At 65.6% G+C, this 115,343-nt stretch carries 106 protein-coding genes and 1 pseudogene (2 of these 107 running past the window's edge); 82 read left to right on the top strand and 25 right to left on the bottom strand.

The features are described 5' to 3' along the window. The 5 genes from CDN99_RS09535 to CDN99_RS09555 form a co-directional block, all read left to right on the top strand. Positions 1-645, top strand: partial view of a putative selenate ABC transporter substrate-binding protein gene (locus tag CDN99_RS09535; protein ID WP_088384616.1) — the 3' portion only. It extends 246 nt beyond the left edge of the window; only the last 645 of its 891 coding nucleotides appear in the window; its start codon lies off the left edge, out of view; the stop codon is at positions 643-645. Between the two features lie 19 nt (positions 646-664). Then, positions 665-1,648 (top strand): phosphonate ABC transporter ATP-binding protein, encoded by a 984-nt coding sequence (locus tag CDN99_RS09540; RefSeq protein ID WP_238139446.1) that lies wholly within the window; start codon positions 665-667, stop codon positions 1,646-1,648. Then, positions 1,645-3,315, top strand: a complete 1,671-nt coding sequence (gene phnE / locus CDN99_RS09545; RefSeq protein ID WP_088384617.1) for a phosphonate ABC transporter, permease protein PhnE — start codon at positions 1,645-1,647, stop codon at positions 3,313-3,315. The genes CDN99_RS09540 and phnE overlap by 4 nt, the downstream gene beginning before the upstream one ends. A gap of 71 nt (positions 3,316-3,386) precedes the next feature. Next, positions 3,387-3,929: a nitroreductase family protein gene (locus CDN99_RS09550; RefSeq protein ID WP_238139447.1), complete on the top strand. Its 543-nt coding sequence runs from the start codon at positions 3,387-3,389 to the stop codon at positions 3,927-3,929. A gap of 129 nt (positions 3,930-4,058) precedes the next feature. Continuing rightward, positions 4,059-6,971 carry a Tn3 family transposase gene (locus tag CDN99_RS09555; protein WP_259374715.1) on the top strand — a complete coding sequence of 971 codons (2,913 nt, stop codon included), beginning with the start codon at positions 4,059-4,061 and terminating at the stop codon, positions 6,969-6,971. Positions 6,972-8,026: 1,055 nt separating this feature from the next. Here CDN99_RS09555 and CDN99_RS09565 read toward each other — a convergent pair. From CDN99_RS09565 to CDN99_RS29725, 4 genes are all read right to left on the bottom strand, one after another. After that, entirely contained in the window at positions 8,027-8,485 is a 459-nt protein-coding gene (locus CDN99_RS09565) for a hypothetical protein (protein ID WP_088384620.1), read from the bottom strand. Between the two features lie 28 nt (positions 8,486-8,513). Beyond that, positions 8,514-9,533: a DNA-binding protein gene (locus tag CDN99_RS09570; RefSeq protein WP_158218799.1), complete on the bottom strand. Its 1,020-nt coding sequence runs from the start codon at positions 9,531-9,533 to the stop codon at positions 8,514-8,516. Positions 9,534-9,889: 356 nt separating this feature from the next. Further along, on the bottom strand, positions 9,890-11,551 hold the full coding sequence (locus CDN99_RS09575; RefSeq protein WP_088384622.1) for a phosphohexomutase domain-containing protein: 1,662 nt from the start codon (positions 11,549-11,551) through the stop codon (positions 9,890-9,892). 554 nt (positions 11,552-12,105) lie between these two features. After that, positions 12,106-12,534: a zinc ribbon domain-containing protein gene (locus CDN99_RS29725; protein ID WP_088384623.1), complete on the bottom strand. Its 429-nt coding sequence runs from the start codon at positions 12,532-12,534 to the stop codon at positions 12,106-12,108. 114 nt (positions 12,535-12,648) lie between these two features. Between CDN99_RS29725 and CDN99_RS09585 the strand changes: the two genes are divergently transcribed. From CDN99_RS09585 to flgB, 23 genes are all read left to right on the top strand, one after another. Next, the gene (locus tag CDN99_RS09585) at positions 12,649-13,149 is read left to right on the top strand and encodes an MgtC/SapB family protein (RefSeq protein WP_088384624.1); all 501 of its coding nucleotides are present in this window, start codon (positions 12,649-12,651) and stop codon (positions 13,147-13,149) included. 130 nt (positions 13,150-13,279) lie between these two features. Continuing rightward, positions 13,280-13,609 (top strand): CzcE family metal-binding protein, encoded by a 330-nt coding sequence (locus tag CDN99_RS09590; protein WP_141100722.1) that lies wholly within the window; start codon positions 13,280-13,282, stop codon positions 13,607-13,609. A gap of 94 nt (positions 13,610-13,703) precedes the next feature. Further along, positions 13,704-14,075 (top strand): cation efflux protein, CzcI family, encoded by a 372-nt coding sequence (czcI, locus tag CDN99_RS09595; protein ID WP_088384625.1) that lies wholly within the window; start codon positions 13,704-13,706, stop codon positions 14,073-14,075. 103 nt (positions 14,076-14,178) lie between these two features. Beyond that, positions 14,179-15,474, top strand: coding sequence for a TolC family protein (locus tag CDN99_RS09600; RefSeq protein ID WP_088384626.1), 1,296 nt, complete (start codon positions 14,179-14,181; stop codon positions 15,472-15,474). 27 nt (positions 15,475-15,501) lie between these two features. After that, a complete protein-coding gene (locus CDN99_RS09605; protein ID WP_088384627.1) occupies positions 15,502-17,109 on the top strand; it encodes an efflux RND transporter periplasmic adaptor subunit in 1,608 nt (535 codons plus the stop codon). Between the two features lie 14 nt (positions 17,110-17,123). Beyond that, complete coding sequence (locus CDN99_RS09610) at positions 17,124-20,303, top strand: CusA/CzcA family heavy metal efflux RND transporter (RefSeq protein ID WP_088384628.1); 3,180 nt, start codon at positions 17,124-17,126, stop codon at positions 20,301-20,303. Positions 20,304-20,412: 109 nt separating this feature from the next. Beyond that, positions 20,413-21,360 (top strand): cation diffusion facilitator family transporter, encoded by a 948-nt coding sequence (locus CDN99_RS09615; protein ID WP_088384629.1) that lies wholly within the window; start codon positions 20,413-20,415, stop codon positions 21,358-21,360. 298 nt (positions 21,361-21,658) lie between these two features. Beyond that, positions 21,659-23,779 carry a heavy metal translocating P-type ATPase gene (locus tag CDN99_RS09625; RefSeq protein ID WP_238139448.1) on the top strand — a complete coding sequence of 707 codons (2,121 nt, stop codon included), beginning with the start codon at positions 21,659-21,661 and terminating at the stop codon, positions 23,777-23,779. Positions 23,780-23,807: 28 nt separating this feature from the next. Next, the gene (locus CDN99_RS09630) at positions 23,808-24,494 is read left to right on the top strand and encodes a heavy metal response regulator transcription factor (RefSeq protein WP_088384632.1); all 687 of its coding nucleotides are present in this window, start codon (positions 23,808-23,810) and stop codon (positions 24,492-24,494) included. Further along, positions 24,491-25,834, top strand: coding sequence for a heavy metal sensor histidine kinase (locus CDN99_RS09635; protein ID WP_088384633.1), 1,344 nt, complete (start codon positions 24,491-24,493; stop codon positions 25,832-25,834). Before CDN99_RS09630 ends, CDN99_RS09635 begins: the two co-directional genes overlap by 4 nt. A gap of 94 nt (positions 25,835-25,928) precedes the next feature. Next, positions 25,929-26,321, top strand: a complete 393-nt coding sequence (locus CDN99_RS09640; protein WP_088384634.1) for a hypothetical protein — start codon at positions 25,929-25,931, stop codon at positions 26,319-26,321. Positions 26,322-26,449: 128 nt separating this feature from the next. Next, positions 26,450-26,731, top strand: a complete 282-nt coding sequence (locus CDN99_RS09645; RefSeq protein ID WP_088384635.1) for a metal-sensing transcriptional repressor — start codon at positions 26,450-26,452, stop codon at positions 26,729-26,731. Between the two features lie 44 nt (positions 26,732-26,775). Further along, positions 26,776-27,252: a hypothetical protein gene (locus CDN99_RS09650; protein ID WP_088384636.1), complete on the top strand. Its 477-nt coding sequence runs from the start codon at positions 26,776-26,778 to the stop codon at positions 27,250-27,252. A gap of 115 nt (positions 27,253-27,367) precedes the next feature. Continuing rightward, positions 27,368-28,525, top strand: coding sequence for an efflux RND transporter periplasmic adaptor subunit (locus CDN99_RS09655; RefSeq protein WP_088384637.1), 1,158 nt, complete (start codon positions 27,368-27,370; stop codon positions 28,523-28,525). Between the two features lies 1 nt (position 28,526). Further along, positions 28,527-31,664 carry an efflux RND transporter permease subunit gene (locus tag CDN99_RS09660; protein ID WP_088384638.1) on the top strand — a complete coding sequence of 1,046 codons (3,138 nt, stop codon included), beginning with the start codon at positions 28,527-28,529 and terminating at the stop codon, positions 31,662-31,664. Then, entirely contained in the window at positions 31,657-31,956 is a 300-nt protein-coding gene (locus tag CDN99_RS09665; protein ID WP_158218801.1) for a DUF3240 family protein, read from the top strand. Before CDN99_RS09660 ends, CDN99_RS09665 begins: the two co-directional genes overlap by 8 nt. Beyond that, positions 31,956-33,209: a TolC family protein gene (locus CDN99_RS09670; RefSeq protein ID WP_088384640.1), complete on the top strand. Its 1,254-nt coding sequence runs from the start codon at positions 31,956-31,958 to the stop codon at positions 33,207-33,209. The genes CDN99_RS09665 and CDN99_RS09670 overlap by 1 nt, the downstream gene beginning before the upstream one ends. 41 nt (positions 33,210-33,250) lie before the next feature. Continuing rightward, positions 33,251-34,036, top strand: a complete 786-nt coding sequence (locus CDN99_RS09675) for a HupE/UreJ family protein (protein WP_088384641.1) — start codon at positions 33,251-33,253, stop codon at positions 34,034-34,036. Between the two features lie 54 nt (positions 34,037-34,090). Then, positions 34,091-34,444: a DUF6488 family protein gene (locus CDN99_RS09680; RefSeq protein ID WP_088384642.1), complete on the top strand. Its 354-nt coding sequence runs from the start codon at positions 34,091-34,093 to the stop codon at positions 34,442-34,444. A gap of 79 nt (positions 34,445-34,523) precedes the next feature. Next, a complete protein-coding gene (locus tag CDN99_RS09685) occupies positions 34,524-35,876 on the top strand; it encodes an MFS transporter (RefSeq protein WP_088384643.1) in 1,353 nt (450 codons plus the stop codon). Between the two features lie 306 nt (positions 35,877-36,182). Then, on the top strand, positions 36,183-36,617 hold the full coding sequence (locus CDN99_RS09690; protein WP_088384644.1) for a hypothetical protein: 435 nt from the start codon (positions 36,183-36,185) through the stop codon (positions 36,615-36,617). A 192-nt stretch (positions 36,618-36,809) separates the two neighbouring features. Next, entirely contained in the window at positions 36,810-37,154 is a 345-nt protein-coding gene (locus CDN99_RS09695) for a CzcE family metal-binding protein (protein ID WP_141100723.1), read from the top strand. A 45-nt stretch (positions 37,155-37,199) separates the two neighbouring features. Further along, a complete protein-coding gene (gene flgB / locus CDN99_RS09700) occupies positions 37,200-37,670 on the top strand; it encodes a flagellar basal body rod protein FlgB (RefSeq protein ID WP_088384645.1) in 471 nt (156 codons plus the stop codon). Between the two features lie 45 nt (positions 37,671-37,715). Here flgB and CDN99_RS09705 read toward each other — a convergent pair whose 3' ends face one another. Further along, positions 37,716-37,910, bottom strand: coding sequence for a hypothetical protein (locus CDN99_RS09705; RefSeq protein ID WP_088384646.1), 195 nt, complete (start codon positions 37,908-37,910; stop codon positions 37,716-37,718). A gap of 106 nt (positions 37,911-38,016) precedes the next feature. Beyond that, a complete protein-coding gene (locus CDN99_RS09710) occupies positions 38,017-39,060 on the bottom strand; it encodes a porin (protein ID WP_088384647.1) in 1,044 nt (347 codons plus the stop codon). Between the two features lie 378 nt (positions 39,061-39,438). Between CDN99_RS09710 and CDN99_RS09715 the strand changes: the two genes are divergently transcribed. The 4 genes from CDN99_RS09715 to motA all read left to right on the top strand — a co-directional run bounded on the left by CDN99_RS09715 (position 39,439) and on the right by motA (position 44,575). Next, complete coding sequence (locus CDN99_RS09715; protein ID WP_141100724.1) at positions 39,439-41,013, top strand: tetratricopeptide repeat protein; 1,575 nt, start codon at positions 39,439-39,441, stop codon at positions 41,011-41,013. A gap of 1 nt (position 41,014) precedes the next feature. Next, positions 41,015-42,049 carry a glycosyltransferase family 2 protein gene (locus CDN99_RS09720; protein WP_238139449.1) on the top strand — a complete coding sequence of 345 codons (1,035 nt, stop codon included), beginning with the start codon at positions 41,015-41,017 and terminating at the stop codon, positions 42,047-42,049. Continuing rightward, positions 42,043-43,566, top strand: a complete 1,524-nt coding sequence (locus tag CDN99_RS09725) for an ArnT family glycosyltransferase (RefSeq protein WP_158218802.1) — start codon at positions 42,043-42,045, stop codon at positions 43,564-43,566. Before CDN99_RS09720 ends, CDN99_RS09725 begins: the two co-directional genes overlap by 7 nt. 148 nt (positions 43,567-43,714) lie before the next feature. Next, on the top strand, positions 43,715-44,575 hold the full coding sequence (motA, locus tag CDN99_RS09730) for a flagellar motor stator protein MotA (protein ID WP_088384650.1): 861 nt from the start codon (positions 43,715-43,717) through the stop codon (positions 44,573-44,575). A 304-nt stretch (positions 44,576-44,879) separates the two neighbouring features. Here the strand turns inward: motA and CDN99_RS09735 are convergent, their stop codons facing one another. Further along, complete coding sequence (locus tag CDN99_RS09735; RefSeq protein WP_088384651.1) at positions 44,880-45,155, bottom strand: metal/formaldehyde-sensitive transcriptional repressor; 276 nt, start codon at positions 45,153-45,155, stop codon at positions 44,880-44,882. A gap of 72 nt (positions 45,156-45,227) precedes the next feature. Here CDN99_RS09735 and dmeF point away from each other — a divergent pair, with 72 nt between their 5' ends. Continuing rightward, positions 45,228-46,163 carry a CDF family Co(II)/Ni(II) efflux transporter DmeF gene (gene dmeF / locus CDN99_RS09740; RefSeq protein ID WP_088384652.1) on the top strand — a complete coding sequence of 312 codons (936 nt, stop codon included), beginning with the start codon at positions 45,228-45,230 and terminating at the stop codon, positions 46,161-46,163. A 332-nt stretch (positions 46,164-46,495) separates the two neighbouring features. Here dmeF and CDN99_RS09745 read toward each other — a convergent pair whose 3' ends face one another. Both CDN99_RS09745 and CDN99_RS09750 read right to left on the bottom strand, forming a co-directional pair. Next, a complete protein-coding gene (locus CDN99_RS09745) occupies positions 46,496-47,905 on the bottom strand; it encodes a heavy metal sensor histidine kinase (RefSeq protein ID WP_088384653.1) in 1,410 nt (469 codons plus the stop codon). Continuing rightward, positions 47,902-48,582: a heavy metal response regulator transcription factor gene (locus CDN99_RS09750; protein ID WP_088384654.1), complete on the bottom strand. Its 681-nt coding sequence runs from the start codon at positions 48,580-48,582 to the stop codon at positions 47,902-47,904. Before CDN99_RS09750 ends, CDN99_RS09745 begins: the two co-directional genes overlap by 4 nt. A gap of 155 nt (positions 48,583-48,737) precedes the next feature. Here CDN99_RS09750 and CDN99_RS09755 point away from each other — a divergent pair, with 155 nt between their 5' ends. The 10 genes from CDN99_RS09755 to CDN99_RS09805 all read left to right on the top strand — a co-directional run bounded on the left by CDN99_RS09755 (position 48,738) and on the right by CDN99_RS09805 (position 58,642). Continuing rightward, positions 48,738-49,070, top strand: coding sequence for a copper-binding protein (locus CDN99_RS09755; protein WP_088384843.1), 333 nt, complete (start codon positions 48,738-48,740; stop codon positions 49,068-49,070). A 1,264-nt stretch (positions 49,071-50,334) separates the two neighbouring features. Continuing rightward, positions 50,335-51,777: a TolC family protein gene (locus CDN99_RS09765; RefSeq protein WP_088384656.1), complete on the top strand. Its 1,443-nt coding sequence runs from the start codon at positions 50,335-50,337 to the stop codon at positions 51,775-51,777. 17 nt (positions 51,778-51,794) lie between these two features. Then, positions 51,795-53,207 (top strand): multicopper oxidase family protein, encoded by a 1,413-nt coding sequence (locus CDN99_RS09770; protein ID WP_088384657.1) that lies wholly within the window; start codon positions 51,795-51,797, stop codon positions 53,205-53,207. 55 nt (positions 53,208-53,262) lie between these two features. Next, on the top strand, positions 53,263-53,802 hold the full coding sequence (locus tag CDN99_RS09775; RefSeq protein WP_088384658.1) for a cupredoxin domain-containing protein: 540 nt from the start codon (positions 53,263-53,265) through the stop codon (positions 53,800-53,802). A 181-nt stretch (positions 53,803-53,983) separates the two neighbouring features. Continuing rightward, complete coding sequence (locus tag CDN99_RS09780; RefSeq protein ID WP_310732471.1) at positions 53,984-54,292, top strand: DUF411 domain-containing protein; 309 nt, start codon at positions 53,984-53,986, stop codon at positions 54,290-54,292. 14 nt (positions 54,293-54,306) lie between these two features. Beyond that, on the top strand, positions 54,307-54,663 hold the full coding sequence (locus CDN99_RS09785; RefSeq protein WP_238139450.1) for a copper-binding protein: 357 nt from the start codon (positions 54,307-54,309) through the stop codon (positions 54,661-54,663). 38 nt (positions 54,664-54,701) lie between these two features. Beyond that, entirely contained in the window at positions 54,702-55,043 is a 342-nt protein-coding gene (locus CDN99_RS09790; protein WP_238139451.1) for a hypothetical protein, read from the top strand. 228 nt (positions 55,044-55,271) lie between these two features. After that, entirely contained in the window at positions 55,272-55,613 is a 342-nt protein-coding gene (locus CDN99_RS09795; protein ID WP_088384660.1) for a four-helix bundle copper-binding protein, read from the top strand. A 176-nt stretch (positions 55,614-55,789) separates the two neighbouring features. After that, entirely contained in the window at positions 55,790-56,050 is a 261-nt protein-coding gene (locus tag CDN99_RS09800; RefSeq protein WP_088384661.1) for a heavy-metal-associated domain-containing protein, read from the top strand. 108 nt (positions 56,051-56,158) lie between these two features. Then, complete coding sequence (locus CDN99_RS09805; RefSeq protein WP_375134425.1) at positions 56,159-58,642, top strand: copper-transporting P-type ATPase; 2,484 nt, start codon at positions 56,159-56,161, stop codon at positions 58,640-58,642. A gap of 61 nt (positions 58,643-58,703) precedes the next feature. On the opposite strand, the gene CDN99_RS09810 is transcribed toward CDN99_RS09805, so the two are convergent. Continuing rightward, the gene (locus tag CDN99_RS09810) at positions 58,704-59,324 is read right to left on the bottom strand and encodes a DUF4148 domain-containing protein (protein ID WP_088384663.1); all 621 of its coding nucleotides are present in this window, start codon (positions 59,322-59,324) and stop codon (positions 58,704-58,706) included. A gap of 238 nt (positions 59,325-59,562) precedes the next feature. On the opposite strand from CDN99_RS09810, the gene CDN99_RS09815 reads away from it, so the two are divergent. After that, entirely contained in the window at positions 59,563-59,907 is a 345-nt protein-coding gene (locus CDN99_RS09815) for a DUF305 domain-containing protein (protein ID WP_088384664.1), read from the top strand. A gap of 59 nt (positions 59,908-59,966) precedes the next feature. Here the strand turns inward: CDN99_RS09815 and CDN99_RS29730 are convergent, their stop codons facing one another. From CDN99_RS29730 to CDN99_RS09830, 3 genes are all read right to left on the bottom strand, one after another. Beyond that, entirely contained in the window at positions 59,967-60,446 is a 480-nt protein-coding gene (locus CDN99_RS29730) for an HAD domain-containing protein (RefSeq protein WP_375134426.1), read from the bottom strand. A gap of 2 nt (positions 60,447-60,448) precedes the next feature. Further along, positions 60,449-60,700 (bottom strand): hypothetical protein, encoded by a 252-nt coding sequence (locus CDN99_RS09825; RefSeq protein ID WP_141100725.1) that lies wholly within the window; start codon positions 60,698-60,700, stop codon positions 60,449-60,451. Positions 60,701-60,765: 65 nt separating this feature from the next. Beyond that, a complete protein-coding gene (locus CDN99_RS09830) occupies positions 60,766-61,239 on the bottom strand; it encodes a hypothetical protein (protein ID WP_141100726.1) in 474 nt (157 codons plus the stop codon). 167 nt (positions 61,240-61,406) lie between these two features. Here CDN99_RS09830 and CDN99_RS09835 point away from each other — a divergent pair, with 167 nt between their 5' ends. The 5 genes from CDN99_RS09835 to CDN99_RS09855 all read left to right on the top strand — a co-directional run bounded on the left by CDN99_RS09835 (position 61,407) and on the right by CDN99_RS09855 (position 65,555). After that, positions 61,407-61,763 carry a helix-turn-helix domain-containing protein gene (locus CDN99_RS09835; RefSeq protein WP_088384668.1) on the top strand — a complete coding sequence of 119 codons (357 nt, stop codon included), beginning with the start codon at positions 61,407-61,409 and terminating at the stop codon, positions 61,761-61,763. A gap of 57 nt (positions 61,764-61,820) precedes the next feature. After that, a complete protein-coding gene (locus CDN99_RS29800; protein ID WP_445677776.1) occupies positions 61,821-62,516 on the top strand; it encodes a BPSL0761 family protein in 696 nt (231 codons plus the stop codon). Positions 62,517-62,953: 437 nt separating this feature from the next. Further along, complete coding sequence (locus tag CDN99_RS09845) at positions 62,954-64,189, top strand: hypothetical protein (RefSeq protein ID WP_088384670.1); 1,236 nt, start codon at positions 62,954-62,956, stop codon at positions 64,187-64,189. A 104-nt stretch (positions 64,190-64,293) separates the two neighbouring features. Beyond that, positions 64,294-65,253 (top strand): tyrosine-type recombinase/integrase, encoded by a 960-nt coding sequence (locus CDN99_RS09850; RefSeq protein WP_088384671.1) that lies wholly within the window; start codon positions 64,294-64,296, stop codon positions 65,251-65,253. Positions 65,254-65,258: 5 nt separating this feature from the next. After that, entirely contained in the window at positions 65,259-65,555 is a 297-nt protein-coding gene (locus tag CDN99_RS09855; RefSeq protein ID WP_141100727.1) for a hypothetical protein, read from the top strand. A 49-nt stretch (positions 65,556-65,604) separates the two neighbouring features. Here the strand turns inward: CDN99_RS09855 and cadR are convergent, their stop codons facing one another. Continuing rightward, positions 65,605-66,051, bottom strand: a complete 447-nt coding sequence (cadR, locus tag CDN99_RS09860) for a Cd(II)/Pb(II)-responsive transcriptional regulator (RefSeq protein WP_088384673.1) — start codon at positions 66,049-66,051, stop codon at positions 65,605-65,607. Positions 66,052-66,139: 88 nt separating this feature from the next. Between cadR and CDN99_RS09865 the strand changes: the two genes are divergently transcribed. The 16 genes and pseudogenes from CDN99_RS09865 to CDN99_RS09935 all read left to right on the top strand — a co-directional run bounded on the left by CDN99_RS09865 (position 66,140) and on the right by CDN99_RS09935 (position 84,473). Then, entirely contained in the window at positions 66,140-68,713 is a 2,574-nt protein-coding gene (locus tag CDN99_RS09865; RefSeq protein ID WP_202820247.1) for a heavy metal translocating P-type ATPase, read from the top strand. A gap of 117 nt (positions 68,714-68,830) precedes the next feature. After that, the gene (locus tag CDN99_RS09870) at positions 68,831-70,732 is read left to right on the top strand and encodes a cytochrome c/FTR1 family iron permease (RefSeq protein ID WP_088384675.1); all 1,902 of its coding nucleotides are present in this window, start codon (positions 68,831-68,833) and stop codon (positions 70,730-70,732) included. Between the two features lie 60 nt (positions 70,733-70,792). Then, complete coding sequence (locus tag CDN99_RS09875) at positions 70,793-71,176, top strand: hypothetical protein (protein WP_088384676.1); 384 nt, start codon at positions 70,793-70,795, stop codon at positions 71,174-71,176. A gap of 99 nt (positions 71,177-71,275) precedes the next feature. Beyond that, positions 71,276-72,484, top strand: coding sequence for a TolC family protein (locus CDN99_RS09880; protein WP_238139452.1), 1,209 nt, complete (start codon positions 71,276-71,278; stop codon positions 72,482-72,484). Then, the gene (locus CDN99_RS09885) at positions 72,481-74,010 is read left to right on the top strand and encodes an efflux RND transporter periplasmic adaptor subunit (protein ID WP_088384677.1); all 1,530 of its coding nucleotides are present in this window, start codon (positions 72,481-72,483) and stop codon (positions 74,008-74,010) included. Before CDN99_RS09880 ends, CDN99_RS09885 begins: the two co-directional genes overlap by 4 nt. Further along, complete coding sequence (locus tag CDN99_RS09890) at positions 74,007-77,186, top strand: efflux RND transporter permease subunit (RefSeq protein ID WP_088384678.1); 3,180 nt, start codon at positions 74,007-74,009, stop codon at positions 77,184-77,186. The genes CDN99_RS09885 and CDN99_RS09890 overlap by 4 nt, the downstream gene beginning before the upstream one ends. 13 nt (positions 77,187-77,199) lie before the next feature. Beyond that, on the top strand, positions 77,200-77,544 hold the full coding sequence (locus CDN99_RS09895; protein ID WP_088384679.1) for a copper-binding protein: 345 nt from the start codon (positions 77,200-77,202) through the stop codon (positions 77,542-77,544). 163 nt (positions 77,545-77,707) lie between these two features. Beyond that, on the top strand, positions 77,708-78,034 hold the full coding sequence (locus CDN99_RS09900; RefSeq protein WP_088384680.1) for an ArsR/SmtB family transcription factor: 327 nt from the start codon (positions 77,708-77,710) through the stop codon (positions 78,032-78,034). A gap of 13 nt (positions 78,035-78,047) precedes the next feature. Next, positions 78,048-78,542, top strand: a complete 495-nt coding sequence (locus CDN99_RS09905; protein WP_088384681.1) for an arsenate reductase ArsC — start codon at positions 78,048-78,050, stop codon at positions 78,540-78,542. A gap of 3 nt (positions 78,543-78,545) precedes the next feature. Beyond that, complete coding sequence (locus tag CDN99_RS09910) at positions 78,546-79,034, top strand: arsenate reductase ArsC (RefSeq protein ID WP_088384682.1); 489 nt, start codon at positions 78,546-78,548, stop codon at positions 79,032-79,034. Between the two features lie 9 nt (positions 79,035-79,043). Then, positions 79,044-80,123 (top strand): ACR3 family arsenite efflux transporter, encoded by a 1,080-nt coding sequence (gene arsB, locus CDN99_RS09915; RefSeq protein WP_088384683.1) that lies wholly within the window; start codon positions 79,044-79,046, stop codon positions 80,121-80,123. Further along, a complete protein-coding gene (gene arsH / locus CDN99_RS09920) occupies positions 80,098-80,838 on the top strand; it encodes an arsenical resistance protein ArsH (RefSeq protein WP_088384684.1) in 741 nt (246 codons plus the stop codon). The genes arsB and arsH overlap by 26 nt, the downstream gene beginning before the upstream one ends. Before the next feature lie 106 nt (positions 80,839-80,944). Continuing rightward, positions 80,945-81,424: a MarR family winged helix-turn-helix transcriptional regulator gene (locus CDN99_RS09925; protein ID WP_088384685.1), complete on the top strand. Its 480-nt coding sequence runs from the start codon at positions 80,945-80,947 to the stop codon at positions 81,422-81,424. Between the two features lie 42 nt (positions 81,425-81,466). After that, positions 81,467-81,748 (top strand): annotated as a pseudogene (locus CDN99_RS29250) (GNAT family N-acetyltransferase); the annotation flags it as partial. 93 nt (positions 81,749-81,841) lie between these two features. Further along, entirely contained in the window at positions 81,842-83,287 is a 1,446-nt protein-coding gene (locus CDN99_RS09930) for an NAD(P)-binding domain-containing protein (protein WP_158218816.1), read from the top strand. Positions 83,288-83,300: 13 nt separating this feature from the next. Then, complete coding sequence (locus tag CDN99_RS09935) at positions 83,301-84,473, top strand: MFS transporter (protein WP_088384687.1); 1,173 nt, start codon at positions 83,301-83,303, stop codon at positions 84,471-84,473. A 352-nt stretch (positions 84,474-84,825) separates the two neighbouring features. On the opposite strand, the gene CDN99_RS09940 is transcribed toward CDN99_RS09935, so the two are convergent. Continuing rightward, complete coding sequence (locus tag CDN99_RS09940; protein ID WP_088384688.1) at positions 84,826-85,254, bottom strand: CBS domain-containing protein; 429 nt, start codon at positions 85,252-85,254, stop codon at positions 84,826-84,828. A 173-nt stretch (positions 85,255-85,427) separates the two neighbouring features. Then, positions 85,428-85,958, bottom strand: coding sequence for an Mpo1 family 2-hydroxy fatty acid dioxygenase (locus CDN99_RS09945; protein ID WP_088384689.1), 531 nt, complete (start codon positions 85,956-85,958; stop codon positions 85,428-85,430). A gap of 209 nt (positions 85,959-86,167) precedes the next feature. Between CDN99_RS09945 and CDN99_RS09950 the strand changes: the two genes are divergently transcribed. After that, positions 86,168-86,977 carry a YceI family protein gene (locus CDN99_RS09950; protein ID WP_141100729.1) on the top strand — a complete coding sequence of 270 codons (810 nt, stop codon included), beginning with the start codon at positions 86,168-86,170 and terminating at the stop codon, positions 86,975-86,977. A gap of 268 nt (positions 86,978-87,245) precedes the next feature. Here CDN99_RS09950 and CDN99_RS09955 read toward each other — a convergent pair whose 3' ends face one another. The 3 genes from CDN99_RS09955 to moaA are packed head-to-tail and all read right to left on the bottom strand — an operon-like array spanning position 87,246 to position 89,720. Continuing rightward, positions 87,246-87,836 (bottom strand): GNAT family N-acetyltransferase, encoded by a 591-nt coding sequence (locus CDN99_RS09955; protein ID WP_238139453.1) that lies wholly within the window; start codon positions 87,834-87,836, stop codon positions 87,246-87,248. Then, on the bottom strand, positions 87,811-88,578 hold the full coding sequence (gene mobA, locus CDN99_RS09960) for a molybdenum cofactor guanylyltransferase (protein WP_088384691.1): 768 nt from the start codon (positions 88,576-88,578) through the stop codon (positions 87,811-87,813). The genes CDN99_RS09955 and mobA overlap by 26 nt, the downstream gene beginning before the upstream one ends. Positions 88,579-88,586: 8 nt before the next feature. After that, positions 88,587-89,720, bottom strand: a complete 1,134-nt coding sequence (gene moaA, locus CDN99_RS09965) for a GTP 3',8-cyclase MoaA (protein ID WP_088384692.1) — start codon at positions 89,718-89,720, stop codon at positions 88,587-88,589. Between the two features lie 261 nt (positions 89,721-89,981). Between moaA and CDN99_RS09975 the strand changes: the two genes are divergently transcribed. Beyond that, complete coding sequence (locus tag CDN99_RS09975) at positions 89,982-90,944, top strand: carbohydrate kinase family protein (RefSeq protein ID WP_088384693.1); 963 nt, start codon at positions 89,982-89,984, stop codon at positions 90,942-90,944. A 110-nt stretch (positions 90,945-91,054) separates the two neighbouring features. Here CDN99_RS09975 and CDN99_RS09980 read toward each other — a convergent pair whose 3' ends face one another. Next, a complete protein-coding gene (locus CDN99_RS09980; protein ID WP_088384694.1) occupies positions 91,055-91,657 on the bottom strand; it encodes a phenylacetic acid degradation protein PaaY in 603 nt (200 codons plus the stop codon). Positions 91,658-91,891: 234 nt separating this feature from the next. Between CDN99_RS09980 and CDN99_RS09985 the strand changes: the two genes are divergently transcribed. From CDN99_RS09985 to CDN99_RS10050, 15 genes are all read left to right on the top strand, one after another. Further along, positions 91,892-92,722 (top strand): enoyl-CoA hydratase-related protein, encoded by an 831-nt coding sequence (locus CDN99_RS09985; RefSeq protein ID WP_375134433.1) that lies wholly within the window; start codon positions 91,892-91,894, stop codon positions 92,720-92,722. Further along, positions 92,722-93,240, top strand: a complete 519-nt coding sequence (gene paaI, locus CDN99_RS09990) for a hydroxyphenylacetyl-CoA thioesterase PaaI (protein WP_088384696.1) — start codon at positions 92,722-92,724, stop codon at positions 93,238-93,240. Before CDN99_RS09985 ends, paaI begins: the two co-directional genes overlap by 1 nt. Before the next feature lie 48 nt (positions 93,241-93,288). Continuing rightward, the gene (paaK, locus tag CDN99_RS09995; RefSeq protein ID WP_088384697.1) at positions 93,289-94,602 is read left to right on the top strand and encodes a phenylacetate--CoA ligase PaaK; all 1,314 of its coding nucleotides are present in this window, start codon (positions 93,289-93,291) and stop codon (positions 94,600-94,602) included. A gap of 63 nt (positions 94,603-94,665) precedes the next feature. Further along, complete coding sequence (gene paaA, locus CDN99_RS10000) at positions 94,666-95,667, top strand: 1,2-phenylacetyl-CoA epoxidase subunit PaaA (RefSeq protein ID WP_088384698.1); 1,002 nt, start codon at positions 94,666-94,668, stop codon at positions 95,665-95,667. A gap of 68 nt (positions 95,668-95,735) precedes the next feature. Then, positions 95,736-96,041, top strand: a complete 306-nt coding sequence (gene paaB, locus CDN99_RS10005; protein WP_088384699.1) for a 1,2-phenylacetyl-CoA epoxidase subunit PaaB — start codon at positions 95,736-95,738, stop codon at positions 96,039-96,041. An 85-nt stretch (positions 96,042-96,126) separates the two neighbouring features. Then, positions 96,127-96,903 (top strand): 1,2-phenylacetyl-CoA epoxidase subunit PaaC, encoded by a 777-nt coding sequence (paaC, locus tag CDN99_RS10010; protein ID WP_088384700.1) that lies wholly within the window; start codon positions 96,127-96,129, stop codon positions 96,901-96,903. Positions 96,904-96,982: 79 nt separating this feature from the next. Next, positions 96,983-97,597 carry a 1,2-phenylacetyl-CoA epoxidase subunit PaaD gene (paaD, locus tag CDN99_RS10015; RefSeq protein ID WP_375134434.1) on the top strand — a complete coding sequence of 205 codons (615 nt, stop codon included), beginning with the start codon at positions 96,983-96,985 and terminating at the stop codon, positions 97,595-97,597. 111 nt (positions 97,598-97,708) lie between these two features. Then, positions 97,709-98,788, top strand: a complete 1,080-nt coding sequence (gene paaE / locus CDN99_RS10020; RefSeq protein ID WP_088384702.1) for a 1,2-phenylacetyl-CoA epoxidase subunit PaaE — start codon at positions 97,709-97,711, stop codon at positions 98,786-98,788. Positions 98,789-98,805: 17 nt separating this feature from the next. Beyond that, entirely contained in the window at positions 98,806-99,459 is a 654-nt protein-coding gene (locus tag CDN99_RS10025) for a TetR/AcrR family transcriptional regulator (protein WP_088384703.1), read from the top strand. Between the two features lie 139 nt (positions 99,460-99,598). Next, entirely contained in the window at positions 99,599-100,756 is a 1,158-nt protein-coding gene (locus tag CDN99_RS10030) for an ABC transporter substrate-binding protein (protein WP_088384704.1), read from the top strand. 179 nt (positions 100,757-100,935) lie between these two features. Then, a complete protein-coding gene (paaZ, locus tag CDN99_RS10035) occupies positions 100,936-102,984 on the top strand; it encodes a phenylacetic acid degradation bifunctional protein PaaZ (protein WP_088384705.1) in 2,049 nt (682 codons plus the stop codon). A 295-nt stretch (positions 102,985-103,279) separates the two neighbouring features. Continuing rightward, entirely contained in the window at positions 103,280-104,839 is a 1,560-nt protein-coding gene (locus CDN99_RS10040) for a methyl-accepting chemotaxis protein (protein ID WP_141100730.1), read from the top strand. Between the two features lie 80 nt (positions 104,840-104,919). Next, complete coding sequence (locus CDN99_RS10045; RefSeq protein ID WP_088384707.1) at positions 104,920-107,853, top strand: hypothetical protein; 2,934 nt, start codon at positions 104,920-104,922, stop codon at positions 107,851-107,853. A 242-nt stretch (positions 107,854-108,095) separates the two neighbouring features. Further along, positions 108,096-108,254: a hypothetical protein gene (locus CDN99_RS28650; protein ID WP_158218805.1), complete on the top strand. Its 159-nt coding sequence runs from the start codon at positions 108,096-108,098 to the stop codon at positions 108,252-108,254. A 188-nt stretch (positions 108,255-108,442) separates the two neighbouring features. After that, positions 108,443-108,871, top strand: coding sequence for a response regulator (locus CDN99_RS10050; RefSeq protein ID WP_088384708.1), 429 nt, complete (start codon positions 108,443-108,445; stop codon positions 108,869-108,871). Between the two features lie 11 nt (positions 108,872-108,882). Here CDN99_RS10050 and CDN99_RS10055 read toward each other — a convergent pair whose 3' ends face one another. From CDN99_RS10055 to CDN99_RS10075, 5 genes are all read right to left on the bottom strand, one after another. After that, positions 108,883-111,009: a peptidase domain-containing ABC transporter gene (locus CDN99_RS10055; RefSeq protein WP_088384709.1), complete on the bottom strand. Its 2,127-nt coding sequence runs from the start codon at positions 111,007-111,009 to the stop codon at positions 108,883-108,885. After that, positions 111,006-111,857 carry a TraB/GumN family protein gene (locus CDN99_RS10060; protein ID WP_158218806.1) on the bottom strand — a complete coding sequence of 284 codons (852 nt, stop codon included), beginning with the start codon at positions 111,855-111,857 and terminating at the stop codon, positions 111,006-111,008. Before CDN99_RS10060 ends, CDN99_RS10055 begins: the two co-directional genes overlap by 4 nt. Before the next feature lie 83 nt (positions 111,858-111,940). Continuing rightward, a complete protein-coding gene (locus CDN99_RS10065; protein WP_141100731.1) occupies positions 111,941-112,294 on the bottom strand; it encodes a hypothetical protein in 354 nt (117 codons plus the stop codon). Positions 112,295-112,364: 70 nt separating this feature from the next. Beyond that, entirely contained in the window at positions 112,365-113,642 is a 1,278-nt protein-coding gene (locus CDN99_RS10070) for a beta-barrel domain-containing protein (protein WP_088384712.1), read from the bottom strand. Between the two features lie 213 nt (positions 113,643-113,855). Continuing rightward, positions 113,856-115,343, bottom strand: the 3' portion of a protein-coding gene (locus tag CDN99_RS10075) for an acyltransferase family protein (protein WP_158218807.1). It continues 534 nt past the right edge of the window; only the last 1,488 of its 2,022 coding nucleotides appear in the window; its start codon lies beyond the right edge, outside the window; it ends in the stop codon at positions 113,856-113,858.

A 115,343-nucleotide genomic window follows, 5' to 3' on the forward strand; every position in this document is an offset into this window, starting at 1 on the left:
GAGGCCGTCGTCAACAAGAAGATCGACCTGGCCTGGTTCGGCGGCTTCACCTTCGTGCAGGCCAACGTCCGCTCCGGCGGCAAGATCGTGCCGCTGGTCCAGCGCGAGGAGGACGAGAAGTTCCGCTCCGTCTTCATCACCGACGCCCGCAGCGGCATCCGCAAGCTCGAAGACCTCAAGGGCAAAACGCTCAGCTTCGGCTCCGCGTCGTCGACATCCGGCCACCTGATGCCGCGCTCGTTCCTGCTGGCGGCGAAGATCAATCCGGAAACCGACCTGAAGCGCGTGTCCTTCTCCGGCGCCCATGACGCCACCGTCGCCGCGGTCGCCTCCGGCAAGGTCGATGCCGGCGCGCTCAACATCTCCGTCTGGGAGAAGCTGGTCGCCGAGAAGAAGGTCGATGCCAACGAGGTCAAGGTGTTCTTCACCACGCCGCCGTACTACGACTACAACTGGAGCGTGCACGCCGACATGCCCGCCGCGCTGCAGGAGAAGCTCAAGGCCGCCTTCCTGAAGCTCAACCCGTCGACGCCCGAGGGCAAGGAAATCCTGGACCTGCAACGCGCGACGAAGTTCCTGCCGACCAGGCCGGAGAACTACACCGGCATCAAGGCCGCCGCCGAGAACGCCGGCCTCCTGAAGTGATCCCCGCCCACGGGCGTTCGTGAGCCTGCCCATGCCGCTGCTGTCGTTGGACGGCCTGCACCTGCGGGCCGGCCCCCGCACCCTCGTCCACCCGCTGTCGCTGACGATCGAGTCCGGCGAGCAGGTGGCGCTGATCGGCGCGTCCGGCGCGGGCAAGACCTCATTGCTGCACGGGCTCGCGCTGGCGCTGCGGCCGGGCGCCGGCGCGCTGCGTTTCGTCGGGCAGGACGCCTGGGCGCTGTCGCACCGCGATCGCCACCGGCTGCGCCGCGAGTTGATGCTCGCGCCGCAGCACCCGCCGCTGCCGCCGCGGCAGCGCGTGGTCACCGCGGTGCTCGCCGGCCGGCTGCCCGGCGCGGCCTTCGGCCAGAGCCTGCGCATGCTGTTCAGCCCGAGCGCCGATCAGGCGCGGCTCGCCTTCGACGCGCTCGATCAATTGGAGCTTGGCGGCCGGCTGTGGTCGCGCGTGGATCAGCTCTCCGGCGGCGAGCGGCAGCGCGTGGCACTGGCGCGGCTGCTGGTGTCGAAGGCACGCCTCTGGCTCGTCGACGAGCCGCTGTCCGCGCTCGACCCGCAGCGCGCCCAGCGCGCGCTCGGCGTGTTGAGGGACGCCGCCCGCGCACAGGGCCGGACGCTCGTCTGCAGCCTGCATCAGGTCGAACTGGCCTGCGCGCTGTTCCCCCGCGTGATCGCGTTGAGGGACGGCCATGTCGTCTATGACGGGCCGCCGCGGGGCCTGGACGAAGCTCGCATCGCGGCGCTGTATGCGGGGCAGTCCGACGAGGGGTCGCCGCCGGGCGAGGCAGGTGGCGACGGTCTCGGCCATGGTCGCGGAGGCCTCCACGGTCACGGCCAAGGTCAGGGTCCCGGCGACGGCAACAGCGATGGCACCGGCATCGGCATCGGCACCGGCACCGGCACCGGCACCGGCACCGGCATCGACGGCGAACCGGCCGCTGGCGTCGACGGTGCGCCCACGCCGCCGCAGGCGATGTGCCGATGAGCCCGTCCGCGCCCTCCGGCGCGAGCGCCGCCGCGCTGCCCGCCGTCGACGCGCCCTGGCGCCGCGATCCCGCGGCGCTGCGTCGCACGGGCCTTGTCGTGGCGCTGCTGGCGCTGCTGTGGCCGCTGCTGGTGTGGTGCGAGTTTCGACCCTGGGAGCTGCTGGACGAGCGCAGCTTGCGCGCGACGATGCGTTTCGCGGTGCAATTCCTGACGCCGCGCGCCGACGCGGAGTTCCTGGCCATGCTCGCCGCCGATACCTGGCGTACCGTGGCGATGGCCACCGTGGGCCTGGCGCTGGCCTGGGTGATCGCCGTGCCGATGGCGCTGCTGGCGACGGCGCGCCTGTCGATCTCGGCGCTCACGGGGCGCATGCCCGCCGCGCCGGCCGCGCTGCGCTGGACGGTCCGCACGGTGCTGGTGGTGCTGCGCTCGGTGCCGGAGCTGGTCTGGGCGCTGATGCTGGTGCGCGTGATCGGGCTGGGACCCGGCGCCGGCGTGCTGGCGATCGCGCTGTCCTATGGCGGCATGCTCGGCAAGGTCTACGCCGAGATCCTGGAGAGCGCCGACGCCACGCCCACGCAGGCGCTGCTGCGCGGCGGCGCGGGCCGCCTGCAGGCGCTGCTGTTCGGCACCTTGCCCGGCTGTGCCGACGAGCTCGTCAGCTACACCGTCTATCGCTGGGAATGCGCGATCCGGTCGTCCGTCGTGCTCGGCTTCGTCGGCGCCGGCGGGTTGGGGCAGCAGCTGGACAACGCGACCAAGATGTTCGCGGGTGCCGAGGTGTCGTCCATCCTGCTGGTGTTCATGGCGCTGGTCGCGTTGGCCGACCGCGTCAGCGCGTGGCTGCGTCCGAGTCGCCGGTCATCGCCGGCGCGCGGCGCGCATGGATTGCATGATCGCCCGCCCGTCCGCGTCGGCCTGTGGGCGCTGCTGGCCGGGCTGCTCGCGCTCTTGATCGCGAGCTTCGCCAGCCTGCCGCTGCGGTGGGGCGAACTGCTCGGCCCCGGCGCGCTGGCGCAGATGGGCCGTTTCCTCAACGAGTTCTTCCCGCCGCAGCTCGCGCCGGCCTTCCTGCTGCGCGTGGGCCAGGGCGCGCTGGAGACGCTGGCGATGTCGGCGCTGGGCAGCCTCCTGGCGGCGGTCGCGGGCCTGGGCTTCGCGCTGCTGGCCAGCCGGCCGTCGGGCCCGGTGCGCGCCGTGTCGCGATTGCTGTTGAACGCGCTGCGCAGCGTGCCAGAACTGGTCTGGGCGTCGATCCTGCTGGTGTCGGCGGGGCTGGGCCCGATGCCGGGCACGCTCGCGCTGGCGTTGCACACGACGGGCGTGCTGGGCCGGTTGATGGCGGAGGCGCTGGAGAATGCGCCGCCGCAGAACGCGCAGGCACTGCGCTGGGCCGGTGCGTCGCGCTGGCAGGTCTTCGCCTATGCGACCTTGCCGCAGGCGGCGCCGCAGCTGCTCAGCTACACGCTGTACCGATGGGAGAACAACATCCGTGCCGCGGCGGTGCTGGGCGTCGTCGGCGCGGGCGGGCTGGGGCAGATGCTGAGCCTGCATCTGGGCCTGTTCCAGATGCAGGAGACCTGCACCGTGCTGATCGCGATGCTGGCGCTGGTGATGCTGGTCGACGCCTGCTCGTACGCGGCGCGGCGTAAGCTCAATCGATGAGCGGCGGCGTGGTGGCATGCAGGCGCGCCAGCCGCGGCGAGTGATGCAGACCTGCCTTGGGAAAAACGACGATGAATGAAAAGCCGGACGACGCGATGGCGGCCACGCGGGCCGCCGCGCTCACCGAAACAACGGCCCGCGCGGCGAACGTCGACGGCCTGAGGCTGCTGCTGTCGCGCGGCTCGGTGGGCCCGAAGCACCTGACCGCGCCGGGCCCGGACGAAGCCCAGTTGCGCCTGATGGTCGAGGCCGCATTGCATGCGCCCGACCATGCGGCGCTGGTGCCGTTCCGCTTCAAGGTCGTGCGCGGCGAGGCGCGCGGCAGGATGTCCGCGCTGTACGGCGAGTCCGCGCGCCGGGCCGGCAAGGACGCGGCCGGCATCGCGATGGACGAGGAACGCGCGCTGCTGCCGCCGCTCACCGTGGCCGTGATCGCGAAGCTCGACCTGGGCCATCCGCAAGTGCCCGCGCATGAGCAATGGGCCTGCGTCGGCGGGGCGCTGACGAACTTCCTCAACGCGGCGCATGCGCTGGGTTTCGGCGGCAAGATGCTCAGCGGCGCGGGGGTGAACTCGGTTTCGATGTACTCACTGGGGTTAGTGCCATCGGGTTAACCCGGATCTCGTCTTCCCCGTCGCGCAGCTGACAAACCGGTTGGATAGTCTTTCGCGCAAAGCCTGGCACCGCCTGGGCCGCAGGAGACATCAGTGCCGAGTTTCCACCTACGGTTCGTCGGGCGAGATGTGTTGCCCAGAGGGCTTTCCTCTCGCGAGGTCGAAGAGTCGTTCGCCTTGAGCGCAGACGATCTTCACGAACTCAAGCATGAGTTTCGTGGGAACGCTCGCATCGGTGCGGCGTATCAACTGCTGATGCTGCGGGCCACGGGGCGCTTGCCCGACGCGATGACCGGGATCCCCAAGGCTCTGCTCCAATACATGACGATGTCGATGGGCATGCGGGCTCCTGACATTGCGTCGCTTGCGTCCTTGTACAAGGACGCGCATACCAGCGGTCTCCATAAGCAATGGGCACGAGAGCGTGCGGACTTCAGCATTGCGGACGAGCCGGTTCATGCCGCATTGCTGGACGCTCTTCATCAGCTCGCCGCCACTGCTGTGTCTCTTGATGACCTGGTGAAGCAGGCGGAGATGTGGCTCTACGAGAAGCGCTACGTGTTGCCGGGTGATCGCGCCATCCGCGACCTTGCGCGCAAAGCCTTTGCCGCACAGGAGGCGGCAGCGATCAAAGCCGTCATGTCTGGCGTGCCGGCGCATCAGCGCATCGCGGCCCTGCGCGAGCTCTATTCCAAGCGGCCTGGCCCTGGCAGCGTGACGGTACTCGAATGGCTACGCGAGCCGCCAGGCAAGCACGGACGCGCCACGCTCAAAGAGATCACCGACAAGATCCACTGCGTCAAGAAGTGGGGAGTCGAAACGTGGAAGCTAGAAGGCATCCCGCTCACCAGATTGCGGGCGTACGGCCACGAGGTAGTTGGCCGCCCGCCGTCTGAGACAAAGCGCTTGGTCGAGCAGCAGCAGATCCTGCAGCTGTGTGCCTTCAGCTATGTGGTGCTCCTGGATCTCAACGATCAGGCCGCTGACGTCGGTGGACGCTGCGTGGTTGACCTCTATCGCAAGGCCTCGGGGCGTGTCCAGAAGAAGCAAGCCGTCAGTTCCGTCGATCTCCGCGCGGAGCGTGTGAAGTTCAAGGAAGTGCTGCATGACCCGTCGCTGAAGGACAAAGAGATCGTGGCGGCCCTGCGGGCGCTCTTGCCCAAGGAAGAGCACGACTTCGCAGGCACGCGGGCCGCGATGATCCGCCAGTCGTTGGTTGACGACGATGCGCCGCGCGTAACGGCGTTGCTTCACTCGCTCGCGGTACTGGACATTCGGGGCGTTGACGGAGACAAGGCGATGCAACAGCTGACCACGCTGCAGTCACTGGCTGAGTGTGGCGCCACCTCCTTACCGCAGGACTTCGACATTTCGATGGCGGACCCGTCGTGGCACGACTTGCTGTCGAGTCCCGACCGTAGGAAGGCGCTTGCAGCGTTGAAGGCATGCGCCATGACCGCCGTCCGGAAGGGAGTTCGAGGCGGCAAGCTATGGGTCGCCCACAGCACCAGGCATCGCAGCCGCGAGGAGCAGTTGATTCCGCCCAAGGAATGGAGCGCCAGCTCCAAGTCGCTGATTCGCGCGCTGAGTCTGACGGACGATCCCGACAAGTACCTGCAGCGCGTGCTCTCCCGCGTCGACGAGTGCCTCAAGCAACTCAGCGAAGCGGTGCGTACGGGGGTCGTGACAGTGGACTCCCGGGGTGAAATGCACATCGACCCGATTCAGGCGCTCGAAGTCGAACCTCAGGTTACCAACACGCGCGATACCCTATTCAAGAAGATTGGCGATCAGCAGTTCGCCGGGATGCTGGTCGAGATCGACGCCAAGACCGGATTGAGCGAGGCGTTGCTGGGTCGGCGCGCGAAGGATCTCGATGAACTGAAGGCTCTGTACGGAGCCCTCTTCGCTCATGGCACTGAGAATACCGCCAAAGGTGTCTGCGCGATGATCCCCGGCCTCCAGGTGTCGCACATCACCACTGCGATGCGAGCGATCGAGGCCCGTGGCCGGTTGCGCGACGCCAACAACCGAGTCATCGAGTACCAGCAGTCGTTCCCCATTGCCTCGCTTTGGGGGGAGGGAGACAAGGCGTCGGCCGACTCGATGACGATCGACACGTCCCGCCATCTGCACTCGGCGCGCGTTGAGCATCGGCGCAAGACCCATGGCGTGGGCATCTATGTGCACATGAGCGATACGTGGAGCTTGTTCTACGACCAGCCGATCGTGCTGAACGACCGACAGGCGGGCAGCGCGGTCCACGGGGTCGAGGCCTATAACGTCTCGCGCCGAGAGGACCAGATTCGGCTGCAGCTGCTGGCGGTGGACACCCATGGGTACACGAACGCCGCCATGACAGTTTCCAAGTTGCTGGGCTTCGATCTTTGCGTACGCCTGCAGCGTCTGTCTGAGCGCAAGATCTACCTCCCCTGGGGAGCCCAGGTGCCCGAGGACCTGGAGCGGCTGAATGTCGGGAAGGCTTCGCTCAAGCGGATCCGCGAGGGCTGGAGCGAACTGATGCGCTTGATCGCCTCCATTCGCCAGGGCAAGTTGACCGCGCGCGAGGCGCTGTCGCGGCTGGGAAGCGCCGCGAAGGGAGATGTGGTTCATTCCGCTGCCGACGAGCTTGGAAAACTGCTGCGCACGATTTTCCTGTGCGACTACTTCACCAAGCCCGAGTTCCGGCGGGAGATGCACGCCCTGCTCAACCGCGGGGAGTCAGTTCACTTCCTGCAACGCGCGGTGTATCACGGCCGAGTGGGGGTGAGCCGAGGGCGACGAAGCGATGAGCTCATGGCCATCTCCGGCGCCCACACTTTGCTCACGAACGTGGTGATCGCCTGGAACACCATGAAGATGCAGGATGTGATCGACTACTGGAGAGCGAACAGACAACCCATCGAGGACTCCTGGATCCGCCGGATGGGTCCGGTCCACTTCGAGCACATCAACTTCCGCGGAATCATCTCCTTCAACTTCGATCCGTTCACAGATGCGCTGCTCGACAAGCAGCCGCGCAAGCGGACCCGGGTGGCATGACGCCAGGTCAACACGCAAGCGCCCTAGCCGGCGACCCCACGGCCGTGGACTGTCAAGAGACGCATACCGCGCCCAGCCTTAACCCCATGCTCTGCACGAAAAACGACGCGGGCTCGCGCGCCGGAAAATCGTAAGCCGTTGATTTATCAACAATTTCGAAGCTCTTAACCCCAGTTCCTGCACGAAAAACGAGGCGAGCTTCTGGCATTCGATACATCCGTCCGAACGCCAAGCGCATCGAGAATCTGCGCCGCCGCCTACGGTCGCCCTCCAGGATCCGGCCCGGCTGACTCGTGTCTCTCGCGGCGGAATTCAGCACCGCCTCCCGGCGCCGGCACTCCTTGCTGGTTCCTGTCCGAACTGGCCGCGAGGTCTGCTTCCCCCGCGGCTGCGAAGCTACTGGGGAGGCTCGCGCAGGAAGGCATACCGAGGTCAGATGAGCCTCATACGCCGGCTCCTCATTTGCTGCCGCGTGCTGTTCAGGACTGGACAGGCGCCTAGCGGCACGGTCGACAAGCTCGACACCTGGCTGGATGCCCAGCGACAGCGCAAGCACGCAGCGAGCCTGCTCCACGGCAACTTGTCTACCTTGTTGATGACCATCGCCAGCAGGCGGTTGATGGCGCCGTCATTCCGGAAGTATCAGAGGTAGGCATGGTCGCCCTCTGGTGGCTGGAACTCGGTGGGTTGGGCGGTCGGCTTGCGCGAGGCGCGGTTCGGCTTGCTCATGCCCAGAATGCTAGGGAGACCAAAAACCGACCCGAAGGGCGCTTTTCCGAAACTCGCCACCCGAGCCCTAGGCGCTGCTAGTCCGCCGACCTGCTCGTCGCGCCGCGAGCAAGCGGCCCCGTCAAGGGCCTTCGGCGATCCGCGCGGCTCGACGCAACAGAGCCAAGATCAGCTGGGCGCAGCAGTCTCGGAACTCGGCCTGCAATGAGGCGTCCAAGATGGGCGTTGTTGCCCGAGCCGAGTAGGTGCCGTGCTGCACGCTGAATGCTCTCCCATCGGCGTGGGCGATGGTGCCATGACGCAGATCCAGGAGCACGCCTCGGCGTTCAGGCGACGAGCCTCAGGATCACTGGCGCTTCTTCGGCTGGGACGCCTTCGCGGCTGCCGCTGGGCGGCTCTGAGTCCTCGAATCGACGCCAGTTGAGGATCACAACCGTGGCTTTCGGACCTGGGTCCTTGGCGAACTTCCGCGCGAGCGCCTGACCGATTGCCTGGATGTCCTCTTGCGAGCGCACGGGATGGCTCAACGAGACCTCGCATGCGCCGAAGCCCGTGCCGCGACTCGATGAGAAGGTATACGAGACGGAGTACTTCAAATGGCCGACGGGCCCGCTTGGCTCGCTGGCCTCTTCGGGCGCTGGATCGGTGAGGCCATCTCCATCTGGATGGGCCGCCTGCTGGAGGGGGGGCAGTACCGCCTCGCGAGCTCGGCGTGCTGCGACCTCCACGTCCGACAAGGTGTAGTAGCCCATCGCGCGGGCAAATCGGTCCAAGAGTTGACGCATGGCGGTGATCGCGTTGAAGGGGCAGATGTCAGGACTCGGCCTGGGTGAGGATTGGAGGATTGCCGGCGGCTCCGATGCGGGCCAGCACGTCCTTCATCAACTGATCTTGCGCTTGCGCGGAGGCGCCGAGAGCGGCCAACTCGCGCTCCAGTTCAAGGTTGCGCTCACCCAGCGCAGTGGCCCGAGCAAGCAGCGCTTCGTACTGGCTGCCGGCCTGCGACGCCTGCGCCCGCAGATCATCAACGACCTGGTTCTGTGCGGCCAGCCGCTGCGCGGCGGGGCGGAGCTCGCGCAGGAGTTCATCGAGTTGGCGCTTCTCAGCGCGCACGCCGGTCAGCTGACCCAAGGCGTCGGCCTTTTCTTGCAAGGCGCTGCGGAGTTCCCCGTGCTTTGCTGCCAGCGCGTCGGAAACGTTGCGCAGTTCTCCCTGCAGGTACTGAATCTGTTGCTCGTGCTGGCGCGCCTCTCGGTCCCGCTGGTCTCTCGACGCTTCCCTGAAATGCTCCAGGGCCTCCCGGGCATGGCCGTGCTTCTCTTCAAGCGAGGCGACGTGGGACTGAGCGGACTTCAACTGTTCCTGCACGCCGTCAAGTTGGGCGCTGAGCTGTGCGGTCTGCCGGGCGAGTGCGAGTTTGGCCGCTGCCAGGTCGGCCTCAACTTCGTGGCGCCGCGCCCGCTCGCTGGCGAGTTCCGAGGCCAGGCGTTCGGCATCTAAGCGCGCGCCGCGAGCCTCCGCCTGTGATCGCTCCAGCGCCTCGGCGGCGCGTTTGACGTGAGCGGCGTGACCTGCCTGCTGCGCCTCGATGCGCTCCCTACTTTCGTATTCAAGCCGCGACGCCAAGTTGACGACGAAGGCCTGAAGCTCTTCGCTGAGGGAGGTGCTGGGGCTGCTGACGCCGCCTTCGTCCGCTTCGATCTCCTTCAAATGCCGATAGATCGTCGCCTTCGAACCGGTGTTGCCCAATTCGATTCGGATCGCATCGATCGAAGGGTGCCTGCCAGCCTTCATCACCCCCAGACGGGCTCGCTGTACTTCCGCCTTGCTCACCCCGGGTCGTGCCATGGCTGCCACCAATTTCGTATGTGTTACGTATCGTCGATGGTACGTAATACGTAACTCGTAGACAAGCCACCAAGGACCACGAGAGATGAGATTTGTTAATAGGCCATTATCCGATGTGAGCGAATACTTGGGCGGAAAAGTCGGTCAGGCGCCGCTCAGCCCCCTTAAACCCGGCTTAGTGCGAGGCGCAACGGCCTGCTGGAGCGATCTGTCCCAATAATGTCGAACGAGATCGCTTCGGTCCCAACTGGACCTTCCTCAGCACGAAACCCTGTTGAGTTGGCGCCGAGATCGGCAAACAAAGGCCACCGAGTTCCTTCGCGCTGCGCGTTGAGGGGCCGTCAGCGGTCAGCATTTGCCACGACACCGTCAGCCAGCAATTGCGCAGCACAAAGCAGCTTCTGAAGATGTTCCTCGCTTTCGAAACTCTCCGCGTAGACTTTGTATACGTCCTCGGTACCTGAGGGGCGCATCGCGACCCAGCCGCGTCGCGACGTCAGCTTGATGCCGCCGATCGGTTGATCATTGCCTGGCGCTCGCGTTTGCACCTGCATGATCTCATCGCCGGCGAGCACGCGCTGCTGAAAGTCTTCGGCTTTCGCGTTGGCCAACCGAGTTCGCTGACCCCGTGTAGCCGGCGCATCGATGCGATCTGACCAGGTCGAACCGAGAGTTGCGCTCAACGTGCGGTAGTACAGCCCGGGATCCGCCCCGGCACGGGCGGTGATCTCCGCGGCGAGCAGCCCCGCCACAATCCCATCCTTCTCAGTGGTCCACGCCGACCCGTCACGCCGCAAGAACGAGGCCCCAGCGCTTTCTTCACATGCCACGGCCAGCTCGCAATCATGGAGCCCCTGGGCGAACCATTTGAAGCCCACCGGAGTCTCCAGGACGCGGCGATCCATGGCCTGTGCGATCCGGTCGATCATGGACGTGGTCACCACGGTCTTCCCCACTGCGGCCGTCATGGGCCACTGAGGTCTGTGCATCAGCAGATAGTCCGTTGCGACGCTGAGGAAGTGGTTGGGTGGCAGCAAGCCGCTGCTCGGACATACGACGCCGTGCCGGTCATGATCCGTGTCGCAGGCAAACGCGACGTCGAACAAGGAACACTGACGCGTGAGAGCCTGCATGGCGAACGCGGAAGACGGGTCCATGCGGATCTGGCCGTCCCAGTCCAGCGGCATGAACGAAAACGTGGGGTCGATGTTGGCGTTGACGACGGTCAGCGGGAGACCATACCTGTCGGCAATGGCTTCCCAGTACATGAGGCCGGCGCCGCCCATCGGGTCGACGCCGATGCGGATGCCCGACTCTCGAATCGCTTGAAGGTCGATGACGTGGCTCAGCGCCACCACGTAGCGCTGCAGAAAGTCGTAAGGGCGCGCGGCACCGGAGGCCAATGGCCTGGCAACTTCAACGCGTCTCACGCGCTTGCAGTGCTCCGCGAGATGCTGGTTGGCCAGCTCCTCGATCACCGACGCGGCGTGGCTGTCGGCCGGCCCGCCATGCGGAAGGTTGTACTTGAACCCGCCGTCCCTCGGTGGGTTGTGGGAGGGGGTCACGATGATGCCGTCGGCCAGGGGACCAGGCGCGTGCATCCGGTTGAAGTCGAGGATCGCAAGGGAAACAGCAGGCGTTGGCGTGAACTGGCCCGACGGCGCCACACGGACATCAACGCCATTGGCCGCGAGAACCTCCAGGGCACTCGTACGCGCGGGCAGGGACAGCGCATGGGTATCGATGCCAAGGAAGAGCGGTCCCGTCGTGCCTGCGCTCTTTCGATAGTCACAGATGGCCTGCGTGATCGCCCAGATGTGTCGCTCATTGAAGGAGCCATCCAAGGATGAGCCGCGGTGCCCTGATGTGCCGAAGCGCACGCGCTGCTGAGGGTCCTCGGAGTTGGGAATCAGCGAGAAATAGGCTCCCCGCAGGGCGCTCACATCGATGAGGTCCTCCTCGCGCGCCGGTTGGCCGGCCCGAGGGGAAATGCGTGTCGTCATCAGAGTTCCTTGGTCCGGTCGTGAGGCGCTGAAGCCTTGAACGATCCGAAGTTGTCAGTCTTGTAATCCCGCGGTCAGTGTTTGGCGGGGCTGTCAGTCCCACAGTTCGACCCTTCTCGGCAATCGACGGGCACACGGGGGTGGAAATGGGGCGAGCCAAGCAGATTGATCGGCACAGGCCGCACTGGGGCATCGTCCTGGTGACGCTGGCGCTCTTCCTGTGGGGCTGCACGACCCCGGGGGTGCCGACCCATCTCGAAAACCAGGGTTGGCGTCTTGCGACGCTGTGGGCGGTGCGCCCCGCGGCAGAGTTCAAGGTGCCAGCTTCGACTCTGGATTGCCGCCGACCCGAAGACACGACAGCTCCCTTCGCCCTGACCAGCTACCGCAGCAACCATCGAGGCTGGATCCTTCTGCTGCCGGCGGGAACGACCCGTCCGACATCAGACCCGCGCTTTGTCCTCGTCAGGCCAGGCTCCTGCGAAGTACCAATCGAACAGCTCGCTGACGGCGAAGCACCGCCACTGCAGGTCGAACGTCCAGACGAGCGAGGTTCAACCAGATGAAGCGGGAGACGGAGCGGGAGACGAGGCGGGAATGGGCGTGCCGCAATTTGGGCAGAACTTGCCTTCCGTGCCGAGCGGTTCGGCGCACTTCCCGCAAGCCGTGGGGCGCAGCGCGAAACCGCACTGGGTACAGAAGCGGCCTGCAGCGTTGTTGCTCGCGCCGCAGCGCATGCAGGCGACATGCTGTCCGTTGGAGCGCGCCATTGGCGGCTGCGACGGTTCCGACCATCCCGAATTCCGACTGCCATGCGAGTCGTACCTCGGGTCGCCGAGACGGCGATGCCCGCCGTGGTGATCACTTCGTCCGTGACCACCGCTGTGGTGGCCGCTGAACAGGCGGCGAAGAATGGACATGGTCGCTCCGATACATCGTGGTTGGCGGGCTGGGAGCCAGGGGGCTGCCCAGTGCGTCGCCATGATGAGTTGTCACTGCGGGCAAGCCGCTGACGGCGCGATTACGGTGTTGTCAGGAATGCCTAACGCTTGCCGCGTTGCCGATCGTTCTCACTATCAAACGGCTAGGAGCCAAACATGACAGGTCAAGTGAATTGGGTCGAGATCGCCTCCCACGTGATGGACTTGGCGATCGCGTACGTGCTTGCGTTGCCCATCGGCTGGGACCGGGAGCGCAAGGAGCGCAGCGCTGGCATACGCACCTTCCCTCTCGTGGCCATCGCCAGTTGTGGCTTCGTGCTGGTCGCCATCCGTGTACTGGGCATCGACTCGATCGGTCAGGCCCGCATCCTGGAAGGTCTCATCACCGGCGTCGGCTTCATCGGAGGTGGGGCGATCCTGAAGCACTCTGCCGGCGCTTCGGGAACAGCCACTGCGGCAAGTCTTTGGGCGACCGGCGCGGTCGGCGGCGCGGTGGGCTACGGCCTGTATGACATTGCGGTGATCCTCAGCGTGGTGACCTACGCCACGCTTCGCTGGATGGCGCCGCTGAAAGAGGTCGCGCGCACCGACGATGAAGGGCTGTCCGCAGGTGCTCAACCTGCGTCTGCGGCCGACCGCGCCACTCTCAGAAGCTGACAGTTTTGTAATCAACACGCACGGTTTGCTGGAAGGTGCCGACTTCTAAAGTTCACTCCGCGATGAACGTTGTGTCGCCTCCGTCGGAGGTCACGTTCACGAACAAGGAGTACATAAAGTGAAGGTTTCCATGTCGATCCTCTCCGCCGTTGCCGCCGTGATGCTGACCGCTGGCGCCCGAGCTGCCACCCAGCCGGAGCTCCTGATGAACGGCCGCTCGCCCCACGGCCTGCCTGTCGCCGCCGTGAAGGCCGACAAGGTGGTCGACGTCAAGCAAGGCGGCTTCGTCAACGTTGACTGCGGCCAGATCGTCGAGTTTCGCGACGGCGCCAAGACCTTCACGTGGAAGTTCGACTCCGCGCAACATCGCGCCGTGAACCTGCCCGTCATCGCACCGGAAGGCTTCGCTAACGCGAACTTCACGGTCTACGTCAGCCGCAACGAGTCCGAAGGCAGCTGAGTTCCATCGGGCTGTGCCCGAATGCCCACTCGTGTCCCCAAAAGGCTAGACCGACGGTTCCACTGAGCCGTCGGCCTCTACTAGACTGCCACCCATGCGTCGCTGGCTCTCCATCTTCTTGCTGGTGCTGATGCCCTTCCAGTTCACCTGGGGTGCAGCGGCGGCCTATTGCGAGCACGAGAGTTCAAGTGAAGCCAGCCACTTCGGTCACCACGTGCATTCGCACGCTGACGCCGGTCAGCTGGCCCAGGGCAAGAAGCCTCTGCCTGGCGACAAGACCAAGCCCGGAAAGGTCGGCTTGGACAACGACTGCGGAACGTGCCATCTCAGTGCTGCCAAGCCGGTCTCAGGCAGCAGCATGGCGCTCGCAGATCTCAGCGCGCAGGTCATGCGCGGACTGAGCGAACAAGTCTTTTCGACCCGCGCTCCGGATCATCCGGAACGCCCCAATTGGCGCATCGCCTGATTCGGCGATCGCAGCGGGTTCCTTCCTGTTCCTCCTCTAGCGGCTTGAGCCGCGCTGCCTTCGTCGAATCCTTCGAGTTGTTTCCACAACCCTGGAGTTTTCGATGCGCAGATTGCTTGTGCCGCTTGCTTGTGCGGCACTCTTCCAAGTTCAAGCCTTCGCCCAAGCCGGCGAAACCCGTCCCGCAACCCCTGAAGCCGCGGCCTCTGCCGCCGCTTCCGCGGCCGGTACGGTCTATCCTCAATCCGGACTGACGCTCGATGCGGCCGTGCAAACGGCGTTGCGTCAGAACCCACTCTTGCGCTCGTTCGGGTACGAGCTCGAGTCCAACGACGGCGCGATTCGTCAGGCTGGCCTTATCCCGAATCCCACGCTCGGCCTGAGCACTGAGGACACCCGCAAGGCCACGCGTACGACGCAGGTCACGCTCAGCCAGACCATCGAGCTGGGAGGCAAGCGATCCGCTCGCGTCGAGTTGGCTCAGCGCACCCGCGATGTCGCAGCGCTGGAGCTAGAGACGCAGCGTGCTGAAACTCGCGCCGGCGCCATCCAGGCCTTCTTCGACGTACTGATCGCGCAGGAACGCGTGAAAGTCGCTGAGGAGTCTCTGCGCATCGCTGCCAACGGCGCGGACGCCGTGGGTCGTCGCGTGACTGCGGGAAAGGTGTCGCCTACCGAGGAGACGCGTGCCCGTGTCGCGCAATCCACCGCGCGGATCGAGCAACGCCTGGCACAGGCGGACCTCACCGCAGCGCTGAAGGCGCTGAGCGCGGTGATGGGGGTGCCTCAGGGGTCGATCTCCTTGGTTGACGGCAGCCCTGACGCGCTGCCGGTTCTGCCTGGTGCTGAAACCCTTGGTGACCGCATCCAGAGCTCCCCGATCCTGCGTCGGGCCCAGATGGAGGTTCAGCGCGCGGAAGCCGCCTTCAATCTGGAACGAGCTCGCGGCGTCCCCGACGTGACGGTGGGGCTCGGCGCGCAACGCGCTCCCGACATCGGCCGCACCCAGCCGCTGATCAGCGTCTCCATTCCCATTCCGCTGTTCGACCGCAACCAGGGCGCTCAGTTCCAGGCGCTGCGCAAGCGCGACGCGGCGCAAGCGATGGCCCAAGCGGAAGAGCAGCGTCTGCGTTCCGAGGTGCTGCAGGCCGTTGACCAACTCGACGCGCGCACCGACGAGATCGAGGCATTGCGTCGCGATGTGCTCCCCGGCGCCCAGACCGCCTACGAGGCCGCGCGCCGCGGCTTCGAGTTGGGCAAGTTCGGCTTCCTGGATGTGCTGGATGCGCAGCGCACCTTCTTGCAGGCGCGCGGGCAGTACTTCACCGCGCTCTCTCAAGCCCACCGCCTCTCCGCGGAGATCGATCGCCGGCTCGGTAGCGCCGACGCTCGTCCCTGAACAACGATCCATCAACGAGTTTCCAAAATGACCTCCAAGAACGAACTCAAGGAACGCCTGCGCAGCGGCGCCGGCAAGAAGCAGGCGATCGCCATCGCCGTGGTGCTGGCGCTTGGCGCCGCGGCCGCGGTCGGGTTGATGACCACGGGCGGGAAGTCCGGTGGCGAAGAGTCGCACGCACACGAAGAAGCCAAGGGCCATGGCGACGGCGAACATCACGGTGAAGCCAAAGCCGGTGGGGAAAAGGGTCACGACGACGCCAAGGGGCATGGGGACGGCGAACACCACGAAGAAGCCAAGAAGGGCAGCCGCGGTGGTGAGCTCATCTCCAAGGGTAATGTGACCGTCGAGGCGCTGCTGTCCGAGGATCAAGGCACGCCGCGCCTCAAGATCTGGGTGTCTCAGGCAGGCAAGGATGTCGCGCCAGCTCAGCTGCAGGTGACTGCACAGATCAAGCGTCCGGGCGGCGAGGAGCAGAAGCTCACGTTCGCCGCTCAGAAGGACGCGCTTGTCAGCGCCCAACCTGTTGAAGAGCCGCATGTCTTCGACGGCGTCATCCAAGTTGTGGTCGCCGGCCAAACCCAGTCGTTCCCGTTCTCCCCCAGCGAAGGGGTGATCGCGTTGTCCGCCGAGCAGCAGAAGTCTTCGGGCATCGTGGTCGAAGCCACCAAGGCCGCTTCGCTGGCCGCCAGCTACCAGCTGCCGGGCGAGGTCAAGTTCAACGAGGACACCACCGCGCACGTGGTCCCACGCGTGGCCGGCGTTGTCGAATCTGTGCCGGTGGCGCTGGGGCAGACGGTTCGCAAGGGGCAGGTGCTGGCCATTGTGAACAGCACGTCGATCTCTGACCAACGCGCCGATTTGCAAGGTGCGCAGAAGCGCCTGCAACTGGCCAAGATCACGTACGAGCGCGAGAAGAGCTTGTACGACGCGAAGATCTCGCCGCAGCAGGATGTGCAGATCGCCGAGCAAGCCATGCGCGAGGCGGAGATCGCGGTTTCGAACGCCCGGCAGAAGCTCCAGGCCGTCGGCGCCACGCTGGATAGCGGTGCCCTCAACCGCTATGAACTGCGTGCTCCCTTCGACGGCACGATCGTCGAGAAGCACATCGCGCTGGGCGAGCAGGTGCGCGAGGACGCCAATGTCTTCACGGTCGCCGATCTGCGCACTGTGTGGGCCCAGATCAACGTGCCCGCCAAGGACCTGCCGCTGGTGCGCGTAGGCGACAACGTGGTCGTGCGCGCGGCGGCGTTCGAGCAGTCCGCGGTCGGCAAGGTCGCCTACGTCGGCTCGCTCATCGGCGAGTCCACCCGCACGGCCCAAGCCCGCGTGACGCTGGAGAACCCCAAGACCGCATGGCGGCCGGGCCTGTTCGTCAACGTCGAGATGAAAAGCGAAACCTTCGACGCGCCGGTGACCGTGACCTCCGAAGCCGTTCAGACGATGGAAGAGAAGCCCGTCGTGTTCGTGAAGACCGGTTCGGGCTTTGTCGCCCAGCCTGTCAAGGTGGGCCGCACGGACGGCAAGCGGGTCGAGATCGTCGAGGGCCTGAAGGCCGGTGTGCCCTACATCGCCGTCGGCAGCTTCGTTGCCAAGGCCGAAGCCGGCAAGTCCACGGCTTCCCACGCCCACTAAAGAGATGACGCAACATGTTTGAACGCATCATCCGCTTCGCCATCGAGCATCGATGGCTTGTCATGCTTGCCGTCTTCGGGATGGCCGCACTCGGGGTGTTCAGCTATCAGAAGCTGCCCATCGACGCCGTGCCGGACATCACCAACGTGCAGGTGCAAATCAACACCGGTGCACCCGGCTACTCGCCGCTGGAGACCGAGCAGCGCGTCACCTATCCGATCGAGACCGTGATGGCCGGCCTGCCTGGCCTGCAGCAGACCCGCTCGCTGTCGCGATACGGTCTGTCCCAAGTGACGGTCATCTTCAACGACGGCACGGACATCTACTTCGCCCGCCAGCTCGTCAATGAACGCATCCAATCCGCGCGGTCTCAGCTGCCCGAGGGCGTGACGCCCAACATCGGGCCGATCTCGACGGGGTTGGGTGAGATTTTCCTTTGGACTGTCGAAAGCGAGCCGGGCGCAAAGAAGCCCAACGGTGAGCTGTATACGCCGGCAGACCTGCGCGAGATTCAGGACTGGGTCATCAAGCCGCAGCTGAAGAACGTGACGGGCGTGACTGAGATCAACTCCATCGGCGGCTTCGCCAAGGAGTACCACGTCGCCCCCGACCCGTCCAAGCTGTCCTCGTACGGCCTGACGCTCAGCGACGTGGTGACTGCGCTCGATCGCAACAACGCGAACGTCGGCGCGGGCTACATCGAGCGCCGCGGTGAACAGTACCTGATCCGAGCCCCGGGCCAGGTGCGCTCGATTACCGACATCGGCAACATCGTCCTGCTCAACGCCGGCGGCGTGCCGGTGCGCGTGCGTGATGTCGCCACGGTGGAAATCGGCCGAGAGCTGCGGACCGGCGCCGCGACCGACAACGGCCGCGAGGTCGTGCTCGGTACCGTCTTCATGCTCATCGGTGAGAACAGCCGGACGGTCTCGCAAGCGGTTGCCAAGAAGATGGCCGAGATCAACGCGAACATGCCCAAGGGCGTCCACGCGGTCACGGTCTACGACCGAACCAAGCTGGTCGACAAGGCAATCGCCACCGTCAAGAAGAACTTGATCGAAGGCGCTGTGCTCGTCATCGCCATCCTGTTCTTGTTCCTGGGCAACATCCGTGCGGCCATCCTGACGGCCATGGTGATTCCGCTGTCGATGCTGTTCACCTTCACCGGCATGGTGAATCAGAAGGTGAGCGCCAACCTGATGAGTTTGGGGGCCCTGGACTTCGGCATCATCATCGACGGCGCGGTGGTGATCGTCGAGAACTGCGTGCGGCGCCTGGCACATGCGCAGGAGCACAAGGGACGACTGCTGACGCGCTCGGAGCGCTTCCACGAGGTGTTCCTCGCGTCCCAAGAAGCTCGTCGTCCGCTGCTGTTCGGACAACTGATCATCATGATCGTCTACCTGCCGATCTTTGCTCTGGCCGGTGTCGAAGGGAAGATGTTCCACCCGATGGCCTTCACGGTCGTGATCGCCCTGGTCGGCGCCATGATCCTGTCGATCACGTTCGTTCCCGCAGCGGTCGCGCTGTTCATCGGCAAGAAGGTTGCCGAGAAGGAAAACTGGCTGATGAGCTGGGCGCGTCGCGTGTATGAGCCGCTGCTCAACTACGTGATGGGTGCCAAGGCCGTGGTGTTGACCTTCGCCGCAGTGATGATCGTGCTGACAGGCTTGATCGCCGCGCGGATGGGCAGCGAGTTCATCCCCAGCTTGAACGAGGGCGACTTCGCCATCCAGGCGCTGCGTATTCCGGGAACGAGCCTTACGCAGTCGTTGACGATGCAGCAGCAGCTGGAGTCGACGCTGAAGGCGAAGTTCCCTGAGATCGACCGCGTCTTCGCTCGAACCGGTACTGCGGAGATCGCGTCGGACCCGATGCCGCCGAACATCTCGGACGGCTACGTGATGCTCAAGCCGCAGGACGAGTGGCCTGATCCCAAGCGCACGCGTGACGACCTGTTGGCGGCCGTGCAGGCCGAGGCGGCCAAGCTGCCGGGGCAGAACTATGAGTTCTCGCAACCGATCCAGCTGCGCTTCAACGAACTGATCTCGGGCGTGCGGTCCGACGTCGCGGTGAAGATCTTCGGCGACGACATGGAGGTCCTGAACGCGACCGCTCAGAAGATCCAGGGGCTGCTGCAAGGCATCCAGGGGTCCTCGGAAGTGAATGTGGAGCAGACCACCGGGCTTCCGATGCTGAGCGTGACCGTCGATCGGGAACGCACGGCGCGTTACGGACTCAACGTCCAGGATGTGCAAGACACGCTCGCGACCGCTGTCGGCGGACGCGACGCGGGGATCATGTTCGAAGGCGACCGCCGCTTCGGCATCCTGGTGCGTCTGCCCGAAGTGCTTCGCGCCGACGTGGAGGCCATCAAGCGGCTGCCGATCCCGATGCCAGTCGGGGCAGACGGCGCACGCCGCTTCATCCCGCTCAGTGAGGTCGCTGACTTCACGACGGCGCCTGGTCCGAACCAGGTCAGCCGCGAGAACGGAAAGCGTCGGATCGTGGTGAGCTCGAACGTGCGTGGTCGCGACCTGGGCAGCTTCGTTGCTGAGGCCCAGCAGTTGATTGGCGCGCAGGTCCAGGTCCCGACCGGCTACTGGATGGTCTGGGGCGGCCAGTTCGAGAACCTGCAGTCGGCGACCCAGCGTCTCCAGATCGTGGTTCCGGTCTCATTGCTGCTGGTGTTCGTGCTGCTGTTTGCCATGTTCGGGAACATGAAGGATGGCTTCATCGTCTTCACCGGGATCCCGTTCGCCTTGACTGGCGGCATCGTGGCCTTGTGGTTGCGAGACATCCCGCTTTCGATCTCGGCAGCGGTGGGGTTCATCGCGCTTTCTGGGGTGGCGGTGCTCAACGGGCTCGTGATGATCTCGTTCATCCGCAACCTGCGCGAGTCAGGCAAGAGACTGGACGAGGCGATCCACGAAGGCGCGCTGACGCGTCTGCGTCCGGTGCTGATGACTGCGCTCGTGGCCTCGCTTGGCTTCGTTCCGATGGCGCTTGCCACCGGCACCGGCGCCGAGGTCCAGCGACCGCTTGCCACGGTGGTGATCGGCGGCATCTTGTCTTCGACGGCATTGACGCTGCTGGTTCTCCCCATCCTCTACCGCCTGGCACACCGGCGCGATGAGGAAGAGGAGCAACTGGAGAGCCGATCCCCGGCTGCCGAGCACGGAAGCGCCCATTGAGCACCCTCTGAGCGCCAGCGGTCCCGCGCGAGGCTGAAATGCCGCGGCGCGGGGCCGCTGGGTATCGCTGTTGCCGAGGATGGGAATCAAACGAACAAGGAGATGACCCATGTCCAAGGACCACGACCACTCTGCCGCGGCAGGAGGCAATGAGCGCTCGCTATGGATTGCCTTCACGTTGACCTTCGGCTTTCTGATCGCCGAGGTCATCGGCGGTATCGCGACGAAGAGCCTGGCGCTCATCTCGGACGCTGCCCACATGTTCACTGATGCGGCTGCCCTTGCGATCGCGCTGGCAGCCATACGCATCGCCAGACGGCCGGCAGACAAGAAGCGCAGCTTCGGCTATCACCGCTTCGAGATCCTGGCTGCGGCGTTCAACGCCCTGCTGCTCTTCGGGGTGGCGATCTACATCCTCTATGAGGCCTGGCAGCGGCTCAACTCGCCGGCCGAGGTTCAGTCGGTCGGCATGCTGGTGATCGCCTCGCTCGGTTTGATCGTCAACCTCGTGAGCATGCGCATGCTCATGGGCGGCAAGGATGCGAGTCTCAACGTCAAGGGCGCCTATCTGGAGGTCTGGAGCGACCTGCTGGGATCGGTCGGCGTCATCGTCGCGGCCATCGTCATTCGTTTTACCGGCTGGGCGTGGGTCGACAGTCTGGTCGCCGTGGGCATCGGTCTTTGGGTTCTGCCTCGGACGTGGGTGCTCCTGCGCGAGAGCCTGAACATCCTCCTTGAGGGCGTGCCCGAGGGGGTAGACGTGACGGCGATCGAGTCGGCGATGACCGCAACGTCCGGCGTCACGGGGATTCATGACCTGCACATCTGGGCGCTGTCCAGCGGCAAGACGAGTCTGAGCGCGCACGTCGTGCACGACGACTCGGTCTCCGTGGGTCCCCTGCTGACCCAACTCCGCCAGTTGCTCAAGGAGCAGTACGAGATTGCTCACGTCACCTTGCAGATGGAGACCGAGGCCTGCAGCGACGCGCTCGATCAGAGCCATTGGGTCGAGCCGCGCACCGGGCTTGCGGAGAAGGCTCTGAAAGCCTCCAAGTAATTCAAGGAATGCGGATGCTTCGCTTGGGTCATCGGTATGAACCCGAGCGTCAGCGTTCGCGAGCGAAAGTCTCAGATGAGCACGGGCTCTCACGAAACCCTTCATGTGATGTTCAAGTACCTGGCCATCGTTGGCTGGGGAATCGCGCTCGTGTACCTGACCTACACCTCGATCCGGGACTACATGTCGCTGAAGGATCGTCGTGCTGCGAGAAGGGCCGAGCGGCTTGCGAAGCGGTCCAGGAAGAAGCGACGGTAGTTCGCTGACGCCCCTCATGCACTCAAAGCCGGAGAACCAGATGGCTGAACGAAAAGATTCTGAACAGGCCAAGTCCCAGTCGCTGGAGGCCAACTCGCCTAGCGCGTCGACTCCTCCGTCGCCGGATCACAGGCATGTGAAGGGCGAGAAGCATGACCACGGAAGCGAGGCCTCCGAAGACCATGGCGATCACGATCATGGCCATGAGGGCGGCATCTTCGGCAGCAACACGGAGCTGATCTTCTCGCTGCTGTGCGGTGCGCTGTTGTTGGCGGGGTGGCTGCTCGGCAAATATCAAGTGCTCTCGTCCACGCTGGAGACGAGCCTGTACGTGGCGGCCTACGTCTTCGGCGGCTTCTTCACGCTGCGCGAGGCGGTGGAGAATATTCGTAAGCGGCGCTTCGAGATCGACACGCTGATGCTCGTTGCCGCAGCCGGCGCGGCCGCGCTCGGCGAGTGGGCTGAAGGCGCCTTGCTGTTGTTCCTCTTCAGTCTGGGGCATTCGCTCGAGCATTACGCGATGGGCCGCGCACGACGTGCGATCGAGGCGTTGTCCAAGCTGGCGCCAGAAACCGCGCTTCGCAAGCGTGACGGCACCACGCAAGAGGTGCCAATCGCTGAACTGGAGCCCGGTGACATCGTGGTGATTAAGCCCAACGAGCGCATGCCGGCCGACGGCTTTGTGATCACGGGCAAGTCCAGCGTGAACCAGGCGCCTGTCACCGGGGAGAGTATTCCCGTGGACAAGCAGCCCGTGGAGGACGCGCAGCAGGCGCTTGCCGCTTTCGACCGCGTCGCGGCAACGAGTCGCGTGTTTGCGGGCACGATCAACGGCTCCGGATCACTGGAGGTGATGGTCGCCAAGCGATCCACCGAGTCCACCATGGCACGCGTCGTGAAGATGGTGACCGAGGCGCAGCAGCAGCAGTCCCCCACCCAGTCTTTCACGGCGAAGTTCGAACGCATCTTCGTGCCGACCGTGCTGGGCTTCGTCGGCGCGCTCTTGTTCGCAGGCTTCATCATCGACGAGCCCTTCAGTGCGACGTTCTACCGTGCCATGGCAGTGTTGGTGGCTGCTAGCCCATGCGCGCTTGCCATCTCGGTCCCGAGCGCCGTCCTGAGCGGCGTTGCTCGGGCGGCGCGTGGCGGGGTTCTCATCAAGGGCGGCGCGCCGCTGGAAAACTTGGGGGTCTTGACCGCGATCGCGTTCGACAAGACAGGCACGCTCACGGAAGGCAAACCCAAGCTTGTGGATGTCCAGGCTGCGCCTGGCGTGGAGCAGGATGAACTGCTGGCCGTGGCACTGGCCATCGAGAGCCACAGCGATCACCCGCTGGCAGCCGCCATCGTGTCTGGCGCGAAGGAACGGATGCAGGGAACTGCTCAGGCCCTGAGTGCCGAAGATGTTCACAGCGTCACCGGCAAGGGCGTCAAGGGACGCATTGGCGCCGACGACGTGTGGATCGGCAAGGCCAAGCTCTTCGTGGAAGATGTGGGTGGCCTCCCGCCGGAGGTTTCCAGCATCGATCAGCACCTGATCGAGAAGGGCCGCACGACCATGATCGTCAAGCGAGGCCAGCGCTTCCTGGGCGTCATTGGCGTCATGGACACGCCTCGCCCGGCCGCCGCGGACGTCATGAGCAAGCTTCAAAAGCTTGGCGTCAAGGACCTGATCATGATCTCGGGGGACAACCAGCGGGTTGCCGACGCGGTGGCGAAGTCCGTCGGCCTGAGCGAGGCAAAGGGCGAGTTGATGCCGGACGACAAGGTCGGCTTCATCAAGCAGCTCAGCGCCAATGAGGGCAAGGTGGCGATGGTCGGGGACGGCGTCAACGATGCTCCGGCCATGGCCAGTGCAACGGTCGGGATTGCCATGGGCGCGGCCGGGTCGGACGTGGCGTTAGAGACGGCAGACGTGGCGTTGATGGCGGACGATCTCTCGAAGCTTCCGTTCGTGGTCGGACTGTCGCGCAGGGCGAGCGGCGTCATCAGGCAGAACCTGTGGGTCTCCCTGGGCGTCGTGGCGGTCTTGATTCCGGCCACGCTCTTCGGCTTGAATATCGGCACCGCGGTCCTGTTCCACGAGGGTTCCACCCTCATCGTGGTCATCAACGCGCTTCGCTTGCTCGCCTACGGCGACCAGAAGGCGTCGGACGCATGAGATCGACGAACAACAACGAGATCCGCTCATGAAACTTTTGATCGTCGAGGACGAGGAAAAGGCCGCTGAGTACCTTCGCAAGGGGCTCACCGAAGAAGGCTACTCCGTGGAGGTCGCCCACAACGGCGTCGACGGACTGCACATGGCCTCGGTCAACAACTACGACTTGCTTATCCTTGACGGGCAGTTGCCGGGCATCGATGGGCTCGCCATGCTGAGCGCGATCCGTCAGAGCAGCGATGTGCCCATCCTGATGGTCACGGCCCGCTCACGCGTTGAAGATCGCGTCAAGGGCCTGCAAAGCGGCGCTGACGACTACCTCACCAAACCCTACGCGTTCTCCGAACTCGTGGCCCGGGTTCAGGTTCTCCTGCGCCGGCGCACGGGCGGTCGACAGGTGACCGAGGAGTCTGTGTACCGTGTGGCCGATCTGGAGGTGGATCCCATCCGTCGCAAGGTCAGCCGCGCTGGTCAGCGGATTGACCTCACCACCAAGGAGTTTGGTCTCCTCGCGCTGTTGATGCGTCGAAAAGGCGAGGTGCTGTCCAGAACAGAGATCGCGGAGCAGGTTTGGGACATGAACTTCGACAGTGACACCAATGTGGTTGAGGTGGCTATACGCCGACTGCGCGTGAAGATTGATCAGCCGTTCGATCGGGCCCTGATCCACACCGTGCGTGGGATGGGGTACGTCATCGAAGACCGGCCCGCATGAGCGTCGCCATGCATGCGGGAAGCCTTCGGGCACGGCTCCTTCGTCGACTTGCTCTGCAGTCCATGGCGGGGCTCGGCGTCGTCTGCGTGGCTGTCTATGTGGTGATCTTCCTGACGCTCGATCAGCGCCAGAACCAGACGCTGAACATGAAGCGCGAGGCCGTTGAGCATCTGCTCAAGGAAGGGCGTGGCGCACACGACCTGGACAGTGTTCGGCACCTGCTGAACGACTTCCTTGCTGGGCACGATGAGCTTACGCTGAGCGTGGCGGACAACTCGGGCCACATCTTTCTGCCACCGCAACGCGCGGCGAGCGCCGACGTCAAGGTCGAGCGATTCCCCGTGCCGCTCCCTCCCGATCTGGGCGGCGTAGGGACCGCGTCGCTAGCGTTCGACCAGAGCAAGGACAAGGAGCTGCTCCTGCGGCTCGCGTGGACGCTCGGTTTTGCAGCTGTCGGCGGCTCCCTGGTGCTCTCGGCGGCTGCAGCATTCGGGGTGAGGCGGGAGCTCGCGCCCCTTCGCGCGCTTGTCAGGCAGACCGCAGCTGTCCGCGCGGACCGTCTGGAGCTGCGACTCGACGGCCGTGATCAGGTGGAAGAGTTGCAGCCGCTCATCGCTCAGACGAACGACCTGCTCGATCGCCTCGCCATCGCCTACAGGCAGATGGAGTCGTTCAACGCAGACGTTGCGCATGAACTGAACAATCCGCTCTCTATCCTTATCAACAGCTGTGAATTTGCGCTGCGTCGTCCGCGCTCCCCGGAGGAGCTGAAGGAAACACTCACGTCCAACCTGGAGGAACTCAAGCGGATCGCTCGCATCGTCGCGGACATGCTTTTCCTCGCGAACGCACAGCGTGGTGCCCAGGCCAGCCGGGACGAGCTCACCGAACTTTCAGAACTCTTTGCAGAAGTGCTGGACTATCACGAGGCCGCGCTCAATGACGCGGGACTGCGTGGTGTCGTCACGGGCCGTGCGCAGGTTCGCGTGGACGCGGCGCTACTTCAGCGCGCGATTTCGAATCTGATCGGCAACGCCAGGCGCTACGCGACACCGGGCACGGACGTCGTGGTCGAGATCGAGCCACGTGCCGTCGGAGAGGTCTATATCGGCGTGAGCAACCAGGGCGCGGAGATCCCGCCTGAACATCTCCCTAGACTCTTTGACCGCTTCTATCGCGTTGATCCGTCCCGTACAGGCGCCAGCAAGAATCACGGATTGGGGCTGTCCATCGTCGCCGCGATTGCTCGCATGCACGGTGGATGCGCGCTGGTGAGTTCCGAGGGTGGCGTCACGCGCGTGGGTTTCACGATCACGTCGCCCATCGCGGAGCAACGTTGATCATGCAACTCGTGGCATCGGGCTCGCACGCGGCGCCGCCGATCGCCTCCATTCACTACGAAAACCCGCGGCAACCTCTCGCTTGATCGATACAATGTTGAAGACCGAAGACATGCAAGTGCGTGAAGGCTCCGAAGCTCCTGCGATTTCTCAGCGCGATGAGCTGGTGATGAAGGAAATGAAGGATTTGGACAAACTGATCCTGGCGCTCCCAGCGGTACTTCACTTCAGCAAAGTTCAGACGCTCAAGCGGCAAGCGGATGAACTGCAGCCACGCAGCGCGGCGTTGATGTTGGCGTTGCATCTGAACCGGCCCCCTTCGGAAATGGTGGTCTCGTCCAGTGACCTTTTGACATCCATTCGCCAGCTTGCCCAACTGGCGTCAAAGTCCCGGTTGTCCCAGAACGGGCAACTCACCGTGAAGCTCCTCGTGGACTTGGCTGCGCGACTGCATGCAGACTTGATCCGGATGAACGCTGTTGCTTGAAAAGGATGGAAAACGGCTCCCGCTGGCATCTACGAGATCAGAGGAGATGCCCCATTTCATGCACCTTTCCGCAAGACAGCCATCGCTTTTCGAGCGGTCCTCGCCTATCCTGGTGGTAGGATAAAAAAATGTCGCACGGGCACTCGCATACCGGTCACCCGAAGATCATCAATCGCCTCAAGCGCGCCAACGGTCATCTTGCCAACGTGATCGCATCGCTTGAGGCGGGAGCTTCGTGTGTCGAGGTATCTCAGCAGCTTCAGGCGGTTGAAGGCGCCATCACTTCGGCGAAGAAGGCCCTGATCCATGAACACCTGGAGAACTGCCTGCTCGGAAGTGCGCGACACGATGATCACGTCCCAACGGACGAGGTCCTCGACGAACTCAAGAGAATCACCAAGTACCTCTGATACCCGCTGAATTTCCTCTGACTCAGCACTGAACACCATCCGCCATGAAGCGTTCCACCCACACCATGCCAGCGCCGCGCCCCCGCGGCGAGTGGGCATCGTGCATGTGGGTGTTGCGTTTGATGCTCGTGCTGGTGCTCATCACCGACCAGGTGGGGGCGCCTCTGCATCAGCACCATCACGATTCCGGCGTGGATGCGCTGTGGTCCAGGGCTACTGCATACAGTCACGACGATGACCTGACGGTGCATGCGGAGGAAAGCGAGAGGCCCAGCACGCTCGGCCACGCCACGTTGGCGGTGCGCCCCGCAGGGGAGACCGCCAGTGTTGCGGTCGTTGCCGATCCCGCCCGGGACTTCGCGACTGTTGCGTACATCTCCGGCCTCTGGGCCGCGCTTGCGCTGGTGGCGCAAGCGGACGACTCCGGGGTCGGCCCGGATTTCCCCTCCTGGCGATCTCCGCCGCTCCCCAGCTACCGCAGCCTGCCACCCGCCGGCCGCGCGCCCCCGCTCCACGCCTGAAAGCCCTTGCCGCGCGTGAGGAGTGATCGACTGATCGCTCGCCCAGCTGTGGCAATTCCCCTTTCACGGTTGGTCTCGCCATCGCGAGCAGCCGCACGCATTCGTGGAGCCCTTCATGTCCGACGCTCTTCCTTCGAGCACGTCCCTACACGGCCGTGGCCGCCTTCTGCTGGCCTGCGCAGTTCTTCTTGCCTCCTATTCCTTTTGGATGCCCGCTCACGCGGTTGATCGCGCCGCCGCCTTCACCGTTTCCGCAGCGCAGATGCAGGCGCTGGGAATCCAGGTTCAACGCCTGGGTGGCCAGACCGACGTCGCGGGCCTCACCTATCCAGCGCGCGTGGCCCTGCCACCGAAGCAGCAACAAGTCGTCTCCTCTCCGCTGACCGGCGTCGTGGACCAGTTGCTTGTCTCCGAGAACGAGACCGTGAAAGCGGGCCAGCCGGTTGTGCGTCTGCTCAGTCCGGAACTGGGTGAGCTGCAGCTCAAGCTGATGGAAGCATCGACCCGGCAATCACTGGCCGACAAGACGCTGACCCGGGAGCGCCAGCTGTTCTCGGAAGGCATCATTCCCGAGCGACGCGTGCAGGAGGCTGAAGCCAACGCGCTCGAAGCCCGTGCGCGTCGTCAGCAGTCCGAGGCCGCGTTGCGCCTGGCCGGTCTCGACGACAGCACGATTCGCAAGCTCGCGGCTGGCGGTTCCGCCACCGAGTCCGCCATCACGTTGCGGGCACGCGCCGGCGGGGTCGTGACCGAGCTGACTGCCAAGCCTGGCTTGCGCGTGCAGCAGGCTGAGTCGCTGATGCAGATCGCGGACACGCGAGCGCTGTGGCTCGACATCCAGGTGCCGATCGCACGTCAGGCCGAAGTGGCCACCACCAAGGGCGCCGCCGTCTCCGTCGTCGGGCGCGATGCCATCCAAGCCACTGTTCTGAGCTCGGGAACAGGCGTTGGAGATGGACAGACCTTCGTGCTCCGCGCTGAGGTTCGGCAAGGTGGGCAGACCCTGCGACCGGGCGAGTTCGTGCAGGTCCGACTTCCCTTCGCAGCAGCAGATGGGTGGGCGGTTCCGCTGTCCGCCGTCGCGCGGGACGACAACAAGGCATACGTCTTCGTGCGGACCAAGGAAGGTTTCGTTGCGCAGCCTGTGGTGATCCTTGCCACGGGTGGCACGACTCTGCGCGTCAAGGGAGCCCTCCAAGCGGGTCAGCAGATCGCCGTGACCTCGGTCATCGCGCTCAAGGCCGCTTGGCAGGGCAAGGGCGGAGGCGACTGACATGCTCACCCGACTCATTCAATTTGCGCTCTCCCAGCGGCTCTTTGTGCTGCTGGCCGGGGTGTTGCTTGCGGGCGCCGGATGGTTCGCGTTCAAGAACCTGCCGATTGATGCCTTCCCCGACGTGTCAAGCACGCAGGTGAAGGTGATCATGAAGGCGCCCGGCATGACGCCTGAGGAGATCGAGACTCGCATCGCAGTGCCGATCGAGGTCGAGATGCTCGGCATCCCGAAGCAGCGGATCCTTCGTTCCGTTTCCAAATACGGCATCGTCGACGTGACGGTGGACTTCCAGGACGGCACCGACATCTTCTGGGCTCGCCAGCAGGTCTCAGAGCGCCTGGCCAACATCAGCGGCGATCTGCCAAGCGGCATCAGCGGCGGCATGGCCCCGATCACGACGCCCCTCGGCGAGATGTACATGTTCACGGTCGAGGCACCGGACATGACGCTCGAAGAGCGGCGCAACGTGCTGGACTGGGTCATCCGTCCTGCGCTGCGCGCGGTGCCCGGCGTAGCCGACGTCAACGCACTCGGCGGCAAGGTGCACAGCTTCGAAGTGGTTCCTGATCCCGTCAAGCTTGCTGCCGTCGGGCTGTCCACCGCAGACGTCGCCAAGGCCATCGAGGTGAACAACCGCAATGACGGCGCTGGCCGACTGGGCGAAGGCGATGAGGTGCTGCTGGTCCGAACGGAAGGCAGCATCAAGACGCAGGACGATCTGCGCGCCATCGTGGTCAAGTCCGACAAAGGATTGGCAGTCCGGCTCGGGGACGTAGCCATCGTGCGCAACGGTTCCGTGACGCGATACGGCGTCGTCACCCAGAACGGCAAGGCCGAGGCGGTTCAGGGCCTGGTGCTGGGTCTGGCTGGTGCCAACGCACAGAAGGTCGTCGAAGGCGTGACCGCCAAGTTGGACGAACTCAAACCGACCTTGCCCAAGGGCGTGAAGGTCAAGGTCTTCTACAACCGGGCGGATCTCGTCTCCAAGGCGGTTGGCACGGTCTCGAAGGCGTTGCTGGAAGCCACGCTGCTCGTGCTTGTGTTGCTGGGCGCGTTTCTCGGCAATGTGCGAGCCGCCGTGGTCGTAGCGCTGGTCCTGCCGCTTTCGGCGTTGTCGACGTTCCTGCTCATGCGCTACGCCGGCATGTCGGCCAACCTGATGAGCTTGGGTGGTCTCGCCATCGCGCTGGGCATGCTGGTGGACGCCGCCGTCGTCGTGGTCGAGAACGTCGTGCAGCACATGGGGCACGACAAGGGGTCATCGAAACTTCCGAAGCTTCACGTCATCTTCCGCGCAGTGCGGGAGGTGGCCGCTCCGGTGTCGGCGGGCATCCTGATCATCGTGGTGGTGTTCCTGCCGCTCCTGACGCTGCAGGGACTGGAAGGCAAGTTCTTCGTGCCGGTGGCCATGACGATCGTGTTCGCCTTGGCCAGCTCGCTGGTGTTGTCCCTGACGATCATCCCCGTGCTGTCGTCCTTCCTGCTGAAGAAGGTGGCGCACGAGGACCCGTGGCTGCCGCGCAAGCTCCTCAAGGCCTATGAGCCGGTGCTCGACTTCGCACTGCGCCGCTCCAAGGTGGTCTATGCCGTCGCCGGCGCCCTGCTGGTGATTGCCGCCGGCGTCTACATGATGGTCGGCAAGACCTTCATGCCGGCCATGGATGAAGGCGACATCATTGTCGGCATCGAGAAGCTGCCTTCGGTGAGCCTGGAGCAGACGGCCGCACTCGATCTGAAGATCCAACAGGCGTTGATGAAGGACATTCCCGATGTCACCGGTGTGGTGGCTAGAGCGGGTTCGGACGAGATCGGTCTGGATCCGATGGGACTGAACCAGACCGACACCTTCCTGATCCTGAAGCCGCGCGCCGATTGGCAGGTGAAGAACAAGGGCGAGCTGATCGAGAAGATCCGCAAGGTGCTCGATCAACTGCCTGGGATCAGCTACAGCTTCACGCAGCCGATCGACATGCGCGTTTCCGAGATGATCATCGGCGTTCGTGGCGATCTGGCAATCAAGGTCTTTGGTCCGGACCTGGACAAGCTCAACGAGTTCGCCGCGCAGATCGAGACGGTGATGAAGCAGGTCCCGGGCAACCAGGACGTGTACACCGTGCAGAACGACGGCGTGCAGTACCTGCGTGTGGTGGTGGATCGGCTGGCCGCGGGACGGTATGGCCTGTCAGTGGAGGATGTCCAAGACGCGCTTCGCGTGCAGATCGAAGGTCAACGCGCGGGTACCGTCATCGACGGCACGCGTCGCATTCCGATCGTGCTGCGTGGACCGGACAGCGTGAAGGTCTCTCCGGCGGAGTTCGCGGCCCTGACGCTCACCGGTGCGGGCGGCCAGGCGGTCCCCCTGCAAGAGGTGGCAAGGCTGGAGCGCGAAAGCGGTCCCGTGAAGATCGACCGCGAAATGGGAAGCCGTTACAGCGTGGTCATCGCCAACGTCGCGGGTCGCGATCTGGTCGGCTTTGTGGAGGAGGCCAAGGTCAAGGTCGCCGAGGCAGTGAAGTTGCCCACCGGCTATCGCGTCACCTGGGGCGGCCAGTTCGAGAACCAGCAACGCGCGGCCGAGCGGCTGACCCTGGTGGTGCCGCTCGCACTCGGCGTGATCTTCATCATCCTGTTCACGACCTTCGGCTCGGTGCGACAAGCGCTTCTTGTGCTGTCGAACGTGCCCTTCGCGATGGTGGGTGGCATCGTCGCGCTGTGGGCGACAGGAGAGTACCTGTCGGTGCCCGCATCGGTCGGCTTCATTGCGCTGCTTGGCATCGCGGTGCTCAACGGGGTCGTGCTGGTGACCTACTTCAATCAGCTGCGCGCCGCCGGCATGTCACTGCTCGACTGCGTGACGCAAGGCGCGAAACGGCGGCTGCGACCCGTGTGCATGACTGCGCTGATCACGGCCTTCGGCCTGATCCCGCTGCTCTTCGCGACAGGACCGGGCTCCGAGATTCAGCGCCCTCTGGCGATCGTCGTGGTCGGCGGCCTGATCACGGCAACGGCGCTCACGCTGATCGTGCTGCCGATCCTCTACCTGCGATTCGCTGAGCCAGCCAAGAAGGCCGATGCGCCGGATGACGCATCCGGCCCCTCCGCGGCCGTCACCGTCGAGGAGCCCGCTCATGGTTAAGTTGTGCCTCTCCCTCATCTGCTCGCCGTCCAGCGAGGAGCAGGTGCTCGACGAGCTCCTGCAGATCCAGGGCGACAACCTGTTCACGAGCTCGATGGCGTTCAGCCATGGCCTGGCGCCAACGCGCATGGCCGCCAGTGAACAGGTGCTTGGCCGCAGCGCGAGCGCGGTCGTTCAGGTCATCGTCGAAGAGTCGGCGATGCCGCCGCTGATTACCCACCTTGCGCATGCCTTCAAGGGCACCGGTATTCGCTACTGGGTGACGGTGGTGGTCATGGACGGAGAAATGTGATGAAGAAATGGAAATTCGTACCCGTGGCGCTGTTCGGGGTCATCGCCGCAGCATGCGCAGCCCAGACGGTGCCGGTGACGCCATCCGCCGATCTGCCTTCGGATGAAGTGGGCATCCGGTTGATCCAGGACGACCCCTCCGTCGCCCAGGCTCGGTTCGCGCTCGAAGCCGCTCGCCAAAGGGCTCAGGGGTTGAACGTCGGCCCCAACGAATGGGCCGCCCGTTCGACCATTCAGCGGCGTCGCGATCGAAGCGTCAACGCCAGCAGCAACGAGTGGACTGTGGGGATCGAACGTGCGATCCGGATCAACGGCAAGGCCGGCATCGATCGCGATCTTGGCGAGGCTCACATTCGACTGGCGACATCGCAGTTCGGTGAAGCTCGTCACGAGGCCGCTGCGGAGTTGATGACCCTTTGGCTCGATTGGACCGCCGCGCAGCGCTTGCAGGCGCTGTGGCAGGAGCAGGTCCAGTCTGCGCAGGAGAACTTCAAGACCGTCGACAAGCGTCGAACGGCCGGGGATGCGTCAACCCTCGAACTGAACTCCGCGCGTGCTGATCTGGCCGAGGTGCAACGCCAACTGTCGCTGGCCTCCAACGAGGAGGCCCGTGCCCGCGCGAAGGCTGCGACCCGGTTCCCGACTCTGCGTCTGGAGCCGACGCCGGCCGGAGTACCCAGTTCGATGGGAGGCGACCCGCTTCAGTGGCGGGAGCGGATCCTTAGCGAGAGCGAGGAGCTGCGCAGCGCCCGCGAGGCCACGCGGCTGGCAGAACTGGTGGCTTCGCGCGCTCGGGCTGACCGCATCCCCGATCCGACCGTCGGCGTCTTCACCAGCTCCGAGCGGGCCGGTGCCGAGCGCATCGTGGGGCTGACGTTCGGAATGCCGATCGGCGGCAGCTACCGCCAGGCGCAGGAGCGCGAGAGCCTGCAGCAGGCCGAGGCCTCACGCGCGGCAGCTGATCTGGTGCAGCGTCAGCTCGAAGCGCGAGTGGCGCAAGAGATGGCCAATGTCGAAGGCAGTCTCGAGCGCTGGCGTCTGTCCAACCAGTCGCTCGATGTTGCTCGTGACAACGCGCGCCTCACGCAGCGTGCTTACGCCGCTGGCGAAGCTGATCTGCAGACGCTGCTGCTCGCAAGGCGTCAAGGCATCGACGCCGCGCTGGGTGCCGAGCAGGCCCGCACGGACGCGCTTCGATCGCGATATCGCCTGCTCATCGACGCCCACCTGATCTGGGGCCTGGGCGCCAACTGAGTTCCCGTCCTTCCATCCACCACCTGAGAAAGACCTCATCAATGTTCGGACGTTTTGCCCGGCCCCTCATGGGCGTAGGACTCCTCCTCGCCGCCTTCGCAGCCCAAGCCCACGGCATCTCCGAGGCCGACAAGCAGCGCATGCTGGACGGCGGCTACCTGCAGTACATCGGGCTGGGTGCCAGCCACATGGTGACTGGCTATGACCACCTGCTGTTCCTGTTCGGCGTGGTGTTCTTCCTGACGAAGTTCTCCGACGTCGCGAAGTTCGTCACCGCCTTCACGCTGGGCCACTGCATCACGCTGATCTTCGCGACCTTCCTGAAGATCACCTGGAACTTCTGGCTTGTCGATTCGCTGATCGCGATCAGCGTCATGTACAAGGCCTTCGACAACAACGGCGGCTTCCAGACCTATCTGAACCGCAAGTCGCCGAACCTGCTGATGGTGGTGTTCGGCTTCGGCCTGTTGCACGGCTTCGGGCTGTCGACACGGCTGCAGCAGTTGCCGCTGGGCGAGGACTCGTTCGGCATGCTGATGCGCATCCTGAGCTTCAACGTCGGCGTGGAAATCGGCCAGATCGCCGCACTGGTCGTGATGGTGGGACTGCTGTCCCTCTGGCGAAAGCGTGAATCGTTCACCCGATTCAGCCGGATGGCCAACCACGGCCTGATGACCCTCGGCGGCCTGCTGCTGCTCATGCAGCTTCACGGCTACCAGCACGACAGCGGCCCCGACGAATTCCGCTTCCCCGCGAAGGAACACCAGCACGCGCATGAGGACCTGGATGTCGAGAAGAGCATCCAGACCGAGCGCGAAAGCCTGTGACGCCGACGGCTATCCATAAGTCCTGATTTCCCCCACCAATCCTTGGAGTCATCCATGAAGAAGTTCATCACTGTGGCAACCCTCCTGGCCGGTGCCGGCCTGTCCGGCCAGGCCATGGCCAGCGGCGCATCGGACTGCCATTTCCACGGCAACGCCGTTGCCACTCAAGCGACCGTGTCTACCTGCGCGGCCAAGTATCAGAAGGATCTGATCGCCTCCGGAAAGATCGCCAAGTCCTGGGCTGCGGTCAAGGAACCGGCCTCCTTCGAGCAGATCGACGGCGAGAAGGGCAAGGAGTGGAAGGTGACGTTCAAGGACCCGGCGGCCGCCGACAAGTCCAAGGAGTCGCTGTACATGTTCTTCACGGCGCAAGGCAACTTCATCGCTGCGAACCACACCGGCAAGTAAGCCGTCTGTGAGGCCCGGCGGCGCAATAGGCGTCGCCCGGCTTTCCCGTTCTCGTCGCTACAAGCGGACGGAGGGTGAGATGCTGGATGTCCTCAAGAATCGAACTTATCGCCACCTGTTTTTTGCGCAGGTGATCGCACTCGTAGGAACAGGCCTGGCCACGGTGGCTCTGGGTCTTCTGGCGTACGACATCGCTGGTGCCGACGCCGGCGCCGTCCTCGGAACCGCGTTGGCCATCAAGATGCTGGCCTACATCGGGGTGGCCCCGATCGCATCGGCCTTCGCCGAGCGCGTTCCTCGTCGCACGCTGCTTGTCACCCTGGACCTGGTGCGAGCCGCGGTTGCGTTGTCGCTGCCCTTCGTCACGCAGGTCTGGCAGGTCTATCTGCTGATCTTTGTGCTGCAGTCCGCGTCCGCGGGCTTCACCCCCACGTTCCAGGCCACGATTCCCGACGTGCTCCCGAAGGAGGAGGACTACACGAAGGCGCTCTCGCTGTCCCGCTTGGCCTATGACCTGGAGAGCCTCGCGAGTCCCGCACTGGCCGCAGCGCTGCTGACGGTCGTGAGTTTCCACAGCTTGTTCTTTGGCACGGTCGTCGGTTTCATCGCATCGGCAGTGTTGGTGGTCTCGGCGATCCTTCCCAAGGCCAAGATGCCGCCCAAGCGCAGCATCTACGAGCGCACGACACGCGGAAGCCGCATCTACCTGGCTACCCCACGCCTGCGGGCACTGCTCGCGCTCAACCTGGCTGCCGCATCGGCCAGTGCCATGGTGATCGTCAACACCGTAGTGATGGTGCAAGGTCAGATGAGGCTGTCGCAGAACGCCACGGCAGCCGCCCTGGCCGCGTTTGGTGGCGGCTCCATGCTTGTGGCGTTGGGACTGCCCCGCTTGCTGGATCGATTGTCCGATAGACGCGTGATGCTGAGCGGCGCTGCCGTTCTATGCGTCGGCCTCTTCCTGGGGCCGTTTGCCATGGAGTCGCTGGTCACTCTGGTGGCACTATGGCTCGTCATGGGCGTGGGGTACTCGCTGGTTCAAACGCCGTCAGGCCGTCTCCTGCGCCGCTCTGCGCGTGAAGAGGATCGACCGGCGCTCTTCGCAGCGCAGTTCGCGTTGTCTCACGCCTGCTGGCTGATCACCTATCCCGTGGCGGGCTGGTTGGGCGCACGCGCGGGACTGGCAAAGAGCTTCGTCGTGCTCGGAGGCATCGCAACCATCGCGGCGACGCTGAGTGCTCGACTCTGGTCTCGGGCGGATCCCAAGGAAGTCGCGCATGAGCACGCCGAGCTTGACGCCTCGCATGCGCATCTCCAGACGGCGGAGGCCGGCCAGCCGCACAGCCACGACTTCGTGATCGATGACCTGCACAAGCGCTGGCCCAGCGCTGGCGAACCAGGGTCGACAACGGGGCGAAACGGCAAACCCTGATGAACTGTGGTGCTTCGATGGCGCACATCCTGACGGCGCATCCGGGGTTGGGGAACTTCCTACTCTGGTCGTTCGGGATTCTCTTCGTCGGCGTCGTGGTCCTGGCTGTTGCCTCTGCCCGGACGCGGCGCAAGGCCAATCGCCAGCGCAATGCGGAGCACGGACAAGGCAGGCGAGGCCACGCGGCCGTTGCTCGGCGAAGGAAGAGCGGACACCGTTGAACAGCGGCGTACCGCGCGCATGTCCGAGCGCCATGTCCGAAGCAGAAAGGTAACGCTCCAATTTCGTATCCAACCGACTGTTCTCATGAAAATTCACCTGGCCCTTGCATTTCTGACGCTGTCCATGGGGACGTTGGCGTGCGCGCAAGACCGCATCAAGGCCGCCCGCAAGCAGAGTCCATCGATTGCGTCAATACTGGCCGCCTGGGACTCGTACTTCAACGCCAACAATCTCGTCGGGATTCCGATGGACCGGTTGCCCGCGAACGGCGAGTGTCTTCTGTGGTTCCCTCAAAAGAAGCAGTCGGATCAACCTCCGTCGGTGAATTGCTCTCAGATGACTTCTGCGGCCCCGGGCGCCGTGCTGGTCTCTCGCGAGCGCGATGCCAGCGTCGTCGATGTCGCTGTCTACGGCTCCCGCGTTGCGGCGCACGTGATCGCGCGAGGGACCTTTGGCGTACGCGCCGGCAGCATCCTCCGAGTCACTTCCCCGACGAGTCTCAGCAGGACTCCGCCGTGATCGACCGCATCGTGCGACCTGTCCTGCCTATACGCGCGGCCGGGCACGCTCTATGTCGGGTCTTGTGCAGCTAACAAACTTGTCATCGCTACGACAGGTCCGTTGAAAGCGACAGATTTCTAAAGTGCTGTTCATGGTGGATGCGGTAGGTGCTCTTGTTGAGCACGGCTCCACCGGAACAAGGAGATCTGTATGAACCGAACCGTTGCTATGATCGCTGTCGCTGCCAACCTGTTCGCCGGCCTGAACGCGCCGGTCGCAGCACAGACGACCGAGCGTCTGATGAACGGAAATTCCATCTACGGCGTGCCGTTCGCAGGTCAGAAGACCGATTTCGTCGTCGACCTCGATTCGCGCAAGGCCATCAACATCGAATGCGGCCAGACCGTGCAGTTCCGCCAAGGCGGAAAGACCTTCGCCTGGAAGTTCGACGTCGTCGGGCACCGCGCGGTAGACCTGTCCAAGATCGCTCCGGCGGGATTCTCGAGCAAGCCGTTCAAGGTCTACGTCGACAAGAACGAAGGCGAACGAGCCTGAAACCCACGAAGCCGCACCAGCGGCTTCGCCTTTTTGGGGGATGCCATGGATGGGATCAAAGACACGAGGTTCGGCGCCGCCACGGCGAAGCAGGCGCAGGATTCAGATGAGTGGCGGGCGCAGGCGCTGGTATTTCGCGGTAAGCGCCAAGCCATGCTGGCGAGCAACATCGCCAACGCTGACACGCCCAACTACAAGGCGCGCGACATCTCGTTTGCAGACGTTCTGAAGGCCTCAAGCCAGGCCGAGGAACTGACCGACCAGGATGGCAAGGACAGGGGGGTGGCTCGGGAAGTGCCGCTCATACCCTCGAGCACGCTGGCGTTCGCAGGCTACAGGCAGCCGTTGCAAGACAGCATCGATGGCAACACCGTAGAGGTCGAGCGCGAGCAGGCTGAGTTCGCTCGCAACACGATTCTGTACACCCTGGCGATGGCATCGCTGGATGATGAGGCCACGGAGTTCAAACAGGCAGCTGCGCTGCCAAATGCTGCGTCGCCCACGAGGCGTGGCTGATCACTGATCAGTTCGCGACTGACCTGTGGGTTCGTCGCGGCCGGTTCAATCGCCTCGAGTCATCGCGGCGAGGGCGTCGAGCGCCGCATCTTCGGCAAGCTCCGGGCGGTCGTATTCCCCCTCGATCGGCACGCGAATAGGCGACCCTAGTTCGGGCGGCGGGGTGAGCACCAGCACGGCCACGAAACGCCCGGACTCGTTGCAGTCGACCTCGAGGTTCGAAACCCAGCCCTCGTCCATCAGCCCTCCGATCGGTGTTTGCTTCCGAAAGCCAAATGGTAGGCCCAAAGAAAAGGGGATGCGCGATGCGCATCCCCTTCGCCTTTACCTTGCAGAAAGCCTAGCCTTAGAAGCTGTGGCGCACCCCCACTTCCGCGCCGGAGGAGTTCTGGCCGCCCAGCATGCCCGCCGGCGTCGTGTACAGCACGGAGCTGCGAGCGGCGCCCTTGTTGGTCACGCGAGCCACGGTGCCGTAGAGCGCCGTGCGCTTCGAGAAGTCGTAGACGTAGCCCAGCGCCAGGCGGGTGCTGTCGTCGCCATCGGCGAAGCCGGAACCAACCGCTCCGCCGGAGCGGTTGGCGTTGGTGTAGCCCACGCGGATCTGACCGACGGTCACCGGGATGGTCGCGCCCACCGAGATTTCGGTCGACTTGCGTTCGCCCCACTTCTTCACGTCAACCAGGGTGTGCAACACGCCCCACGGCGACTTGTAGTTGAACAGCAGGTTGTAGTTCTTGAACTTGGACAGGTTGGCGCCGACATCCGTCGTGCCGTAGGCACCGCCGACCAGGAAGCTCTTGTCTTCGTAGCCGATCCGGCCGCCGTAGTACTTGTTGCCCACGGTGCCTTCGCCTGCGGCGACATGGAACTGACCGTAGACGCCACCCAGGTTCTTCGGCAGGAAGTAGCTCACGCCGTTGTCCGTACGCTGGATCGTGGTTGCACCACTGCCCAGGTTCGCGCCGCTGCCATAAACAAAGATGCCGCGAGATCCAACACCCACGATGCCAAATTCATCGTTGAGCGTGTTGTTGTAGGTCGGGGTGGTGTCCCGGCCTAGGCGAACCTCACCGAAATCACCCATCAGGCTGATCGTCGAGCGGCGGTTCCAGTATTTGCTGGCGTTGGAGGTGCCGGTGTCCAGATCGATGCCCGACTCCAGGTGGAAGCCAGCCGACAGTCCGCCGCCCAGTTCTTCAACGCCACGAACGCCCAGCCGGCTGGTTGTGTTCCCACCGGACGTCACGCCCTTGACCGTACCCGCGTTGCCGTTCTTCACCTGGCGCACGGCAACGTCAGCGACGCCGAACAGCGTGACGGACGAGGTTTGCGCGAAGGCCGAGCCGGCAAGCGCGCTGCATGCCAATGCCAAGAGGACTGGCTTATTCATGAACTTCTCCTATTCGATGGTCGATGCATAGAGACGCGATTCGCCTCAAGCACGACGCAGGCTAGGGAGAAGAGCAAGGGAAATCCACGAGTTCTACCGATTGAGCGGGGGCGTACTCGCGCACGGTGGTCCAAACGGTCGTGAGACGTGTCGCTCAGGACACAGCCGAAGCAGCAGGAAATTTCTGATGCGAGGTCACATGTTCGACACGTCCCAGACTGACCAACGCCATCGACGTTGAAGCTGACGAACCGGTAATCAGGCCGTCAGTTGTTGGTCAATGCCTGGTCTCTAGTCTCTCGTCTGCTCGCGATGTACCGGCGACGCGAGTGTCCCGAAGATGCTCAGCAAATGCGCCAGTACCAAGAAAGGCGCTCGATGAGAAGACAAGACATTCAACTGATTTCCAGGGCAAGGCGAGGAGACGCTGCGGCCTGCTTCGAGGCCGGGCGCTTGTACCTCGAAGGGATGAAGGGATTCCCGCGGCACGTGCCGCTCGGACTCGAGTACTTGAGTCAGGTCGAGACCCTCAGGGAGGACGAAGCTCAGCGGCTGATCGTTGAGGCGCTCGACCTGCATGAGATCGCCGTACACGGACGTGTCTCCACGCTTGAGCGGGCTGCTCGCTTTGGCAGCGGAGAAGCGCAGCTCCGGGTCGCGATCTGGAATCTGCTCACGCAGGTGGATCAAAGCGAGGCGGTAGGCTGGCTTCGGCTTGCCGAGAGGTCTGGTCAAGACGGCGCAAAGGAGGCGCTGACGCTACCCGCCTCCGCGGTTGACTCAGACGACGCCGCGGTGCTGCGCGTGAAGGCCCTGCTGGGCGTGCCAAAGATTGGGTGGCCGGAACTGATCGCGCTGGTGATGGAGCGGGCCCTCATGAGGAAAGAGCCGCGCCTTCTGCTGCGAGCCCTCGCAGTGAGCCTGGTCCTCGGGCAGTTGTCCAACTCCACCCTTGCCGATCAGGTGTACGCCGCGATCAGCTTCGCCAAGTCGATCCCCGATGTGCGAATCACGGTCGATACCAAGGCCATTGAGGTATTGCTGGATGACTGCGTGGATCGAGGGAACTGCGCTGCGGCGTTGCTGCTGGGCCAGGCGCTGAGCGGCAACAACGTCGGATCGATTGGCTGGGACATGCTGGTGCAGGCGCCGAACAGACGCAAGGCTTCCGCACTGCTCATGCGGGCAGCCGATGCAGGCTACGGCGAAGCGTGGACCCGCCTCTATGAACTGCATGCCAACAACCATAGCTCCGTGGCAAATCCTCCGATGGCGCGATTCTTCTTGGAGAAGGCTGCTGCGAGCGGGGACGTTTCCGCGCAGCGCCGGCTGGGTGCGACCATCCTGCGCGCTGCTGCATCGCTACGCGATGCGGAACAGGGGATGCACTGGTTGTACCTGGCCTCGCAGTCTCAAGACTTCCAAGCCCAGGCGCTGATCCGCACTTTCATCCTCCCTGTTCAAGGCTGCGAGGCCGACGCGGCGCGCGGCATTTTCGAAGTGGCCAAGACCAACGGCGCCTTGGCCGCGCGGTTGAGGGTGGCAAGAGACTTTGGGCTGACCAAGCTGGAGGCCATGACGGTGGACATCGTCGAAGGACTTCGGCCCTGGGGCTTGGTGGTGGGGAAGAACCCGTTTATCCAGCATGCACGACTGTCTTCGCCGCGGGCTATCCCTGCGCTCTCCTCATCGACCCTGCAGACACTGAAGCGCAGCGTCGGCTACTTGGCTGATGGCGGCGTTCAGGGCTCAGGACCGCGTGATGTCGAGCTACGGCATCGCGCGGCCCGGTTGAAGCAAGCGTTGGACAACCACGGGCTGTCCGAGTCTCTCTACTTCGCGAAGGCGAGCTCTGACGCGCTGGATGCCATGCGCGGTGGACCTCGGTGGGCGCGCCAAGTGAAGGTGCAGCTGGATGCTGCCATGGGGCACGAGGAAGAGGAGCTTGGCTGAAATGTTCAACGCTGCCTGGTCGCCGGCGCCCCTCCAACTTGTTCCTGCTGCGCCGATGCGTCAGATGGCTGGTGCAATTTCTGTGGTTGTGCCGGTCTTCAATGAAGCGGCCAGCCTGAGGACGTTCCACGAGCGACTGAGCTCCGCGCTGCTGTCTCTGGATCGCCGCGTGGAGATCCTGTACATCGACGACGGCAGTACCGACGGGACGCGGGACGCATTGAACGCGCTTCGGGCGCTGGACCCCCGCGTGGGTGTCGCCTCCTTCAGCCGAAACTTCGGCAAGGAGGCGGCGATGACCGCCGGTCTTCATCTGGCCCGCGGCGAAGCGGTGATCCTGATCGATGCCGACCTCCAAGATCCGCCTGCGTTGATCCCCGAGATGATTCGCACTTGGGAGGAAGGCGCCGACGTCGTCACCATGAGACGGAGATCGCGCGCAGGAGAAAGCTGGCTCAAGACGTTCTCGGCGTACGCCTTCTACCGCGTCTTCAACATGCTGTCGGACACCGCCATGCCGCCCGACGTGGGGGACTTTCGTCTGCTGAGCCGACGCGTCGTGGACGCCATCAATCGGCTCCCGGAGCGCAACCGCTTCATGAAGGGCTTGTTCGCATGGGTCGGATTCAAGGTCGTCACGATCGACTATGACCGGGACGCGCGAAACCAAGGCCACACCAAATGGGGGTTCCGAAAGCTCTGGCGCTTTGCGGTGGAGGGGATCGTCGGATTCTCGACCGTACCGTTGAAGATGGCCACCTACGTGGGCCTGACCTGCGCGGTAGCGTCCTTCGTCTACGCGGTGTACTTCCTTGCGAAGACGGCGCTGTTCGGCGAGCCGATACATGGGTTTCCGACTCTTATCATCAGCATCCTGATCCTCGGCGGCCTTCAGCTGATGGCCATCGGAATCCTCGGTGAATACGTGAGCCGCCTTTTCATCGAGTCCAAAGCCAGGCCGCTGTACCTGATCGAGGAGTTCCGTCCTGCGGTCTCATCCCCACCCCTGTGGGTCGCCGGAGCCAGGCCGTGGTGAGCCGCGCCTTGGATGTACTCGAAGCTGCCCATACCCCTCCCAGAGCGATATCGACCACGTTCTGGGTGGTCGTCTCGTTGGTGCTCTGCATCGGCCTCCGCCTGCTGACGCTGGGAAGCTACCCGCTCTCGGACAACACCGAGGCCCGGTACGCGGAGATTGCGCGAATCATGATGTCGGGCGGCGACTGGATCAATCTTCATCTGCCAGGGGATGTCGTCTTCTGGGGCAAGCCGCCGTTGTCGACCTGGTTCTCCGCACTCGGTCAACTGGCGCTCGGTGCCAACGAGTGGGGTGCTCGCCTGCCCATGCTGGTGCTCGCCATGATGGTCACGCTGATCGTCTGGAGATGGTTGCGCGACTCCAGTTCCCGCGAGGCCATTCTTGGCGTCGCCGTGTTGTGGGGAAGCGCGGTGTTCTTTGTCAGTGCCGGCGCGGTGATGACCGACATGGCTCTGACGTTCGCTGTAACGCTCAGCATCGGCGGCTTCTGGTGGGCCATTTCCGGGACCACCTTGACCAGGGTGCGTCTCGGCGCATTGGGTCTCTTTGTTGGGCTTGCCTTGGGACTGCTGGCGAAGGGTCCGGTGGCGCTTGTTTTGTCCTTGTTCCCAGTTGGCGTGCATGCCCTGAGTTGTCGCGGCGCCTTCAGAGACGTGAGGTCGCTGCCCTGGATCAAGGGTGGGCTCCTGTTCTTGGGTATTGCGGGACCTTGGTACGCGCTGGCGGAGCTTCGCAGTCCCGGATTCTTGGAATACTTCCTCGTCGGTGAGCACTGGAGCCGGTTCACGCAGCCGGGATGGACCGGCGACCTCTATGGCACCGCTCACGAGCAGGCCAGGGGAATCGTCTGGGCATACCTGGCGGTGGGATTCTTGCCGTGGAGCCTGCTCCTACCCTGGCTGCTGATCGGCAGGCGCCGGCCAGCGAGGCGGGTCGCCGCCGACACGCGATCGGAGAGATCCCCGGACACGGCGCTACTCGTCGCATGGGCGCTGACCCCAGCGCTGCTGTTCTCGGCCTCGAGGAACATCCTCTGGACGTACGTTCTTCCGGCCGCGCCGGCGTTGGCGATCCTTGCCGGGCGCTGGCTTGCGCGAGATCCGAGGCAGCGCGTCGTTCACGGGCTTGTCGCGACCGGACTCGTCGTCCTGACCGGCGCGGTCGCTGCGCTGCTCTCGAGCCAAGGGTCGATGGGCGCCATCCGATCGGCATCCGGCGTGCTGCTTCCGCTGCTGTCTGGCGGCCACAAGGCTTCGGAAGTGACGTTCCTCAATGCACTTCCGTACTCCGCTAGTTTCTACACGGGCGGCAAAGCGCACGACGTGATCAAGGACGAAGAGCTTGACCTTTGGCTTCGCCGGGATCCGAAACTCGGTCCGCTTCACGAGCACGAGTTCCTGGTGACCACCGAGAAGTCCTGGCGCTCCCTGTCTGAGGGCCGCCGCTCCCAGCTGCATGTGCTCTTCGATGCCGATGGCTATGTCCTGCTGGTCCGCGCAGGGCCGGCCGGATGAATCAGGGGACGCTGCCCAACGCGGCGCGCGCACGCGAAGCCGGCGTGACACCTCATCAACTCGCCGCGCCTTTTGGTCGCGGCCTCTGCGCCGCAGCCGTCACGGCGAAATCGTCGACACGCGGCACACCAATTCTGGAGATTGATCAATGTTCATAGCCATCGGGTGGGCGCTCGCCTTGGCTTGCATCTTCGGCGTGTTCATTGCGCACGGGGGCAATATCGGTGTCGTGCTCAAAGCCTTGCCTTTCGAAATGACCACCATCTTCGGTGCGGCGATCGGCGCCATGTTGGCGACCAATCCTCCCAAGGTCATGAAGGCGACGGTGAAGGGTCTCGCGGCCTGCTTCAAGGGCAGCAAGTACACCAAGGCGCGCTACATGGAGCTGCTAGCGCTCATGTACGACATCCTTCAGAAGGCTCGCAAGGAAGGCCTGATGTCCATCGAGAAGGACGTCGAGGATCCGCACAGCTCGCCGCTGTTCCAGAAATATCCTGGGGTGGGCAACGATCACCACGTCACCGAGTTCATCACCGATTACCTGCGGATGATGGTCTCGGGAAACCTGAACGCGCACGAGATCGAGTCCCTGATGGACGCTGAGATCGATACGCATCACCACGAGGCCTTTCTCGCCGTGATCGCTGTGCAGCGCCTGGCAGGCGGTCTGCCGGCCTTCGGCATCGTGGCTGCGGTGCTGGGCGTGGTGAACACCATGGGCTCGGTAGGTCAGCCGCCCGCGGTGCTGGGCGGAATGATCGGCTCCGCGCTGGTCGGTACTTTCCTCGGGATCCTGCTGGCCTACGCTTTCGCTGAGCCGCTGGCCGGCGCGCTCGAATCCAAGGTGGACGAGGCCGGCAAGGAGCTTCAGTGCATCAAGACCACGCTTCTGGCTTCCATGCAGGGTTACGCGCCGCAAGTGGCCATCGAGTTCGGTCGCAAAGTGCTCTATTCGACCGAGCGTCCGTCGTTCGTCGAGCTTGAGAGCTATGTGAAGGCCAAACGTTGAACTCCGCGAATCCGCAAAGTGGAAGAATGAAGTTGGATCGCATCGCCCCGGGTGCGCGTACTTCCTACAGCGCCTGCGTGCGGCCATCGAGGGTGAGGTCGCATTTCGGCAGAATATGGCTTGATGCGGTCGTGTTGAAGCAGCTATTGCGATGCACGGAGCCCTGAGACGTTCATCCGCAGCCACATGCCGGCTGAGCGGACTAGATAAATTGTTCTGCCTTCCCGATGGCCTGCGGCCGTAAGCGTGCGTGAAGCCAAACTGCCGCGGAGGGCATCGCTCGCCCGTCATCGGCATTACCGATTCAACGCAGGTAAGACTTCAACATGGCAGCGATGGCATCTGTTTCTGCGGCACGGGTGGCTTCATCGAGCGTTGGATCTCCCAGATGCTCCCGCAGATGCCCTTCGAGCACTTCAGACATCAAACCATTGACGGCGCCGCGAATCGCTGCGATCTGCTGCAGGACAGATAGACACTCTGCCTCCTGCTCGACAGCGCGTTCTAGCGCCGCCGCTTGTCCCTGGATTCGGCGGATACGGGTGAGCAGCTTCTTGCTGCCATTGACGGTGTGTGCCATGGCTCCATTGTAGGAGGGGACACACCGCGCGGCCATATACTGGGGGGTAGTATCAACAACCGCAGAATCAGCATGTCTCCCACGCTGTCAACCACGCCATGGCAACACACGCACGTTTTTGACGAGGGCAATCTTCTGGCCGAGCGCAAGACGCGATGGGCGGTGATGCTCACTGTCATCATGATGGTGGTGGAGATCGCAGGCGGCTATGCCTTCAACTCAATGGCGCTTCTGGCCGATGGCTGGCACATGAGTTCGCATGCGGTGGCGCTGGGCGTTTCAGTTCTGGCCTACGCGGCCGCGCGGCGTTTTTCGTCGGACGGACGCTTTGCCTTCGGCACCTGGAAGATCGAAATTCTCGGCGGCTACAGCAGCGCACTGCTTCTGATGGGTGTGGCGGGACTCATGCTGTTCCAGTCCGTCGAGCGTCTCATCACGCCCACACCAATCCACTACGAGGAGGCGATCGGCATTGCGCTGGTCGGTCTGGCGGTGAACCTGGTCTGCGCCTACTTGCTCAGGGGTGAGCACCGTCACCATGAGCATGGTCACGCCCACGGTCATGGTGAGGGCCACCATGCCGATTTGAACCTTCACGCGGCATATATCCATGTCCTGGCTGACGCCGCAACATCGGTAATGGCAATTGTTGCGCTCGTCGCCGGCATGCTGTGGGGGGCCAACTGGCTGGATGCTGTCATGGGCGTCGTCGGCGCGATCCTGGTCGCCGTTTGGGCTGCAGGTTTGCTGCGGGATGCGGGCAAGGTACTGCTGGACGCTGAGATGGACGCACCGGTGGTCCAGGAAATCCACGAAGTCATTGCCGACAGTCCGTGGCCAGCTGCCATCAGCGATCTTCATGTGTGGCGAGTCGGGCGCGGGCGGTATGCGTGCATCGTTGCACTGGTCTCAGCCAGCGATGCAACACCCACCGACTTCAAACGGCTGCTGGGCGTGCACGAGGAGCTCGTTCACATCAGCGTTGAGATCAATCGAGTCTCAGCCTGATCTGGGTGTGTCCGGACAAGAACAGGGCCGATCCTGGTGCGCAAGGCTCGCTAGGCAGGCCAAGCTTCTCCGGCGGGGGCGAACCGCACGACCTGCTGATGGATCCCCTTGCCACGAGCCAATCCAGTTTCTTGGAGGTGCCCAGCAATACAAGTTGTCTTGCCGGCATCAGGTCGAAACGGCGAAGGTGCCCGCGCCTGCATTTAGGCAGCGCGCCGCAACAGGGTTGCTCTTCGGGCATGTGATCTCCTCGCTTGAGCTGGCAACCCTTGGCGCTCTTGAACGCTAGTCTCGCGAGAAGCCCCTGGGTGACGTCCTGTCCTCGTAGCCGATCAAGCAGGACCCGCCGACGGCCATTGAAGGCCAACGACCGTCCAACCGCCCTGGGAGCCAGCGAATACCTGTCCTCCGTGCATGATCGCCACGGCCCGCACGATGGCCAAACCCAGGCCGTGATGATTGCTCGACTGGCCCCGTGCGGGATCGCCTCGCACGAAGCGATCAAACAGCCGGGGCAAAAGCTCTGGTGGGATGGCCGGTCCTGGATTGCGCACCGAAACGCGTACGAGGTTGGGCGCCGGCGACGCCAACTCGATGAAGATCGCCTCGCCATGCGGCGTGTATCGCGCCGCGTTGCCAACCAGATTGACGAGCGCACGGCGCACCAGCCCTGCATTGCCTGCGGCCCGAGCGTCCCCCTCGACGAGCAACCGCACGCCTTGCTCCTCGAAGAGAGGCTCGAAATAGTCGGCGATGTGTTGAGCCTGCGATCGCAGGTCCAGCGAGACTAGTTGGTCGGCCAGCAGCCCTTGGTCCGCCTTGGCCAGGAACAGCATGTCGTTGACCAAGCTCGACAGCTCACGCAGTACCTCCAGGTTCGTGGCCAAAACCTCGCGCAGCTCGGCCGCGGGGCGCTCTCGAATCAAGGCCACCTCGGCGCTGCTAATCATCGTGGCCAGCGGCGTACGCAGTTCATGGGCCACGTCCGCGCTAAAGCCTTCGAGTTGACTGTAGGCCGCCTCCACGCGGCCCAGCGCGCTGTTGAAGGCTTGGACGAGCTCTTGCAGCTCCGCAGTCTCGACGGGCGTCAATCGCGAGGAGAGCGAACGCGGATTGAGTGCTGCGGCTTCCTCGGACAGCTGCTGAACCGGGCGAAGCGATCTACGGGCGATCAATCCGGCGACCATCACAATGAGTGCGACGCCGACGCCGCACACGATGGCCAGACGAGTTCCGTATCGCCGCAGCATCGCTTCCTGGTCGCGGGAGTCGATCGCAACGATCAATTCTTGTTTGCCCAGAACGGGATGGTCCTCAAGCGAGACTTGACGCGCCTGCATCGACAAGCCGTCCTCCCGGCGGACTTCCAATCTGCCCGCAATCGTCGACATCTCGGGGGGCGCACTGCCGCCGTAGAGCACCCGGCCGTCTCGGTCCAGCAGCCAGATGCGCATCTGCCCATGACCGATCAGGACGTCATTGAGGTGATGCGTCAACGCGGGCAGGTCCGCCGGGACGCGGACCTCCTCCAGCAGATGCTCCACGACATCGATCTTCCCTTCCAGATCGTGATCCCGGGCCCGCTCCACCTCCCGCTGCAAACCACTGTGCAGCAGCAGCGCGACCGCGACGAACACGGCGACGGCCAGCAGCGTCAACGCGAGCGTCAAGCGCTGCGCCATCGAGCGCGGCGCGCGCGTGAGGGGAGCGCGCAAGGCCTGCCGCGACGTGTCGCCCGTCAACCCCGATCCTCCAGCACGTAGCCCATCCCACGGACCGTGTGCAACAGTGGCCTGTCAAAACCCTCGTCCAATTTCGCGCGCAGTCTTCGTACCGCGACGTCGATCGCGTTTGTCTCGCTGTCGAAGTTCAGGTCCCATACCTGTTCCGCGAGAACGGTTCGTGACAGGACCTCTCCCTGACGACGAAGCATTACGGTGAGTAGCGTAAATTCCTTCGGAGAGAGCTCAAGCCTTCGACCCGCGCGGGTGACCTTTCGCCGGGCCAGGTCGACGTCCAGATCTCCCAGGCGCAGCGAGGTCAACGGCTGCGACGCGTGGCTGGCGCCGCGACGCAGCAGCGCCTCGATGCGTGCGAGCAGTTCGGTAAAGGCGAATGGCTTGATGAGATAGTCGTCCGCCCCCCCTTTGAGGCCTTGCACGCGGTCTTCGACCTTGTCCCGCGCAGTGAGCATCAGCACAGGCGTGGATTTGTGTTCCCTGAGTCGCCGCAACACCTCAAATCCATCCATGCCTGGGAGCATCACGTCCAGCACCACCAAGTCGTATTGACCCTCGACGGCCAGATGCTGCCCATCGATCCCGTCCTCTGCCACGTCCACCACGTAGCCGCTCTCGCTCAGGCCCTTTTTCAGATAGCTGGCAAGGCGAGACTCGTCTTCAATCACCAAGATTCGCATGGATCGAGTGTGACGCATGATGCCCCTCGCAACGAGGACGACCACATTACCGGTCTGTAATCTTCCCGTCCCCAAGCCGTGGGGGCTCGCCCTGTAGAGTGGCTGCCATGCTTCCCGTACATGTTGTGCAGGCGGCTCTTAACTGGAGCGAGTTCATGAATGTCCGTGCATTTGCCCTATCGGCCGCGCTTGCCGCGGCGGCCTCCTTGGCGCCTTGGGCAGCCGTGGCGGCCAACGACGCGACCAGCACTGCTGACGAGCGCCCCCCGTCCGGCAACTTCACGCTGGGCGAGATCAAGAAGGTCGATGCCAGCCAAGGCAAGCTCACGATCAAGCACGGCCCCATTGAAAACCTGGGGATGCCCGCAATGACGATGGTGTTCCGCGCAGATGCCTCGGTCATGGCCGGCCTTCAGGCCGGTGATCAGGTGAAGTTCAAGGCAGACAAGGTGGACGGCGCAATCCGCATCCTCGAACTCCAGAAGTAAGTATTTTCCCTTGGTTCGGCAGAGTGGGTTCTATATGAGGAACCCACAAGCGGGTTCTGGCTTCCCGATTGCCCCCCCCTTCCATACTACGTCCTTGCCCCTCTAAACTGATTCACATGACCCTGCTGGTCCGAACTGCACTCGTATGCCTGCTGGCCTTGGCCGTGCCTCTTCAGGGCGCGGTGGCCGCGGCCATGCGTTGCTGCGGGATGGATCATCATCAAGTCGGGGCATCGCTTGTCCAGGATCAGAGAGACCACCAGCACTCCGAGGAGTTCGGCCGGGGGGGGGAACTGGCCCCGCATGTGCACACTAGCCACGCTCCACAGCATGACGAGCCGAGCGCACAGGATTCGGGATCTCCGAACGAGCATTCGGGCTCGCACGAAGAAGACAAGCGCGTCGACGCTACCAAGGCTCTCGCTAAGACTCCTGTCAAAGTCACCGGGAAGTGCAACGTATGTGCTTCTTGCTGCGGCGCTGCCGCGCTGCCATCTGAGGCTCCCGCTTTAGCGCCGACCGAAGTGGAAAAGGATCGGCACCTACCATCGGTCACGCCGGACCCAGAGTTCGGCACCGCCGGGCCTGAGCGTCCACCACGAACGTCCTTCCTCTGAAGACGTTCGCCGCGTGCGACGCTGGATCTGTTCGCCTTGAGCACGACTCCGCATCGAACACGTCGAACTGAGTTGCTGCGCCCTTGATTCGCACTAGGCGCGGCGAGTCTGTCCTGCTCCAGGACGGAGTTCACCAGGAACGACATGTTTTGCCGATCTACCCTTGGCGCGTGGGCATTTGTCCTTGCGTTGCCAGCGTTCGCCCAACACTCGGGTCATACCGCTGCGCCAGCGCCGCAGGTTTCCCCCCAGGCCTCTAAACCGCAACCCCCTCCAGCTGCTCAAGCCGCGGTCGGGACGGCCTCGTCGCCCAGCCGCACAGCTAGCGACCAGCGCTACGTTTCAAGCTTCGAGAACTACCGTCGATTTGCGGACGAGCCCGTTCAGTCTTGGAAAGCGTCCAACGACCGCGTGGGCCAAATTGGCGGCTGGCGGACGTATGCCAAAGAAGCGGCCGGCGCGGACGCGCCGCTGCCGAGCGCAGCGACTGCCCCGGCGCACCAGTCTGCTGGGCAGCCTGATAAGACGGCGTCCGAGGTCAAGCCGCCTCGCCCCGCTGCGGTCCAGACGCCGCAATCCCCGTCCGCACCGGCGCCCAAGGCGAGCGGTGGCCATTCCCAACATCAATGAACTACCGGAGACCGCGCATGAACAGCCGGGAGAGCCGCGTCGCGCGACGCATCCGCTGGGCCGCCATTCCGCTTGCAGTGACCCTGCTCGCCGGATGCGCCAGCACCGCCATTGATAGCAATTTCGGTGAGGTGCAGTCCCTCACGCAGAGTCGACTTGGCGCTGAGGTGAAATGGCTGCGCTCCTCTGAAGCCCGCGAACAAGCGACGAAGGACGTTCAATCGATCCTAGCCCATCCGTTGACCGCCGATGATGCGGTGCGATTGGCGCTGGCCTACAGTCCCGCGCTACAAGCGACGCTTTACGACAGCGCGGCTGCGTCTGCCACGGCGGCGCAAGGTGCGCGGTTGCCCAATCCAGTCTTCACCTTTGAGCGCCTGGTGCGCGGGCAAGGTGCTGATCGAGATCTAGATATCGGTAGGTCGCTGGGAATCTCCTTGTTCGACCTCCTGCTGCTGCCCAGCCGCATGCGCATTGCCAGCTTCCAGCAGCAGCAACTACAGCTGCGACTTGCGGGCGACGTGGTCCAGGCGGCAACTGAAGCCCGTCAGAACTGGATCCGCGCGGTCGCGGCCCAGCAGCAGGTCCAGTACGCCGAGCAAGTCAAGGTCGCGGCAGACGCGACCGCCGAGCTGGCCAGGCGCATGCAGGCGGTTGGCAACTTCAGCAAGCTTCAACGGGCCCGGGAGCAAGCCTTCGCCGCGGAGGCGGTGGCGCAACTGGCCAGAGCGCGGCAAAGCGCTCAAAGCAGCCGCGAAGCGCTCGTGCGCAGTCTCGGCTTGGACGCGGCACAAGCGCGCATGCTCAAGTTGCCGGAGCGCTTGCCCGACCTGCCCAAGTCCCCACGCGATGAGGCGCAGGTGGAGCAGCAGGCGATCGACCAACGACTCGATGTCCGCATGGCGCGGGCGGATCTGCAAACCACGGCCCGTGAACTCGGGCTCAGTCGCGTGACGAGTGTGATCAACGGGTTGCACGTGGCCGCAGTGCGAAACAGCGAGACCGGGCAACCTCCTCAGAAGGGGTTTGATGTTGAGCTCCCGATCCCGCTGTTCGACTTCGGCGACGCCGTGCGCGCGCGCTCGCAGGCGACCTACATGGCGGCGGTCAATCGCACCGCGCAGCTGGCGGTCGAAGCGACTTCTCAAGTACGCGAGACCTACGGTGCCTATCGCACCGCCTTCGATGTGGCTCGTCACTACATGGAGGAAGTCGTGCCGCTGCGTAAGACGATCTCCGAGGAGAACCAGCTTCGCTACAACGGGATGCTGATCGGAGTGTTCGAACTCATTGCCGACGCGCGCGAGCAGATCTCCAGCGTCAACCAAGCCCTGGAAGCGCAGCGCGACTTCTGGCTTGCCGACGCGGCTCTGCAAGCCACGCTGATCGGCAAGCCCGTGGGCTCGATCACCTTCCAAGCGTCGTCTGCCGCGCCTGCTGGCGGCGACGCGGGTCACTGATTTCTACGGAGATGCATATGACAAACAGCCGACGCCGATTTCTGGCGGGTACCGCCGCGGCGGGTGCCGCCGTGGCGGCCTCGACCGTGAGCAAAGTGGCCATGGCCGCCTTGCCCGAGCCGGTCTATCAATCCAATCCCTCCTCCGCAGCGCCGCTCTATCCCACCACCGGCCGTCCCTACAACCCCATGGTCACGCTCAACGGCTGGAGCCTGCCTTGGCGCATGAACAATGGCGTCAAGGAGTTCCATCTGGTCGCCGAGCCCGTTGTCCGTGAGTTCGCGCCCGGTATGAAGGCGCACCTGTGGGGCTACAACGGAAGCTCGCCCGGTCCGACCATCGAGCTCGTGGAAGGCGACCGGGTTCGCTTGTTCGTCACAAACAAGCTCCCAGAGCACACCACGATCCATTGGCATGGCGTCCGTCTGCCGAATGGGATGGACGGGGTTGGCGGCCTCAATCAGCCCCACATTCAGCCCGGCAAGACTTTCGTGTACGAGTTCGTCGTGCGGCGCAGCGGCACCTTCATGTATCACCCGCACGCGGACGAGATGGTGCAGATGGCCATGGGCATGTACGGGATGTTCATCGTGCACCCGAAGGATCCGAAGTTCATGCCGGTCGATCGCGACTACGGCTTCATCCTGAACGCCTACGACATTGAGCCGGGCAGCTACACCCCGCGGGTGAGCGAGATGACCGACTTCAACCTGTGGACCTTCAACTCGCGCGTGTTCCCGGGCATCGATCCGATGGTGGCGCGTCAGGGCGAGCGCGTGCGCATCCGGGTAGGCAACCTCACGATGACGAACCACCCGATCCATCTGCACGGTCACGAGTTTGTGGTCGCCGGCACCGATGGCGGCTGGACCCGCGAGAACTCTCGGTGGGATGAGGTCACGACGGATGTTGCTGTCGGACAGATGCGCGCGATCGAGTTCGTCGCCAACGAGCCTGGCGACTGGGCGTTCCATTGCCACAAGAGCCACCACACGATGAATGCCATGGGACATGGCCTGCCCAACATGATCGGGGTGGACCACACCGGCATCGTCAAGCAGGTCAACAAGCTGATCCCCGACTACATGGCCATGGGCGAGCGCGGCATGGCAGACATGGCTGAGATGGAGATGCCTATCCCGGACAACACGCTACCGATGATGACCGGGCAAGGCCCGTTCGGCCCGGTCGAGATGGGCGGCATGTTCACTGTGATGAAGGTTCGTGCAGATCAAAAGCGCGGCGACTTCAAGGATCCAGGCTGGTACCAGCACCCCAAGGGCGAGGTCGCGTACGAGTTCACCGGTGTACTGCCGGAGCCGGCGCGGTCCTTCAGCGCTGGAGGCCAGACCATGCCGCTGGCCCGCAAACCCCCAGGCAATGTCGAGATGCGCGTGCGCAAGCCCAGCGGCGGCCACGAGAACCACTGACAGCGACCCCCACTTTCCAACCCCCAAGCAAGACCGTTTCGTTAAGGAATCAATCATGAAGATCCAACACCTGCTCGCCGCCGTTCTGGTTGCAATCGGCTCCACTGCAGCATTTGCGTCCGGCAACCATGCCGGTGGACACGGGAACGAAGACAGTGCCATTGGCAAACCTGGTAAAGCTCAACAGGTCACGCGCACCGTCAACGTCGACATGACCGACAACATGCGCTTCACGCCGGCCAGCGTTGAAGTCAAGCAAGGCGAGACCATCCGCTTCAAGGTCAAGAACTCTGGACAGGTCAAACACGAATTCGTGCTCGGCACCGAGCAAGAACTCAAGGAGCACTATCAGGCCATGCTCAAGAACCCCGAGATGGAGCACGAAGATCCGCAGATGATCACGCTGGCTGGTGGCAAGACCGGCGAGGTGATCTGGCAGTTCACCAAGGCGGGCAAGGTCGACTTCGCGTGCCTTCAGCCCGGGCACTACGACGCGGGGATGAAGGGCGCGGTCACCGTTGCCAAATCCGGCGCAAAGGTGAGTGCTACCAAGGCAGGCGCCAAGGCCGACGGCCACGCCGATCACGCACACTGAGCAAGCCATGACCGGTCTCATGAATCGGCGCCGCGCCGTCTGGGCGGGTCTTGGCTTGGGCCTTGCAGTGGTTGAACACGCCGCTGCACGGCCGTCCCCCGCTGCCTGGGCCGTCGAAGTGTGGAAATCCCCCGAGTGCGGTTGCTGTAAGGCGTGGTTGACGCACCTACAGGCGCAGGGCATGAGCATCGGCACCATCCACAACAGCGGAAACACCGATGCTCGCAAGTCGCTTGGGATCCCCCTCGCTTTGGGCTCTTGTCATACCGCTCGCATCGAGGGCTATGTCATCGAGGGCCACGTGCCAGCCAGGGAGATCAAGCGCTTGCTCAAGGAACGTCCCTTGGCGATTGGCTTGGCCGTGCCCGGCATGCCGTTGGGCAGCCCCGGCATGGATGGCCCCGACTTCGACAACCAGACCCAACCCTACGACGTGTTGCTCGTCCTCAAAGATGGCTCCACGCGCGTGTTCCAGTCCTACCACCGTTAATCCAAGGAGCTGTTATGAAGTCCCACTTTGTGCGTTTTGCATTGACTGCTTTCGCGCTGATGACCGCCGGCGGTGCTTACGCCGCGGGCGACCAGGCCGTGCAGCAATCCTCCTCGCCTGCCTCAGCGCAGACGGCCCCCGAGGCGACGGCGATGACCGAAGGCGAAGTTCGCCGCATTGACGCAGCGAACAAGAAGATCACGCTCAAACACGGCGAGATCAAGAACCTGGAGATGCCCGCGATGACCATGGTGTTTCAGGTTTCGGACCCCGCCGCAATCGACAAGCTCAAGGTGGGTGACAAGGTTCGTTTTGCCGCCGAGAAGCGCGCCGGCGCTTTGGTCGTCACGCAGATCGAGGCCGCCAAGTGAGTCCTCTCAAAGCCGTTGTCGCCTTTCTTGTGCCCATGATGCTGTTCACCACGGCGCGAGCGGAGTTGGTGGACGTGCAGTGGCAGCCGGATGGTTCGTCGCAGCGTGAATTCCAAGTCGCACCGGGCAAGTTCGCGGAGTGGTGCACAAAGCTGCGTCAAGGCGAAAAAGTGAAGTGGGAGTTCGATTCGGACGCGCCGCTCAACTTCAACGTGCACTACCACGAAGGCAAGGAGGCGCGGTACCCCGCCAAGCACGACGCCGCGACCAAGGCCGAGGGCTCGCTGGAAGTTGCTGCCGATCAGCACTATTGCTGGATGTGGTCCAACAAGACCACATCCACCGCGACAGCGCGCTCCGTCTTGCGCAAGGTCCAGTGAGCCATGGCGTGAAGACCTTTTGACATACGCGGGCAGATCCAGCCGCCGCGCCCGCACATCTTGCTCACCCTCTTGCCTGTCACATCCCAGCCGGGACGGCAGGCAGGGGTGCGCCTGTTTTTGAGCCTTAAGCAGCGGCATGTGACTCCATATCGACTCGGTGGCCCGGGACTGTGCATTGCTCGCTGATGAGGCCGAATCGTCGGTGACTACAAGGAGTGAATCATCATGGCCCACGAACAGTTTGCGTCGTGCATCGACGCCTGCGACGAGTGCGCGGCAGCGTGCAACCATTGCGCAAGTGCGTGCCTCCAAGAAAGCGACGTGCATGCGATGTCGCGATGCATCGCGCTGGACATCGACTGCGCAGCCATCTGCCAGCTGGCCTCCGCGGCGATGGCTCGCGGCAGTGAGCACGCTCGCTCCATCTGCGCCCTATGTGCGGAAATCTGCGACAGCTGTGCAGAGGAATGCGGCAAGCACGACATGGATCACTGCCAAGCCTGCGCGCAAGCCTGCCGCAACTGCGCAGCACTGTGTCGCAGCATGACCGGCTCAACCAACGCCTAGGTCTCGGCGCGCAAGGACGCGTTGGGGCGGCAGGCTTGATCAGATTCGCTGAACGGTAGGTCCCGAAATGACAACTCTGGACAGCGGGCCCGAAAAATGCGCTGGACCTTCCCACGATGGGAAGCTGCAGAGTGTCACTTGCCGGAGTTGTTCCGGAGCGACCCGAGGAGCATCCCATGCTTACGTTTGAAGTTCCCGACATGAGCTGCCGCAGTTGCGCCAGCAAGATCAGCAAGGCCGTCAAGGAGGTCGATCCGCAAGCTCGGGTCGAGGTGGACCTGACCGCCAAGCTGGTGCGGATTGACTCCGGCCAAGCGCAAGCGAGCGAGCTAAAAACAGCACTTGAGCAGGCGGGATACACGCCAAGCGAGCCGGCTGCCCCGCAAGGGGCGACCACGTCCAGCCCCGCAGGCTGCTGCGGTGGCTGCAGGCCCTAGCCGGCAAGTACCTCGGCCGCGCAGCGATGTGCTGACCCCAACTGGCATACCTTGAGTCCGCGGCGCAACCGGTCGACGCGGACTTTCCACCAACTCCGGAGGAGCGAAATGAGCAAGCATCCCACCGATCACGAATTGAAGCCGGCGACGGTTCCCATGACTGGTGGAGGCGGCGCCGCTGTGGACTTCTCCTGCCCGATGCATCCGGAGGTTCGTCAGAGCGACCCTGGACGGTGTCCGAAGTGCGGTATGCACCTGGTCGCGTCAGCCGGAGCCGTCCCAACGCATCGAGCCGGCGCCGGCATTGGCGCACAGGTGCATGCTGGCAACGCTCAACAGACACAGCCCCACAACCACGAGGCCAGCGGCGCGGCGTCGTCGTTCGGGCCTGCTCCGCAGTCTGAACACCGGCACGTTCACCAGCACACTGCTCGCGTGGGCGCGCCCGATGCGCCTGACGTTCACCCGCCATCGACGTCGACGATCTACACGTGCCCCATGCACCCCGAGATCCGCCAGGATCATCCCGGCAATTGTCCCAAATGCGGCATGTCGCTTGAGTCGCTGATTCCTGAAGCGGCGGACGATGACAACCCGGAGCTGCGGGACTTCGCTCGTCGCTTCTGGTGGACGCTTCCGCTGACGGTCGTCGTCACGGCGCTGGCCATGGCGGGGCATCAGCTCGGCTGGCTCACGCCTGCGAAGCAGAGTTGGGTGGAGCTTGTGCTGTCGCTGCCCATCGTTCTGTGGGCAGGGTGGCCGTTCTTGGTAAGAGGCGCCGAGTCAGTGCGACAGCGCAGCCCCAACATGTGGACATTGATCGGGCTGGGCACAGGAGCGGCTTTCGTCTACAGCGTCGTGGCCACGGTCGCGCCGCAGGCATTCCCGACCAGCTTCATGGCGCACGGCCGCATCGGGGTGTACTTCGAGGCTGCCGCGGTCATCATTTCCTTGACACTGCTGGGGCAGATGCTGGAGTTGCGCGCTCGCTCGCAGACGTCCGCAGCCATCAAATCGCTGCTCGGCCTCGCACCGAAAATCGCCAGGCGTATCTCGGCGGACGGCGGCGAGGAGGATGTACCGTTGACCCATGTGCACGTCGGAGACCGACTTCGCATCCGCCCGGGCGAAAAGGTGCCTGTGGACGGCATCGTCGAGGAGGGGCAAAGCGCCATCGATGAATCCATGCTTACCGGCGAACCCGTTCCGGTCACCAAGCGCGTTGGTGACAAGGTCATCGGGGCCACGATCAACACGACTGGGGCGCTGATCATGAGGTCCGAACGCGTGGGGTCGCAAACGATGCTTTCGCAGATCGTGCAAATGGTTGCTCAGGCTCAGCGCTCCAGAGCACCCATGCAACGCATGGCGGACCAGGTGGCGGGCTGGTTTGTCCTGGCCGTCATCGGCGTCGCGCTGCTGTCGCTCTTTGGCTGGGGGGTTTTCGGCGGAGAGCAAGGCTGGCAGTACGGGTTGATCAACGCAGTGAGCGTGCTGATCATTGCATGCCCCTGCGCGCTGGGCTTGGCTACGCCGATGTCGATCATGGTGGCCACGGGTAAGGCGGCAACGCAAGGCATCTTGTTCCGTGACGCGTCGGCCATCGAGCACCTACGACGCGTCGACACCATGGTCGTGGACAAGACAGGTACGCTGACCGAGGGCAGACCGGCCTTTGAGCAAGTGGTCGCCGCGCCAGGGCAGTCCCAAACAGAAGTCTTGCGTCTGGCGGCCAGCCTTGATCAGGCCAGCGAGCATCCGTTGGCACAGGCAATCGTGCAGGCCGCCAAAGTCCAGAACCTTGTGCTCGTGGCTGCGACGAACTTCGAGTCCTCCACGGGCATCGGTGTACGCGGCCAGGTCAAAGGCAAGAGCCTCTCCCTGGGAAATACTGCGTTGATGCAGCTGGACGGCGTGAATGTTGCACCCCTTGGTTCCTCAGCTGAAGAGCTTCGTGCTCGGGGCAGCAGCGTGATGTACCTCGCGAGCAATCAGGTGCTGCTGGGGCTGCTGGCGGTTTCCGATCCGATCAAGCAAAGCACCCCCGAGGCGTTGCGCGCGCTTCAGGCGGCAGGCATGCGGGTTGTGATGGCCACTGGGGACGGACTGACAACGGCCCAGGCGGTAGCGCGTCACCTCGGTATTGACGAAGTGCACGGTGAGGTGCAGCCCGCGGACAAGCTTGCGCTCGTTGAGCGCCTGCAGGGCGAAGGGCGCGTCGTGGGCATGGCGGGAGACGGTATCAACGACGCTCCGGCACTTGCCAAGGCGGATGTGGGCGTGGCCATGGGCACTGGCACGGATGTGGCGATGAACAGCGCCCAGTTGACGCTCGTCAAGGGGGACCTGCGCGGCATCGCCCGTGCGAAGGCGATCTCCGACGCCACCGTTGCCAACATGCGGCAGAACCTGGGCTTTGCTTTCTTCTACAACGCACTGGGCGTGCCGCTGGCTGCCGGCGTTCTCTACCCCTTCACCGGCTGGCTCCTATCGCCCATGATCGCGGCGCTCGCCATGAGCCTATCCTCGGCCAGCGTGGTGTTCAACGCGCTAAGGCTGCGTCGGTCCTCGTCCGAAGAGACTGGCGACTGACCTTGCCGGCCAGACCAAATAGATTGGCGCCCACCGGTCTTCCCGACGGGCGCCTCGTCATTCAGTATCCGCGATTGGTGTTCATGCGCCGCAGGCTGCCGTCCTGACGTGCGAGGCGCAGCTCTTCGAGCACCTCGGCCCGAGTGCGGCCACCTGCGGCAGGCGCTTCGAACTTCAGCGCACTGCTTTGCTCACCGGTCGCCGAGGTCTTCATGTCCTTGCTCGGCGCCAAGCGACGCGCCGGCGCAGGCTCGAACTCGGGTGCATAACCTGCCTCGCTATTGATCTTGTCCAGCGTGCCGTCCTCTCGTGCGCGCTTGAGTTCCTCGATCACCTCAGCGCGTGTGCGCCCGCCGCCGGCGGCCGGTGCATCGAACTCCAGGCGAGCGGACTGGCCGCCCACGACCGAGCTGGGGGCCTTTGCGCGCGAGGAGCCAGAGTCGGCTTCAAACTCGGGGGCGTACCCAGCTTCGCTGTTGATCTTGGCCAGCGAGCCGTCGGCACGGGCCTGCGCCAGCTCGGCAAGGACCTGTGCACGTGTCTTCGCGGAAGGCATGACATGGTAGGCGCCTCCCGACTCACTATTGCCTTGCGTGAAACCGTTGTCGGCAAAAGCGGGTGCGGCGGCTACGGTGAGCGCAGCGGCGGCGGCCAAGGCGAAGGGCGTGAGGGTGCGGAACATGGTGAACTCCTTGTGGTTTGCATCGCGAGCAACCGGGTGGTCATCGCAGACTTGGCGTCGAACTCGAGCGCCATGGAGATCACTTTAGAAAGTTGGGGGCCACAAGGACCTGTCGCCGCCATTACGAAGCTGTCATGAAGCGCCGAACCGCGATGTTGGGAGTGCGCCTTGCCAGATCAAAAGAGCCACGTCACCTGGTGAGGTGGTTGGTCCTTCAACTTCTTCGCAGGAGCATTTCATGAGAACTGAAACTTCCCGAGCTCTACAGCTGATCCTGATTGCAGTCGTGAGCGTGTGCTCCGTCGGCGGCGCGCTTGCGCAGGCTGCCAACTCTCCCTCCGACAAGCTCAAGAGCTCGATGGAGTCGGGAATGAGGTCGATGCAGGGCATGAAGCTCAGCGGCGACACGGACAAGGATTTCGCCATGATGATGAAGATGCATCATCAGCAAGCGATCGAGATGGCCAAGGTCGAGATGCAGAGCGGCAAGTCTGCGCAACTCAAGGCAATGGCGCAAAAGATGCTCGACGATCAGTCCAAGGAGATCGGGGAACTCGACGCGTGGCTGCAGCAGCACAAGTGACTTCAAGGGCTGGATTGACTCCGATCGCCGACCACTCGCGATCCAACGCCCGAACTCGGCTATGACATCGGGGCGGCCGTGCCCCGAAGCCAGGCCCGCAGTCGCCGCCGGGTCTGGCTACAGGAGATGCCCAGCTGAGGATCGCAGGGAAGGATCACCGCTCCGCAATTGCGCACCTCGTCAGGCTCATCGTCGAGCACGAGTGCGTCTACGATCCGCGGCTGCGCGTGCAAGAACTGAGCGATGGCCGCGGCCTTTGCGCCGCGTGGAACCGCACCAGCAAATCGTGAAGCCAGTGGTCCGAGGAAGTCCCTCAGATAGTCATCGGCGAACTGTTCGCGCCAACTGGAATGAACGCATACCCCCACATCCGTAAACGCTGCGAGCTCATCAGCCAGGATGGTCACCCACTCGAACGGAAGCATACGGCCGTTGGAGCCTCGCGCAGAGTGCAGGACCCCGTCAAAGTCTGTGAACACGATTCGATGGAAACCGACTGGGCGCGCGCCGGCGATCACGCTTTGATGCGAAGGGCGCACGATTAGCAGCGCGGCGCCGAGGCTGTACCTAACGCCGGAGCCTCCACGATGGAGCCGTCGTTGAGCCAGAACTGGATGGCCCAGTTGACGGTGTCGGACCTGCGCCGTTCGCCGTCGATGATCCAGTGGATGGAGTGGTCGTTGAACATCAGGTGCCCCTGACCGGGCTCGATCAGTTCGTCGTACTGCTCGCGGCCTGTGAAGAAGTTCAGCATGATCCCTTTACGGATCTCGAAAAAGCGCTCTGTGCTCATCTGGTCTGGAGTTGATGGTGGTTCAAGCGGCGGCGATGGATTTCCATCCTTGCGCGCGCTGTCGTTTACTCCGCCCGTGCCACGCGGCGCCGGCCACGCCCCGTCACGGAGACGCGGGGGCGCAACCGGGGAGCTCGCGTGTTGAGCCGCAGCAGCAGCTCGGCCTCCCGATCGGGTGGTGGCGTCTGCATGGGCACGGCCACGTCCAGCGTCTTCCCCGCCACATCTCGCAAGGTCACCACCTTGCCCGACTCGTCGCTGCGGAGCCAAACTTCGTTGATTTCCCGCGAGCACCACTGGCCGGTCGGAGACGCCCAGGCCGGGATCATCGCCACGAGACCGCGTACACTCGCGGCATTGACGGCCTTGATCGCGTCGGCCAAGTCCGTGTCCCACGCTATGCACAAGGTATGGGTCGGCTTCCATCCAAGATCGCCTGGATCTGGCCGCTCCACCGTGAGAAGAAACCAGGGTGAGTGCAGCGTCATCTCGACGACCCGCCAGTGTTTGCCTCCGGGCACGTTGAGGCCTTCGGGCATGGGGAACTCGTACTGCGGGAGCGAGAGAAACATCGGTCTGTTGCCAGGGACCATACGGCTCCGGCGGTGGGATGGTTGACATGGCGCCGATTGTTCGGCCAGCACGTCCATAACCAAATTTTTGATACGGCGCGGGGTCGGATACGGTGCGAGGCTGAGAGCTCTCCATGGTCAAAACTCTGCACAGCCGTCACAACGAGATCCTTCTGGACAAGCTCCGCAAGCTACGGGAAGCCCGCGGCCTGCGGCAGGCCGACCTTGCGCTGCTGATCGGTCGCAGCCAAGGTGCGGTCAGCTACGTCGAAAGCGGCCAGACCCGTCTGGACATCATCGGCTTGCGCGACTGGCTGGAGGCGCTGGACTACGGCTTCTTGCGCTTCTTGAAGGAGCTCGACGCCGAATTGAGACGGCTCGACGCGCTACGTATGCGGCCCAAGGCGGGCAAAGGGAGCAGGCGGGCATCGCGGTCGGCACACGCTCGGCTCAGCGATTTGCTGCAGCGCCCCCCCATGAGCGAAGACTAGTCCACGAATGGGCGATGCAGCGTATCAGCCACCGCCGTGGCGGTGGGGGCAGCTCCGTTGACGACGCCAGAAGAGCGGCGTCGCAATCTCGGGTGGGGACGAGAGGCGCTGGAGGAGCTGTCACTGGACCCGGATCTCCCCGCGGATTGGCGCAATGCGGCGGCTGCAGCGCTTGCCGACTACCCGACGCAGGAATTCATGCGGCAGTTCGATGCCGCTGATCCTGACGCGCTTGACGACTACGCCAGCGCGCTCCTGAAGGCACGCTTGCTGTTTCATCGGGTGCAAGCCGGCAGCGGATGCTCGGCGCAGCGCCGGTACATGCTTGCGGTCGTGCTTCGGCACTTCCCGTGGGGCGACAACGCCCTACAAGAGACTGGGAAACTGGTGGCGCTGGATTCGTTCGTCCAGGCGCTTGACGAATGCCTCAAGCGTCGTGCCGCACGCGTGTGTCCACAGGGCCAGCTCGAAGACGTCGACGCGCCGTCGCCCAGATTCGCAGCGGCTGACGATGTCCTGGCCAATCTGCAGGCGCTCCGCCAGCTCCATCTGGCTCAGGCCAGCATCGGCCCTGAGGACGTTCAACTCCTCAAGGAACAACTTGTACTTCTCACTGTGGAGCGGGCTTCTCATCCTGACCTGGCTGCAAATGCAACCGGGCAGGATCAGAGGGAAGAAGAATTATGGGAAAACGCCATAATCAATATCGAAGTACCGCATCTTCGGAATCGGTTGGCGAGCACCATGACATGAGCCACATTGCTGCTCTAACTGCTCAAGGCGCCTCGCTCCTGTTTGTGGCGAGACATGCACGGCCCTGATCGGTAGCGCTCGGACTCCATAATGCGAGGGCTCGCGGGCGCAGACGCGCGCAAAGCGATGGCGCGCACCGGTCGAGCCGCCCAAGACAGCTCGAAGCACGATGGCACTTCATATGAGGCTGTGAGGATGGGTGAACCGTACTGGGCCGATGTCGAGGTCGAATGCGTCGGCCAGGACCTGTATCGAGCAGTCCTGGTCCTCGGACTGGGTGTTCGCGAGGGCGGGGACGAGGATATCGTTCGCGTCCCTCTACTCGGGGAGCATCCCACGGCAGAAGAGGCGCGCCTAGGCGCGCGCGGCTATTTCCGCCATGGCGCAAAGCCCCAGGTAGCACGCAATTCCGACAGGAGTTGAGAAGCGGTCATGTCGTGAGTCAAGCGTGCATCTACTGCGGGCAGGTCGGTCCCTTCAACGTCGAGCATGCAATCCCCGCCGGCCTTGGCGCGGGCGACGCATTTGTCCTGGAAGACCTGGTGTGCAGGACCTGCAACGACTTCTTCTCGCGGGAGTTGGAGGTGCGAGTGCTGCGACGCGGCGAGATCGGCCTGGGTCGCCTGGCACTTCAGCCGCAAGGTCGGTCGCGCGGGGGCAAGACCCGAGCTCCAACCTTCGAATCGTCGTCGGCCAAACTGCTGACAGAAGATGGCCGAGCACTGGAGATCAAACTGGGGTTCGGTCTATCGCCTCAGATCCTGCCTCAGCTTACCCTCGATGGTGACCAGCTCGAAGGCAACGGCAGCGATCGCCGGAAGGTCGGTGCATTCCTGCAGCGTCTGGGGCGGGTGTTGGGCGATCGCGTCGAGCTGGTCGTCAAGGATGCCGATTCTGAAAAGTCGCTCACCTTCGCCCAGCTTGCCTGGTCCGTGGACACGTATGCGGCGTCGAGCGGGAGCACGACAGGCAAGCCTGGCAAAGACACCATCTGGATGGAACTGCCACAGGCGGAGACCGGTGGCCGGGCGCGGATGCTTGAGCGCGACAACGGCTCTCTGGTCATCCAAGTCAACGGGCGAGATGTGGGCGCAGCCGCGACCCTTGCGACGCTGATCCGCCGCAATCTGTCCGCGCTCACCAAGTCACTGTCGACCTTGGTGCGCGAGACCGACATCCCGCAGCCTCAGATTCGTGTATCGGGGCATTCGCCCACGGACGATGACCTGGCTCGGTTCATCGCCAAGATCGGCTTCAACCTGCTGGCGTTGGAGCAAGGGCGCGCATTTTGCTGCGACCCAAGGTTCGATGCATTGCGGTCGTCCATCCGAACCGGTAATCCCGAACTGCGTATGTCACCGTGGACGGAGGCCGAGGGGCTTTTGCCCAGGCTCCATCACCTCTTCGCGGGCAAGCATTGGATGATGCTGTCCCCCATGCCGAATCCGGCAACCGGCGCAAGGGGACTGGTCTTTTGCTGCAGCCTCTATGGCGGCGCTGCCAGTATCGTCCTGCTCACCGAAGATCTGCCTGCCCAGCACTTTGACTTCCATGTGTTCTACGTGGTCGACTACAAGCGCCAAAGCGTCGCTCGCCACACCTTGTTCGACGTCGTGCAGATGATGCAGCAGTCGCCATCGATCAACGTAGCGCCTGACGTCGACCCCCGGTAGATCCCGTAAGGATCCTCGCCCCGTTGTGCTTATCATCGAAGGCTACACGCGGCGCCTCCACCTTCTCGGCCGTGCGCGTCGCGCGGTAAAAACGCTCACTCCCTATGAACGCCGACGTCCAGCAGTACCTCAGTGCGGCCGACCGTGAGAACACGGTGCGCAGCTACGCAGCCGCGATCCGCCACTTCGAGGTGGACTGGAAGGGGCTGCTCCCAGCGACGATCGACACCGTGGCCAGGTACTTGGCTGAGCACGCAGCGGTCTACAAGATCAGCACGCTCAGGCTGCATTTGGCGGCCCTGGCGCGATGGCACGCCGACAACGGCTTCGCGGACCCAACGCGATCGGCACTGGTGCTCAAGGTGCTTAGGGGAATCCGGGCCAGACACGCCACCCCCCAGCGTCGCGCTCGTCCACTTCAGCTCGATGTGCTGGAGCAGGCCAGCGATTGGTTGATGCGCGCCAGGGACTCCGCCCTCGAAGGCGGACGTCGCGTGCAGGCACTGCGCCACGGACGCGACCGTTCGCTTTTGCTGCTCGGGTTCTGGCGGGCTTTTCGAGCCGACGAGCTCGCCAACATGCGCATCGAGGAAGTCCAGGCCGTGCGAGGTCAAAGCTTGACCTGCAGGCCGGGCCGCACGAAAACATCTCACGAGGACGATGACCGGGCATTCCGTTGCCCGGCTCTGTCCCGTCTTTGCCCGGTGGATGCCTTTCTCGACTGGATCGAGCTCAGCGGCAGAACCACCGGTCCGGTTTACCCGGGCATCGACCGCTGGGGAAACATCTCCCGGAACCATATGGCCAGCCAGGCGGTGCTGCCACTTTTGCGTCGCATTCTTAAAGAGGCCGGCGTTCTGGAAGCCGACACCTACTCCAGCCACTCCCTGCGCCGCGGTTTCGCTGGCTGGGCCACCGCCAACGGGTGGGATTTGAAGGAGCTGATGGAGCACGTGGGGTGGAGAGACGTGAACTCAGCGTTGCGCTACATCGACGCTCCCCAGGACGCGGTGAAGGCAAAGATTGAACGCGCACTGGCCTCAAGCGGCAGACTCCCGGATTGATGACCATGGATGGTCTGACCTCTGACCAGCGAGCTCTTGCGGAGTGCATCTGCGAGATCTCCGAGCGTCGCTACCGGGCTGGCTGGATGTTGGGCATCGAGGCGGAGGTGTGGCACGACCTGGTCGGTGCACAGGGCGGGACGTATCGACGCGGTCTCTCGTCCGAAGAATTCCAGCGACTCAAGACGTTGAGCGACCGATGCGGCGGCTGGATCGCCCTCGATCACGAGGGCGATTGCGGTTTCGTAGCCATGGAGGACTGGCTGGCCCGTTGCGCTGCGGACGACGGGATTGGACGCTAGATCTGCCAGGCACATCCGTCATGCGTCGCTCCCCAAGCGCTCCCGATGCTCAGTGGTCGCGTCCTGGGCGCCGCACGCCCTCTGGCGAATGCGACGACTCCAATGCCGCTTCCTTCATCCCCGCAAGGATCCCGCAGTCCTGCGCGGTTCGTTCGTCACCGCATTGCCTGCGCAGATCCATCAGCTGGCGCTCAAGCAGCCGAAGCTCCTCGATGCGGGTCGAAACGTGTTGGATGTGTCGATCGAGCAAGACGTTGACGTCTCCACAAGCGGCAGCAGGCTTATCCCGAAAACTCAGCAGCGCCCGAACCTCGTCAAGCGACATATCCAGGCTGCGGCAGTAGCGAATCATCTGCAGACGGTCCAAATGGGCCGCCTCGTAGATTCGGAAGTTTCCGGCGGTCCGCGCAGGCGCCGGCAGCAGTCCTTCGCGCTCGTAGAACCTGATCGTCTCGATGGGCGTCGCCGCCGCTCTGGATAGTTCGCCAATCTTCATCGGGGGTACTGACAGCGAGTGAAAGTCATCAACATTCTAGGGGCCATGGGCTTGACTCTGTAGTTGGTAGAGGTTTTCCAATACAGGGATGAGCACGTCTTCGCCGACCAAGACCTCCGCGCCCACCGCGACGGCAGTGCCGTCTGGGTTAACCTCCTATTCTGGAGGCTGCTCTGAAGCTGCCCCGGGCGCCCCGCCGACGAGCCTGCCGGCTAACCCCCGCGAAGCTCGCCTCGAACTGCGCATCCCGTCCATGGACTGTCCAAACGAGGAGCGCCAAATCCGCGCCGCCTTGGAGCGGATCGCCGGCGTTAGAGCAATGAAATTCGATCTGGGGCAGCGCAGGCTGACTGTTGACGCGCCTGAAGCGACCTGGCCGCACGTGATTGCAGCGATCAACCAATTGGGCTTCGAGACATATCCGCCCACCGGGCCCTCGGCCGGCGCAGTCGCCCAAGTAGACGCGTGCGCTACCACCGATTCTTGTTGCTCCAGCGCTTGCGCTGCACCGGTGGCGCTCGCCACCGATGCCGCGCAGGAGAACGCCGCCGAGTTTCAAGGGCTGCTGCTGCGTGTGCCGGCAATGGACTGCCCGACGGAAGAGGCTCAGATTCGTCGCGCTCTGGAAGGGTTGGACGCGGTGCGACGACTGCAGTTCGACCTTCCCGCGCGCACGTTGTCGGTCGATGCGCCGGCATCAGCCAAGGAAGCTGTGATGCAAGCGCTGCTGGCCAACGGCTTCAAGTCGGAGGTGCTAAGCGAACCACCATCGGCTGAGCTCACCGCGAGAGCTCAGCGCGTCGAGTTGTTGAGGCTTGTCGGTGCGTTGGCTGTGGCGGCGCTCGCCGAGGCTTTGCACTTCTTCGCATCCGACGCCCTCGGCTGGAAAGCCGTCGGCATGGGTATCGCGGCGGCAGCGATCGCGCTCTCAGGACTATCCGTCTTCAAAAAGGGGTTCTCATCGCTACTACGCGGGCAGCTGAACATCAATGCGCTAATGAGCGTTGCGGTCATCGGAGCGTTCCTCATCGGCCAATGGCCCGAGGCAGCCATGGTGATGGCCCTGTACTCGTTGGCAGAACTTATCGAAGCGCGATCGGTAGACCGGGCGAGGAACGCCATCGCCGGCCTGCTCTCACTCTCGCCTACGCAGGCCGAGGTGCAGCAATCCGACGGTGCTTGGGCAATTCAGCAGGCTAATGTTGTCAAGGTCGGAGCGCTGGTCCGCGTCAAACCGGGCGAACGATTCGCACTGGACGGCCGGGTCACTTCAGGCCACGGCGCGGTGGACCAGTCGCCAGTGACCGGCGAGAGCGTGCCTGTCGACAAGGGGCCGGATGACGACGTGTTCGCCGGGACCATCAATCAAAGCGGCTCGCTGGAGTTCCGCGTCACCCATCCGGCAACCGACACGGTCCTCGCGCGGATCATCCATGCCGTTGAGCAGGCGCAGGGGCAGCGCGCGCCGACGCAGCGATTTGTCGACAAGTTCGCCGCCATCTATACACCTTCAGTCTTCGTGATGGCGCTCGCGATCGCACTGGGCACGCCGATGCTGTTGGGCTGGGATTGGCTGACGGCCCTTTACAAGGCCCTGGTGTTGCTCGTGATTGCCTGCCCATGCGCGCTTGTGATCTCCACCCCGGTGACTGTCGTGAGCGGCTTGGCCGCCGCGGCGCGTCGCGGCATCCTGATCAAAGGCGGCGTCTACCTGGAGCAAGCGCGCAAGCTGGCGGTCCTTGGCCTGGACAAGACGGGCACCTTGACCGAAGGCCGCCCCAAGCTGGTGGCCAGTGAAATCATTGCCAATCTGGTGGAGCGTGATGCGGTGCTGCGCATGGCCAAGAGCTTGGCGGCAAGATCCGATCACCCAGTGTCCAAGGCGGTCGTCGAAGGCCTTCCGGGCGAGTCCCTCGACGTGATGGCCTTCGGCGCGGAACTGGGCAAGGGCGTTCGAGGCACCATTGACGGCATGGACTACGTGCTGGGGAACCATCGCTGGATTCACGAGCGCGGTCAGTGCTCCGCCGAACTGGAAGCCATGCTGCTCAAGCACGAGTCTCAGGGGCGCACGCTCTCCGTGCTCGCCAGTGAGACACAAGTGCTTGCGCTGTTCGCCGTGGCTGATACCACCAAGGACACGAGCCGCCAAGCGATCGCCGAGCTCAAGGCCATGGGCGTGCGCACAGTCATGCTCACCGGCGACAACGAGGCGACCGCCAAAGCCATCGGCCATGAAGTAGGCGTCGAAGAGGTGTGTGCGAACTTGCTGCCTCAAGATAAACAGGCCTGGGTCACAGAGACAGCTGCGGCGAATGACGTGGGTATGGTCGGCGACGGAGTCAACGACAGCCCTTCGCTGGCGGCCGCCTCTGTGGGCTTCTCCATGGGCGCCGCTGGCACGGACACCGCGAAGGAAGCGGCCGACGTCCTGATCATGAATGATGACCTTCGCAAGGTTGCTGAAACCATTCGGCTTTCCAAGCGGACATACTCAGTGCTCTGGCAGAACATCACCCTGGCACTGGGCATCAAGGCAGTTTTCTTCGTCTTGGCGGTGTTCGGCAGTGCTTCGATGTGGATGGCGGTGTTTGCGGACATGGGAGCCAGCCTCCTCGTCGTGTTCAACGGGTTGCGGCTGCTCAAGCCGCCCCGCGCTTAACGCAATCTTGAAGGCCCGCGAGACGGGCCAACTTTTCGTTCGGGAACAAAAATGAGTCGCAGTCACGGCAGTCACGGCAGTCCAGGTGTAGGTCTCCACTTGGTCAGGAAGATCCTCATGGCCGCCTTGGTCTTCCTCACCGCCCTGGCAGGCGGCGCGGCACATGCGGCCGAGGCCGACGTGCGCCGGGTCTGGCAGATCCTCGACTACTTGGCCGTCGATTACTCGGGTGCGGTGCAAGACGGCAAGGTCGTGGCGCAGTCCGAGTACGACGAGATGAGGGAGTTCGCTCAAACCGCTCACGACAAGATTGCCGCGCTAGAGAACAAGCCCGAGCGCGCGACGCTGTTGCGGGAAAGCGAAGCGTTGCAGGCCGAGATCGCCGCCAAGTCTGAAGCGAGCAAGGTCGGCGGGCTGGCCAAAGCACTGGCAAACCACCTGATTGCGGTCTACCCAGTCCCATTGGCACCAACCGCGCTGCCCAACCTGAAGCTTGGCGCTGCAGTGTACGCAGCCAGCTGCGCGGCATGCCACGGCGTTTCCGGCAACGGCGATGGCGCGCTTGCCAAGCAGCTTGACCCGAGGCCGATCGCATTTACGGATCAAGGTCGAGCTCGCCAGCGCAGCGTGTTCGCCCTGTATCAAGCGGCAAGCCAAGGCATTGCGGGTACGGCGATGCCCGCGTTCGGGCAACTATCAGAGGACGAGCGCTGGGCGGTGGCGATGTACCTGGGTACCTTCGCGCACGACGACAAGCAGCGTGAGCAAGGGGAGCGCCTCTGGAAGGAGTCGGAGAAGGCCCGAGGCGAAGTGGCTGGCTTGGACCACTTTGTCCGCATGACGGAAGCGGAGCTTGCTGGCTCCATCGGAGCGGAGCAGGCCGCTGCAACGATGGCCTATCTGCATGCGCGTCCCGAGGCGCTTGCCGCGCCTCGCGCAAATCTCGGCTTGGCGCGCGAGCGACTGCACCATAGCGTCGCTGCTTTTAAAGCGGGCAAGCTCAAGGATGCCGCTGAACTGGCCCTGTCTTCGTACCTGGATGGCGTCGAGCCGTACGAGCAGGCGCTGGCCGCCCGCGAAGGCGCACTCAAGGATCAGATCGAAGTGGCCATGGGGCAGTACCGATCGCTTATCGCGTCCAAGGCCCCGGCTGTGGAAGTTGAAGCAGCCGCTGCGCGTATTGATGCACTCTTCACTGAAGCGGACCAGGTTCTGGCTGCATCGGGGGCGGATGCCAGCGCGGCCTTCTTCGGGAGCCTGACGATCTTGCTACGCGAGGGCATCGAGGCCCTGCTCGTAGTCGTGGCGATGATCGCCTTCCTCAAGCAGGCCAAGCGCCCAGACGTGCTTCCATACGTGCATGCGGGATGGGTTGGCGCGCTTGCAGCTGGGGGCGTGACCTGGGCCATCGCGACCTACGCGGTGTCGATCAGCGGAGCTAATCGCGAGGTGACCGAAGGGCTGTCGAGCCTCTTCGCGGCGATAGTGCTGCTGAGCGTGGGAGTGTGGATGCACCAGAAGAGCGTCGCTGGTCAGTGGCAGGCGTACCTGCGGGAGCGCATGTCCGCGGCGCTGAACCGCCGTTCTGCTTTTTTCATGTTCGCACTCGCCTTCGTTGCGGTGTACCGCGAGGTGTTCGAGACGATCCTCTTCTATGCGGCGCTGTGGGGCCAAGGCAATGACGGCGCGATCCTGGCAGGCTTGGGAGTAGGCGTACTCTGCTTGGCGCTCATCACGGTGCTGCTCCTTCGATACAGCGCTCGGCTCCCCATCGGCATATTCTTTTCCGTGAGCTCTTGGCTCGTTGCCATCCTGGCCGTGGTCCTGACCGGCAAGGGAGTGGCCGCACTGCAAGAGGCTGGCTGGATCGCGCCCAGTGCACTGTCCGCGCCGCGTCTGGAGCTACTGGGGGTCTATCCCTCAATCATCGGCCTGACGGCGCAGGCAGCCGTGCTTCTGCTTGTTCTGGCGTTTTTCCTCAGGAATGCGCGCCCGAAAGCTGCGGGCGTCGGCCGATAGGAGCCTTGTCCGGCATTCGCCTGCGGCGGCTTTGAACTTGCCGCTACACTTTCACCACTCATGTTGCGACGCCTTGCTCATCGCCTGACCGTCACGTGCTACGTGGCGCTGTCGCTGCTGTTCTCGCAGCTGGCGCTGGCGAGCTATGTCTGCCCTCAGGAGCAGGACATGACGGCCATGGCTGAGATGGTGGCGTCCGGGGTGCCCTGCGAAGGCATGGACATGGATCAGCCCGCGCTATGCGCGGAGCATTCGTCTGGGGCTCCCCAGTCGTTCGAGGCGGTCAAGGTGCCAACGCTTGCGCCTGCGCTCGTGGTTTCGATGCTGATGGTCAGCGTCGATGTTGGTGGCGACGCTAGCGTGCCCGTCGGGGGCTTGACTCCGACGGAGGATCGGGCACCAGCCGATCCACTCTTTCTTTCCACACTCAGACTCCGAGTCTGATCAGCTCCGTCGATTGACTGGCGCCGGTGCGGCATGTCCGCCATCTGGCCACACTGTCCTTCGTTCGGAGCTCTCGTGAACCCAAGAATCATTGTGCGCATGGCCGCCCTGGCCGTCGCTTTGCTGCCGCTGCACAGCCGCGGCAACTCTCTCACGCTGGACCAAGCGCTGAGCCTGGCCGTCGAGCGGTCGCAAGCCGCGCAGGCTGCCAGGTCTGGTGCTGCCAGCGCGGCGCAAACGGCTCGCGCCGCCGCCCAGTTGCCCGATCCCGTCTTGCGCGCCGGGATCGACAACTTGCCCATCTCGGGCAGCGACCGTTTCAGCGGTCGAGACTCGATGACGATGAAGCGTGTCGGAATCTCGCAGGAATGGGTGTCCGCAGGCAAGCGCAGCGCACGTCAGGCCGCCGCAGACGCCGCAGTTCATCGAGAGGTCGCCGCAACTCACGCGTCGCTGGCTGACGTCCGACTACAGACCGGCATGGCCTACCTGGACGTCTACTTCGCGCGCGCGGCGCTGGGATTAGCCGTCCACGACGAACGCCACGCGCATGACGAACTGGAGACGGCGCGGGCTCGTCTGAGCTCAGCCAGCGCGACCAGCCAAGAGGTCCTCGCGCTGGCAAGCGCCCGCGGCTTGGCCGAGGATGCTGCGGCTGAAGCGCGCCAGCAGCTGGACGTCGCCCGCGCCGCGTTGGAGCGTTGGGTGGGCGTTCCCGTGGATGACGTGGCCGCAGCGGGCGGCAGTACGGCGCCCAGCGAAGACGCCTATGTGAGTAGGCATCCAGCCGTCGTTGCCGCCCAGCGAGACGTCGATATGGCGCGTTCGGAGGCCGACTCGGCCCGGATCAATCGCAGCCCCAACTGGTCGTGGGAAGTGAGTTACGGGCAGCGATCTGGATACTCGGACATGGTCTCGGTGGGCGTGAGCATCCCACTGGCGATCGCGCCGGCGCAGCGGCAGGACCGCGAACTCGCGGCCAAGCTCGCGCTGGTGGAGAAGGCTCAGGCCCAGCTGGCCGAGACGACTCGAGTCGCTGTGGCGGAGTACCGGGGGCTCAGCACAGAAGCCGCTCGGTTGGCCGAGCGCGTCGAGCGCTATCGAACGTCAGTCGTTCTCCCGGCACAGCAACGCACGGCCGTTGCTCTGGCCGCATATCGGTCGAATCAGGCGCCGCTCACGACGCTCTTCGATGCGCGCCACGCCGAGCTCGAAGCCGATAGGAAGCTACTCGCGCTTCAGCGCGATCTGAGCCGAGCACAGGCGTCGCTCGTCTTCAAGGCCATCAGCGAAGGAGACCTTCCGTGAATCGCGCATCAGTTCTCACTCTGGCTGCGATCGGCGTCGCCTTGGCAGTTGGAGGCTTTTACGCCGGCCGAGCGCTCAACTTGCCAAGCAGGGACCTCGGTCGACTCGGTGAAGGAACGGCAAGCACCACCACCGATGCTGATCGCAAGGTCTTGTACTGGCACGACCCGATGGTGCCGGGACGTCGCTTTGACAAGCCGGGCAAGTCCCCCTTCATGGACATGCAGCTCGTGCCCGTGTACGCCGACGAAGCCGCTGACGCCGGTGTCAAGATCTCCGCTGGCGTACAACAAAACTTGGGCATCCGTATGGTCGCGGCGAAGATGACCGACGTGTCGTCGTCGATTGACGCAGTGGGCGCGGTGCAGTTCGACGAAAGACTCAACGTTGCCGTTCAGACGCGCATCTCTGGCTACGTCGAGCGCCTGTTCGTGCGAGCGCCCATGTCCATCGTTCACAAGGGGCAGCCGCTCGCCACGATCTTCGCGCCGGAGTGGCTGGGGCCGCAAAACGAGCTCCTCGCGCTTAAGCGCGCCGGCGCCGCGCCGGAACTTATCGATGCCGCGAGAGATCGCCTCAAAGCCATGTCCGTCCCCGAAGCGCTCTTGCGTCGCAGCGAGGACGCCGGCACGGCGCAGGCTCGCTTCACCCTTGACGCGCCTGCCGACGGCGTTGTGGCGGAGCTCGGTGTGCGCGACGGTGCAGCGGTGAGCCCCGGGAACACGCTGTTCCGCATCGCAGGTCTTGAGCGCGTGTGGGTGGTGGTCGAGGTGCCTGAGGCACAGGGGGCGCAGCTCGTCCGCGGTCAACGGGTCAGTGCGACGCTGCAGTCCGATGCGCCACAGACTTTCGAAGGTGAACTCAAGGAGATCCTGCCGCAGGTCAGCGCCGACACGCGCACGTTGCAAGCGCGCTTCGAGGTCGACAACAGGAACGGCAGACTGGTGCCCGGCATGTTGCTGCGATTGAAGATTGCAGCTGCCACCGCATCGCGCCTGGTCATTCCAGCCGAAGCCGTCATCCGTACGGGCGTCAGGGCCTTGGTCATCGCCCGCAAGGACGGCGGCGCCTTCGAGCGGCGCGAGGTGAAGCTCGGTTCGGAGCTGGGGGGCGACGTGGAGATCCTGCAGGGCCTGCGTCCCGGTGAAGAAGTCGTGGCCAGCGGCCAGTTCCTCATCGATTCCGAAGCCAACCTGAAGTCGGCACTTGGAGGCATGGCCCCCCCGCCTGGTACCCCTAGCACGCTCGGTGCCACGGCTGCGTCCTCCTTACCGGCCGTCCCAGTCGCCACTGGCACCTACGCCGCCGAAGGCACGATTGAGAGCGTCGACGCCGACAGCATCACGCTGTCACACGGCCCTGTGGCTGCGCTGAAGTGGCCCGCCATGACCATGGCTTTTGGGAAGCCTGCACCGAATGCTTTCTCTGGAGTGAGGCCCGGTGACACGGTCCACTTCGAGTTCAAACAAGGCAGTTCCACGGAATGGGAGCTGGTCTCGGTGCGCAAGATGGGTGGTGCGCCATGATCGCTGCGCTGATCCGATGGTCGATCGGGAATCGCTTCCTGGTGCTCATTGCCACCGCGATGCTGGTCGCCGCGGGCGCTTGGTCCGTCGCGCGCACGCCGGTGGATGCGTTGCCCGATCTGTCCGACGCACAGGTGATCGTACGAACGAGCTACCCGGGTAAGCCCCCGCAGGTCGTCGAAGACCTCGTCACATATCCGCTGACCACCACGATGCTCAGCGTGCCCGGCGCCAAAACGGTGAGGGGTTACAGCTTCTTCGGCGACTCGTTCGTCTACGTGCTCTTCGATGATCGGACCGATCCGTACTGGGCCCGGTCCCGTGTGAGCGAAGCGCTTGGTCAAGTCCAGGGGCGACTGCCGGCTGGGGCCACAGCGGTGCTAGGCCCGGACGCGACCGGCGTGGGATGGGTTTACGAATATGCGCTGGTCGATCGCACAGGTGCGCACGACCTGTCGCAGCTGCGCGCGCTCAACGATTGGTTTCTGAAGTTCGAGCTCAAGACAGTACCGGACGTGGCCGAAGTGTCCAGCTTGGGCGGCATGGTCCGGCAGTACCAAGTCGTCCTAGACCCAAACCGCATGCGAGCGCTCGGCGTGACGCAGGAGGCTGTCCTGGCCGCCTTGCGCAGTGCCAATCAGGCCTCTGGAGGATCCGTCGTGGAGCTGGCGGAGAGCGAGTACATGGTGCGCTCGCGCGGCTTCCTGAGATCGCTAGACGACTTCCGCGACATCCCGGTGAGCGTGGCGCGGGCGACGCCGGTGATGCTGCGGGACGTCGCTTTCGTGCAGGTCGGTCCCGAGATGCGGCGCGGCATTGCGGAGCTCGACGGCGAGGGTGAGGTCGCCGGCGGCGTGATCGTGATGCGATCCGGCAAGAACGCCCGAACCACGATCGAAGCCGTCAAAGCCAAGATCGAGGCGCTCAAGCCTGGCCTGCCGAAAGGCGTCGAGATTGTGGAAACCTACGATCGGTCGACGCTCATTGACCGCGCCATCGATCATCTGCGCGACAAGCTCATCGAGGAGTTCATTGTCGTCGCGGTCGTCTGCGCCGTGTTCCTGTTCCACCTGCGTTCCGCCTTGGTCGCAGTCGTGACCTTGCCCGTCGGCGTACTGACCGCCTTCATCGTGATGCACTGGCAGGGCCTGAGTGCCAACATCCTGAGCCTGGGCGGCGTGGCGATCGCGCTGGGCGCGATGGTCGATGCGAGTGTCGTGTTGGTCGAGGCGGCGCACAAGCACTTGGAACACTTCGAGGCTCGGCATGGGCGATCTGCCAGTGTTGTCGAGCGGTGGGCCCTCATCACGGAGGCTGCCGTGGAGGTGGGACCTGCGCTGTTCTTCTCGCTGCTGGTGATCACGCTGTCGTTTCTGCCGGTGTTCACGCTTGAGGCGCAAGAAGGCCGCCTGTTCTCGCCTTTGGCGCTGACGAAGACCTATGCGATGGCCGCGGCGGCGGGCTTGTCCGTGACGCTCGTGCCGGTGCTGATGGGCTTCCTGATCCGGGGGCGCATCCCGCAGGAGAACGCCAATCCGATCAACCGACTGCTCATCGCGCTCTACCGACCGGCGCTGGAGGTCGTCCTGAGGTTCCCCAAGATGACGCTGCTGGCGTCTGCGCTGGTGCTGGCGCTCACCGTGATCCCGCTGATGCGTCTTGGCGGCGAGTTCATGCCGCCACTGGACGAAGGTGATCTGCTCTACATGCCGTCTGCGCTACCAGGGATATCCGCCTCCAAGGCCGCGGAACTGCTGCAGCAGACGGATCGGCTCATCAAGACCGTACCCGAAGTGGATCGCGTCTTCGGCAAGGCCGGCCGCGCCGACACGGCGACCGATCCGGCTCCGCTGGAGATGTTCGAGACTACGATCCGATTCAGGCCACGAGCCCAATGGCGGCCGGGTCTCACACCGGAGAAGCTCGTCGAGGAGCTCGACCGCGTCGTGAAGGTTCCGGGGTTGTCCAACGTCTGGGTTCCACCCATCCGCAATCGCATCGACATGCTGGCCACCGGCATCAAGAGCCCGGTCGGCATCAAGGTGTCCGGCCCTGACCTGGCCACGCTGGACAAACTGACGACGCAGATCGAGGCTGCGGTGAAAACTTTGCCCGGCGTTTCGTCGGCCTTGGCTGAACGCCTGACCGGTGGCCGCTACATCGATATCGACGTCGACCGCGCGGCTGCGGCGCGGTATGGACTTTCTGTGGCGGCGGTCCAGTCGATCGTCTCGACTGCCATCGGCGGAGAGAACGTCGGTGAGGTGGTGGCAGGGCGCGAGCGCTATCCCATCAACGTCCGCTACCCGCGCGAAATCCGGGACTCGCTGGAGCGGCTGCGGCAGCTGCCTTTCGTGACAGACAAGGGGGCCACCGTGCTCCTTCAGGACGTCGCCCGCGTGACGGTCGCGGAGGGGCCGCCCATGCTGCGCAGCGAGAACGCCAGGCTGTCGGGCTGGGTGTACGTCGACGTTCGGGGGCGCGACCTGCGCTCCGTCGTCCAAGACATGCAAGCCGCGGTTGGACAAGAGGTGGTCATTCCGGCCGGGTATGCCTTGTCTTGGTCCGGTCAGTTCGAATACCTGGAGCGCGCAACGCAGCGGCTGAAGCTGGTGGTACCGGCGACGTTGGCTGTGATCTTTGTGTTGCTGTACGTCTTGTTCCGCTCCGCAGGTGACGCGCTGCTGGTGATGGCGGCTGTGCCGCTGTCGCTGGTCGGCGGCTTCTGGCTGGTGTGGGGACTCGGACATGCGGTGTCTGTCGCCACTGCGGTGGGCTTCATTGCCTTGGCCGGCTTGGCGGCGGAGTTCGGCGTCGTGATGCTGGTCTACCTCAAGAACGCCCACGCGCAGCGCCTGGCGGCCGGCGAAGCGGACGACGAAGCCACGCTGCTCGCGGCAATTCGCGAAGGTGCCGTCCTTCGTGTACGTCCCAAGGCGATGACGGTCGCTGTGGTGATGGCCGGCCTGCTTCCGATCCTGCTGGGTGATGGGACAGGATCGGAGGTCATGGGGCGCATTGCCGCCCCCATGGTGGGCGGCATGGTGACGGCGCCCCTGCTCAGCATGCTCGTGGTTCCAGCTGCTTGGTACCTTTTGCGCCGGCGACGTACCTCGGCAGGGGGGATATCAAGCCGGTCGGCCACTTCCCATCCTCTCCAACCAACTCAACCTTGAAGGAGCCCTGTCGATGAATGCCAACAACGTGCTTGTCGCAGCGCTGATCACGCTGCTGGGCGCAAATGCGCAGGCGCAAGGCGCTCCAAACTCCACGGCTATGCCGATGTCCAGCAAGGCTGCAGCTTCGGCAGCGATGCCGTTGGTGTTGGGTGAGGTGCGTAAGGTCGACCTGACCAAGGGATTGATCGTCCTGCGACACCGCGACATACCCAACCTCGCCATGCCGGGCATGACCATGGGATTCGACGTCGCCGACAAGAAGCTCCTCGATGGCCTCAATGCCGGCGATCACGTCGAATTCCAAGCAGAAATGATCAAGGGCAAGGCAACGGTGACGGAACTCAAGCGGCGCTGACCGGGATCCCCGGTTCCAGTCGCTCCAGCACCTGCGCCTGGCGCACCTCGGACTGAGCGGTACCAAGCGCGCCTGAGAGGTCCTCGAGCGGGACTGCCAGACATCTCACCAGATCAATTTCTCAGGTGTTGCTGTGCTTCATCGATTCGAGTATTCTTTAAATATGGAATCAACAGATGTCGTACGCGCCCTCGGCGCACTGGCCCAGCCGCTGCGCTTGCAGGTCTTCCGCGCGCTCGTCGTGGTGGGCGATACGGGTCTAACCCCCGGTGCCATCCAGGAAGCGCTCGGCGTAGCCCCCGCGACGCTGTCGTTCCACCTTAAGGAACTGGTCGCTTCGGGACTGGTAACGCAGGAGCGTGTGAGTCGAAATTTGGTCTACCGCGCCGCGTACGCCCAGATGAACGACCTGCTGAGTTACCTCACTGAAAACTGTTGCCAGGGCGCGTCGTGCGCCGTGGAAACGGCTACATCCAGCTGCGACTGCTGAACAAGGAATCTTCATGACATCAAGGGTCTACAACGTGCTGTTCATCTGCACGGGCAACTCTGCACGGTCCATCCTTGCCGAGGGCTTGCTGAACCACCTGGGGCGTGGCCGCTTCCAGGCGTACTCGGCTGGTAGCCATCCCAGGGGCGCAGTCCATCCGCTGGCTCTCAAGGAACTGAGCGAGCCGGGTATCCCGACGGACGGCTTCCGCAGCAAGAGCTGGGAGGAGTTCGCTCAGCCGGGCGCTCCCGAGATGGACTTCGTCTTCACCGTCTGCGACCAGGCTGCTGGCGAGGTTTGCCCCGTGTGGCCCGGTCAGCCGCTGACCGCGCACTGGGGCATGCCGGATCCGGCTGCCGTTGAAGGCAGCGATGACGCGAAGCAGCAAGCCTTCCGCGCCGCGGCGGTCACGATGAAGCGCCGGCTGGAACTGATGATGTCCTTGCCGCTCCAGCGCCTGGACGCCATGGCTATCCACAAGGAAGTCAAAGACATCGGGACGCGCTGAGCCATGACCACCAACGTTCTCATCCTGTGCACCCACAACTCGGCGCGAAGCGTGCTGAGCGAGGGCATGCTGAACCATTGGGCCCAGCGTCTGGGCAAGGACATCAAAGGCTTCAGCGCCGGCAGCGCGCCGAGCGGGCGCATCAATCCGTATGCCCTCCAGGCGCTGGGCGAGGCCGGCATCGACACCAGCGCCTATCGCAGCAAGAGTTGGGACGAGTTCGTCACCGATGGCGCGCCCGAGATGCGCGTCGTCATCACCGTGTGCGACAGCGCTGCGGCTGAGCACTGTCCCTACTGGCCCGGCAGCCCCGTCAAGGTTCACTGGGGCTACGCCGACCCGTCGAACGCGCCAGAGGCCGACAAGCCTCAGGCCTTCGAACTGACGCGGCAGGCTATCGGTTACCGGATGCTCCAGCTGGCGCAGTTGCCGCTGGAGACCATGACCAACGCCGAGCTGCAGCAGGCACTTGATGCCATCTCGAAGTCCTGAAGCCCGTCCATGACTGCCGCAACTCTCAAGCCGGTCGCCACTGCGGCCAAGCCTGCCATCAGCTTCTTCGAGCGCTATCTCAGCGTCTGGGTTGCCCTTTGCATCGTCGTCGGCGTTGCGCTGGGCCAGTTCTTCCCCGGCGCTTTCAAGGCGATCGCCTCTCTCGAAGTCGCTCAGGTCAACATCCCGGTGGGCCTGCTCATCTGGGTGATGATCGTCCCGATGCTGCTGAAGATCGACTTCGCGGCGCTCGGCCAGGTCAAGGCGCATGCCAGGGGCATCGGTGTCACCCTGTTCATCAACTGGGCGGTGAAGCCGTTCTCGATGGCGCTGCTGGGCTGGATCTTCATCCGCCACCTATTGGCCTCCTGGCTGCCCGCCGATCAGCTCGACAGCTACATCGCCGGCCTCATCCTGCTGGCCGCGGCGCCGTGCACGGCCATGGTCTTCGTCTGGAGCCAGCTCTGCAAGGGAGATCCGTACTTCACTCTGTCGCAGGTGGCTCTCAACGACGCGATCATGATCGTCGCCTTCGCACCCATCGTCGCCTTGCTGCTGGGGCTGTCCTCCATCACGGTGCCGTGGGACACGCTCATGACCTCGGTCGGCCTCTACATCGTCGTGCCCGTCATCCTGTCCCAGCTGTGGCGCAGACAGCTACTCAAGCGTGGTGCCGCGCACTTCCAGGTGGTCGCCACCAAGCTGGGCCCGCTTTCGATTGCTGCACTGCTGCTGACGCTCGTGCTGCTGTTCGCCTTCCAGGGCGATCGCATCATCGAGCAACCGTTGGTCATCGCCCTGCTGGCCGTGCCCATCCTCATCCAGGTCGTGCTGAACTCGGGCCTGGCCTATTGGCTCAATCGCAAGATGCGCGTGCAGCACTGCGTTGCCGGTCCGTCGGCGCTGATCGGCGCGAGCAACTTCTTCGAGCTGGCCGTTGCCACCGCCATCAGCCTCTTCGGATTCCAATCTGGCGCCGCGTTGGCCACCGTGGTCGGCGTGCTGATCGAAGTGCCGGTGATGCTGGCGGTCGTCGCCATCGTGAACCGCTCGCAGGCTTGGTATGAACAAGGAGCGCAGCGTGCCTGAACTGGACCAGACCTTCCCGGTCTTGGAGTCGGAGCTCTTCGATGTACCCGACCAGGGGCGGTTGACGGTGCGCGAGCCGTCTGAGCATCGGCCGCGATTCCTGATGCTCTATGGCTCCCTGCGCGCCAGGTCGTACAGCCGACTCTTGACCTTTGAAGCGGCCCGCTTGCTGGAAGCCATGGGCGGCGAAGTCAAGATCTTCGACCCGTCCGGTCTCCCGCTTCCCGACGATGCCGCGGACACGCACCCGAAGGTCCAAGAACTGCGTCAGCTGGCCACTTGGGCAGAGGGCATGGTCTGGTGCTCGCCAGAGCGCCACGGCGCCATGACGGGCGTCATGAAGTCCCGGATCGACTGGATCCCCTTGAATTCCGGCGCTGTCCGTCCGACGCAGGACAAGACCCTGGCGGTGATGCAGGTCTCTGGCGGCTCGCAGAGCTTCAACGCCGTCAACCAGATGCGCGTGCTGGGCCGCTGGATGCGGATGCTGACCATCCCCAACCAGTCCTCGGTGGCCAAGGCGTACGCGGAGTTCACCGAGGAAGGTCGGATGAAGCCGTCCTCGTACTACGACCGCGTGGTCGACGTCATGGAGGAGCTGTTCAAGTTCACGCTCCTCACGCGCGACTTGGGTGACTACCTGGTCGACCGGTACAGCGAGCGCAAGGAGACGGCCGAGAAGCTGTCCGAGCGGGTCAATCAGAGCGCCATCTGAGCGCGAGTGCGGGGCTGCGGCCCCGTTCTCTTGGTTATCTAGTTGCTATTGACAACCAAAAGAGCGATTTCTAGCATGCGGCCAAATAGTTGCTGTTCACAACGATATGAGCCAAAGCCTATCTGTCGAGCTTCTGCGCGAGGTCACCCGGATGTACACGCGCGCTCAGCGCGTCGTCGCCGACTGCTGCCGCACCACCAACACGCAGTGCCATCTGCTGACGGAGCTGGGACGCTCGGGCCCGCTGCCGCTGTCCGAGCTTGGCGTGCGGGTCAGTCTGGAGAAGAGCTGGGTGTCACGTGCGGTGGAGGCCATGGTCGCGCGTGGCTGGGTGACGAAGGAGCCGAACCCCTCCGACGCAAGGAGCTGGCTCGTCACGCTCACCGCCGACGGCGAACACACGGTCCATGAGCTCAACGCCACCCTCGACCGTCACGCCGAAGCCTTGATGGCCAAGCTCAGCGAGCGCGACCGGACCGCTGTCGAGAAGTCACTGCAAATTCTCATAAAGGCGCTGCGCGAGGACGACGCGGTCATGTGCTGCCTGCCGCCTCCAGACGCCAAGGACGACAAATCATGTTGTTGAACGCGAACATCACCCTGCGCCAAGCGAAGCCCACCGACTGGCCCGCGTTGGCCGCGCTGCTCCAGGCCAACAAACTTCCGCTGGACGGCGCAAGAGCATCTGCACGCGTACCTGCTCGCGCTGTCCAACGGCGAGGTCATTGGCAGCGCCGGCGCGGAGATCTATGGAGACATCGCGCTGTTGCGCTCGGTCGCGATCTCACCGGGGCTGCAGAAGCGGGGCGTGGGCAAGGCGCTGGTCGGTCGCTTCCTGGATGAAGCCAGAGGCCTAAGCATCCGCCGCGTCTTCCTGTTGACGGTAACCGCGCCGGAGTACTTCGAGCGATTCGGCTTCCGGCGGCTGGACGCCAAGGAAGCGCCCGAGGCGCTGAAAGCGTCCGCCGAGTTCCGGGGCGCTTGCCCAGCGAGTGCGGCGTTCATGGGCCTGTCGCTCCAGGCTGCCACAACACCCGAGCCGGGTCTGCCGGTCGCGGTGCTGGGAGCAGGTCCGGTTGGTCTGGCGGCTGCGGCGAAGCTCATCGAGCGCGGCTTGCCATTCGTGGTGCTCGAAGCGGGCCGCGAGGTGGGAAGCAACCTGCAGGAGTACGGTCACGTTCGGCTGTTCTCGCCGTGGCGCTACAACGTCGACGGCTCGATGGCCGCACTTCTCAAGCCCACTGGCTGGACGGCACCCGATCCAGACGGCCTGCCGCTGGCGCGCGACATCGTGGAGCAAGTACTGAGACCTTTCGCACGGCTGCCCGAGGTCGCGGCGGCGCTGCATCTCGGCACGAAGGTGCTGGCGGTGAGCAGGGAGGGCTTCGACAAGGTCAAGAGCACCGGTCGTGACCAAGCCGCCTTCGTGATCCGCGCCCAACGTGGCGACGAGCGCCTTGAATTCCGGGCGCGAGCGGTCATCGATGCGACGGGGACGTGGAGCACGCCCAATCCGCTCGGCGCCAGCGGCTTGCCGGCCATTGGCGAAACCCAGGCCACCTCGCGCATCTTCTATGGTATCCCTGATGTACTGGGTGCGCATCGCCATCGTTATGAGGCCCGGCGCACGCTGGTGGTCGGCGCTGGGCATTCCGCTGCGAACGCGCTGCTTGCGCTGGCTGAGCTTGCCAAGACAGTGCCGGGCGCGAGCCTCGCCTGGGCCGTGCGCTCGCCTGTGCTCACCCGCGTCTTCGGCGGAGGCAATGCCGACGCGCTCCCTGCTCGCGGGCAGCTCGGCGCATCGCTTCGGCGCCTGCGCGATGCCGGACAGCTGGCGTTCTTCGGCGGTCTGCGCATCACCGAGATTCGCGAGCAGGACGATGCGCTGACGGTGATCGGGTTGAGCGCCGACGGCCGACAGGTCCAGGTGGATGGCGTTGATGAAATCATCTGCGCGACCGGCCAGCGCCCCGACCTTTCGCTGACAAGCGAGCTGCGGGTCAAGCTCGATCCCTGGCTGGAATCGACCGAAGCGCTCGGCCCTCTCATTGACCCGAACGTTCACAGCTGCGGGACGGTTCGTCCCCATGGACATCGGGAACTTGCACATCCAGAACCAGCCTTCTACACGCTCGGAGTGAAGAGCTACGGCCGCGCACCGACCTTCCTGATGGCGACGGGCTTCGAGCAGGCGCGATCCGTGGTGGCCTCCATTGCCGGCGACATCGAAGCAGCCGACCGTGTGGAACTCGATCTGCCCGAGACTGGCGTCTGCGGCATTGGCGTGCCAGGCGTCGCTGCGACGGGTGCTGGCTGCTGCGGGGATTCAGCGCCGTCGCCGATTGCGAAGCCGAAGCCCGCGATGGGGAAGGCGGGAGGCTGCGGGCCGTCATCCTGCGGCACAGGAGCAGCGACGCCAAAGCCTCCCGTCTCCCGTTGCTGCCGCTGAGCACACGACGAGCATGAGGCGTTCGAGCACCGTTGTCGCGTTGGGGCTGGCCCAGACCCTGGCCTGGGCCTCGACCTACTACCTGCCGGCCATGCTGGCTGCGCCAATGGCGCGGGATGTGGGCGTCACCGTCCCGACGGTGTTCGCCGCGTTCTCCGCGGCGCTGGTCGTATCGGCACTGCTGGGACCGCAAGCCGGCCGGGCCATCGACCGCGTCGGCGGTCGGCCGGTGCTGATGGCCACCAATCTGGTGTTCGCGCTAGGCCTTGTGCTCCTCGGGCTCGCTTCTGGACCGACCTCGCTGTTCGCCGCATGGGTGATCCTTGGCATTGGGATGGGGAGCGGCCTATACGAGGCCGCCTTCGCGGCTCTCGTCCGACTGTGGGGGAACGACTCCCGCGGCGCCATCACCGGCGTCACGCTCTTCGCCGGATTCGCCAGCACAGTCGGCTGGCCGCTGTCGACCTACCTAGAGGTGCACCATGGATGGCGGGCGGCATGCTTCGTCTGGGCTGCGCTTCATCTTTGCGCCGGGCTTCCGCTGAACGCATTGCTTCCTCGGGTTCGGAAGGAGGCTGAGTCCGCGCAGGGCCCCGCCAACGAAGCACCTGCGCCGGTCGGCGACGAACGGTCGTCCTTGCGCGCTTCGCTGGTGCTCGCATGGGTGTTCGCGACGACCTGGTTCATCAGCACGGCGATGGCGGCTCATCTTCCACGCGTGCTGCAGGCTGGAGGCGCCAGCATTGAGACGGCGGTTCTCGTCGGAGCGCTAATCGGACCGGCCCAGGTTGGGGCAAGACTGCTTGAATTCGGCCTCTTGCGTCGTCTGCATCCGATGCTGTCCGCGAGGCTTGCTTCGGTGATGCATCCGCTTGGGGTCGTATTGCTCGGCGTGCTCGGGATGCCCGCAGCACCGCTTTTCGGATTACTTCATGGGGCAGGGAACGGTATCTTGACCATCGCCAAGGGGACTCTGCCGTTGGTGGTCTTCGGTCCTGAAGGCTATGGCCATCGACAGGGCGTCATCATGGTTCCGGCACGAGTGGCGCAAGCGCTCGCACCATGGGCCTTTGGCAGCGCGATAGACCATTGGGGGGCAGCAGCCCTGGTGCTGTCGGCCAGCCTTGGTCTTCTGGCATTCGCGAGCTTGTTCCTTCTGTCGCTTCAGCCTCGGACGGCGAACTGAACAACTCGGCGACTCGCAGACCAGCGCTGGCACGGGATTACCCTAGGCGCTTAACCCCATCTACGGCATCGAAAGCGAGGTCACCCCGCGCGAAGGCGCGGGATCCGGGCCTGGTCGCCGCGTTCTGCGAGCCTGGGGAGACGCTGCTGGGTTGGATCGCGATGGGCACGCCCAAGGTGTCGGACAAGCCCGACAAACCCCGCGCGCCGAAGGCGGACGCCGCGCGGGCGCTGCAGTTCTGGGGCGAGTGAGCCCCGGGCGGCTCGCGACGGTGCCGCGAGGCCGCGGCCATGGCGCCGTGACGGCGCCGTGATCGCACCGCGCCGCGCCGCGCGAGACCACGTCGCCGTGATCAGCCGTGGATGTAGCTTTGCAACTGCGCGATGGTGAGCTGGTCGTCCGCGATGATGTCGTCCATCAGGTCGCGGATCGAGAGCATGCCCACCACGGTCGCCCCCTCGACCACCGGCAGGTGCCGGATCTTGCGCTGGCTCATGAGGCTCATGCACTCGCGCATGTCGGTGCCGGGCTTGACCACCAGCACGTCGGGCGTCATGACCTCCTTGACCAGCGTGTGACGCGAGTCGCGGCCCTGCAGGGCGATCTTGCGGGTGTAGTCCCGCTCCGAGAAGATGCCCAGCAGGCGGTCGTCCTGCATCACCATCAACGCGCCCACGTCGTGCTCGGCCAGCAGATGCAGGGCATCGAACACCGTCGCTTCCGGCGTGATGCGCCAGACGCTCGGCCCGCGGTTCTTCAGCAGCTCGGACACCGGTTTCATGGGGCCTCCTGTTGGGGTTCGAACAACGCAATCGGGACGGTAACGACGCCCCGGACTGCGCAACCGGGGCAGGGGGCCAAGATAAGCGCCTTGGCGGCGCGGTGCAAGACCCGACCCCCGAAGGGACGAGACGGTCCGGCCTGCGTCAGCGTGTGTCCGCCTGGCCGGGCCGGTCAGGCGGGATGGGTCAGGTCGCGCAGATGCGTGGGGCCGGCGCGGCGTTCGATCTCGGCCAGCAGGTCGCGGCCCCAGCCCATCGCGAACAGCGCCTCGCCGACGACGAACATCGGTCCGACCAGCAGCCCGATGAGATCGTCGACGAAGGCCGGCTTGCGGCCCTCGTAATAGTGGCCGACGAACTGGATCACCCAGCCGACCAGGAAGCTGCCCAGGCCCCAGCCCAGCCAGGCACCGGTGGAGCCGACCGCCAGCGGATGGGCCAGCGCCATCAGCACGGCGTTGACGATCGCGGTGGACAGGCCCAGCACGAGGTTGCCCCGCGTGAGATACCAGATCGTGGCGGCGCCCCAGGTCAGCCAGGCGGCCGTGACGGTCCACTCGCCGACGTGGAACTGCGCCCGCGCCAGCAGCACGCCGATCGCGAAGACGATCAACGGGATGCCGACGAAATGCGTCGCGATGTTGCGGCGGTCGCGGTGATAGGCGGCGTATTGCGCCATCAGATCGGTCGCTTGGCGTGCCATGGCGGTCTCCGGAAAATGTCGTCGTTTATGTCGCAATGCTAGTGCGACCGGCTTCTTTGTGCCGGTCAAAATGCCAATGTGACGACTCTTGGTTTACCCCTATGCGAGTGTTGACGTCGGCAAATGAGGCGCCTTCTGGTGGAGGCGCCGGGACGGGGCAGGGCCTTGGGATGCCCTTGAGCCACGTCAGGATGGGGCGTCGGCGGCATGTGTCGGCGTTCGTGGCGATGGTTGCGTTGGTGGTCGCCGGGTGTGGAAGCGCGCCGACGGCGCAGGTGTCGTCCTCGCCGCCGTCGCGGCCATCGACGGCTGTGGCGCCCTCCGCGGAGGGCGGACCCGCCACGAGGCCCACCAGCGCGCCCGCTGCTTCAGGCGAAGCCGCATCATCGTCCGCCTGTCCTGCGTGGCTTGCCGCGCAGCAACGTGCCGAAGGCCGGCTGTATGCGATCGATCCGGTCGCGTCGCAGGTCCGCATCCACGTGTTCCGTGCCGGGCGCCTGGCGCGGCTGGGTCACAACCACGTGATGGGACCGGAGCGGATGCGCGGTCAGGTGTTCGTGCCGTCCGAGGGGCTCGCGGGAGCGGGTGTCGAACTGGACTTCCGCATCGCGGATCTGGTCATCGACAAGCCCGAATGGCGGACCGCGCTCGGGCCCGAATTCGCGAGCCAGCCGAGCGCCGCCGACATCGACGGCACGCGGACCAACCTCATGCGCGCGGTCGACGGCGAACGCTTCCCCGTGATCGCGATCCGCAGCCGCGCGGTGGCGGGGGCGTTCCCCTCGCTGGCGCTGCGGGTGGCGGTGTCCTGGCATGGGCAGGTCCGAGAGATGGACGTGCCAGTGCGGATGGAGCGCCCCTTGGGGGACCAGCCGCTGCGGGCCCAGGGGGCGCTCGTCCTGCGGCAGAGCGACTTCGGCATCGCGCCGTTCTCGGTCCTCGGCGGGCTGCTCGCGATTCAGGACGAGTTGACGGTCGACATTGACGTGGCGGGGCGGCCCGCCGTGGCTTGCGATTGATGCCGCTCGCCGACTGCGCGCCGACTGCGCGAGGTCGAGCGTCGAGGCTCTGGCACCAGGCCCTGACGGCGGTGCGCAAAGCACCGACTGCGCGACGCCGAGCGCGGGCGCTCCACGCAGCATTGGGGGCTCCCTCCGGGACCGCGCAAGCAGCATTCCGGCCTCAGCGGCAATCGAGCATGCGGGCCTTGGCTAGCGGGCCATGGTTGAGCGTGGGAGGGATGAGACGGGTGGCGTGGTCGACGCGGCACGAGGCGTGCCGGTGCGATCAGGCCCGCAGGTCCAGGCTCATGAGGTCCTTGGCGCAGTAGCGCCCGTCGGCGAGCCGGATGGCGCGCGGCAGGTGTCCGTAGCGGGTGAAGCCGACACGTCGGTACAGCGCGATCGCCGCCTCGTTGCCGGCGGTGACGCTCAGCGTGAGCGTTTCCAGCAGCGGTTCGCGGCGCAGCAGCGCCAGCGCCTGCCGCAGCAGCCGGCCGCCAATGCCATGGCCCTGGTGGCCGTCGTCGACCATCATTCCGATCAGATGGGCGAGGTGGCGCACCTTCTGCCGGTTCTCGTGCTCGCAGGTGAGGACGCCCACCAGGGTGTCGTCGATCCAGGCGCCGAGCGTGAACAGCGACTTGCCGCCCGCCTGCGGATGCAGCCGCACGCGGTAGCTGGCGGCCTCGCGGGCACGTTCGGTGTCGGCGTCGGAGGTGAAGGCATGCTCGTGCCGCGCCAGCATCGTGTCGCGCAGCGCCTTGTAGGCGGGCAGGTCGTGCTCGGTCAGCAGACGCAGCTGGACCCCGGTCGCCGCCGGGCTTTCGCCCGCGGCCTCGTCGATCGACGGCTCAGACACGTGATTGAAGTCGTTCAAGCTCGCTCCTGTCGTTGATGTTGGCGAAGGCGTGATCGTCCTCCGGTCGGTCGAACGGCACCAGCGCCAGCGGCAAGGTCCGCAGCCAGGCTTCGACGCGGCGCTCGCCCTGCCGCAGCGCGGCGGCCAGCGTCTGGCGATGGCCAAGGTGGATCAGGCTGGCGAGCGGCTGGCTGCGCAGCGGCTCGCCGGGAGACTCACGTCCGAGCGCCATCGCGGCGGATCGGCCCGGGGGCAGGGCGGCGGCCAGTCGCTCGGCCAGGTCCGTCGGGAGCCAGGGGCTGTCGCCGCTGACGCAAAGCAGCCACGCGTCGCCGCCGGGATGGCTTGTCCACCCATCGGTCCCCGCAACCGTGCCGGGATGCCACTGCGGGACGGCATCCGTGGGGCGGCCCGATCCGCCGAGGGCATCGGCGGTGGACCCCGCGCCGGTGCTTCCGAGGCCGTCCGGGGTCAGCGGTTCGGCCAATGCGGTCATGCCCGCCAGCATGCCAGCCAGCGGTCCCGGAAAGTCCGGCAACGTGTCGGTCAGCACCGGCACGCCGAAGCGGCGGTACTCGTCGAGATGTCGGTTCGCGCTGATCAGCACGCGACCGCCGGTCTGCGGGGCGATGCGGTCCAGCACGTGCCGCGCCAGCGGGCGCCCCTGGAAGGCCTGCAGCGGCTTGTCGACGCCGCCCATGCGGGTGGCGCGGCCGCCGCAGAGGATCAGCGCGGTCGTCGAGTCGAGCACGGCGCGCATGGGGCGCCTCAACCGCCGATGTAATGCATCTCGACGCGGCGCGCGCCACCGGCCTCGGACGGCGGCAAGCTGGCGCGGAGCTCCGAGTAGCGGTCGTCGCGTCGCGCCCAGAGGGCGCCGAGCGCGGCGGCGATCTCGTCGTCGGTGCGGGGACCTTGCCGCGCGTCGCCGCGCAGCAGCGCGCGCAGGTCGTGGCCGTCGCCGGCGAACAGGCAGGTGTAGAGGCGGCCCTCGGTTGAGAGCCGCGCGCGGTTGCAGTCGCCGCAGAAGGCCTGCGTGACGCTGGAGATCAGGCCGATCTCGCCGCTGCCGTCGGCGTAGGCCCAGCGGGTGGCGGTCTCGCCCTCGACGGTCGGGGCCAGCGGCACCAGGTCGGCGTCCTCGCGCAACCGGGCCAGTACCTGCGCGGACGGCATCACCTCGTCCATGCGCCAGCCGTTGCTCATGCCGACGTCCATGTACTCGATGAAGCGCAGCACCACGCCGGTCCCGCGGAAGTGACGCGCCATGGGCACGATCTGGTCGTCGTTGGTGCCGCGTTTGACGACCATGTTGACCTTGATCGGCGCGAGTCCGACGGCCTGCGCGACGTCGATGCCGCGCAGCACGTCGGCGACCGGGAAGTCGACGTCGTTCATGCGCCGGAAGATGGCGTCGTCCAGCGCATCCAGGCTGACGGTGACACGATTCAGGCCGGCGTCCTTCAACGCCCGCGCCTTGCGGGCGAGCAGCGAGCCGTTGGTCGTCAGCGTCAGGTCCAGCGGAGCGCCCTCGGGCGTGCGCAGCGCGGCGAGCTGCGCGATCAGCGCCTCCAGGTTGCGGCGCAGCAGCGGCTCGCCGCCGGTCAATCGCAGCTTCTGCACACCCAGTCCGGCGAAGACGCCGGCGAGCCGGGCGATCTCCTCGAAGCTGAGCAGCTCGCGGTGAGGCAGGAAGGCGTAGTCCTTGTCGAACACGTCCTTGGGCATGCAGTAGCTGCAGCGGAAGTTGCAGCGGTCCGTCACCGAGATCCGCAGATCGCGCAGCGGCCGGCCGCGCGCATCGAGCCACGGCCCCGGATGGGACGGCGGCAACGGATGCGGCACGGTCAGCGCCCGCCCCGCCTGGCGCAGGTCGAGCAGTGGGATCACTCCGGCGGTCATAAGCGGTGATTGTGCCGCTGGTACGTCATCGATGCCGCTATGAGCAAGGAGACTTCGCGGGACTTCTCGGCGTTTCCAGGCGCATGCTTCAAGCGTGGAGCAGGGGCGTCGCGAGCCCACGGGCGCCGCACGGGCGCTGCTGCGTGTCGCCATCGCTCACCCGGAGGTCCTGCGGGCGCTTCGCTGAGGGATCCCATGCCCATCGCCACCCTGTAGGACTTGTCACTTGCGGTGCCGGCTCGGGGAGGGTCGAATCGCGACATGAGCTTGACCCCCACGACCGTCGTCCATGCGGACCTGGCCAGCTTCGTCTCCTTCGGCGAAGCCTTGACCGACATGATCCGCATCGGGCCGGAGGAGTGGCGCAGCCGCAGCGGGGGCTCGCCGTGGAACGTGGCGGTGGCGATGTCGCGGCTGGGCCAGTTGAGCGCCTTCGCCGGCGGCGTCAGCAAGGACCCGTTCGGGCAGGCGATCTGGCAGGCCAGCGCCGACGCCAGCCTGGACCTGCGCTTCATCCAGCAGTTCGCCAAGTCCCCGCTGGTCGCCTACGTCCACCAGGTCGATCCGCCCGAATACGCCTTCGTCGGCGACGACAGCGCCGACCTGCATTTCCGCCCGCACGCGCTGCCCGCCGGCTGGCGCCGCGCGCTGCGATGGGCGCATTTCGGATCGATCAGCCTGACCCGCGAGCCGCTGGCCGCCCGGCTGGTCGCGCTGGCCGAGTCGCTGAAGGACGAGGGCGTCAAGATCAGCTACGACCCGAACTACCGCATCACGATGGACTCCCGCTACGACCGCACGCTGGAGCGGATGTGCCGCATGGCGGACGTCATCAAGGTGTCCGACGAGGACCTGCGCGGGCTGTTCCGCAGCCGCGACCATCACCTCGGCCTGGCCCAGATCGCCGCCTGGAATCCCCGCGCGATCGTGATGCTGACGCTCGGCGAGCGCGGCGCCCAGCTGTTCCACCCCAAGGCCGATCTCAGCGCCAGCCCGCCGCCGCTGGAGACCCTCGGCGACACCGTCGGCGCCGGCGACGCGGCCATGGCGGGATTGCTCTACAGCCTGATCAACGGCCCCCACGCCGATGCCGAGGAACACCTGCGCTGGGCCGTCGCGGCCGGCGCGGCGGCATGTTCCGGCGCGGGCGTGAACGGGCTGAGCGCGGGCTTCGTGACCTCCCTCATCGACCGTGTGCAGGTCAAGCGCGCCGAGCTCGCCTGAAGCAGCGGTCCCGGCTCATTCAGGCGCGACGTCGAGGCTGCCCTGGCGGCATGACGGCTTCCGGTGCCTCGGCGCCAATCCTGCGCCATGCATCCCGCGCCATGCCGGCCTCACTCCCGCTTCGTCGCCACCAGCGTCTTCGGCCCACCGACCTTCAACCGCGGCCGGTCGGGCTCCTCCCGCGGCAGCGGCTGCACTTCCACCAGGCTCGCGTGGCAGCGCCGGGCCAGGTCCTGGTAGGTCTCGGTCCCTTCGCGCTTCCAGCGGATCTCGTCCTCGGTCAGCGGCCGCAGGACCTTGGCGGGCAGGCCGGCGATCAGCGATTTCTCCGGCAGCTTGAGCCCCGCCCGCACGAACGCGCAGGCGGCGACGATGCTGTACGCGCCGACCTCCGCCTCGTCCATCACGACCGCGTTCATGCCCACCAGCGCGTCATGCCGCACCACGCAGCCGTGCAGCACCGCGCCGTGGCCGATGTGGCCGTTGGGCTCGACCACCGTGTCCGAATCCGGAAAGCCGTGGATCACGCAGGTGTCCTGCACGTTCGCGCCGTCCATCACCCGGATGCGTCCGAAGTCGCCGCGCAGCGAAGCGCACGGGCCGATGTAGCAGCCGGGTCCGACGATCACGTCCCCGATCAGCACCGCCGTCGGGTGCACGTGGGCGCTGGGATGGACGACCGGCGACAGGCCGTCGATGGCGTAGCAGGGCATGGAAGTCTCCGCGTTCGGCGACCAGCCACGGAGGCTGAAATCGCCGCAATCCTCTGAATTTAGGTGGTAACCCTAGGTTTCCGACCTTGTTTTGTAGTCGGAGGACTCGTAGTATCTACCGACCGGTCGGTAAATAGAAGCCGATCAACAAAAGCTGCAAAAGCTGAATCCACCTCGATCGAGGAGACAAGCCGAATGAGCACCACCCCCACGTCCCCGGCCGCCACTGGCGGTATCGACGACCACCCGCTGCTGATCAGCACCGAGGGCGCGGTCCGCGTCCTGACGCTGAACCGGCCGCAGGCGCTGAACGCCTTCACCACCGGGCTGCTGGGCCAGCTCCGCGCGGCGCTGGACGAGGCCGCGTCGGACGCGGGCGTGCGGGCGGTGCTCATCACCGGCGCCGGCCGCGCGTTCTGCGCCGGCCAGGACCTGTCGGACCCCCACATCAAGCCCGAGTTCGACGAGCACTCCGGCGCGGTCGACCCGCACCGCAAGCCCAAGGCCAAGGACATCGGCAACCTGCTGGACCATTACTACATCCCGCTCGCGCTGCGCCTGCGCAGCATGCCGGTCCCCACCGTCTGCGCCGTCAACGGCGTGGCCGCCGGCGCCGGCGCCAACTTCGCGCTGGGCTGCGACCTGGTGCTGGCGGGCCAATCGGCCTCCTTCATCCAGGCGTTCTCCAAGATCGGGCTGGTGCCGGACTGCGGCGGCACCTGGTTGCTGACCCGCCTGGTCGGCCGCGCCCGGGCGATGCAACTCGCGCTGCTGGGCGACAAGCTGCCGGCCGAGCAGGCGCAGGCCTGGGGCCTGATCGCCCGCTGCGTCGCCGACGCCGATCTGCAATCCGAGGCCATGGCCACCGCGCAGAAGCTGTCCCGGATGCCGACCCGGGCGTTGGTGCAGACGCGTGAGGCGCTGGACGCGTCCATGGCGCTGGAGTTCGAGGACGCGCTCAAGCTGGAAGCCCGCCTGCAGAGCCAGCTCGGCTACGCCCACGATTACCTGGAGGGCGCCGCGGCCTTCCTGACCAAGCGCCAACCGGCGTTCAAGGACCGTTGATGAGCGCGTCCCACGAGCCCATCGAGCGCGCGGGGCACGCGCATCGCGACCCGGCGGCGCAACGCGTCGCCGAGGCCGTCCGCGACACCATGTTCGCCAACGACCGGGCCTCCAAGGGCCTGGGCATGACCATCGTCGACATCGGCCCGGGCACCGCGACGCTGTCGATGACGGTGCGCGAGGACATGCTCAACGGCTTCGACATCTGCCATGGCGGTTTCGTGACGACGCTGGCCGACTCCTGCTTCGCCTTCGCCTGCAACTCGTACAACGAGATGACGGTGGCCTCGGGCTTCGCGATCGACATCGTCGCGCCGTCCCGGCTGGGCGACGTGCTGACGGCGCATGCCGACGAGGTCTCGCAGGCGGGCCGCACGGGCGTCTACGACATCACCATCACCAACCAGCGCGACCAACTGATCGCAGTCTTCCGCGGCCGGTCCTACCGCCTCAAGGGCAAGCCCGTGGCGACGGGCCTGGATGATCCGCTCGCGGACCATTCCTCGGCCCGGGCCTGAACCCCGCCGCCCGCCCAGCGCCCGCCAGGAAGACAAGGAGACCCGCCCATGACGGTGAAGACCTTCCAGCCCGAGGACCTCGAACCCATCGAGCGCGCCAGCCAGGACGAACTCCGCGCGCTGCAGCTGCGGCGCCTGCGCTGGTCGCTGCAGCATGCCTACGAGAACGTGCCGCACTACAAGGCCGCGTTCGACGCCAAGGGCGTGCATCCGTCCGACCTGAAGGACCTGAGCGACCTGCGCCTGTTCCCGTTCACCACCAAGAAGGACCTGCGGGACAACTATCCGTTCGGCCTCTTCGCGGTGCCGCGCGAGCAGGTGTCCCGCATCCACGCCTCGTCGGGCACGACCGGCAAGCCCACCGTCGTCGGCTACACGAAGCAGGACATCGACACCTGGGCCGACCTGGTCGCCCGCTCGCTGCGCGCGGCCGGCACGCGCAAGGGCGACATCGTGCACGTCGCCTACGGCTACGGCCTGTTCACCGGCGGCCTGGGCGCGCATTACGGCGCCGAGCGGCTGGGCTGCACCGTCATCCCGATGTCGGGCGGCCAGACCGAGAAGCAGGTCCAGCTGATCCAGGACTTCAAGCCCGACGTGATCATGGTCACGCCGAGCTACATGCAGGTGATCGTCGAGGAATTCGTGCGCCAGGGCCTGGACCCGCGCGCGTCGTCGCTCAAGACCGGCGTCTTCGGCGCCGAGCCGTGGACCGAGGCGATGCGCCGCGAGATCGAGCAGAAGGCCGGCATCGACGCCGTCGACATCTACGGCCTGTCCGAGGTGATGGGACCCGGCGTGGCCAGCGAATGCATCGAGACCAAGGACGGCCCGGTGATCTGGGAGGACCACTTCTATCCCGAGATCGTCGACCCCGAGACCGGCGAGGTGCTGCCCGACGGGTCCGAGGGCGAGCTGGTCTTCACCTCGCTGTCCAAGGAGGCGCTGCCGGTGATCCGCTACCGCACCCGCGACCTGACGCGGCTGCTGCCGCCGACGGCGCGCAGCATGCGCCGCATGGGCAAGATCGTCGGCCGCAGCGACGACATGCTGATCATCCGCGGCGTGAACCTGTTCCCGACCCAGATCGAGGAACTGGTGCTGGCCGAGCCGGGCCTGTCGGGCCAGTACCAGATCGTCGTCAGCCGCGACGGCCACCTCGACGAGGTCGAGGTGCGCTGCGAGCTGTCGACCGCGGGGCAGGGCGTGGACGTTCAGGGCGTGTCCCGGGCGCTGCAGCACCGCATCAAGACGCTGATCGGTGTGTCGACCAAGGTGACGGTGGGCGCGCCGGACTCGATCGAGCGGACGCTGGTGGGCAAGGCCCGCCGCGTCGTGGACAAGCGGCCCAAGACCCCCTGAGGACACGCCGGCGCGGACCCGCGAGGGCCGTCGCCGGCACGGCGAGAGACACAAGGAGCATCCATGTACACCCAAGCCATGAGCGTCGGTCCGCAGGACCAGGCGACCAAGCTGGAATCGGTCGAGGACCGCCAGCGCAACGAGGCTTTCGAGTCGCGCATCGACGAGGGCGACTTCATCGAGGCCAAGGACTGGATGCCGGAGCATTACCGCAAGACGCTGGTGCGCCAGATCAGCCAGCATGCGCATTCCGAGATCGTCGGCATGCTGCCCGAAGGCAACTGGATCACCCGCGCCCCGACGCTCAAGCGCAAGGCCATCCTGCTGGCCAAGGTCCAGGACGAGGGCGGCCACGGGCTGTACCTGTACTCGGCCGCCGAGACGCTGGGCACCAGCCGCGACCAGATGCTGGACGCGCTGCACACCGGCAAGGCCAAGTACAGCTCCATCTTCAACTACCCGACGCTGACCTGGGCCGACATCGGCGTGGTGGGCTGGCTGGTGGACGGCGCGGCGATCATGAACCAGGTGCCGCTGTGCCGCTGCTCCTACGGCCCCTATGCCCGCGCGATGATCCGCATCTGCCGCGAGGAGTCGTTCCATCAGCGCCAGGGCTACGAGAGCCTGCTGACGATGATGCGCGACGGCACCGACGCGCAGAAGGCGATGGTCCAGGACGCGGTGAACCGCTGGTGGTGGCCGTCGCTGATGATGTTCGGCCCGGCCGACAAGGACTCGCCCAACTCCGAGCAGTCGATGCGCTGGGGCATCAAGCGCCTGACCAACGACGAGCTGCGTCAGAAGTTCGTCGACGCCACCGTGCCGCAGGCCGAGCTGCTGGGCATCACCTTGCCCGACCCCGACCTGAAGTGGAACGCCGAGCGCGAGCACCACGACTTCGGCGCGATCGACTGGAACGAGTTCTGGCGCGTCGTCGGCGGCAACGGCCCGTGCAACACCGAGCGCCTGCAAGCGCGCGTGAAGGCCTGGGACGATGGCGCCTGGGTGCGCGACGCCGCGCTGGCCCACGCCCGCAAGCGCGCCCCCGAGGCCCGGGCCGCCTGATCCCCGCCACGCCGGCGCGACCCCAGCGGGCGCGCCGGTCCAGCCCGCATCTTCCGAGCATCCGAATCATGAGCATCAATCAACAGACCGGCGCCAACGAGTGGCCCTTGTGGGAAGTCTTCGTCCGCAACAAGGCGGGCCTGGACCACAAGCATTGCGGCAGCCTGCACGCGCCCGACGCGAAGATGGCGCTGCAGATGGCCCGCGACGTCTACACCCGCCGCCAGGAAGGCGTGAGCATCTGGGTCGTGCCGTCGTCGGCGATCGTGGCGTCCGATCCGGGCGAGAAGTCGATGTACTTCGATCCGATGGAGGACAAGGTCTACCGTCACCCGACGTTCTACGACCTGCCGCCGTCGCTGGACCACATGTGATGAGCGACCCCTGCACCACGCGCCGCGCGCGTCCCGCCCGGGGCGCCGATCGCGCGGCGCGACGCGAGACGACCGAGGCCCCGACATGACGACCCCCTCCATTCAACCCGGCACCCGAGCGGACGTGCGTTACCTGCTGCGCCTGGGCGACGCCTGCCTGGTGCTGTCGCACCGGCTGTCCGAGTGGTGCGGCCACGCGCCGATCCTGGAAGAGGACCTGGCGCTGGGCAACATCGCGCTGGACCTGCTGGGCCAGGCCCGGGCGCTGCTGACGCGCGCCGGCCAGCTCGACGGGCAGGCGCTCGACGAGGACCAGCTCGCCTTCCTGCGCGAGGAGCGCCACTACCTCAACCCCGTGCTGATGGAGCTGCCGCGTGGCGACTTCGCCTTCACGCAGGCCCGCAACCTGATCGTCGCCAGCTGGCTGCTGCCGCTGTGGACACGGCTGCAGGACTCGGCGGACGCCGAGATCGCCGCGATCGCCGCCAAGGCGGTGAAGGAAGTGCGCTACCACCAGCAGCACGCCGCCGAATGGGTGGTGCGACTGGGCGACGGTTCCGAGGAATCGACGCGCCGCATGAAGGACGCGCTGGCGCAGCTCTGGCCCTACGTGAACGAGCTGTTCGCGTCGGACGACGTCGACGCCGCCGCCGAGGCGAGCGGCCTGGGCCCGGCCTGGTCGTCGCTCAAGCCCGCGTGGGACGCCGCGATGGACGAGGTGCTGGCCGAGGCGCGCCTGACGCGACCCAAGGACACGCCGCACGTCTATGCGGGCCGCCTGGGCGTGCACAGCGAGCACATGGGCCACATGCTGGCGACGATGCAGTCGCTGCAGCGCGCCTACCCCGGCGGGGTGTGGTGAGCGGAGCGATGCCATGAACGCCGCGCCCAGGCCCGCCCATCTCGACTGGCTGTCCTCGCTTCAGGGGGCGCCGTCGCCGCTGCCGACCTCGCCGCCGTCATCGATGACGCCGTCGCGGTCGCCATCAGGGTCGACATCGCAGTCGGCATTGGCGATGGCGGCCGGCCCGCGTGCCGCGTCCGGCGACGGCGCGACCGACCTCGGCTGCGGCCGGCTGTCCGCGGCCTGGGAGGTGCTGTCCCAGGTGCTCGATCCCGAGGTGCCGGCGGTGTCGCTGGTGGAGCTGGGCATCGTGCGCGACCTGGTCGAGACCGCCGACGGCGTCGAGGTCGTGCTGACGCCGACCTACTCCGGCTGCCCCGCCACCGAGGCCATCGAGCAGCAGGTGCGCGAGGCGCTGGCGCGCTTCGGCACGGTGACGGTGACGATGCGCCGCGCGCCCGCCTGGACCACCGACTGGATCTCCGACGAGGGCCGCGAGAAACTGCGCCGCTACGGCATCGCGCCGCCGGGACCGGTGGACGCGGCCCAGGGCGTGCCGATCCGCCTCGTGCGCCGCGAGAAGCCGCTGGCCTGCCCGCGCTGCGGCAGCACCCACACCGAGAAGCTGTCGGCCTTCGGCTCCACCGCGTGCAAGGCGCTGCATCGCTGTCTCGACTGCCGCGAGCCGTTCGAGCATTTCAAGCCGCTGTGAGCGCCCTGGACGACCTCCCGCCGTGAACCCATCAACCACACCGCCCCGGACCACGCGCCGGCCCGTCCCGAGCCGGCCCGCATCCCGCCGGGCCAGCGATCGACATCCATCATGAGCCTGCACTTCCACCCCCTGCGCCTGCGCGCCAAGCATCAGGACACCGACGACGCCGTCGTGCTCTGCTTCGACGTGCCCGAGGCGCTGCGCGAGACCTTCCGCTTCACGCAAGGCCAGTACCTGACGCTGCGCGGCGATGTCGGCGGCCAGGACCTGCGCCGCTCCTATTCCATCTGCGCCGGCATCGACGACGGCGAGCTGCGCGTCGGCGTGCGGCATGTCGACGGCGGTGCGTTCTCGACCTGGGTCCACCAGCAGCTCCAGGCCGGCGACGAGGTCCAGGTCTTTCCGCCGCAGGGTCGCTTCCACGTGCCGCTGGATCCGGCGTCGGCGCGGCACTACGTCGGCATCGCGGCGGGCTCGGGCATCACGCCCATCCTGTCGATCATGAAGACGGTGCTGGCGCGCGAGCCGGGCAGCCGCTTCACGCTGATCTACGGCAATCGCCGGCCGGCGTCGACGATGTTCAAGGAAGAGCTCGAAGACCTGAAGAACCGCTACATGACGCGGCTGACGCTGCATCACGTGTTCTCGCGCGAGCATGTCGACTCGCCGCTGATGGCGGGGCGCCTGGACCAGGCCAAGCTGGCCGGCTTCCTGGCCGGCCCGGTGCCGGCGGACGGCATCGACCAAGTCTTCGTCTGCGGCCCGTTCGAGATGAACGAGCAGGCCGAGACCGCGCTGCGCGAGGCCGGCGTGCCGGAAGAACGCATCCACATCGAGCGTTTCGGCACGCCCGAGATGCAGACCGGCCGCCCCGCGCCGCACGAGGTGCACGAGCACGACGCCGATGCCGCCCGGGTGGTGGTGATCCGCGACGGCGTCTCGCGCGAGATCGAGTTCCGCAAGAGCGATCCCAGCCTGCTCGACGCCGCGGCCCGCGCCGGCATGGACGTGCCGTTCTCGTGCAAGTCGGGCGTGTGCTCGACCTGCCGCTGCAAGCTGCTGGAGGGCGAGGTGCGCATGGACAAGAATTTCGCGCTCGAGAAACACGAGGTGGCGGCCGGCTTTATCCTCAGCTGCCAGGCGCACGCGCTGACGCCGCGTGTCGTGATCTCCTTCGACGAACGATAAAGAAAAGACCCCTCACCATGGCCCGTGGTCGTGCCCCCGGATTCGATGCCACCCGCGAGGAAATCCTCGCGCAGGCCGCCCGGCTCTTCGCCAATCAGGGCTTTCCCGCCACCTCGATGAACCAGGTCGCGGAGGCCTGCGAGGTCAGCAAGCCCACGCTCTATCACTACGTGCGCGACAAGCATGAGCTGCTCGCGCAGATCTGCCAGAACCACCTGCAGCACCTGGTCGACCTGGTCGACGAGGTCAGCGCGCAGGGGCTCGGGCCCGAGCCGCATCTGCGCGCGCTGATCCACCGCTTCGTGCAGGCCTACGGCGAGGCGCAGAACGAGCACCGCGTGCTGACCGAGGACCTGAAGTTCCTGGACGACGCGCACCGCGGGCGCATGGTCGAGGTCGAGCGCCAGGTGGTGGGACGCTTCGCCGACGCGGTGGCGGCGGTGCGGCCGGAGCTGCGCGGCGCCCACCTGCACAAGCCGCTGACCATGCTGCTGTTCGGCATGATCAACTGGACCTTCACCTGGCTGCGCCCCGACGGCGCGTTGACCTACGACGCGGTGGCGCCGATGGTGGCGGACCTGTTCTTCGGCGGCCTCGGCGCGGTCCGCACGGAGTTGACGGACAAGGCGGAGCGTCACGAGCGCGACGCCGCGTCGGTGCAAGTCTCATGAAGGCTTGACGGAGGAGCATCGCCCCCGGCGACCGCGGTCGCCCGGCATGGCCGCCGCGGGCGGCCGCGGTGGGCGGTCGAGAGGGTGGTCCCATTTTTTGCAGTGCGTTCCTGAATCAATAAATTCATTAGGAGACAACATGAAACGCATCGAGAAGACCCTGCTGGCCCTGGCCGGTGCCGCGCTGATGGGCGTGGGCGGCGGCGCGTGGGCCGACATCAACGTCGGCGTCACGGTGTCGGCGACGGGACCGGCGGCCTCGCTGGGCATTCCTGAGAAAAACACCTTCAGCCTGATGCCCAAGACGATCGCCGGGCAGAAGATCAACTACATCGTGCTGGACGACGCGTCGGACACGACCACCGCCGTCGCCAACACCCGCAAACTGATCACCGAGCACAAGGTCGACGTGGTGGTCGGCTCCACGGTCACGCCCAACTCGCTGGCGATGATCGACGCGGTGGCGGAGGCGCAGGTGCCGATGATCTCGATGGCGGCGTCGGCGCGCATCGTCGAGCCGATGGACGCGAAGAAGAAGTGGGTCTTCAAGACGCCGCAGAACGACATCATGATGGCGCTGGCCATCGCCAGCCACATGCAGGCGCAAGGCGTGAAGACGGTGGCCTACATCGGCTTCGCCGACGCCTACGGCGAGGGCTGGTACGGCGAGTTCAACAAGGTCGCCGCCAGCAAGGGCCTGTCCATCGTCGCCAACGAGCGCTACAACCGCACCGACACGTCGGTGACGGGCCAGGTGCTCAAGATCATGGCGGCCAAGCCCGACGCGGTGCTGGTCGGCGGCAGCGGCACGCCCGCGGCGCTGCCGCAGAAGACGCTCAAGGAGCGCGGCTACGCCGGCAAGTACTACCAGACCCACGGCGTGGCCAACAACGATTTCCTGCGCGTCGGCGGCAAGGACGTCGAGGGCACCTTCCTGCCGTCGGGGCCGGTGCTGGTCGTCGACCAGCTGCCGGCCGACCATCCGGCCAAGAAGAGCGCCAAGACCTACGTGACCGAGTACGAGAAGGCCTACGGCAAGGGCAGCGTGTCGACCTTCGGCGGCCACGCCTGGGACGCGGGCCTGTTGCTGCAGGCGGCGATCCCGGTGGCGATCAAGAAGGCCCAGCCGGGCACGCCGCAGTTCCGCGCGGCGCTGCGCGACGCGCTCGAGGCGGTCAAGGAACTGCCCGGCGCCCACGGCGTGTTCACGATGTCGCCGAACGATCACCTGGGCCTCGACCAGCGCGCCCGCGTGATGGTCAAGATCGAGAACAACACCTGGAAGTACCAACCCTGATTTCACGGACGCTCGGCTACCGCGCGGGCCGATCTCGGGCCTGCGGTGCTCGCCGTACGGGAAGTACGGCTGCGCGCCTCAGGCCCGCCTTCGGCACGCTCGCCATGCCGCTCGTCCGCGAAATCTGCTTGGCGTTCGACGTTTCGTCCAATGCGGAAGATTGATTTTTTGAGGTTGTCATGAGTGCCACTCCCGTCCTTCAAAGCCTGATCGCCGGTCGCTGGATCGGCTCCGCCGCCGCGCGCGGCCTGCACAGCGCCATCAACGGCCGGCTGGTGGCGCAGACCCATGCCGAAGCGATCGACTTCGGCGAGAGCCTGGACTTCGCGCGCCGCCAGGCGCTGCCGGCGCTGCTGGCGCTGGACTTCCAGCAGCGCGCCGCGATCCTGAAGGCGCTGGCGGCCTTCCTGATGGAGCGCAAGGAGACGCTCTACGCGATCTCCGCTCATACCGGCGCGACGCGCGCCGACTCCTGGATCGACATCGAAGGCGGCATCGGCACGCTCTACGCCTACGCCTCGATGGGGCGCCGCGAGCTGCCGTCCAGCAACATCGTCCACGAAGGCCCGGCGCAGGCGCTGGGCAAGGCCGGCCAGTTCATGGGCACCCACGTGCTGGTGCCCAAGCGCGGCATCGCCGTGCACATCAACGCCTTCAACTTCCCGATGTGGGGGATGCTGGAGAAATTCGCGCCCAGCTTCATCGCCGGCATGCCCTGCATCGTCAAGCCGGCCACCGCGACCAGCTACGTCGCCGAGGCCTGCGTGCGGCTGATCGAGGCGTCCGGCCTGCTGCCGGCCGGCGCGCTGCAACTGATCGTCGGCAGCTCGGGCGACCTGCTCGACCGACTGGAGGAGACCGACGTCGTCACCTTCACCGGCTCGGCCGACACGGCCTCGCAGTTGCGCGTCAATCCGAACCTGATCCGCCGCTCGGTCCCGTTCAACGCGGAGGCGGACAGCCTGAACTGCTCGATCCTGGCGCCCGACGTGCTGCCCGGCGATCCGGAGTTCGACCTCTTCGTCAAGGAAGTGCTGCGCGAGATGAGCGCCAAGGCCGGCCAGAAGTGCACGGCCATCCGCCGCGCGATCGTGCCGGCGGCGCAGGTCGACGCGGTGGCCGCGGCGCTGCGCGAGCGGCTGGCCAGGATCAAGGTCGGCGATCCGTCCATCGAGGGCGTGCGCATGGGCGCGCTGGCCTCCAAGGCGCAGCAGGCCGACGTGGCCGAGCGCCTGGCGCAACTGGCGCAGGGCAACGAGCTCGTCTTCGGCGAGCGCGACGGCTTCGCGCCGCTGGGCGAGGGCGTCGGCGACGGCGCCTTCTTCGCGCCCACGCTGCTGCTGTGCCGCGACGCGATGCGCAACGAGGCCGTCCATCAGGTCGAGGCCTTCGGGCCGGTGTCGACGCTGATGACCTACGGCGATTTCGACGAGGCACTGGCGCTGGCCGCCAAGGGCCGCGGCAGCCTGGTCGGCTCCATCGTCACCAAGACCCCGGCGCTGGCTGCTCAGGCGGTCTATCACGCGGCGGCCTTCCACGGCCGGCTGCTGGTGCTGGACCGCGACGCGGCCGGCGAGTCCACCGGCCACGGCTCCCCGCTGCCGATGCTCAAGCACGGCGGCCCGGGCCGCGCCGGCGGCGGCGAGGAGCTCGGCGGCATCCGCGCGGTCAAGCACTACCTGCAGCGCTGCGCGGTGCAGGCGTCGCCGACGATGATGACGGCGATCACCGGCGAGTACGTGCGCGGCGGCAAGGTGACGGAAGACGCCGTCCATCCGTTCCGCAAGCACTTCGAGGAGATCCAGGTCGGGGACTCGCTGCTGACGCATCGCCGCACGGTGTCGGAGGCGGACATCGTCAACTTCGGCGGCATCAGCGGCGACTTCTTCTACATGCACTTCGACGAGGTCGCGGCCAAGGACACGCAATTCGGCCAGCGCATCGCGCATGGCTATTTCGTGCTGTCGGCGGCGGCGGGGCTGTTCGTGTCGCCCGCGCCGGGACCGGTGCTGGCCAACTACGGCCTGGACACGCTGCGCTTCGTCAACCCGGTGGCGATCGGCGACACCATCCAGGCGCGCTTGACCTGCAAGCGCCGCATCGACCGTGGCAACCGCCCCGACCAGCCGCCGCAAGGCGTCGTGGCCTGGGACGTGCAGGTCACCAACCAGCGCGGCGAGCTGGTCGCCAGCTACGACATCCTGACGCTGGTGGCGAAGAAGGGGTGACGGTCCGGCGGACTCCGCCCCGGGCGTCCGTCGCCCCCATCCCGCGGACGCGGTCCGCGGAGTCTTGAACGGGCGCGCCGTGCCAGGGCCCACGTAGGTCGCTTGCCTACGAAGCGCTGCGCATATCCCCACTGGCGAGGCGGAACGTCGACGGCAACAATGCCGCCTGAGCCGGGGAGCGTGAGCGACGATCCTCGGCGAGCCAGGGAGGCTCGGGTGCCTTGACCGTCTTCGTTCCAGGGTGCCCTTGACTTCGAATCCCAACTTGCGCAACCGCCAGGAGGTTCGATCGATCATGGAAACTCTTCGAAGCCTTCGCATCGGCACGCGACTCTCGATCGCGTTCGCCACGCTCTTGACCCTGCTGTGTTTCGTGGCCTGGTTCGGCTCGGTGCAGCTGTCCAAGATCAACGACAACGTCAAGGACCTCAACACCAACTGGTTGCCCAGCGTGGCCCTGCTGGGTCAGATGCAGTCCGCCGCGGACTCCGCCCGGCGCGCGTCGATGAGCGCCGCGGTGGAGCTGGACGACGCCGGCCGCAAGGCCGCCGTGGGGCAGCGCGAAGCCGCCCTGCGCGATTTCCAACGCGCCGCCAGGGAGTACGAGCCCACCATCACCGGCGACGAGGAGCGGGCGCTCTATGTCGCGATCCAGCAAGCCTGGCAGCAGTACGTGACGGCGGACGGCGAGATCCAGTCCGTCATCGCCAAGGGCGAGTCCGCGCACGAAGAGGCCCGGAAGCTCGTCACCGGCCGCGCCAATGCGCTGTTCCAGGTGCTGTCCGTCGCGATCGACAAGGACGTGACGTTCAACAGGAACGGCGGCGACGTCGCCGGGCAGGACGCGGCCAACTCCTACACGCGCGGCATGCGGACCTCGATCGTCGCCGTCGTCGTGGCGCTGGCGCTCGGCGCCGCGCTGGCCCGGCTGGTCACCCGCTCCATCACGGGCCCCATCGCCCAGGCGGTCCGCGTCAGCGAGGAGGTGTCCATGGGCAATCTGACGCTCGATCTCCAGGCGCGTGAGCGCGACGAGCCCGCCGACCTGCTGCGCGCGATGGCGCGGATGGTCGAGCAACTCGGCAGCCTGGTCGGGCAGGTGCGGGACAGCAGCGGCAGCATCGCCACCGGCTCGCAGCAGATCGCGCAGGGCAACGCCGACCTCAGCCAGCGCACCGAGACCCAGGCCAGCAGCCTGCAGCAGACCGCTGCGTCGATGGCCGAGCTGACCAGCTCCGTGGCCCAGAACGCCGGCGCCGCCGACGAGGCCAGCCGCATGGCCGCGCGCGCCTCCGGGGCCGCCGGCGAGGGCGGCAAGGCCGTCACCGAGCTCGTGCAGACGATGCAGGGCATCAGCGAGTCGTCCCGGCGCATCGAGGACATCATCGGCGTCATCGACGCCATCGCGTTCCAGACCAACATCCTGTCGCTCAATGCCGCGGTCGAGGCGGCCCGCGCGGGCGAGCAGGGGCGCGGCTTCGCGGTCGTGGCGTCGGAAGTGCGGGCGTTGGCGCAGCGCTCCGCGGGCGCCGCCAAGGAGATCAAGACCCTGATCCAGACCAGCGGCCAGCGCGTCGAGGTCGGCGCCCGCCAGGCCCAGGATGCCGGCGACACGATCCGGCGCGTGGTGGAAGAGGTGGGGCAGGTCAACGCGCTGATCCGCGAGATCTCCAACGCGACGCAGGAGCAGAACGGCGGCATCCAGCAGGTGGGCAGCGCCGTCACGCACCTGGACTCGGTCACGCAGCAGAACGCCGCCCTGGTGGAGGAAAGCGCCGCCGCCGCCGAGAGCCTCAACTCCCAGGCGCAGCACCTGGCCCAGCTGGTGAGCCAGTTCCGCCTCAGGACCGCCTGAACCGGCGTGGCGTCCGCGAGGGCGCCACGTCCGCCTTCCCCTAGACTCCCAGCTGTTTTTGGAGGGCTGGGAGGCCACACGTGGAAGCGTTCGGGATCGACGAGAAGAAGCTGCGGGAACTGGCCGCCACGCGCGGCGGCCGCATCGCGCTGAACGGCTTCGAATACCAGCGCGCCTTCGCGGTGCTGCGGCTGACGTCGATGGTGCTGGGGCGGGCAGTGTCCCTGGTCGACGAGCACGTGCCCGCGCGGCTGCGCTACGAATGGGCCGAGGACATCGACGAGATCGACCGCCAGGGCCGCATCGTGCTCTGGCAGTGCAAGCTCGGCGAGCAATGGTCCACGGCGTCCAAGCTGGCCGAGCTGCTGCTGGGTTTCGCGCCGAAGTGGTTGTGGACGGCCCCCGACCAGCGCCACCGGCTGTCGTTCCGGCTGGTGACCGCCGACCCCGCCTACAAGGCCCATGCCCGCAACGCGGAGGCGCTGGCGCCCGACCGGCGCGAGGACACGCGCGCGCACTTCCTGGCCGCCCTGACGACCGTGCCCGGCGACCGCGCGGATCGCGCCAGATGGCAGGACGACGCCGACGCGGCGGGACACGATGCGCTCTTCGACGCGTTGTGGTCCGCCACGCGCGTGCTGTACATCCCCAACGAGCCGACCCGCGACGCGCCCGACCGACGTTTCGCCGAGCACGAGGCCGTCAAGGAACTCGCCACCGCCCGGCCGAGCCTGCTGCGCGGCCAGGACGTCATCGACGCCGCGCTGCAGGGCCTGCGCGCGCTGCTGTCCGTCATGCCCATCGGTGCGCCGCAAGGGGACGACACGATCGCGCGCGTCGACCAGGCGCCGCAGCACATCCTGCCGCACCACGTCGCCGACCGGCTGTATCCCTTCGCGCCGCGGCTCAACGACAGCGGCACGCCGCTGGAGCTCATCGACCGCACGCGGCTGCTTGAACTCCAGCAGCGTGCCAGCATGGCCTGGTTCGTGGCGCGTCGGCCGGAATGGAGCGACGTCGTCGGCGGCGGTAGCGCGGGCAATGGATTCTTCGAGCGCAGCGTCACGACGGCGCTGGTCGATCAACTGCGCGCGGCGCTGGTCGACAGCCGCAGCCGGGAGGGCCGCCTGCGCGTGCAGTGGTTGGTCGGCGCGCCGGGCACCGGCAAGAGCACGCTCGCCCTTCGCGCCGCGGCGGTGCTGACGCTGGAGGGCGCGTGCCTGGTGGTCGACGCGCGCTTCAGCCTCGCGAAGGAGGGCGATCAGGCGAGCGCGCTCGCCGATGCCATCCGCGCCCTGGCCAACGACGAGCGCCCGCTGTTGCTGCTGCTGGACGACCCCTTCGGCGCCGGCAGCGGCTGGCCCGACGTGCTGGCGGAACTGGGCCGGAAGGCGTCGGCCATCGTGGTGCTGGCCGCCACGCCGGACCTGCTGCTCGAGAACAGTGAACACGCCCTGCAGAACATCGCCGAGCGCCCGCGCCACAAGGTCATCCGGCCGGACGAGGCGGAGCGTCTGGCGCTGGCGCGGATCTACCCGCAGCGGCACGAGTGGCTGATGGCCTCGGAGGAAGACCTGCTGGTCCTGGCGATGGAGGCGAGCTCCGGCGAATCCTTCGACGCGATCGTGCGCGGCATCTGGCGCACGCTCAACGGCGGCGCGGAGATTCCGCGGCGCGCGCTGGGCCGGGAGCTCGACTGGCAGGTCGCCGCGTTCATGCTCGTCGTCTATTTCCACCGCGCCTATGCGGTGTGTCCGCTGCCGCTGCTGGAGTCCTTCCTGGAGGCGCGCGCGGCGCCGGACGACGCCATCGGCGAAGCGCTGCTGCATCTGAAGAACGCGCAGGGCTGGAGCATCTTCCAGACGCATGAGCCGGATCGCAAGCTGGGACGCAACTGGGCCGGCGTGTCGTCCATGCACGCGCGGGTGGCGGAGGTGGCGTGGGCCTGCCGTCCGGCCGACGCCTGGCAACTGGAGAAGCCGATCGCCGAGGCCTCCGTCAAGGCGGCGGGCAGTGCCCGCATGCTGGGCAGCGCGCTGGCGGCGCTGCATGTGCACGCCCGCCAGGAGCCGTCGTCGCGCATGCCGGCTTTCCTGGCGCTGATGGGCGAGATCGCCACCGCCTGGTCCGAGGCGCCGGCCCATGCGATCGAGACGCGCAACCTGTTCAGCCTGATCCTGCAATGCAAGCACGGCGGCGTGCCGATCGCCGACCAGCTCCGGGAGACGCTCAGGCGCCGGGTCGCGCTGTTCGACGCGCAGAGCTGGCTGGCGGAGCTGGCGCTCGGCGCCCTCGCGATCCCGCGGCTGGAGACGCCGGACCGCGCCCACCTGAGCAGCCTGCTGGAGTCCGCCGATTTCTCCATCGCCGCGGGCCGCGCCATCTCGTTCGGATTGCTGCTGAAGGAAGACAAGGCCCTGCATGCGCGCTTCATCGATCGCCTCTGGGCGATCATCGACGAGCGCGCCGACGGCGGCGTCAATTCCGGCCTGATCACCTGGCTGCTGACCAATGCCGATTCGGCCTCGATCCAGAAGCGCCTGCCGACGATCCGGATCTGGCTGACGGGCCACGCCGCCGGTCACACCGTCCGCACCGCGCTCATCAGCTGGATGAAGAAGGCCAAGTCCCCCGAGCTGCCGGCCTACCTCAGCGAGTGCATCAAGGACCTCGGTGCCGAGCGATCCGCGTACACCCCGGCCTCGGCCGCGTTCGTGGCGCTGGGGACGCTGGACCTGGCGCATGCGCAGGTCATGGTGCCGTGGATGAATTGGGCGTCGGCCATGCTGGAGCGCAGCCGGGGCGACCGGTCGGCGCAGATCGTCGCCAACTCGATCCATGGCGTGCTGACCAAGTCACGAGCGCATGCGAGGGCGTTGGGGGCCAAGCCGGCCAGCAAGGTGCTGGCGGCGCAACTGTCCGACGCCCGGTCCCGGCTGGAGGCCGCGCACGCCGCCTGGCAGGCCGCGCTCAAGACCCATGCGGAGCCGGCGGTGCAGGCCCGACGGGCTTGACGTGTCCGTCGGGCCTGTCGCTCACCGTTCATCGACGCAGCGATCCGGTGATCCGGCGATCCGGCGATCCGGTGATCCGGTGATCCGGTGATCCGGTGATCCGGCGATGCGGTGATGCGGTGGCGACGTGGCCAGTGCGGCAAAGCCGAAGCGGCCGGGTGGAACTTCAGCCTTGAGCGGAGTTCGCCCGACACCCACACTGCGAGGCTTCGTTCAATCCACCGCACAAGAGCGTCCCCGACATGAGCACCCCCGTCATCGCCGGCCTTCTTTTTACCGCGACGCTTGGCATCGTCGCGCTGATGGCCTGGAAGGGCGACACGGAGCGGCGTGACGTCACCTTCCTGGCCTCCGCGGCCGGTGTCGGCAGCGTCTGCACGGTGATCGCGGCGCTGGTCTGAAGGCGCGCTCCCGGCCCGCGTTTTCGCCGCGTGCCCGACCACGTTCCTCTCGCCGCTGCGCGCATTCTTCCCGCCTGGCCTGACGGATACGCTCGGTTGCCAACCCGACACCCCTGAGCTTCGCGGGTGATTCGATCGCGCGCCAGAATGGGCCATCGCCAGCGTGGCCTGGTTGTCAGGGAGAGGGCATGCGTGTTTTGCTCGTCGAGGATTCCGAGTACATCCGCAACCAGTTCGTTCGCCTGTTCGCGGACGTCCCGTTCGTGTCCGTCGTCGGCCACGCGGTCAGCGAGGACGAGGCGGTCGACGCCATCGGCACCTTGTCGCCCGACGTGGTGCTGGTCGATCTGAACCTGCAGACGGGTTCCGGCATGCATGTGCTGCGACGCGCGCGGCAAGCGGGCTTCGCGGGCAAGCTCTTCGTGCTCAGCGGCCGGGACCCCGACTTCTACCAGTCCCTTTGCGAGCGCCACGGTGCCGACGGGTTCTACGACAAGGCGCATGAGCAGGCCAAGTTGCTGGACGATTTGCGCGCGCTGTCGGAGGCATCGAGGACGTCGGGTGTCGCGGGCACGTCGACGGCGCCGGACGCTTCCGACACCTCGGCGCTTCGATGATCGCGGCGCCATCATGCCGGCGTGAGGGTCGGCGGCCGGGGCGGGAGGCCGACCCGCGGCGCGTGGCGCTCATGCAGCGCGCCTGATCGAAGCTCGATCGCCCGATCCGCGCCGGCCACCGTCTCCGGCCGATGGGCGATCGTGATGCGGGTGACGCGCATCCGGCGCAGCGCCGTGGCGATGGCGCGTTCGTTCGCGAGGTCCAGCTCGCTGGTGGCTTCGTCCAGGGCGATCACCCGCGGCCGCTTGTAGAGGCAACGCGCCAGCAGCAGCCGCTGTCGCTGTCCACCGGACAGACCCGCGCCCAGATCGCCGATCAGCGAGGCATAGGCCATCGGCATGCGGACGATGTCCTCATGCAGTCGCGCCGCGCGCGCCGCCGCTTCGATGTCGGGCAGCGACGGCGCCGATTCGAAGAAGCAGATGTTCTCGGCGATGGAGCCGCTCAGCAGCGCGTCCGCCTGCATCACCGTGCCGATGCATCGCCGCACATTGGCGACACCCAATCGCCGGATCGGCACGCCGCCATAGAGCACCTCGCCCTCGGTCGGCGCGAGCAGTCCCAGCGCGATCTTCAGCAGCGTGCTTTTGCCGGATCCGCTGGCGCCCGTGAGGGCGACATGCCGGCCGGCCTCGATCGAGAGCGAGACATCCTTCAGGATCCACGGATCGCTCTCCGAGTACCGGAAGCTGACGCGGCGCAGCTCGATGCGGGGCGGCAGGTGGGCGAGGTCCGTCGGCGGTACGTCATCGGCGTCGGACGGCGCCAGCACGATGTCCGCCAGACGTTCGGTATGGACGGACATGGCCTTCCAGTCGACGATGAAGCCGATCAACGCGCTCGCACGGGACGTGAACTGGGTCTTGTAGGCGATGAACGCGAACAGCATGCCGATCGTGAACGGGGTCGCGTCGGCGCGCCCCTGCGCGAGGATCAGCCGCGCGCCCAGCCACAGCACCAGCAGGTTCTCCAGGCCGAAGATCAGCGTGCTGGCGATGCCGAAGCCCGTGTTCAGGCGCGCCGTCCGGAGGTCCCGGTTCTGGACGTCCACGACCAGGTTCTGCCACCGACCCTGCCGCTGCGATTCGCGGCCGAACAGCTTCAGCGGCGTCATCGCGCGCAAGGTTTCGAGGAAGTAGCCGGACTCACGCGCGGCAACGACCAGGCGTTCGGCCGCCGCGTCCCGATACGCCCCGTAGGTCACCCGGCGCAACAGCGCATAGATCGCCACGGCCGCCATCACCACGCCGGTGAGCGGCAACGAGTAGCCCACCATCAGGCCCAGTGCCACCGCGGCCATCAGCCCGTCCAGCAGCGCCTCCACCGCGCCCTGCGTCAGCACGCGCTGGACGGCCGTGGTGGAGTCGAACTTCGAGGCAATGTCGCCGAGGTGGCGCCGCTCGAAGAAGTCCAGGGGCAGACGGATCAGCCGGGCGAAGACGTTGGTGGTCCATTGCAGCGACAGGCTTTGCCCGAGCACGATCACCATCCAGGACCGCGCCAGCCCCAATGCGCTCTGCAGCAGCAGCATCAGGGTGAAGCCGAGGATGAGGACGGTGAGCAGCTCGGCGTCGCCCGACACCAGCACGTCGTCGATCACCAGTTGCTGGAGCAGCGGCGCCAGCACCGCGAAGCCTTCCAGCACCACCGCGACGATGAAGATCCGCGTCATCGCCAGCGGCAGGCCGTGGGCCTGGCGCAGCAACTTGCGCCAGGCGAAGCGGGGCGCCGGCGGCTCGACCTGGAAGTCGGAGGTCGGGGTCAGCTCCAGGGCCACGCCGGTGAAGCCGGCTGACATCTCGGCGCGGGACAGGACACGGTCCCCCACCGCCGGGTCGGCGACAAGGAAGCGCCCGCGCCGTACCTTGCGCAGCACGACGAAGTGGTCGAGCTTCCAATGAAGGATGCAGGGCAAACGCAGATCGCCGAGATCGTCGAGTTCCGCCCGGGCGGGGCGCGGGCACAAGCCCATCGCGGAGGCGATCTCCATCAGCTGCGAGAGGTCGGTGCCGCGAGCGCTGGGAGGAAAGCGCCGTCGCAACGACACCAGGTCGTCGCCATGGCCCAGCAGGCGGCCCACCGTCGCGAGACAGGCGAGACCGCATTCGGCGGCCTCGCTCTGCAGTTGGGTCTTCATTCGCTGTCGGCTTCCGACGAGGGGGGCGGGATGCGCGTCACGCGGAAGCCCACTGCTTCGAGTTGCTTCAGCAGGCCGTTGGGCCCGAACAGGTGCGCGACGTCCAGCGCCACGGCGAGCGCCGTCGTCCTGCCGCTGGCTTGCAGGATGCGCGCGAGGAAGGCCGTCGCGCGCGCGGCGTTCATGGCCGCCCAGACCGGGCTGGCCGTGGGATCGATCTGATCCGCCAGCACCAGCGCCGCCAGCGCGTCATCGGTCGACGACCGGCTCGCCCGCCGCAGTTGGGTCCGGTCCGCCGCGATCGACGCGGCGGTCGGGCGGTGTTGCTCGACTTCGCGCACGGCTTCCGCGAAGGGGATGCTGTCGACGTGCAACAGGCCGGAAGCCACCGTTTCCAGGCCTTCCACCGCGTGATGGCCGTGCGCCCGGAAGGCGGCGAGGACCAGGTCCCGCGTGCCGTGGCGCGGCAGGAGGCCCAAGGTTGCGCCGTGCGCCTCGATGCAGCAGGCGAGACCGCCCAGGACGCCTCTCGCGCCCGTCTCGGCTTCATCGCGCGGATCCCAACGGTCGCACGCGCGAACGAGAGCCGCCAGCGTCCGTGGATCGGCTCGTGGGTCGGGCAGCGGGACGGCGGGGCCGTCCAGTTGTCCGTCGTCGGTCTGAACCAGCAGGAGGCGCGCCTGCCCGACCCGGGCCTGGACTTCGGGATCGAGCTGATCCGACGACTGGCCCAGCCACTGGGTGCCGACCAGCAGGATGTGGTGGCCGTCCCGTTCCAATTGCCAGGCGGGTTGCGCGGCGGCGTCGATGCCCGCGAGGGAGAGCCCGCAAAACAAGGCGCCGACCATGAATCGACCGCGGACGTTGATCATGTGTTATTCCGTTGGATCAAAAAGAAGCGGCGCCCTTGCGAGCGCCGCGCTCATACCCGTCAGACGCTGCTCATGCGGCGGGCGGAACTCATCCGGTCCATCGAGTTCTCGTAATTGGGCGCCGACGGATCATTCGACGAGCCCGCATAACGGGAAAATCCCGCCGAGGAGCCGAAACCCGACCCCGCCAGCAGGCCGGCCAGGGATTGCGCCTCGGAGCTGCCCTTGGCCATGCCCACCGCGCCGCCGGCCAGACAACCCGCGCCTGCGCCTTCCCATTTGTAGCCCGAGGGGGCCGCGCCCAGGCCGGCCAGCCCGCCGTTGACGCAGCCCCGGGTGAATCCCAGCAGAATGCCGGCGTTACCGCCGCTGACCTGCTTGATTTCATTGATCGACAAAGTCCTGATCGCCATATCGTCCTCTGGATAAAAACGGCTGATTCACCTGCGTTCAGCCACGACGCTTGAAAAACATGGATGTCATTCAAATCCTGCGGCCCACCGCGATCAGCGGTTCGAAGAGCCATTCGAGAATGGTGCGGCGTTCCTGATGAATATCCGCCTCCAGCACCATGCCGGGTTTCAGCATCACGTCCCGGCCGTAAGCCCGGATGGATTCGGCATCGAGCGCGACCTTGATCCGATACAGCGGCTCGCTGGTTTGCGCCGCCTGCAGCAGGGAGGCCGCCTGTCCACTCGGCAACTCCTGGGCGCCCAGCGGCGTTCGGCTGATCGCGGTGACCCGGCCGCGTTGCAAACCGAACTTCTGATAGGGGAAGGCCGCCAGCCGGAGCAGGACCAACTGCCCGGGCGCGACGAAACCGATCGCGCGGCTGGGGGCGAAGAGCTCGGCCTCGAGGCGCCCGGCCGTCCGGCTGTCCCTGGGCACCAGTGTCATCAGGGGCTGTCCCTCCTGCACCACCTGCCCGACCTTGGCAGTCAGGGCGGTGACGGTGGCGTCGCCTGGCGCGGCGATCACGATCTCGCGGCGCTCTTCGTTCTCGACGGATTCCTGTTGCAAGGCCGCCTGCTGGCGCCGGAGCTGCCAGGCCTCGGCCGTGCGTTGCGCCTCGGTGCTGGCGATCTCCGCCGCCATGTCCAGGACTTCGCGTTCCAGGACGGACCTGCTTTTCCGGGCGGCGTGCAGGCGACCTTGCAACTCCATCAGGTCTTCGTGATGCCGCTGAACCTGGAGGGTCGAGACGAAACCCTCGTCCGCCAGCGCTTCATAACGGTCGACGGTACGTTTCGCCAGGCTGATCCGGCGCGTCAGGAGGTCGGATTCTTCGTCGCTTTCCCGAATCTCGCGCTGCAGATGCTTCGTCCGCCGGGACAGCGCCTCGATCTTGTGCGCCGCCTGGTGGTCTCGGGTCGTCGATTCAGACTCGACGGCCTTTCTTCGCGCGCTGATGCCCTGGGCGACGAGATTCCCGGTCGGGCCGTGGCCCGTGCTTCTGCCGGTAGCGATGACGACAAGGATATTCCCGCCGCGTGTTTCTTCGCCCTCGGTGATTCTGACCTCCCGGATGACTCCCGTCGCGTTGGCGACCAGGGGCAGATTCCCCAGGGACGGGGCAATCAATCCGGATACCTTGACCTTTCTGGGGATTTCTCCAACGCAAACGAAGGTGAGCAGCAGAAACCCCACCAGCGCCACCGCCACGGTGATCGCGGACAGCAGCGGTTGATGACCCAGCCGGGCGCTTCCGAAATAACTCCGGGGCGCGCTGTTCAATACTTCGGGGCGAAAGAGGTCGCTCATGTCGGGGCTCAAACAACTCGACCGCGTCGAGGATTTGTCTGCCCGCAGAATAATGAGCGCGCGGCGGTATCTGCTAGCCCGTGGTAATGCCTAGTCTGTTTGTGTCCCGATATTCTTCGAATATCCAGCAAATGGCGGTGTCGGAACTGGTCATTCCTTGCGTGGCGTCGCTGCCGGAGGCCTGACGGCGGGCGTGAGGGCGGCGGGCGACGCTCAGCCGTCCGGCGCCAGCATGGCCATCGGCCGGTCGATGCGCCCGGTCAGCCACGGCGCCATCGGTGCCGCCGCCATCGCCGCGCCCGCGGCGGACAGGTGCTGCTGATCGACGTACAGCATCCGGGCCCGCGCCGCGAATCGGCAGCCCTCGCCGTCGCACAGCCCCTGGCGCGGATCGAGGTAGGTGGCGCCGCCGCGGCGTGCCACGTCACGCACGATCACCTCGCCGATGGGGTCCTCGATCATGCTGGCGGCCGTTCCGTACTCGCAGGCGCGGTCGTGGTCCGGCAGGCCGTTCAATGCGGCGCGCAGAGGGTTGCCGCAAGCGGCCACGCGCTTGATCGGCATGAAGGCGAAGTAGGGCACGTCGCCGAGCACCACCACCCGCTTGCCCGCGCGCACCAGTGGTTCGACCGATGCGGCCAGGCCCTGCCGCAGGTGCTCGGGGGGCGTGCCCGCCGCCCCCGTCATCGAGGCATAGGGCCCGTCGTCCGTCAGGCCGACCCGCCAGAAGCCGCCGATCACGACCACGCGGATCTCCGGCCGGGCCAGCAGCCGGTCCATCACCTGGCGGTTGAAGGCCGCGCATTCGTCGGCGTGTTGCGGGAAACGGGTCATCGCCCGGCTCACCGCCTGCAGGAAGGGGCAGGAGGACTTGGTCAGTTCTTCGTAGCCCAGGCTCGCGGAGCCGGCCAGCGCCCGCATCGCCGGGCTCATCGCGCTGGCGTGGCTGTCGCCCACCAGCGCCAGGGACGGCTGGCCGCCGGTGGCCACGCAGTCGCCGGAGAGCCGTGGCGCGGTCACGCCGTAGTTGGCCAGGCAGGGGCTGGGCGTCGCCGTGGCGCCGGCCGCCTGGGCGACGAAACCGTCGGGCCAGCGCTGCGGATAGCCGCCGGCCAGGTAGGCCGATCCGGTCACCGCCGCGGCAGCCGACATCACCAGCGCATAACGCGACAGCGACCGCCGCACCGGCGTCGGCGATTGCCGGAACGGGGTCTCGATCCAGCGGTACGAGCCGTAGGCCAGGGCGACCGACAGCGCCGCCAGCAGCACGCGCCAGGCGAGCGGCGGCTCCGTCTCCAGCACCAGGTGCGCCATGCTGATCAGCGGCCAATGCCACAGGTACAGGGAATACGAGATGAGCCCGAAGAAGGTCGCCACCGGGTTGCTCAACAGGCGCCGATTGACGAAGGCGCCGTCGGTGTGCAGCAGCAACACCGCGCCCAGCACCGGCGGCAGGGCGGTGAGGCCGGGGAAGCGCGTCGCGTGGTCGTAGGCGACGATGGGCACGATCAGCAGCGCCAGCCCGAGCCAGGCCGCGATCTCCGTCGACAGGCGGTGCCGGCGCTCGATCGGCGCCGCATGGTGCGCGCGCCACAGCGCCAGCATCACGCCCGCGCCCAGTTCCCAGGCCCGCGGCGGCAGCAGGTAAAAGGCGGCCTGCGTGTCGTGCCGCATTTGCCAGACCGCCAGCAGCAGCGACAA

Origin of the sequence: Roseateles aquatilis (assembly GCF_002205645.1) — a bacterium.
GTDB lineage: Bacteria > Pseudomonadota > Gammaproteobacteria > Burkholderiales > Burkholderiaceae_C > Roseateles > Roseateles aquatilis.

Coding starts and splice junctions, on each gene's coding strand:
- CDN99_RS09615 (WP_088384629.1), top strand. CDS start 20,413: ATGTCCAAGGACCACGACCACTCTGCCGCGGCAGGAGGCAATGAGCGC.
- CDN99_RS09625 (WP_238139448.1), top strand. CDS start 21,659: ATGGCTGAACGAAAAGATTCTGAACAGGCCAAGTCCCAGTCGCTGGAG.
- CDN99_RS09980 (WP_088384694.1), bottom strand. CDS start 91,657: ATGCCCTGCTACGCCATCGACGGCCTGTCGCCGGTCGTCCATCCCAGC.
- CDN99_RS09610 (WP_088384628.1), top strand. CDS start 17,124: ATGTTTGAACGCATCATCCGCTTCGCCATCGAGCATCGATGGCTTGTC.
- CDN99_RS09765 (WP_088384656.1), top strand. CDS start 50,335: ATGAACAGCCGGGAGAGCCGCGTCGCGCGACGCATCCGCTGGGCCGCC.
- CDN99_RS09925 (WP_088384685.1), top strand. CDS start 80,945: ATGAGCCAAAGCCTATCTGTCGAGCTTCTGCGCGAGGTCACCCGGATG.
- CDN99_RS09640 (WP_088384634.1), top strand. CDS start 25,929: ATGTTGAAGACCGAAGACATGCAAGTGCGTGAAGGCTCCGAAGCTCCT.
- CDN99_RS09715 (WP_141100724.1), top strand. CDS start 39,439: ATGAGAAGACAAGACATTCAACTGATTTCCAGGGCAAGGCGAGGAGAC.
- CDN99_RS09800 (WP_088384661.1), top strand. CDS start 55,790: ATGCTTACGTTTGAAGTTCCCGACATGAGCTGCCGCAGTTGCGCCAGC.
- CDN99_RS09790 (WP_238139451.1), top strand. CDS start 54,702: ATGCTGTTCACCACGGCGCGAGCGGAGTTGGTGGACGTGCAGTGGCAG.
- arsB (WP_088384683.1), top strand. CDS start 79,044: ATGACTGCCGCAACTCTCAAGCCGGTCGCCACTGCGGCCAAGCCTGCC.
- CDN99_RS09690 (WP_088384644.1), top strand. CDS start 36,183: ATGAAAATTCACCTGGCCCTTGCATTTCTGACGCTGTCCATGGGGACG.
- CDN99_RS09895 (WP_088384679.1), top strand. CDS start 77,200: ATGAATGCCAACAACGTGCTTGTCGCAGCGCTGATCACGCTGCTGGGC.
- CDN99_RS09770 (WP_088384657.1), top strand. CDS start 51,795: ATGACAAACAGCCGACGCCGATTTCTGGCGGGTACCGCCGCGGCGGGT.
- flgB (WP_088384645.1), top strand. CDS start 37,200: ATGGATGGGATCAAAGACACGAGGTTCGGCGCCGCCACGGCGAAGCAG.
- CDN99_RS10050 (WP_088384708.1), top strand. CDS start 108,443: ATGCGTGTTTTGCTCGTCGAGGATTCCGAGTACATCCGCAACCAGTTC.
- CDN99_RS09830 (WP_141100726.1), bottom strand. CDS start 61,239: ATGCCCGAAGGCCTCAACGTGCCCGGAGGCAAACACTGGCGGGTCGTC.
- CDN99_RS09870 (WP_088384675.1), top strand. CDS start 68,831: ATGGCCGCCTTGGTCTTCCTCACCGCCCTGGCAGGCGGCGCGGCACAT.
- CDN99_RS09905 (WP_088384681.1), top strand. CDS start 78,048: ATGACATCAAGGGTCTACAACGTGCTGTTCATCTGCACGGGCAACTCT.
- CDN99_RS10070 (WP_088384712.1), bottom strand. CDS start 113,642: ATGAGCGACCTCTTTCGCCCCGAAGTATTGAACAGCGCGCCCCGGAGT.
- CDN99_RS09805 (WP_375134425.1), top strand. CDS start 56,159: ATGAGCAAGCATCCCACCGATCACGAATTGAAGCCGGCGACGGTTCCC.
- CDN99_RS09585 (WP_088384624.1), top strand. CDS start 12,649: ATGACAGGTCAAGTGAATTGGGTCGAGATCGCCTCCCACGTGATGGAC.
- paaA (WP_088384698.1), top strand. CDS start 94,666: ATGTACACCCAAGCCATGAGCGTCGGTCCGCAGGACCAGGCGACCAAG.
- CDN99_RS09655 (WP_088384637.1), top strand. CDS start 27,368: ATGTCCGACGCTCTTCCTTCGAGCACGTCCCTACACGGCCGTGGCCGC.
- paaE (WP_088384702.1), top strand. CDS start 97,709: ATGAGCCTGCACTTCCACCCCCTGCGCCTGCGCGCCAAGCATCAGGAC.
- CDN99_RS09600 (WP_088384626.1), top strand. CDS start 14,179: ATGCGCAGATTGCTTGTGCCGCTTGCTTGTGCGGCACTCTTCCAAGTT.
- phnE (WP_088384617.1), top strand. CDS start 1,645: ATGAGCCCGTCCGCGCCCTCCGGCGCGAGCGCCGCCGCGCTGCCCGCC.
- dmeF (WP_088384652.1), top strand. CDS start 45,228: ATGTCTCCCACGCTGTCAACCACGCCATGGCAACACACGCACGTTTTT.
- CDN99_RS10065 (WP_141100731.1), bottom strand. CDS start 112,294: ATGGCGATCAGGACTTTGTCGATCAATGAAATCAAGCAGGTCAGCGGC.
- paaK (WP_088384697.1), top strand. CDS start 93,289: ATGACGGTGAAGACCTTCCAGCCCGAGGACCTCGAACCCATCGAGCGC.
- CDN99_RS09650 (WP_088384636.1), top strand. CDS start 26,776: ATGAAGCGTTCCACCCACACCATGCCAGCGCCGCGCCCCCGCGGCGAG.
- CDN99_RS09680 (WP_088384642.1), top strand. CDS start 34,091: ATGAAGAAGTTCATCACTGTGGCAACCCTCCTGGCCGGTGCCGGCCTG.
- CDN99_RS09930 (WP_158218816.1), top strand. CDS start 81,842: ATGGGCCTGTCGCTCCAGGCTGCCACAACACCCGAGCCGGGTCTGCCG.
- CDN99_RS09710 (WP_088384647.1), bottom strand. CDS start 39,060: ATGAATAAGCCAGTCCTCTTGGCATTGGCATGCAGCGCGCTTGCCGGC.
- cadR (WP_088384673.1), bottom strand. CDS start 66,051: ATGAAGATTGGCGAACTATCCAGAGCGGCGGCGACGCCCATCGAGACG.
- CDN99_RS09755 (WP_088384843.1), top strand. CDS start 48,738: ATGAATGTCCGTGCATTTGCCCTATCGGCCGCGCTTGCCGCGGCGGCC.
- paaC (WP_088384700.1), top strand. CDS start 96,127: ATGACGACCCCCTCCATTCAACCCGGCACCCGAGCGGACGTGCGTTAC.
- CDN99_RS09880 (WP_238139452.1), top strand. CDS start 71,276: ATGGCCGCCCTGGCCGTCGCTTTGCTGCCGCTGCACAGCCGCGGCAAC.
- CDN99_RS09890 (WP_088384678.1), top strand. CDS start 74,007: ATGATCGCTGCGCTGATCCGATGGTCGATCGGGAATCGCTTCCTGGTG.
- CDN99_RS09835 (WP_088384668.1), top strand. CDS start 61,407: ATGGTCAAAACTCTGCACAGCCGTCACAACGAGATCCTTCTGGACAAG.
- CDN99_RS09720 (WP_238139449.1), top strand. CDS start 41,015: ATGTTCAACGCTGCCTGGTCGCCGGCGCCCCTCCAACTTGTTCCTGCT.
- paaZ (WP_088384705.1), top strand. CDS start 100,936: ATGAGTGCCACTCCCGTCCTTCAAAGCCTGATCGCCGGTCGCTGGATC.
- CDN99_RS28650 (WP_158218805.1), top strand. CDS start 108,096: ATGAGCACCCCCGTCATCGCCGGCCTTCTTTTTACCGCGACGCTTGGC.
- paaB (WP_088384699.1), top strand. CDS start 95,736: ATGAGCATCAATCAACAGACCGGCGCCAACGAGTGGCCCTTGTGGGAA.
- motA (WP_088384650.1), top strand. CDS start 43,715: ATGTTCATAGCCATCGGGTGGGCGCTCGCCTTGGCTTGCATCTTCGGC.
- CDN99_RS09855 (WP_141100727.1), top strand. CDS start 65,259: ATGGATGGTCTGACCTCTGACCAGCGAGCTCTTGCGGAGTGCATCTGC.
- CDN99_RS09780 (WP_310732471.1), top strand. CDS start 53,984: ATGAGCATCGGCACCATCCACAACAGCGGAAACACCGATGCTCGCAAG.
- CDN99_RS09865 (WP_202820247.1), top strand. CDS start 66,140: ATGAGCACGTCTTCGCCGACCAAGACCTCCGCGCCCACCGCGACGGCA.
- CDN99_RS10025 (WP_088384703.1), top strand. CDS start 98,806: ATGGCCCGTGGTCGTGCCCCCGGATTCGATGCCACCCGCGAGGAAATC.
- CDN99_RS09775 (WP_088384658.1), top strand. CDS start 53,263: ATGAAGATCCAACACCTGCTCGCCGCCGTTCTGGTTGCAATCGGCTCC.
- CDN99_RS09810 (WP_088384663.1), bottom strand. CDS start 59,324: ATGTTCCGCACCCTCACGCCCTTCGCCTTGGCCGCCGCCGCTGCGCTC.
- CDN99_RS09850 (WP_088384671.1), top strand. CDS start 64,294: ATGAACGCCGACGTCCAGCAGTACCTCAGTGCGGCCGACCGTGAGAAC.
- CDN99_RS09750 (WP_088384654.1), bottom strand. CDS start 48,582: ATGCGAATCTTGGTGATTGAAGACGAGTCTCGCCTTGCCAGCTATCTG.
- CDN99_RS09695 (WP_141100723.1), top strand. CDS start 36,810: ATGAACCGAACCGTTGCTATGATCGCTGTCGCTGCCAACCTGTTCGCC.
- CDN99_RS09940 (WP_088384688.1), bottom strand. CDS start 85,254: ATGAAACCGGTGTCCGAGCTGCTGAAGAACCGCGGGCCGAGCGTCTGG.
- CDN99_RS09660 (WP_088384638.1), top strand. CDS start 28,527: ATGCTCACCCGACTCATTCAATTTGCGCTCTCCCAGCGGCTCTTTGTG.
- CDN99_RS09785 (WP_238139450.1), top strand. CDS start 54,307: ATGAAGTCCCACTTTGTGCGTTTTGCATTGACTGCTTTCGCGCTGATG.
- CDN99_RS09685 (WP_088384643.1), top strand. CDS start 34,524: ATGCTGGATGTCCTCAAGAATCGAACTTATCGCCACCTGTTTTTTGCG.
- CDN99_RS09705 (WP_088384646.1), bottom strand. CDS start 37,910: ATGGACGAGGGCTGGGTTTCGAACCTCGAGGTCGACTGCAACGAGTCC.
- CDN99_RS09605 (WP_088384627.1), top strand. CDS start 15,502: ATGACCTCCAAGAACGAACTCAAGGAACGCCTGCGCAGCGGCGCCGGC.
- CDN99_RS10060 (WP_158218806.1), bottom strand. CDS start 111,857: ATGGTCGGCGCCTTGTTTTGCGGGCTCTCCCTCGCGGGCATCGACGCC.
- CDN99_RS09565 (WP_088384620.1), bottom strand. CDS start 8,485: ATGCGTCAACTCTTGGACCGATTTGCCCGCGCGATGGGCTACTACACC.
- CDN99_RS09635 (WP_088384633.1), top strand. CDS start 24,491: ATGAGCGTCGCCATGCATGCGGGAAGCCTTCGGGCACGGCTCCTTCGT.
- CDN99_RS10055 (WP_088384709.1), bottom strand. CDS start 111,009: ATGAAGACCCAACTGCAGAGCGAGGCCGCCGAATGCGGTCTCGCCTGT.
- CDN99_RS09590 (WP_141100722.1), top strand. CDS start 13,280: ATGTCGATCCTCTCCGCCGTTGCCGCCGTGATGCTGACCGCTGGCGCC.
- CDN99_RS10040 (WP_141100730.1), top strand. CDS start 103,280: ATGGAAACTCTTCGAAGCCTTCGCATCGGCACGCGACTCTCGATCGCG.
- CDN99_RS09645 (WP_088384635.1), top strand. CDS start 26,450: ATGTCGCACGGGCACTCGCATACCGGTCACCCGAAGATCATCAATCGC.
- czcI (WP_088384625.1), top strand. CDS start 13,704: ATGCGTCGCTGGCTCTCCATCTTCTTGCTGGTGCTGATGCCCTTCCAG.
- CDN99_RS09550 (WP_238139447.1), top strand. CDS start 3,387: ATGAATGAAAAGCCGGACGACGCGATGGCGGCCACGCGGGCCGCCGCG.
- CDN99_RS09670 (WP_088384640.1), top strand. CDS start 31,956: ATGAAGAAATGGAAATTCGTACCCGTGGCGCTGTTCGGGGTCATCGCC.
- CDN99_RS29725 (WP_088384623.1), bottom strand. CDS start 12,534: ATGGCGACGCACTGGGCAGCCCCCTGGCTCCCAGCCCGCCAACCACGA.
- CDN99_RS09665 (WP_158218801.1), top strand. CDS start 31,657: ATGGTTAAGTTGTGCCTCTCCCTCATCTGCTCGCCGTCCAGCGAGGAG.
- CDN99_RS09910 (WP_088384682.1), top strand. CDS start 78,546: ATGACCACCAACGTTCTCATCCTGTGCACCCACAACTCGGCGCGAAGC.
- CDN99_RS09575 (WP_088384622.1), bottom strand. CDS start 11,551: ATGACGACACGCATTTCCCCTCGGGCCGGCCAACCGGCGCGCGAGGAG.
- CDN99_RS09825 (WP_141100725.1), bottom strand. CDS start 60,700: ATGAGCACAGAGCGCTTTTTCGAGATCCGTAAAGGGATCATGCTGAAC.
- CDN99_RS10030 (WP_088384704.1), top strand. CDS start 99,599: ATGAAACGCATCGAGAAGACCCTGCTGGCCCTGGCCGGTGCCGCGCTG.
- CDN99_RS09795 (WP_088384660.1), top strand. CDS start 55,272: ATGGCCCACGAACAGTTTGCGTCGTGCATCGACGCCTGCGACGAGTGC.
- CDN99_RS09815 (WP_088384664.1), top strand. CDS start 59,563: ATGAGAACTGAAACTTCCCGAGCTCTACAGCTGATCCTGATTGCAGTC.
- CDN99_RS09935 (WP_088384687.1), top strand. CDS start 83,301: ATGAGGCGTTCGAGCACCGTTGTCGCGTTGGGGCTGGCCCAGACCCTG.
- moaA (WP_088384692.1), bottom strand. CDS start 89,720: ATGACCGCCGGAGTGATCCCACTGCTCGACCTGCGCCAGGCGGGGCGG.
- CDN99_RS09975 (WP_088384693.1), top strand. CDS start 89,982: ATGAGCTTGACCCCCACGACCGTCGTCCATGCGGACCTGGCCAGCTTC.
- CDN99_RS09630 (WP_088384632.1), top strand. CDS start 23,808: ATGAAACTTTTGATCGTCGAGGACGAGGAAAAGGCCGCTGAGTACCTT.
- CDN99_RS09675 (WP_088384641.1), top strand. CDS start 33,251: ATGTTCGGACGTTTTGCCCGGCCCCTCATGGGCGTAGGACTCCTCCTC.
- CDN99_RS09735 (WP_088384651.1), bottom strand. CDS start 45,155: ATGGCACACACCGTCAATGGCAGCAAGAAGCTGCTCACCCGTATCCGC.
- CDN99_RS09900 (WP_088384680.1), top strand. CDS start 77,708: ATGGAATCAACAGATGTCGTACGCGCCCTCGGCGCACTGGCCCAGCCG.
- arsH (WP_088384684.1), top strand. CDS start 80,098: ATGAACAAGGAGCGCAGCGTGCCTGAACTGGACCAGACCTTCCCGGTC.
- CDN99_RS09945 (WP_088384689.1), bottom strand. CDS start 85,958: ATGGCACGCCAAGCGACCGATCTGATGGCGCAATACGCCGCCTATCAC.
- mobA (WP_088384691.1), bottom strand. CDS start 88,578: ATGCGCGCCGTGCTCGACTCGACGACCGCGCTGATCCTCTGCGGCGGC.
- paaI (WP_088384696.1), top strand. CDS start 92,722: ATGAGCGCGTCCCACGAGCCCATCGAGCGCGCGGGGCACGCGCATCGC.
- CDN99_RS09875 (WP_088384676.1), top strand. CDS start 70,793: ATGTTGCGACGCCTTGCTCATCGCCTGACCGTCACGTGCTACGTGGCG.